At 58.3% G+C, this 112827-nt stretch carries 115 protein-coding genes, 3 tRNA genes, 1 other RNA gene, 1 pseudogene, 1 CRISPR repeat array and 1 riboswitch (2 of these 122 cut by a window edge); of the genes and pseudogenes, 32 read left to right on the forward strand and 88 right to left on the reverse strand.

All coding sequences use genetic code 11. The features are described from left to right. Window positions 1-203: a transfer-messenger RNA gene (ssrA, locus tag BMX75_RS08590) on the forward strand (it extends 175 nt beyond the left edge of the window). 74 nt (window positions 204-277) lie between these two features. On the opposite strand, the gene BMX75_RS08595 is transcribed toward ssrA, so the two are convergent. Both BMX75_RS08595 and BMX75_RS08600 read right to left on the reverse strand, forming a co-directional pair. Next, complete coding sequence (locus tag BMX75_RS08595; RefSeq protein WP_092827137.1) at window positions 278-706, reverse strand: lysozyme inhibitor LprI family protein; 429 nt, start codon at window positions 704-706, stop codon at window positions 278-280. 119 nt (window positions 707-825) lie between these two features. Further along, a complete protein-coding gene (locus BMX75_RS08600; RefSeq protein ID WP_092827139.1) occupies window positions 826-1560 on the reverse strand; it encodes a metal-binding protein ZinT in 735 nt (244 codons plus the stop codon). A gap of 187 nt (window positions 1561-1747) precedes the next feature. Here BMX75_RS08600 and BMX75_RS08605 point away from each other — a divergent pair, with 187 nt between their 5' ends. Next, entirely contained in the window at window positions 1748-2713 is a 966-nt protein-coding gene (locus tag BMX75_RS08605) for a calcium/sodium antiporter (protein ID WP_092827141.1), read from the forward strand. Between the two features lie 180 nt (window positions 2714-2893). Further along, entirely contained in the window at window positions 2894-4369 is a 1476-nt protein-coding gene (gene nhaD, locus BMX75_RS08610) for a sodium:proton antiporter NhaD (protein WP_092827143.1), read from the forward strand. A gap of 36 nt (window positions 4370-4405) precedes the next feature. Here nhaD and BMX75_RS08615 read toward each other — a convergent pair whose 3' ends face one another. The 5 genes from BMX75_RS08615 to BMX75_RS08635 all read right to left on the reverse strand — a co-directional run bounded on the left by BMX75_RS08615 (window position 4406) and on the right by BMX75_RS08635 (window position 9161). Further along, window positions 4406-7009, reverse strand: a complete 2604-nt coding sequence (locus BMX75_RS08615; RefSeq protein WP_245748455.1) for an EAL domain-containing protein — start codon at window positions 7007-7009, stop codon at window positions 4406-4408. 8 nt (window positions 7010-7017) lie between these two features. Beyond that, window positions 7018-7689 carry a glutathione S-transferase gene (locus BMX75_RS08620; RefSeq protein ID WP_092827147.1) on the reverse strand — a complete coding sequence of 224 codons (672 nt, stop codon included), beginning with the start codon at window positions 7687-7689 and terminating at the stop codon, window positions 7018-7020. 137 nt (window positions 7690-7826) lie between these two features. Continuing rightward, window positions 7827-8402 (reverse strand): antibiotic biosynthesis monooxygenase, encoded by a 576-nt coding sequence (locus BMX75_RS08625; RefSeq protein WP_092827149.1) that lies wholly within the window; start codon window positions 8400-8402, stop codon window positions 7827-7829. Between the two features lie 141 nt (window positions 8403-8543). Further along, window positions 8544-8927 (reverse strand): hypothetical protein, encoded by a 384-nt coding sequence (locus BMX75_RS08630; RefSeq protein WP_092827151.1) that lies wholly within the window; start codon window positions 8925-8927, stop codon window positions 8544-8546. Window positions 8928-8933: 6 nt separating this feature from the next. After that, window positions 8934-9161: a DUF2835 family protein gene (locus BMX75_RS08635; RefSeq protein ID WP_092827153.1), complete on the reverse strand. Its 228-nt coding sequence runs from the start codon at window positions 9159-9161 to the stop codon at window positions 8934-8936. A gap of 108 nt (window positions 9162-9269) precedes the next feature. Between BMX75_RS08635 and BMX75_RS08640 the strand changes: the two genes are divergently transcribed. Then, window positions 9270-9908, forward strand: a complete 639-nt coding sequence (locus BMX75_RS08640; RefSeq protein ID WP_092827155.1) for a putative metalloprotease CJM1_0395 family protein — start codon at window positions 9270-9272, stop codon at window positions 9906-9908. A gap of 15 nt (window positions 9909-9923) precedes the next feature. On the opposite strand, the gene BMX75_RS08645 is transcribed toward BMX75_RS08640, so the two are convergent. The 9 genes from BMX75_RS08645 to BMX75_RS18320 all read right to left on the reverse strand — a co-directional run bounded on the left by BMX75_RS08645 (window position 9924) and on the right by BMX75_RS18320 (window position 20374). Beyond that, window positions 9924-11705: a putative bifunctional diguanylate cyclase/phosphodiesterase gene (locus BMX75_RS08645; RefSeq protein ID WP_092827157.1), complete on the reverse strand. Its 1782-nt coding sequence runs from the start codon at window positions 11703-11705 to the stop codon at window positions 9924-9926. A gap of 452 nt (window positions 11706-12157) precedes the next feature. After that, entirely contained in the window at window positions 12158-12637 is a 480-nt protein-coding gene (locus BMX75_RS08650) for a C40 family peptidase (RefSeq protein WP_092827159.1), read from the reverse strand. An 88-nt stretch (window positions 12638-12725) separates the two neighbouring features. Next, complete coding sequence (gene phnE / locus BMX75_RS08655) at window positions 12726-13541, reverse strand: phosphonate ABC transporter, permease protein PhnE (RefSeq protein WP_092827161.1); 816 nt, start codon at window positions 13539-13541, stop codon at window positions 12726-12728. A gap of 45 nt (window positions 13542-13586) precedes the next feature. Beyond that, window positions 13587-14420: a phosphonate ABC transporter, permease protein PhnE gene (gene phnE, locus BMX75_RS08660; protein WP_092827163.1), complete on the reverse strand. Its 834-nt coding sequence runs from the start codon at window positions 14418-14420 to the stop codon at window positions 13587-13589. Beyond that, window positions 14417-15259: a phosphonate ABC transporter ATP-binding protein gene (gene phnC, locus BMX75_RS08665; protein ID WP_092827432.1), complete on the reverse strand. Its 843-nt coding sequence runs from the start codon at window positions 15257-15259 to the stop codon at window positions 14417-14419. Before phnC ends, phnE (BMX75_RS08660) begins: the two co-directional genes overlap by 4 nt. 77 nt (window positions 15260-15336) lie before the next feature. Next, complete coding sequence (gene phnD / locus BMX75_RS08670; RefSeq protein ID WP_092827165.1) at window positions 15337-16302, reverse strand: phosphate/phosphite/phosphonate ABC transporter substrate-binding protein; 966 nt, start codon at window positions 16300-16302, stop codon at window positions 15337-15339. Between the two features lie 110 nt (window positions 16303-16412). Continuing rightward, complete coding sequence (locus tag BMX75_RS08675; protein ID WP_092827167.1) at window positions 16413-18173, reverse strand: bifunctional diguanylate cyclase/phosphodiesterase; 1761 nt, start codon at window positions 18171-18173, stop codon at window positions 16413-16415. Window positions 18174-18278: 105 nt separating this feature from the next. Next, window positions 18279-20210: a metallophosphoesterase family protein gene (locus BMX75_RS08680; protein WP_092827169.1), complete on the reverse strand. Its 1932-nt coding sequence runs from the start codon at window positions 20208-20210 to the stop codon at window positions 18279-18281. A gap of 38 nt (window positions 20211-20248) precedes the next feature. Next, a complete protein-coding gene (locus BMX75_RS18320; RefSeq protein ID WP_281244537.1) occupies window positions 20249-20374 on the reverse strand; it encodes a hypothetical protein in 126 nt (41 codons plus the stop codon). Window positions 20375-20463: 89 nt separating this feature from the next. Here BMX75_RS18320 and BMX75_RS08685 point away from each other — a divergent pair, with 89 nt between their 5' ends. Beyond that, entirely contained in the window at window positions 20464-21450 is a 987-nt protein-coding gene (locus BMX75_RS08685; RefSeq protein WP_245748458.1) for a DUF1853 family protein, read from the forward strand. Here BMX75_RS08685 and proB read toward each other — a convergent pair. From proB to rplU, 4 genes are all read right to left on the reverse strand, one after another. After that, complete coding sequence (gene proB, locus BMX75_RS08690; RefSeq protein WP_066316224.1) at window positions 21447-22586, reverse strand: glutamate 5-kinase; 1140 nt, start codon at window positions 22584-22586, stop codon at window positions 21447-21449. The two genes, BMX75_RS08685 and proB, sit on opposite strands and share 4 nt — an antisense overlap. 40 nt (window positions 22587-22626) lie before the next feature. Then, on the reverse strand, window positions 22627-23814 hold the full coding sequence (gene cgtA / locus BMX75_RS08695; protein WP_066316227.1) for an Obg family GTPase CgtA: 1188 nt from the start codon (window positions 23812-23814) through the stop codon (window positions 22627-22629). 137 nt (window positions 23815-23951) lie between these two features. Further along, the gene (rpmA, locus tag BMX75_RS08700; RefSeq protein ID WP_066316237.1) at window positions 23952-24209 is read right to left on the reverse strand and encodes a 50S ribosomal protein L27; all 258 of its coding nucleotides are present in this window, start codon (window positions 24207-24209) and stop codon (window positions 23952-23954) included. A gap of 31 nt (window positions 24210-24240) precedes the next feature. Next, window positions 24241-24552 carry a 50S ribosomal protein L21 gene (gene rplU, locus BMX75_RS08705; protein ID WP_027337601.1) on the reverse strand — a complete coding sequence of 104 codons (312 nt, stop codon included), beginning with the start codon at window positions 24550-24552 and terminating at the stop codon, window positions 24241-24243. Window positions 24553-24848: 296 nt separating this feature from the next. On the opposite strand from rplU, the gene ispB reads away from it, so the two are divergent. The 4 genes from ispB (at window position 24849) to BMX75_RS08725 (ending at window position 26734) form a co-directional block, all read left to right on the forward strand. Continuing rightward, window positions 24849-25853 carry an octaprenyl diphosphate synthase gene (ispB, locus tag BMX75_RS08710; RefSeq protein ID WP_066316239.1) on the forward strand — a complete coding sequence of 335 codons (1005 nt, stop codon included), beginning with the start codon at window positions 24849-24851 and terminating at the stop codon, window positions 25851-25853. An 86-nt stretch (window positions 25854-25939) separates the two neighbouring features. Next, window positions 25940-26016: transfer RNA gene (locus BMX75_RS08715), tRNA-Pro, on the forward strand. 201 nt (window positions 26017-26217) lie between these two features. Then, the gene (locus BMX75_RS08720; protein ID WP_092827173.1) at window positions 26218-26493 is read left to right on the forward strand and encodes a BrnT family toxin; all 276 of its coding nucleotides are present in this window, start codon (window positions 26218-26220) and stop codon (window positions 26491-26493) included. Beyond that, a complete protein-coding gene (locus tag BMX75_RS08725) occupies window positions 26471-26734 on the forward strand; it encodes a BrnA antitoxin family protein (protein WP_092827175.1) in 264 nt (87 codons plus the stop codon). The genes BMX75_RS08720 and BMX75_RS08725 overlap by 23 nt, the downstream gene beginning before the upstream one ends. Window positions 26735-27024: 290 nt before the next feature. On the opposite strand, the gene BMX75_RS08730 is transcribed toward BMX75_RS08725, so the two are convergent. From BMX75_RS08730 to BMX75_RS18235, 8 genes and pseudogenes are all read right to left on the reverse strand, one after another. Beyond that, complete coding sequence (locus BMX75_RS08730; RefSeq protein WP_139197157.1) at window positions 27025-27972, reverse strand: sensor domain-containing diguanylate cyclase; 948 nt, start codon at window positions 27970-27972, stop codon at window positions 27025-27027. 119 nt (window positions 27973-28091) lie between these two features. Continuing rightward, complete coding sequence (locus BMX75_RS08735; RefSeq protein WP_092827179.1) at window positions 28092-28874, reverse strand: sulfite exporter TauE/SafE family protein; 783 nt, start codon at window positions 28872-28874, stop codon at window positions 28092-28094. A 38-nt stretch (window positions 28875-28912) separates the two neighbouring features. Then, window positions 28913-31237 (reverse strand): ATP-dependent DNA helicase, encoded by a 2325-nt coding sequence (locus BMX75_RS08740; RefSeq protein ID WP_092827181.1) that lies wholly within the window; start codon window positions 31235-31237, stop codon window positions 28913-28915. Continuing rightward, the gene (locus BMX75_RS08745) at window positions 31234-32925 is read right to left on the reverse strand and encodes a VRR-NUC domain-containing protein (protein WP_092827183.1); all 1692 of its coding nucleotides are present in this window, start codon (window positions 32923-32925) and stop codon (window positions 31234-31236) included. The genes BMX75_RS08740 and BMX75_RS08745 overlap by 4 nt, the downstream gene beginning before the upstream one ends. Before the next feature lie 53 nt (window positions 32926-32978). Next, on the reverse strand, window positions 32979-33314 hold the full coding sequence (locus BMX75_RS08750; RefSeq protein WP_092827185.1) for a hypothetical protein: 336 nt from the start codon (window positions 33312-33314) through the stop codon (window positions 32979-32981). 72 nt (window positions 33315-33386) lie between these two features. Then, window positions 33387-34424, reverse strand: coding sequence for a histone deacetylase family protein (locus BMX75_RS08755; protein WP_175474721.1), 1038 nt, complete (start codon window positions 34422-34424; stop codon window positions 33387-33389). Window positions 34425-34493: 69 nt separating this feature from the next. Next, a pseudogene (locus BMX75_RS18055) lies at window positions 34494-34739 on the reverse strand (GIY-YIG nuclease family protein); the annotation flags it as partial. Further along, window positions 34736-38725, reverse strand: coding sequence for a sensor domain-containing protein (locus BMX75_RS18235; protein ID WP_092827189.1), 3990 nt, complete (start codon window positions 38723-38725; stop codon window positions 34736-34738). The gene BMX75_RS18235 and the pseudogene BMX75_RS18055, both read right to left, overlap by 4 nt. Before the next feature lie 415 nt (window positions 38726-39140). Here BMX75_RS18235 and BMX75_RS08765 point away from each other — a divergent pair, with 415 nt between their 5' ends. After that, the gene (locus tag BMX75_RS08765) at window positions 39141-39452 is read left to right on the forward strand and encodes a hypothetical protein (protein ID WP_092827191.1); all 312 of its coding nucleotides are present in this window, start codon (window positions 39141-39143) and stop codon (window positions 39450-39452) included. A gap of 52 nt (window positions 39453-39504) precedes the next feature. Here the strand turns inward: BMX75_RS08765 and argE are convergent, their stop codons facing one another. Further along, a complete protein-coding gene (gene argE, locus BMX75_RS08770) occupies window positions 39505-40674 on the reverse strand; it encodes an acetylornithine deacetylase (RefSeq protein WP_092827193.1) in 1170 nt (389 codons plus the stop codon). A gap of 201 nt (window positions 40675-40875) precedes the next feature. On the opposite strand from argE, the gene ugpB reads away from it, so the two are divergent. From ugpB to BMX75_RS08790, 4 genes are all read left to right on the forward strand, one after another. Beyond that, window positions 40876-42201: a sn-glycerol-3-phosphate ABC transporter substrate-binding protein UgpB gene (gene ugpB, locus BMX75_RS08775; protein WP_092827195.1), complete on the forward strand. Its 1326-nt coding sequence runs from the start codon at window positions 40876-40878 to the stop codon at window positions 42199-42201. Between the two features lie 71 nt (window positions 42202-42272). Next, a complete protein-coding gene (gene ugpA, locus BMX75_RS08780; RefSeq protein WP_092827197.1) occupies window positions 42273-43157 on the forward strand; it encodes a sn-glycerol-3-phosphate ABC transporter permease UgpA in 885 nt (294 codons plus the stop codon). Window positions 43158-43195: 38 nt separating this feature from the next. Next, complete coding sequence (ugpE, locus tag BMX75_RS08785) at window positions 43196-44038, forward strand: sn-glycerol-3-phosphate ABC transporter permease UgpE (protein WP_092827199.1); 843 nt, start codon at window positions 43196-43198, stop codon at window positions 44036-44038. A 1-nt stretch (window position 44039) separates the two neighbouring features. After that, complete coding sequence (locus tag BMX75_RS08790) at window positions 44040-45104, forward strand: sn-glycerol-3-phosphate import ATP-binding protein UgpC (RefSeq protein ID WP_092827201.1); 1065 nt, start codon at window positions 44040-44042, stop codon at window positions 45102-45104. On the opposite strand, the gene BMX75_RS08795 is transcribed toward BMX75_RS08790, so the two are convergent. After that, window positions 45090-45755, reverse strand: a complete 666-nt coding sequence (locus BMX75_RS08795; RefSeq protein WP_092827203.1) for an SDR family oxidoreductase — start codon at window positions 45753-45755, stop codon at window positions 45090-45092. The two genes, BMX75_RS08790 and BMX75_RS08795, sit on opposite strands and share 15 nt — an antisense overlap. A 183-nt stretch (window positions 45756-45938) precedes the next feature. Between BMX75_RS08795 and BMX75_RS08800 the strand changes: the two genes are divergently transcribed. The 5 genes from BMX75_RS08800 to BMX75_RS17950 all read left to right on the forward strand — a co-directional run bounded on the left by BMX75_RS08800 (window position 45939) and on the right by BMX75_RS17950 (window position 49258). Next, complete coding sequence (locus tag BMX75_RS08800) at window positions 45939-47102, forward strand: glycosyltransferase family 4 protein (protein ID WP_092827205.1); 1164 nt, start codon at window positions 45939-45941, stop codon at window positions 47100-47102. Beyond that, the gene (locus BMX75_RS08805) at window positions 47065-47604 is read left to right on the forward strand and encodes a phosphatase PAP2 family protein (protein ID WP_092827207.1); all 540 of its coding nucleotides are present in this window, start codon (window positions 47065-47067) and stop codon (window positions 47602-47604) included. The genes BMX75_RS08800 and BMX75_RS08805 overlap by 38 nt, the downstream gene beginning before the upstream one ends. Before the next feature lie 719 nt (window positions 47605-48323). Then, window positions 48324-48455 carry an entericidin A/B family lipoprotein gene (locus BMX75_RS08810; protein ID WP_092827209.1) on the forward strand — a complete coding sequence of 44 codons (132 nt, stop codon included), beginning with the start codon at window positions 48324-48326 and terminating at the stop codon, window positions 48453-48455. A gap of 7 nt (window positions 48456-48462) precedes the next feature. Next, window positions 48463-49011: a YqiA/YcfP family alpha/beta fold hydrolase gene (locus tag BMX75_RS08815; RefSeq protein WP_092827211.1), complete on the forward strand. Its 549-nt coding sequence runs from the start codon at window positions 48463-48465 to the stop codon at window positions 49009-49011. A 70-nt stretch (window positions 49012-49081) separates the two neighbouring features. After that, window positions 49082-49258 (forward strand): DUF6435 family protein, encoded by a 177-nt coding sequence (locus tag BMX75_RS17950; RefSeq protein WP_139197158.1) that lies wholly within the window; start codon window positions 49082-49084, stop codon window positions 49256-49258. Between the two features lie 22 nt (window positions 49259-49280). Here the strand turns inward: BMX75_RS17950 and ntrC are convergent, their stop codons facing one another. From ntrC to glnA, 4 genes are all read right to left on the reverse strand, one after another. Then, window positions 49281-50708 (reverse strand): nitrogen regulation protein NR(I), encoded by a 1428-nt coding sequence (ntrC, locus tag BMX75_RS08820; protein ID WP_066316268.1) that lies wholly within the window; start codon window positions 50706-50708, stop codon window positions 49281-49283. Beyond that, window positions 50705-51763, reverse strand: a complete 1059-nt coding sequence (gene glnL, locus BMX75_RS08825; protein WP_092827434.1) for a nitrogen regulation protein NR(II) — start codon at window positions 51761-51763, stop codon at window positions 50705-50707. The genes ntrC and glnL overlap by 4 nt, the downstream gene beginning before the upstream one ends. 206 nt (window positions 51764-51969) lie before the next feature. Then, complete coding sequence (locus tag BMX75_RS08830; RefSeq protein ID WP_092827213.1) at window positions 51970-52494, reverse strand: DUF4124 domain-containing protein; 525 nt, start codon at window positions 52492-52494, stop codon at window positions 51970-51972. A 97-nt stretch (window positions 52495-52591) separates the two neighbouring features. Continuing rightward, window positions 52592-53998 carry a glutamate--ammonia ligase gene (gene glnA / locus BMX75_RS08835; RefSeq protein ID WP_092827215.1) on the reverse strand — a complete coding sequence of 469 codons (1407 nt, stop codon included), beginning with the start codon at window positions 53996-53998 and terminating at the stop codon, window positions 52592-52594. Window positions 53999-54538: 540 nt separating this feature from the next. Here glnA and BMX75_RS08840 point away from each other — a divergent pair. Beyond that, window positions 54539-55111, forward strand: a complete 573-nt coding sequence (locus BMX75_RS08840) for a glycosyltransferase family protein (protein WP_092827217.1) — start codon at window positions 54539-54541, stop codon at window positions 55109-55111. Here the strand turns inward: BMX75_RS08840 and BMX75_RS08845 are convergent. Beyond that, the gene (locus BMX75_RS08845; protein ID WP_092827219.1) at window positions 55108-56142 is read right to left on the reverse strand and encodes an acyltransferase family protein; all 1035 of its coding nucleotides are present in this window, start codon (window positions 56140-56142) and stop codon (window positions 55108-55110) included. The two genes, BMX75_RS08840 and BMX75_RS08845, sit on opposite strands and share 4 nt — an antisense overlap. Before the next feature lie 116 nt (window positions 56143-56258). On the opposite strand from BMX75_RS08845, the gene BMX75_RS08850 reads away from it, so the two are divergent. Next, window positions 56259-57194, forward strand: a complete 936-nt coding sequence (locus BMX75_RS08850; RefSeq protein ID WP_092827221.1) for an alpha/beta hydrolase — start codon at window positions 56259-56261, stop codon at window positions 57192-57194. 55 nt (window positions 57195-57249) lie between these two features. After that, window positions 57250-57552 (forward strand): hypothetical protein, encoded by a 303-nt coding sequence (locus tag BMX75_RS08855; protein WP_092827223.1) that lies wholly within the window; start codon window positions 57250-57252, stop codon window positions 57550-57552. A 69-nt stretch (window positions 57553-57621) separates the two neighbouring features. Further along, window positions 57622-61130: a CRISPR direct-repeat array (repeat unit 28 nt; unit sequence TTTCTGAGCTGCCTGGGCGGCAGCGCAC). A 129-nt stretch (window positions 61131-61259) separates the two neighbouring features. On the opposite strand, the gene cas6f is transcribed toward BMX75_RS08855, so the two are convergent. From cas6f to cas1f, 6 genes are all read right to left on the reverse strand, one after another. Further along, the gene (cas6f, locus tag BMX75_RS08860; RefSeq protein WP_092827225.1) at window positions 61260-61829 is read right to left on the reverse strand and encodes a type I-F CRISPR-associated endoribonuclease Cas6/Csy4; all 570 of its coding nucleotides are present in this window, start codon (window positions 61827-61829) and stop codon (window positions 61260-61262) included. Window positions 61830-61832: 3 nt separating this feature from the next. Then, window positions 61833-62861 carry a type I-F CRISPR-associated protein Csy3 gene (gene csy3 / locus BMX75_RS08865; RefSeq protein WP_092827227.1) on the reverse strand — a complete coding sequence of 343 codons (1029 nt, stop codon included), beginning with the start codon at window positions 62859-62861 and terminating at the stop codon, window positions 61833-61835. 15 nt (window positions 62862-62876) lie between these two features. Continuing rightward, complete coding sequence (gene csy2 / locus BMX75_RS08870) at window positions 62877-63845, reverse strand: type I-F CRISPR-associated protein Csy2 (RefSeq protein ID WP_092827229.1); 969 nt, start codon at window positions 63843-63845, stop codon at window positions 62877-62879. Further along, entirely contained in the window at window positions 63838-65214 is a 1377-nt protein-coding gene (gene csy1, locus BMX75_RS08875; protein ID WP_092827231.1) for a type I-F CRISPR-associated protein Csy1, read from the reverse strand. The genes csy2 and csy1 overlap by 8 nt, the downstream gene beginning before the upstream one ends. 224 nt (window positions 65215-65438) lie before the next feature. Then, window positions 65439-68786, reverse strand: coding sequence for a type I-F CRISPR-associated helicase Cas3f (cas3f, locus tag BMX75_RS08885; RefSeq protein ID WP_092827235.1), 3348 nt, complete (start codon window positions 68784-68786; stop codon window positions 65439-65441). Next, the gene (cas1f, locus tag BMX75_RS08890; protein ID WP_092827237.1) at window positions 68783-69757 is read right to left on the reverse strand and encodes a type I-F CRISPR-associated endonuclease Cas1f; all 975 of its coding nucleotides are present in this window, start codon (window positions 69755-69757) and stop codon (window positions 68783-68785) included. Before cas1f ends, cas3f begins: the two co-directional genes overlap by 4 nt. Before the next feature lie 227 nt (window positions 69758-69984). Here cas1f and BMX75_RS18065 point away from each other — a divergent pair, with 227 nt between their 5' ends. Genes BMX75_RS18065 through BMX75_RS08905 form a run of 4 tightly spaced genes read left to right on the forward strand, consistent with a single transcriptional unit; the run spans window position 69985 to window position 72840 of the window. Further along, entirely contained in the window at window positions 69985-70134 is a 150-nt protein-coding gene (locus BMX75_RS18065; protein ID WP_175474716.1) for a hypothetical protein, read from the forward strand. Next, the gene (locus tag BMX75_RS08895) at window positions 70131-70865 is read left to right on the forward strand and encodes a metal ABC transporter ATP-binding protein (RefSeq protein WP_092827239.1); all 735 of its coding nucleotides are present in this window, start codon (window positions 70131-70133) and stop codon (window positions 70863-70865) included. Before BMX75_RS18065 ends, BMX75_RS08895 begins: the two co-directional genes overlap by 4 nt. After that, complete coding sequence (locus BMX75_RS08900; protein ID WP_092827241.1) at window positions 70849-71739, forward strand: metal ABC transporter permease; 891 nt, start codon at window positions 70849-70851, stop codon at window positions 71737-71739. The genes BMX75_RS08895 and BMX75_RS08900 overlap by 17 nt, the downstream gene beginning before the upstream one ends. A 42-nt stretch (window positions 71740-71781) precedes the next feature. Continuing rightward, window positions 71782-72840, forward strand: a complete 1059-nt coding sequence (locus BMX75_RS08905) for a metal ABC transporter solute-binding protein, Zn/Mn family (protein WP_092827243.1) — start codon at window positions 71782-71784, stop codon at window positions 72838-72840. 24 nt (window positions 72841-72864) lie between these two features. Here BMX75_RS08905 and BMX75_RS08910 read toward each other — a convergent pair whose 3' ends face one another. Then, window positions 72865-73740 (reverse strand): LysR family transcriptional regulator, encoded by an 876-nt coding sequence (locus BMX75_RS08910; RefSeq protein WP_092827245.1) that lies wholly within the window; start codon window positions 73738-73740, stop codon window positions 72865-72867. A 167-nt stretch (window positions 73741-73907) separates the two neighbouring features. Between BMX75_RS08910 and ampC the strand changes: the two genes are divergently transcribed. Together ampC and BMX75_RS08920 are read left to right on the forward strand one after the other, a co-directional pair. Then, window positions 73908-75071 carry a class C beta-lactamase gene (gene ampC / locus BMX75_RS08915; RefSeq protein ID WP_422822067.1) on the forward strand — a complete coding sequence of 388 codons (1164 nt, stop codon included), beginning with the start codon at window positions 73908-73910 and terminating at the stop codon, window positions 75069-75071. 87 nt (window positions 75072-75158) lie between these two features. Next, complete coding sequence (locus tag BMX75_RS08920) at window positions 75159-75839, forward strand: cupin domain-containing protein (RefSeq protein WP_092827249.1); 681 nt, start codon at window positions 75159-75161, stop codon at window positions 75837-75839. Here BMX75_RS08920 and BMX75_RS08925 read toward each other — a convergent pair. Both BMX75_RS08925 and gloA read right to left on the reverse strand, forming a co-directional pair. Then, complete coding sequence (locus tag BMX75_RS08925) at window positions 75831-76193, reverse strand: DUF6164 family protein (RefSeq protein WP_092827251.1); 363 nt, start codon at window positions 76191-76193, stop codon at window positions 75831-75833. The two genes, BMX75_RS08920 and BMX75_RS08925, sit on opposite strands and share 9 nt — an antisense overlap. A 1-nt stretch (window position 76194) precedes the next feature. Further along, complete coding sequence (gene gloA, locus BMX75_RS08930; RefSeq protein ID WP_092827253.1) at window positions 76195-76728, reverse strand: lactoylglutathione lyase; 534 nt, start codon at window positions 76726-76728, stop codon at window positions 76195-76197. A 237-nt stretch (window positions 76729-76965) separates the two neighbouring features. Here gloA and BMX75_RS08935 point away from each other — a divergent pair, with 237 nt between their 5' ends. From BMX75_RS08935 to thiE, 4 genes are all read left to right on the forward strand, one after another. Further along, on the forward strand, window positions 76966-77340 hold the full coding sequence (locus BMX75_RS08935; RefSeq protein WP_092827255.1) for a DUF2237 family protein: 375 nt from the start codon (window positions 76966-76968) through the stop codon (window positions 77338-77340). 107 nt (window positions 77341-77447) lie between these two features. Then, window positions 77448-77792, forward strand: coding sequence for a hypothetical protein (locus BMX75_RS08940; RefSeq protein WP_092827257.1), 345 nt, complete (start codon window positions 77448-77450; stop codon window positions 77790-77792). A 47-nt stretch (window positions 77793-77839) separates the two neighbouring features. After that, window positions 77840-77936: riboswitch (TPP riboswitch) on the forward strand. Between the two features lie 24 nt (window positions 77937-77960). Then, the gene (gene thiM, locus BMX75_RS08945) at window positions 77961-78770 is read left to right on the forward strand and encodes a hydroxyethylthiazole kinase (RefSeq protein ID WP_092827259.1); all 810 of its coding nucleotides are present in this window, start codon (window positions 77961-77963) and stop codon (window positions 78768-78770) included. Beyond that, entirely contained in the window at window positions 78760-79371 is a 612-nt protein-coding gene (gene thiE / locus BMX75_RS08950) for a thiamine phosphate synthase (protein WP_092827261.1), read from the forward strand. The genes thiM and thiE overlap by 11 nt, the downstream gene beginning before the upstream one ends. Window positions 79372-79375: 4 nt before the next feature. On the opposite strand, the gene BMX75_RS08955 is transcribed toward thiE, so the two are convergent. The 44 genes from BMX75_RS08955 to BMX75_RS09170 form a co-directional block, all read right to left on the reverse strand. Continuing rightward, window positions 79376-80251: a DMT family transporter gene (locus BMX75_RS08955; protein ID WP_234346788.1), complete on the reverse strand. Its 876-nt coding sequence runs from the start codon at window positions 80249-80251 to the stop codon at window positions 79376-79378. Window positions 80252-80367: 116 nt separating this feature from the next. Then, window positions 80368-81630, reverse strand: coding sequence for a D-alanyl-D-alanine carboxypeptidase (locus BMX75_RS08960; protein WP_245748462.1), 1263 nt, complete (start codon window positions 81628-81630; stop codon window positions 80368-80370). A gap of 234 nt (window positions 81631-81864) precedes the next feature. Continuing rightward, window positions 81865-82251: a 50S ribosomal protein L17 gene (rplQ, locus tag BMX75_RS08965; protein WP_066318522.1), complete on the reverse strand. Its 387-nt coding sequence runs from the start codon at window positions 82249-82251 to the stop codon at window positions 81865-81867. Between the two features lie 39 nt (window positions 82252-82290). Further along, entirely contained in the window at window positions 82291-83286 is a 996-nt protein-coding gene (locus BMX75_RS08970) for a DNA-directed RNA polymerase subunit alpha (protein ID WP_066318524.1), read from the reverse strand. 98 nt (window positions 83287-83384) lie between these two features. Further along, on the reverse strand, window positions 83385-84005 hold the full coding sequence (gene rpsD, locus BMX75_RS08975; RefSeq protein WP_066318527.1) for a 30S ribosomal protein S4: 621 nt from the start codon (window positions 84003-84005) through the stop codon (window positions 83385-83387). A gap of 12 nt (window positions 84006-84017) precedes the next feature. Beyond that, window positions 84018-84404, reverse strand: a complete 387-nt coding sequence (rpsK, locus tag BMX75_RS08980) for a 30S ribosomal protein S11 (protein WP_027337525.1) — start codon at window positions 84402-84404, stop codon at window positions 84018-84020. A gap of 39 nt (window positions 84405-84443) precedes the next feature. Continuing rightward, the gene (gene rpsM, locus BMX75_RS08985) at window positions 84444-84800 is read right to left on the reverse strand and encodes a 30S ribosomal protein S13 (RefSeq protein ID WP_066318529.1); all 357 of its coding nucleotides are present in this window, start codon (window positions 84798-84800) and stop codon (window positions 84444-84446) included. 124 nt (window positions 84801-84924) lie between these two features. Further along, window positions 84925-85038: a 50S ribosomal protein L36 gene (gene rpmJ / locus BMX75_RS08990; protein ID WP_009099023.1), complete on the reverse strand. Its 114-nt coding sequence runs from the start codon at window positions 85036-85038 to the stop codon at window positions 84925-84927. 29 nt (window positions 85039-85067) lie between these two features. After that, window positions 85068-86399 carry a preprotein translocase subunit SecY gene (gene secY, locus BMX75_RS08995; RefSeq protein WP_066318532.1) on the reverse strand — a complete coding sequence of 444 codons (1332 nt, stop codon included), beginning with the start codon at window positions 86397-86399 and terminating at the stop codon, window positions 85068-85070. Further along, complete coding sequence (rplO, locus tag BMX75_RS09000) at window positions 86400-86834, reverse strand: 50S ribosomal protein L15 (protein WP_066318535.1); 435 nt, start codon at window positions 86832-86834, stop codon at window positions 86400-86402. A 3-nt stretch (window positions 86835-86837) separates the two neighbouring features. Then, window positions 86838-87020: a 50S ribosomal protein L30 gene (gene rpmD / locus BMX75_RS09005; RefSeq protein ID WP_066318538.1), complete on the reverse strand. Its 183-nt coding sequence runs from the start codon at window positions 87018-87020 to the stop codon at window positions 86838-86840. 6 nt (window positions 87021-87026) lie between these two features. Further along, window positions 87027-87527 carry a 30S ribosomal protein S5 gene (gene rpsE / locus BMX75_RS09010; RefSeq protein ID WP_066318541.1) on the reverse strand — a complete coding sequence of 167 codons (501 nt, stop codon included), beginning with the start codon at window positions 87525-87527 and terminating at the stop codon, window positions 87027-87029. 12 nt (window positions 87528-87539) lie between these two features. Continuing rightward, window positions 87540-87890, reverse strand: coding sequence for a 50S ribosomal protein L18 (gene rplR / locus BMX75_RS09015; protein WP_066318549.1), 351 nt, complete (start codon window positions 87888-87890; stop codon window positions 87540-87542). 9 nt (window positions 87891-87899) lie between these two features. Further along, window positions 87900-88430: a 50S ribosomal protein L6 gene (rplF, locus tag BMX75_RS09020; protein ID WP_066318551.1), complete on the reverse strand. Its 531-nt coding sequence runs from the start codon at window positions 88428-88430 to the stop codon at window positions 87900-87902. A gap of 9 nt (window positions 88431-88439) precedes the next feature. After that, window positions 88440-88832, reverse strand: a complete 393-nt coding sequence (gene rpsH, locus BMX75_RS09025) for a 30S ribosomal protein S8 (protein WP_066318553.1) — start codon at window positions 88830-88832, stop codon at window positions 88440-88442. 32 nt (window positions 88833-88864) lie between these two features. Then, window positions 88865-89170 (reverse strand): 30S ribosomal protein S14, encoded by a 306-nt coding sequence (rpsN, locus tag BMX75_RS09030; RefSeq protein ID WP_066318556.1) that lies wholly within the window; start codon window positions 89168-89170, stop codon window positions 88865-88867. A gap of 10 nt (window positions 89171-89180) precedes the next feature. Continuing rightward, window positions 89181-89720: a 50S ribosomal protein L5 gene (gene rplE / locus BMX75_RS09035; RefSeq protein ID WP_066318557.1), complete on the reverse strand. Its 540-nt coding sequence runs from the start codon at window positions 89718-89720 to the stop codon at window positions 89181-89183. Between the two features lie 18 nt (window positions 89721-89738). Further along, window positions 89739-90053 (reverse strand): 50S ribosomal protein L24, encoded by a 315-nt coding sequence (rplX, locus tag BMX75_RS09040; protein ID WP_007111996.1) that lies wholly within the window; start codon window positions 90051-90053, stop codon window positions 89739-89741. Window positions 90054-90067: 14 nt separating this feature from the next. Continuing rightward, on the reverse strand, window positions 90068-90439 hold the full coding sequence (gene rplN, locus BMX75_RS09045) for a 50S ribosomal protein L14 (RefSeq protein WP_066318559.1): 372 nt from the start codon (window positions 90437-90439) through the stop codon (window positions 90068-90070). A 50-nt stretch (window positions 90440-90489) separates the two neighbouring features. Next, window positions 90490-90750, reverse strand: coding sequence for a 30S ribosomal protein S17 (rpsQ, locus tag BMX75_RS09050; protein ID WP_092827265.1), 261 nt, complete (start codon window positions 90748-90750; stop codon window positions 90490-90492). Window position 90751: 1 nt separating this feature from the next. Continuing rightward, on the reverse strand, window positions 90752-90943 hold the full coding sequence (gene rpmC / locus BMX75_RS09055) for a 50S ribosomal protein L29 (RefSeq protein WP_066318563.1): 192 nt from the start codon (window positions 90941-90943) through the stop codon (window positions 90752-90754). Then, window positions 90943-91356 (reverse strand): 50S ribosomal protein L16, encoded by a 414-nt coding sequence (rplP, locus tag BMX75_RS09060; protein WP_066318565.1) that lies wholly within the window; start codon window positions 91354-91356, stop codon window positions 90943-90945. Before rplP ends, rpmC begins: the two co-directional genes overlap by 1 nt. A 15-nt stretch (window positions 91357-91371) precedes the next feature. After that, window positions 91372-92076, reverse strand: a complete 705-nt coding sequence (gene rpsC / locus BMX75_RS09065; RefSeq protein ID WP_066318566.1) for a 30S ribosomal protein S3 — start codon at window positions 92074-92076, stop codon at window positions 91372-91374. Window positions 92077-92086: 10 nt separating this feature from the next. Then, complete coding sequence (gene rplV, locus BMX75_RS09070; protein ID WP_027337512.1) at window positions 92087-92419, reverse strand: 50S ribosomal protein L22; 333 nt, start codon at window positions 92417-92419, stop codon at window positions 92087-92089. A gap of 18 nt (window positions 92420-92437) precedes the next feature. Continuing rightward, window positions 92438-92713: a 30S ribosomal protein S19 gene (gene rpsS / locus BMX75_RS09075; RefSeq protein ID WP_027337511.1), complete on the reverse strand. Its 276-nt coding sequence runs from the start codon at window positions 92711-92713 to the stop codon at window positions 92438-92440. Window positions 92714-92746: 33 nt separating this feature from the next. Continuing rightward, complete coding sequence (gene rplB / locus BMX75_RS09080) at window positions 92747-93577, reverse strand: 50S ribosomal protein L2 (protein WP_066318572.1); 831 nt, start codon at window positions 93575-93577, stop codon at window positions 92747-92749. Window positions 93578-93594: 17 nt separating this feature from the next. Beyond that, on the reverse strand, window positions 93595-93891 hold the full coding sequence (gene rplW, locus BMX75_RS09085) for a 50S ribosomal protein L23 (RefSeq protein WP_066318574.1): 297 nt from the start codon (window positions 93889-93891) through the stop codon (window positions 93595-93597). Beyond that, the gene (gene rplD, locus BMX75_RS09090; protein WP_066318576.1) at window positions 93888-94493 is read right to left on the reverse strand and encodes a 50S ribosomal protein L4; all 606 of its coding nucleotides are present in this window, start codon (window positions 94491-94493) and stop codon (window positions 93888-93890) included. Before rplD ends, rplW begins: the two co-directional genes overlap by 4 nt. Window positions 94494-94508: 15 nt before the next feature. Next, window positions 94509-95147, reverse strand: coding sequence for a 50S ribosomal protein L3 (gene rplC, locus BMX75_RS09095; RefSeq protein WP_066318578.1), 639 nt, complete (start codon window positions 95145-95147; stop codon window positions 94509-94511). A 152-nt stretch (window positions 95148-95299) separates the two neighbouring features. Then, window positions 95300-95611, reverse strand: a complete 312-nt coding sequence (rpsJ, locus tag BMX75_RS09100; protein WP_009098983.1) for a 30S ribosomal protein S10 — start codon at window positions 95609-95611, stop codon at window positions 95300-95302. A 159-nt stretch (window positions 95612-95770) separates the two neighbouring features. Next, the gene (gene tuf / locus BMX75_RS09105; protein WP_066318581.1) at window positions 95771-96964 is read right to left on the reverse strand and encodes an elongation factor Tu; all 1194 of its coding nucleotides are present in this window, start codon (window positions 96962-96964) and stop codon (window positions 95771-95773) included. Window positions 96965-96993: 29 nt separating this feature from the next. Further along, on the reverse strand, window positions 96994-99117 hold the full coding sequence (fusA, locus tag BMX75_RS09110; RefSeq protein WP_066318583.1) for an elongation factor G: 2124 nt from the start codon (window positions 99115-99117) through the stop codon (window positions 96994-96996). A gap of 210 nt (window positions 99118-99327) precedes the next feature. After that, the gene (gene rpsG, locus BMX75_RS09115; RefSeq protein ID WP_027337504.1) at window positions 99328-99798 is read right to left on the reverse strand and encodes a 30S ribosomal protein S7; all 471 of its coding nucleotides are present in this window, start codon (window positions 99796-99798) and stop codon (window positions 99328-99330) included. 147 nt (window positions 99799-99945) lie between these two features. Then, window positions 99946-100320, reverse strand: a complete 375-nt coding sequence (gene rpsL, locus BMX75_RS09120) for a 30S ribosomal protein S12 (protein ID WP_066318585.1) — start codon at window positions 100318-100320, stop codon at window positions 99946-99948. Window positions 100321-100483: 163 nt separating this feature from the next. After that, a complete protein-coding gene (gene rpoC / locus BMX75_RS09125) occupies window positions 100484-104698 on the reverse strand; it encodes a DNA-directed RNA polymerase subunit beta' (protein WP_066318587.1) in 4215 nt (1404 codons plus the stop codon). 10 nt (window positions 104699-104708) lie between these two features. Beyond that, the gene (gene rpoB, locus BMX75_RS09130; protein ID WP_092827267.1) at window positions 104709-108785 is read right to left on the reverse strand and encodes a DNA-directed RNA polymerase subunit beta; all 4077 of its coding nucleotides are present in this window, start codon (window positions 108783-108785) and stop codon (window positions 104709-104711) included. 252 nt (window positions 108786-109037) lie between these two features. Further along, window positions 109038-109409, reverse strand: coding sequence for a 50S ribosomal protein L7/L12 (gene rplL / locus BMX75_RS09135; protein WP_092827269.1), 372 nt, complete (start codon window positions 109407-109409; stop codon window positions 109038-109040). A 94-nt stretch (window positions 109410-109503) separates the two neighbouring features. Then, window positions 109504-110004, reverse strand: coding sequence for a 50S ribosomal protein L10 (rplJ, locus tag BMX75_RS09140; RefSeq protein WP_066318608.1), 501 nt, complete (start codon window positions 110002-110004; stop codon window positions 109504-109506). Window positions 110005-110307: 303 nt separating this feature from the next. Further along, complete coding sequence (gene rplA / locus BMX75_RS09145; RefSeq protein WP_066318611.1) at window positions 110308-111000, reverse strand: 50S ribosomal protein L1; 693 nt, start codon at window positions 110998-111000, stop codon at window positions 110308-110310. A 2-nt stretch (window positions 111001-111002) separates the two neighbouring features. Then, window positions 111003-111434, reverse strand: coding sequence for a 50S ribosomal protein L11 (gene rplK, locus BMX75_RS09150; RefSeq protein WP_066318614.1), 432 nt, complete (start codon window positions 111432-111434; stop codon window positions 111003-111005). 139 nt (window positions 111435-111573) lie between these two features. Then, complete coding sequence (gene nusG / locus BMX75_RS09155; RefSeq protein WP_066318615.1) at window positions 111574-112107, reverse strand: transcription termination/antitermination protein NusG; 534 nt, start codon at window positions 112105-112107, stop codon at window positions 111574-111576. Window positions 112108-112115: 8 nt separating this feature from the next. Continuing rightward, window positions 112116-112499, reverse strand: a complete 384-nt coding sequence (secE, locus tag BMX75_RS09160; protein WP_085917608.1) for a preprotein translocase subunit SecE — start codon at window positions 112497-112499, stop codon at window positions 112116-112118. A gap of 72 nt (window positions 112500-112571) precedes the next feature. Next, window positions 112572-112647, reverse strand: a tRNA-Trp gene (locus tag BMX75_RS09165). Window positions 112648-112806: 159 nt separating this feature from the next. Further along, window positions 112807-112827: transfer RNA gene (locus tag BMX75_RS09170), tRNA-Thr, on the reverse strand (it continues 54 nt past the right edge of the window).

Below are 112827 nucleotides of genomic sequence, written 5' to 3' on the forward strand. Positions count from 1 at the left end.
CCATCGTTGAGGGGATACGAGCTAAAGCTGATAGGACCGCGGTTGGCGGTGTCTTCTCGTCAACCGTTAAACCTTAGAAGACTCGCGAGGCTGAATCCTGATCGTCGGAGTCAGCCGAGTTAAAGCAAAAGACGAAATCTAAGCATGTAGAGCCAATGGGCGAGTGCTGGCGGACGCGGGTTCAATTCCCGCCGCCTCCACCAGACACCCCTTCAAATCAAGCACCTACGGGTGCTTTTTTGTTTCCTTGGCCCCTATATCAAATCGATCTGTGCCATTAACGCGGGCAGCTCAGATCGCCCTCTTCGCAGTGTGCATGCTCGCGCAGTTTCTCCGTGCGCTGCTTGGTCAGCGTGGCAAGGCAGCCGTTACGTACCATGGGCTGTGCGCTGCCGCCTTCTACGCCACTGCTCTCGAGCGCGCACTCGGCATCGCGAAAGCTTATCCAGGCCCGTTGGGCAACGCGCAGTTTTTCAAGCGTCGCCGGATTTGCCTCCAGCTTGCGGACCAGTCCCTGATACGCCTCGTTAAGCTCATCATCGGCCGATTGATACGCCTGCGCCGAACATTCCGTTAGCGCTAACTGGGTAGTCGGGTTAGCGCATCCCGTGTCTGCGGTTACCCAACTGCTTGAGACCAAAAGCCCGATCCCCAGCAAGCGTGCAAATGAAGGTATTGCGATTGATAAAGGCCAATAGGGCGTCATGGGTCGACTCTTCACAGCTTTCGTTTCGCCCCATACAAGCAAAGCGCTGGCATTTCTGCCAGCGCTTTTTCACATTGCCGAACCTGCCAGAAGGCAGAGGAGCGACTTGACCACCGACATCAGTGCGCCAGCATTTCATCGACGATCTCATCACCATCCAGCGCTGAGGGGTAGTACGTCGGCCAGTTAGTGACCTCTTCCAGCAGCGCTTCACGGTCATCGCCCCAGTAGAGATGAAAGTGGGACGCATCGGTGGGATAGATACTGTGATCACTGAACTGGATATATTGAGGGAGGTCGTCAGATGGCTCTTCCAGCTCGAAGATAAAGCGTACACCGCGGTTGCCAGCCGCGTAGGTCAATATCTCATAGCCATCGTACTGATACGCCCCCGTACGCTGCGCGCCACCTTCATGGAAGGTCACGTTTTGCCCTTCAATCACGATACGATCCACGTCCGTTTGATACCCCTTATCGTAATACGCCTTGTACTCTTCAGCCGTTTTGTCGCCTTCCGATGCCTTATGCGCAAACACCTCGTCCAGCGTCCCATCTTCCAGGTAGGGGTAGACGGACTGCCAGTCACCTTCCCAGTCTGAAAGAGCACGATCCTTTACTTGCCCGTCATCAAAGTAGCCAGCATAGATATCGCTGTCATGGCTGTGGTCGTGGTCGTGGTCGTGGTCGTGGTCGTGGTCGTGGTCGTGGTCGTGGTCGTGAGCATGGTCATGATCGTGCGAATGGTCATGATCGTGCGAATGGTCATGATCCTTGGCATGCACATTTTGCACACCCGCAATCAGTACGGTGCTTAGCGCCACGAAAATCGCTTTTTGACGATACGTCTTCAACATGTCGATATATTCCCTTGGCTGGAAACAGAATCAGGATAACGGCTACACATTATGTTATAACATAATATTTGTCAACCAACTGAATCTCATTGCCACCGATACAAAATCATTGGGCAGAGGCCAGTATTCTCCGCTATGTTATGCCAACAACCGACACTGACGGGCCAACATTGCAAGGAAAATGCACATGCTGTTTGCCTTAAGCTTATTGATAGGGATAGGCTTTTTAACCCTGGGAGGCGAGGCGCTGATACGGGGCGCCGTAGCAGGCGCACGGCGGGCGGGCGTCTCTCCGTTATTGACCGGGTTAGTGGTTGTGGGGTTTGGCACCTCTGCTCCCGAGCTGGTGGTGTCGATAGACGCGGCCATCAACCAACAGCCGGATATTGCCGTGGGCAACATCGTCGGCAGCAATATCGGCAATATCCTATTAATCCTGGGGCTGTGTGCCATCATCTGCCCCATGACCGTGCAGCCCAAGGCGCTCAGCCGGGACGGTGTCGTCATGGTGGCAGCCAGCTTGCTGTTTATCGGCCTGGCGTTTGGGGGCGCCTTGGGGCGCATTGACGCGGGTATCTTCCTGGCCGGGCTGATCAGCTATCTCGTTTGGGCTTATCTCAGCGAACGCCAGCAGACGATCCCCGCCGCCCAGATGCATGCCTCAGAAGCGGATGAGCTGAACGCCCTGCCTAGAACGTCTATAGGGATCATCATCGCGCTGGCGCTGGGTCTTGGCCTACTGATCGGCGGGTCTCAGCTATTACTTTATGGCGCGATCGGCCTGGCCCAGGCGATGGGCATTTCAGAAGCGGTCATTGGCCTGACCATTGTCGCCGTCGGCACCTCTCTGCCGGAAATGGCCGTGTCGGTAATCGCCGCTTTACGGCGTCATGCGGATGTTGCCGTGGGCAACATTCTGGGTAGCAACATCTTCAATATTCTCGGCATTTTAGGTATTTCGGCGTTTTTACAGCCGCTGCCCATTGCTGCGCGTGTGAACTTGTTCGACCAGTGGGTGATGCTGGGTGCGGCGGGCCTACTGGTGCTGTTTCTGTATACCGGCATGCGGCTATCGCGCCTGGAGGGAGCTTTATTGTTAGCAGGCTACAGCATTTATCTCATGTTGAGCTTCACCTTGATCAGCGGGATATGAATCGCAATATCCACCAATTTACTATTACCTAAACGATTAATTTGCTAAAAAATAATCGTTGGCGGATAAGAAGCGCTTATTTCATTCGCTTTTATTACATATTGCGTTGCAATACAGGCTGGTAGACTGACGCGGTTTATAAATCTCTCCTACAATCCTAACGAAAGGAAACGCATCGTCATGCCTTTTTTTCGCCCCCCATGCCAGCCACGATTCGATCGTCGCTGGCTTTTTTTGTTGGCCGCCTTGCTGCTGGTGTTCAGCCCTGCCGTTTTAGCCGTGACCGGTGAGCTCGACCTTACCCAGTCCATCGTCGGCTTTTTCGCGCTGGGCATTTTCGTGATGGCCTACGCACTGGTAATGGCCGAAGAAAAAATCCACATGCGCAAGTCCAAGCCCGTACTGGTCGCTGCCGGTATTATCTGGAGCCTCATCGGCTGGGTGTATGTCCAGAACGGCATGTCGGAGGCATCTGAGCATGCTTTCCGCGTGACGCTCCTGGAGTTCACCGAGCTGATGCTGTTCCTGCTGGTGGCCATGACCTATATCAATGCCCTGGAAGAGCGCCGGGTGTTTGATGCGCTGCGTTCGTGGATGCTGCGCAAGGGCTTCAATTACCGTTCGCTCTTCTGGTTAACGGGTGGATTGGCGTTCATTCTGTCGCCGATTGCCGACAACCTGACCACGGCGCTGCTCATGTGTGCGGTGGTGACCAAAGTGGCAGAGGGTGACAAGCGCTTCATCAACGTTGCATGTATCAACATCGTGGTCGCGGCCAATGCGGGCGGGGCTTTCAGCCCCTTCGGTGATATCACGACGCTGATGGTCTGGCAGGCTGGCATCGTGCCATTCCAGGACTTCTTTATTCTGTTTTTCCCGGCGCTGGTCAACTTCCTGATCCCCGCTGTCATCATGAGCTTTTTCGTTCCCAACAAGAAACCGGAAAGCGTGCAGGAAGACGTGTGGATGAAGCGCGGCGCACGGCGCATTGTGGTGCTTTTCCTGCTGACGATCACCACCGCCGTGCTTTGCCATACGCTGCTGCACCTGCCGCCCGTGCTGGGCATGATGACGGGCCTTGGCTATCTGCAGTTTTTCGGCTATTACCTGCGCCGCAGCCTGCCGCGCTCACTGGAGCGCAAGCGCGAACGCTACAGCCGTCGTGGCGACAACAAGAAGCTCGAGCAGCTGGGCAGCGTCGTGCCATTCGATGTCTTCAATCGCGTGGCGCGCGCCGAGTGGGATACCCTGCTGTTCTTTTACGGGGTGGTAATGTGTGTGGGCGGACTTGGCTTTATGGGCTACCTCGGCCTGCTCTCGGAAGCCCTATATCTCGGCTGGAACCCCACGGCGGCCAACATTGTGCTCGGCGTCGTCTCTGCCGTGGTCGATAATATTCCGGTCATGTTTGCGGTGCTGACAATGGAGCCCGAGATGTCGCACGGGCACTGGTTGCTCATCACCCTCACTGCCGGGGTCGGCGGCAGCCTGCTGTCGATTGGCTCCGCGGCGGGCGTGGCCGTCATGGGCCAGGCACGCGGCTCCTATACGTTCATGGGCCACCTGAGGTGGTCGCCGGTCATTATGCTAGGGTACGCTGCCAGTATCCTGGTTCATATGTGGCTGAATGCGGAAAGCTTCGCCCTGTTTGGCTAGTCGCACCCGGCGTTTTTGATTGATGCCCTGCCGCGCCTAGCGGCGGGGCATTTTGTCTGTGAACAGGTCATCAATGGGCTTGGGGTGGCCCAGCAGATAGCCCTGATACCGATAGCAGCCATGACCTTTTAACCAGTCCAGCTGGGCCTGGGTTTCCACACCTTCGGCTACTACCAACAAGCCCAAACTCACCGCTAACAGAATAATGGTATCGACGATCGCAGCGTCCGCCTTATCCGTCAGCAACTCCCGTATAAACGACTGATCGATCTTGAGTTCATCGAGAGGCAGCCGTTTTAGGTAGCTCATAGACGAATATCCCGTGCCAAAATCATCCAAGGCAAAGCGAACGCCCTGTTCTCGCAATCTGAGCATGGTGTTGCGCACACGGGTCGGCTCGCGCATCAGCAGGCTTTCGGTGACTTCCAGCACCAATCGATTGGCAGGTGCCTGTGTCTGCTCGAGGCGTTTTTCCACCAGGTTGATAAAGTCGGGCTGCTGGAACTGAACCGAACTGACATTGACCGACAGGGTCAGCGGTGCATAGGCGGTTTGCCGCGACCATCGGGCTAGTTGCTGGCAGGCCTGGGTCAACACCCAGTCGCCAATGGGAATAATCAGGCCGCTTTCTTCAGCTAGCGGTATAAACTCGGCGGGCGAAACCCAGCCACGCGCCGGATGATACCAGCGCAGCAACGCTTCAACGCCGGTCGTGACGCCCTTGTGGTTCACCTGAATCTGGTAATGCAATTCCAGCTCATGACGCGCCAGGGCATGGTGGAGATCGGCTTCAAGGTTCGCCCTTTCCAGCACGCTGGCTTGCATGTCGGGGTTGAAAAAGCGCAGCGTATTGCCACCCGACGCCTTGGCCTGCTGAAGCGCCATGTCCGCCTGCTGCAGGACTGCATCAAGCGACCCCGATTCGCCATTGAAAAGCGCCAACCCCAGGCTCGCGCTGATGGGCAGCGAGCGACTATTGCGCAATCGATGGATCGTGGTCATCAGTTGTCGTGCAATGCGCTCAGCCTTGGCGGCAGCCTCCTCCTGTTGCGGATCCAACTGATTGACCAGCACCACGAACTCGTCGCTGCTGAAGCGCGCCAACATGGCGTCCTTATCCAACGCCTGGCGGAGTTGTTCGGCCACACTGATCAACAGCTGGTCGCCGCTGGCGTGCCCCTGCAGATCGTTCACCAATCGGAAATGATCGAGGTCGACAACCATCAGCGCACCGAACGGCTTGTTCTGTCCGTCTTCCTCTATGGTGGTCGCCAGGGATTCCATCAGCAGACGCCGGTTAGGCAGGCCCGTCAAGGCATCGTAATACGCCAGATAATGCGTACGCGACTGCATTTCCAGATACTCGGTCAATTCGGTCGAGATCCCACACAGCGAAGGCGGGCTACCCGGCGTTAATGTCAGCGGCATCTTGATCGACAGGAAAGTTCTTACCCGGTCGTCGTGCTTGAGGACATGGCTCTCTTCCAGAGTGATTTTTTCACCCGACGCCAACACGCGGCGGTCGACCTGGACAATCTCGGCAGCCGTCGCGGGGTCAAAAAAAACCTCGTCGCGCTGCCCTATCACCGCCTCTGCTGGACGACCAAAAAGCTCACAAATACGGTGATTGACATACTGATATGTCAGGTCAGGCGATTTGATGTAGATATAGGCATCCACGCTATCCAGAATAGTGCCCAGCATGGCCTCATTGGTTGCCAGCCGTACCCGCTGCCGTGCCACACGCCGTTTCAAGACAAGGTTCACCAGCAGCGCCACGACCAGGGACACAATCAATGCCGCCACGCCCCAGCGCAGCCATTTTGGGGTCTCGGGTGGAGTTGGCGCTCCCGCCTGCCAGGCTTGAAGCGTGGCAAAATAGGGGGAACCGGTGTCCGCTTTCCAGCGCGTCAGATAGTCATCAAGGCGCTCAAGTACCGTTTGGGGAAGCGAAGGTGACGCTGCAAAATAAAGCTGGACGGGCTGAAACATCAACGGAGTATCAACTAGCCCCACCTCACTCGCGCGCCATTCGCCAAACTGACGATTCGCTGCGGCGGCGTCAGCCTCACCGTTGGCAACCTTTGTAAAGCCCTCTTCAAAATCGGGAACGTTGATCCAGTCAACCGGTATATCAAAGCGCTGGGTAAGCGCTAATAAATGGTCTTGCTGAATTGACCCATCGACCACAGTTACCCGCTGTTCGGCTAAGTCCACCACTGCCTCTATCGATAACCCTTCCCGCTGGTAAATTTGCGACCAGCTGTGCAGCGCGGGTTCGCTATGAAACCTGAATCGCTCGGCCCTTGCCTCGCTCCATGCCACATCGGGCAACAGGTCGATATCGCCGCGTTCGAGAAGCGCCAGGCAGCGCTGCCACTCACATGCAACCGGCTCGACCTGCCAGGCTTCGCGCTCGGCAATGGCCAGTAGCAGATCGCCCAAAATACCATCCAGGTGCTGCTGGTCATTGAGAAACAGTTTAGGCGGGTTGTGATAAACCCCGACACGCAGGGACTCATCTGCCATTAGCGCCGGGGCTATCAGCAGACTACCAAGCGCAAAGACGGCTCGGCCGACGCGATACCCTCGTAACAGACTTGCGTTGGGGCCTGACCGGGCCGCCGTCAAGGTTACCATGATGCCGTTTACGCCCCGGGCATGGTGAGCGGGCCTGCGCGCTCAACAACACGCTGCCAGGCGGTGTCAGCTTCAACGCGCTCGACGAAACGGGCAATTGCCGGGTAGGTCGACAAGGAATGTGTTGCTGCTACCGCCTGGAGGGGGAAACTCATCTGCACATCCGCCCCACTCGGCCATGGGCCGGCAAAATGCTCGCGTGTTGCCAGATAGTCATCAATAAAGCGCAGGTGCTGATTGATTTGCGGATGCAGGAAAGTGCGGTTAACGGTCTGGGTAATGCCATTGGCGATTGGCTTCACCAACCAGGGCGCACGCTTGGGAAGTTGGCCAAACACCAGGTGCATGACCAGCAACGGCATCAAGGAGCCTTCGGCATAGTGCAGCCAGTAACGATAATCGACCCAGTCATTGGCATTATCGCTATTCGGCTGACAGCGGCCGTTGCCATAGCGTTGCAGTAGATAGTCGATGATCGCGCCGGACTCGGCGACCGTCAGCTCACCGTCAGTGATCACCGGCGACTTACCCAGCGGATGCACTTCCCTGAGCGTTGCGGGGGCCTGCTGAGTGGAAGCGTCACGCTGATAAACGATGATCTCGTAGTCCAGCCCAAGCGTTTCGAGGAGCCATAAGATGCGGTGCGAGCGGGACTTTTCCAGATGGTGGACGTGGATCATAGTCTCTCCATGGGCAATTGGGCATGCCAGCCATGTACTGGCGCCAGTCTTCCTTTCACTGTGCCCATTCAGCATAGCAGCGTTGGCTGCGTAGTAGAAAACCTCTCTATGGCCCTTCAGCCAACGCTAACGTCAACTTAGGTGCTGCGTTCAGAAAAGCACCGCTGGAGAGCTTCCAAGGGCGACACTTTACCTTCAAGCCAGGGCGCCAATAAGCGCATCGATAGCGGAATAAAGACAAACACCATGACCGGTGTCAGCATCAGCGTGCTGACCATGACCCGCGGGAGCATCGGCCAACTGGCGAACGTGCTACCAAATAGCCAATGAAAAAGCAGCGACACAGGAAAAAAGGCGAGCCACACCGCCACGGCCTGTTTCCAGCGGGGCGGCGCTGGCGAATTCGCCTGGAACCAGGCATCGAGACCGACAGCCCGATGCTCATGCGGGGCATCAAACAGGCCCTGGCCACGGGCCAGCCAGGCGCGCCGGGAAGCCGAATGTTCCCAAACAGCCAGTGTCTCGGCACTGCTGAAACGGAAGATAATCTGATACTCATCGTCGTCGGCGGGCGGTGCCAACACGCCGGATCCCAGGTAACCGGGGAAGTCCGCGGCCAGATGGCGGCCTTCATTGAGCCAGCGGGTGAAATGCGGATAACGTTCTTTGGCGACGCGACGCGCCACCATCAAGGTGACCGGTGAGGCAGACATGGTATATCTCCTGATAGCTCAGCAGCCGTCGCCGGGTAGGCAGGCTGCCAACGTACCCGGCGGGTAAGCCAGGACGTTCATTGAAGCAATCATTATAGCCTAGACCGAGGTCTTTTGGAGGTTCGGACCTGCAGAGGGAACTTAGCGGTTCGCCAGAGGATGGCGGCGCTCCCCCCGCTGATAGGCCCGCACATGCTGATAGATCTCGACGGCACTGCGCAACGCCTGTACCTCGTCGGGGTCAAGGGTCACCTGCGGGCCTCTTTCACGGCCGTCGGCGTTCACCAGGGCCTCTACTTCCTCTCGATAGCGCGTCAACACATGCTCGAGGTGCATGCGCACAAGGCGCGCCTCCAGACGGAAAGCGTCCTGCTGTTCTTTGCGCCGCATGATCTCCAGTGGATCCGCGGACGCCTCCATGATGCTTTCCAGGGTATTGTTGATCAGCTTTTCGGCCGTATTGAGGTTGGGAATCACCTCGTAGACGACCTCATATAATGACACGTCAGATTTAGTATCGGGCATATAAACTCAACAGATACCGAGCGGATGAATACTGATAAATCGGCCCATTTCAGAAAACTTTAGTCGGTAGTAACCGTAAACGCCGTCGTGGGTCATGACGCGACGCAGCGCCTCTGCCGGAAACACCACCCGGCGACCGTCAAGGCTGTAAGTATAGACCTGAGCAATGCGCCCCTCGTAGTGCGCCAGGCACGCCTCATAGGAGAGATTAATCACCACATCAATCGTCTGCATCGCCTGCTTTCCTCGTCTCGGAGGTCCATTCAGCCAACGTTAACTTGCGCGACCGGCTTACCTCACCGATACTTTACGACACTTCTTTGTTTTCATGGAGCGCTTGCCATGACAATCGCCGTGCTGGGTGCTGCCTCGCTGTCCGCCTGGGCATCCCCCACCTTCAATGCAGGTTCGGCCAAGGTCACAACGGCTGAGCCGAAAGCGATTAACGCGTCATCTGCAGAGTCGGCAGCCTCCTCGGACGAAGCCTCCTCCGACAATGCGACCCGCGGCGAATCGGCGGGTCCAAAGCGCGCCGACGGCACGCCGATGGCCCCAGAAGAAATTGAACAGCTGGAGCAGCTCAAGCAGACCGACCGCGCAGTCAGGCAACACGAGATGGCCCACCAGACGGTCGGCGGTGCTTATGCAGGCGGGGCCAGCTACGATTACGAGATAGGCCCTGACGGTCGGCGCTATGCCGTTGCGGGCGAGGTGTCGATCGATTATGGCCCGGTGCCTAACGACCCCAAAGCCACCATCGAGAAGATGCAAACCGTGATTGCCGCCGCGCTAGCCCCCGCCGATCCTTCACCAAAGGATTATCAGGTCGCCGCCCAGGCCAGGCAATATCTGCTTGAAGCCAAACTGGAGGCTGGCATGCAGTCCAGCGAAATGGCTCAAGCACGCGCCGGTGCCGAGGGCAATGACCGAGCTGACGCTCCCACGACCAACCCCGGCACGGATACACGAAGCGCCGCCTGACCCGTTAGTGCCTGGCTAGTGGGTCCTGCCCAGCGCGGTCCAGTCGGCCCGCTTGGGCCATGCCACCAACCACTTAGGCAGCTCTTCAGCGGGCATGGGCCGCGCAATACCATAGCCTTGGGCTAATTCGCATCCACGCGCGATAAGCGCTTTGGCATGGGACAGCGTTTCCACTCCTTCCGCCAGCATCGGCCGCTGAAAACGGTTCGCCATGTAGATCACGCTCTCGACGATGGCCATGTCATCCGGGTCTCTGAGCATGTCGCGGACAAAGCTCTGGTCGATCTTGATCAGGTTCACCGGCAGCTGACGCAAATGCGTCAGCGATGAAAACCCGGTGCCAAAGTCATCGATGGCAAAGTTGACGCCCAACGCCTGGCACTTGCCCATGGTGGTAAGTGCAGCCTGTATGTCATGCATGGCGGCGCTTTCCAGCACCTCCAGCTTGAGCAGCCCTGGAGGAACCTGTGGATAGCGCGCCAAAAGCTCACCCAAGCGCTGGCTAAAATTGCTCAGCAGTAAGTGCGAAGGGCTGATATTGACGTTGATGGGCAGCATGATGCCCGCTGATTGCCATGCCACCAGCTGGCACATCGCCTGCTCCAGCACCCACTCCCCGAGATCGACCTCGAGCGGTGTCGCCTCAATGATCGGCAGGAACTGGCCCGGCGCCATCAGCCCCCGTTCAGGATGCTGCCAGCGAATCAGCGCTTCGACGCCGACCACCTGGCCGGTGCGCATATCGACCTGGGGCTGGTAATAAAGTCGCAGCTCGTCGTTCGCCAGCGCATCCACAAAGCGTTGACGCTTCTCGTGGCGCACCTGCAGTTGCCGGTCGTGATTGGGATCAAAGACGTGAAACGTATCGCGACCGCGCTGCTTTGCCCGATACATGGCCTGATTGGCATGACGCAGCAAACCATCGCCCTGAACCGCGTCATTGGGATAAAACGTCACCCCGAGGCTGGCCGTGAACTGAACCGTGTGCCCATCTACAAATAAGGGCCGTCGTATGGACGCCAGCAACTTCTCGAAGAAGGCTTCGTCCACACCATGGTGGAGCAGCAGCACAAACTCATCGCCGCCCACTCGAGCCAGCACGTCGTCGCCAAACAGCAGATGACTAATGCGCTGACCGAAGGTCGAGAGCAGTGTATCTCCCACGCTTGAACCCAACCGATCATTGATCGACTTGAAAAAGTCGATATCCAGCGAGCAGACCGCCAGAGGCATCTGCTTGCTTTCAGCGTGCTGAATGGACTCCTGGATGAGCTGCGTTAGCAGTTGGAGATTAGGCAGGCCGGTCAAGGCATCAAAATACACTTCCCTGTTCAGATGCCTTGCATGGGCAGGAATCGCCGATAAATCTGCCAGGACAATCACATGATGGTCAACGTTGCCCTTATCGTCGCGCACCCTGTTAATCGACATCATGCCGGGATAAAACTGACCATCGTGGCTACGGTAACTCACCTGACTTTTACTGCGGTCGCGCAGTTGGAGCTCTTCACGCATCAGCCGGGTAGTGCGGCTATCGTCCAACGGCAGGATACTGAACGCCTCGGGTGTCTTGCCCTTCACGACGGCAAGCGGGCAGCCGGTGAGCTCGCTAAAGGCCGGATTGACATCGATAACGCGGTTATCGGCGTCGGTAATGATAATCGCCTCGTTGGCATGCAAGAACGCCGCCTGAGCGGGTAACAGTGCGGGCATAGTCGTGGGGTCGTTAGGCGTTAACGACGAAGCATGCAATTGAGGCAAAGACTGCACCTTTGGCGTCGAAAAAGACTGGCTCATACGTCCTTGCTCTCCTCGTTAATTATGAAATGACAACGGTCATCGCCGCGCTACCACCCGCAAGAAGACACGACTTCAATTTTGAAATCAATGCTCTCAATCCAACGCTTTTCTATCTCAAATATGCATTAATTCAACTCATTACATCATTAAAGTCGCCACTGTTCGCGGATCGCTAAAAGCTCAACAACAAAAAGATGAACAACAATAGGCACCCTCACGAACCAGCATTAAATTAGCCATAGTTTATACAAAATAGGACATGGTCGAAACGACTACACACCTATTGTGCTGACGCGGAGGAGGGGTGATGGAAAATATTTCCATAATCTAATTATCGGCCTCCTCCGCTTAATCTTTAGGGCAGGACAGGCGTCATGGTGATGCAATGCTCAAACAAGACGACCGCAAGTCGCAAAAGATGCCTCAGCCCAGTTCAATGAGCAGGAATATCAAGGGGCGGGGCTGGCAGCGCCCAAGAAACGTCGCTGCCAGTAGTCGATATCCAGGGGCACACTCACTACTTTACGGCCGCTGCCGGGGGCGTGAATCATCTGCCCCTGACCGCGGTAAATGCCCACATGGGTGGCCTTCTGGCGTGAGCCAAAAAACAGCAGATCACCGGGGCGCGGGGCATCCACGGTGGCCAGTTGGCGAAACTGCTGGTCGGCGGTGCGTGGCACGTTAATGCCCGCCGCTCGATAGACCATCTCCACCAGCCCGGAGCAGTCCAGGCCGTCGGGCGAGTTACCGCCAAAGCGGTAGGGAGTGCCCAGCGCTTGCTGGGCATGGGAAAGAATCAGCGCCCGTTCCATGGACAAGCCCCGGGCGTCGTCGAGGCGTTCATTCAGGGCAGTGTCGCGGCTGGCACAGCCTGACACCATCATGAGGACTAACAAGCCGACGATAGGCAAACCGCGCACGCAGGGCATGTAGGCATCTCTACTTTGGCCGTTTCATTCTATAGCATGGCGCAAATACCGCAATTCTGACAACAAAAACCATAACTCTGCCAAACGGTTATATAATTGCGTGGCGTACCCGGGCGGATATCCCCTCCGACACCAGTACGGTGGCAAAAATCATGACGAAAATCACGCTGACCTGGTCCCAGGCAAGGCTGTTGATCGAGGCGTTCAACTGCAGGCCGATACCGCCCGCCCCCACCAGACCCAGCACGGTCGATTCGCGGATGTTGATATCCCACCGGTAAACGCTGATACCGGCAAACGCCGGCATGACCTGAGGCAGTACGCCATAGTTCATGACCTGCATGCGGCTTGCACCGGTCGCGCTGATCGCCTCGACCGGCGTAGGGTGAATCTCTTCGATGGCTTCGTAGAGCAGCTTGCCCACAAAGCCGATGGAACGCAGGGCGATGGCGATAATGCCTGCCAGCACGCCGGGGCCCAGAATGGTCACCAGCAGCATTGCCCAGATCAGCGAGTTGATTGAGCGCGACGATACGATCACCACCAGCGCGGCGCTGCGAATCAGGGGATGCGGCGTGGTATTGCGAGCCGCCAGAAACGCCACCGGAAAGGCCATGATAATGCCCAGCGCCGTGCCCAGGGTGGCAATGTTCAGGGTGTCCCACATGGGCTTCCAGAGCACATTGGCGTAGCCCCATTCTGGCGGGGTCATTCGGCTGATCAGGTCGGCTCCCTGGCGACCGGCGTCTTCGACAAACACCCACATGGTGTTATCCGAAATCAGCTTCCAGCAGAGCAGAAACAGGCTGCCCCCTGCCAGCCAGGCCAGGTACTGCAGCCATTGCGCGCGGGTCGTACGCCGCCGCCAGATCGGCTGACCCAGAGGTGAGGTGGAAACGGGCATTCAACTCCTCCACAAAGTATCGATTCAGAAAGGACTGATTCAGGGTTATTGGGTCCAGCGGCGAACATGGCTCGAACTGTATTCGCACAGCAGGACGATGGCGATGATGACCAGCAGGATCGCCGCGGAGGTATCATATTCGTAGCGGCTCAGCGAGGTGTTCAAGGTGGCCCCGATACCGCCTGCGCCGACAATCCCGATTACCGAAGATTCGCGGAAGTTGATATCCAGGCGGTACATGGAAAGCCCGATCAAACGCGGCATGACCTGGGGTTGAATCGCGTGATTCATGGTTTGCCACCAGCTGGCCCCCGTGGCGCGCACTGCCTCGACCTGCCGCCAATCCAGGTCTTCGATGTCTTCGGCCAGCAGCTTGGCCATGAACCCGATCGTCGCGAACGCCAGGGTAATCATGCCGGCAAAAGGCCCGAAGCCAAACATCACCACGAACAGGATGGCGATGATGACCTCCTGAAAAGTGCGTGATACCGCAATGATCGCCCGGCAGGCAGTGTAAATCGGCAATGGTGCAATATTGCGCGCGCCCCCCAGCCCGACGGGTATCGCCAGCAGCACCCCAATCACCGTGGAGGTCAGCGTCATGGTCAAGCTTTCCAGCAGGCCCGCGACGATATCGTCGTAACGGCTGACAAAATCGGGCTGCATAAACGCGCCCAGAAAATTCACGGCACGGCCCGCCCCCTCGGCCACGCGCTCCCAGTCAACCTCCACCGAGGCCAGTGCCAACACAAGATACACCAACACCCCGAAGACAATGCCCCAGCGCAGCCGCGGGCTTTCGATCAGCGGTAGCCGTTGCCACTCGCCGCGGTGCGCCGCTTGCTGGCGCGCTGCCAACATCTCGGCCTGCTCGCTCATTGTCCACCTCCAACGGCCATTGCGGGGGCCGCGCCGTACGAGGCTGTATCGCGCGGGTCATCGCTAACCTCGTCATCCATTGGTTCGGGCGTGGTATCCCAGTCCTCCTCGCCGTAGATCGTGGTGAGAATCTCGCTGGTGAGCTCACTAGGGTCGCCGTCGAAGACGATTTCACCCGCCCGCAGTCCGACGATGCGGTCGGCAAACTGCTTCGCCAGCGCCACATCATGGATATTGATAATCGCCGCCAGATCGCGCTCGGCACATAGCTCACGAATCAAGCGCATGATTTGACGGGAGGTTTTCGGGTCAAGGCTGGCAGTAGGCTCATCAACCAACAGCAGCTTGGGGCTTTGCAACAGGGCCCGGGAAATCCCCACACGCTGGCGCTGACCGCCCGATAACGCATCGGCACGCTTATCGATGGCGTGGGTCAAGCCAACCCGCTCCAACAGCCGAAACGCTTCCACCACCGCTTCCTGAGGGTAGCGGCGCAGAAAGCTGCGCCAGAAACCCACGTAACCCAGCTGACCGGAGAGCACGTTTTCCATCACGGAGAGCCGGTCAACCAGCGCATATTCCTGGAAAATCATGCCCATGGAACGCCGCGCATGGCGCAGCTTGTGGCCTGAAAGCTTGGTGAGCTCGGTGTCTTCAAGAAGAATGCTGCCCTGAGTGGGTTCTACCAGCCGGTTCACACAGCGAATCAGGGTGCTTTTACCCGCACCGGATGGCCCAATCAGCGCCATCACCTGGCCGTTGGGAAGCGTCAAGTCTATATCGGTCAGCGCCCGATCCCCGGTTGGGTAGCGCTTGGCGACACCACTGAGTGTCAACATTTTCATACCTCGCATGTAAAGCGAAACGGCCAGAAAGGCGAGCCTTCCTGGCCGATTAACAACCTACTATCCCGCGATCAGTCGCAGTCGTAGGTCACCCCATTGGCATCGGCGATGGTGCGAATCACCTCCCAGTTATCCTGATAGGTGATGGGGATAAACTGGGCTTCGCCGGAGTTGGCAAATTCTTCTTCCAGGGCGGTGCCCTCCCAGTCGTAGCTGAAGAAGGCGTCCTGAATAGCCTCCGCCAGCTCGGGTGCCAGATTATGGGCCGTGCCGTAGGCAGTGGTCGGGAACGTCTGCGAGGTATAGATGATGTCGTAATCACCTTCTTCCACGACCCCGCGCGACAGCATCCGGTTCGCCACCGAGTTGGCGATGGCCGCCGCCTCGTAGTCCTCGTTGACTACCCCTAAGATGGAGTTGTCGTGTGAACCCGAGAACGCTGTCTCAAAATCGTCCCCCGCTTCCATGCCGTACTCAGAACGCAGCAACGCTGAAGGCGCACGGAAACCCGAGTTGGAGGTCTCGGAGGTGAAGGCCAACTGGCGGCCCTGCAAGTCTTCAACGGACTCAATGCCGCTGCCCGGGTAGGTGATAATTTCCATTTCATAGCCGAAGCTACCGTCCTCGGCGGCCATCATGGCAAAGGGACGGAAACCGCCGCAGTTGACCGCCACTGGCACGCCACCGGTGTTGAAACCGGCGACGTGCAAACGGCCCGCGCGCATGGCTTCCTGCTGGGCAGCGTTGGACTGCACCGGGAAGAACCGCACCTCTTTGCCCGTGGCGTCGCTCAAGTGATCAAGAAAGTCAGACCAGACATCGGCATAGACCGCGGGGTCTTCCACCGGCGTGTAGGCAAACACCAGCGTATCCGGGTCAACCCACTGGGACTCATCGCTGGGTACATCCGCGATCAGATCGCCGTCCGCATCCTGGTAGCGGCTGGAAAGATCCGCCTGAACCGCCACGGCGGAGAAGGCAAAGGCACTGGCAACGGCGGTGCTAATAAGGGTGCGAGGAAGAGATAACATCTGCATAGATCACCTGATGCGTTGTTAGAAGACACAACGATATTGACGCTCTCAGATGACAGGGGCGGGACATTTAGATGACCCATTGGTGACGTTTTGACGAACGTGATGTGTCACTAAGCTTTCAAGCTGGCAGCAGCATTGTAGCTGCGCCGCTCCACAAACAGGCTGTTGCCTGGGATTTTCTTGGCCTGCTTTTTTAACTCTGAAAGCTCGGCAGCGACATCCAGGGCCTTACAGTCGGCGGTGGGAGGAATCGGCTTGACAGCAATCGAGACGCTGACGAACGGGAAAAAACTGGTTGCCCCCTGCCGGTTTTCAATGTGGATTCCACCACGCTTGCGGTCGTCCTCTTCATAAAACCCTGGGGCCATCAATTCCATATGATGCAGAATCTGCTGGCACGCTTTTTCCCAGTGCGCCAACGGCAGCAGCAGCATGAAATCATCTCCGCCGATATGGCCGATAAAGCCACCGACGCTATCCACCTGGGCCTCCAGCAGCCGGGATAACGAAATGATCATATGATCGCCCCGGGCATAGCCGTAGGCGTCGTTAAAGGCCTTGAAATTGTCCAGGTCGACATAGGCAGCGGCCACCCCCTCACCGGCATTCAAGTAGCGCCCCAGGGTTTCATTGATCAGGATATTGCCCGGCAAGCCGGTAAGCGGGTTGGCGTGGCGCGCCTGGCGAACCTGGATAGCGGTAATTTCACGCAACAGGTCGACAATATTGCCCATGCCCAGGTAGTGGCTATTTTCGTCGACAATCACAAAGTCTTCCTGCTCGATATCGCGGCTATCCGTAAGTTGCTGACTCAATATTTCCAGCGGGGTACTGGCATTGGTGATCAATGACTTGGTATCGGCGACATCCAGCACGCAACGCTTGGCATAAAGCGCATGGCTGTAGGGGTTAGTAAACAAGGTTAAAAACGCATTACGGCGAACCACGGCCACGGGCTTGCCGTCATCGACCACCGCCACACAGCGAAGGCTCGTTTGCTGTCGAAAGCGCTCGGCCAGCGTGAGAACAGCGCAGTCGGGGGTAACTGCGTCTATCGCCTGACAGATCGAACGGGCCGTTCGTCCAGCGTTGCTTGCCAGCGGTTTGGCGGCAGGCAGCCGCATATGCAGTTGCAGCGGCGGCTCCGTGCTGGGCCTGGCAAAATAAAACCCTTGAAGCAGGGCCAGGCCACGATCAAGCTCCCACAGACACAGGTGCTCGGCGGCGGTTTCAACGCCCTCCGCAATCAATTGGCAGTCCAGGCTTCGCGCGACATCCAGAATGGAACGCAGAAACTCGCGCTTGGCAGGCTCCTGGTCAATCCCCGAAATAAAGTGGCGATCCAGTTTGACAAAGTCCGGGCGCAGTTCCGACCAGTGTCGCAGGCTTGAGTGGCCTGCGCCGAGATCGTCCAAGGCCACCTGAAAGCCCATCTGGCGATAGTGATCCACGGCCTGGCGCATCAACTGATAGTCATGAATGGGCACATGCTCTGTCAGCTCGATCACGACACGTTCTGGAGGAAGGCCGCTTTCGCGAATGAAGCCTAGCGTCAAGCCTTCGCGAAAATCACGTTCCAGGATGGTGAGCGGCATGACGTTCAGAAATAGCAGGCCAGGTAGCTGAAGCTCTGCAAAGCGACAGATTGCCAGGCGACGGCAAAGCAGGTCCAACTCAACCAGCAACCCTGCCTGAGTGGCGACTTCAAACAAACGCAGCGGCGAATAAAGGGGAGAATTGCGAGGCCCACGCACCAATGCCTCATACCCATAGATGGCTTGCTGGCTGGCATCCACAATGGGCTGGAAAAGAACCTGCAGGTCTTCTGTATGAATGATGCGGTTAAGCCACTGCGCTTCTTGTGCGGTCATTGCCTGTTCGTCACATTAAATAACAATCGGTTATCCCTAGCGTTTTTATCCATCCGCTAAGCGTGGGCCAATACCGTGACGAAATGATGACAGGCGCTATAATCCCTAACCCGCCGCCGGTATATCGGGCGGCGGGAAGCAGGCCTCCCCGCCACTGGCGTCCAGCTGGCGAATGTCGACCGGGCAGCCGTGTTCGTCGAGGGTCACCAGCCCGATACCGCTGGCGTTCCAAAGCCGTTCGCCAGCACTTGCACGGTCGGGGTCCCGGGGGTGAACACTCAGTTTACGGCGTTTGGTAAACCAGTTGAGCGGCGACCAGGGAGCATACAGCCAGCGATTGAGCCGGTCGAAGGTGTCCAGCAGCGAATCGGGAAAGGTATTTTTAACCCCGCTGGACGTGATCTGCCATAGCCTAGGCGCCTGCTTGCGGTGACGCACCACGATGTCGTAGGCAAAGGAGTAGTGCACATCCCCGGATAGAATCACGTAGTTGCCGGGGGTTTTGGAATGCTGCCAAATCTGTAGCAGCACGTTTGCAGCCCCGCGATGCGCCATCCAGTTTTCGGCGTCGACCATCAGCGGTTTGCCAGCCAGGGTAAACAGCTTCTGGATGCCTTCGATCAGCTTGACGCCGAACATCGGCGCGGGAGAAATGATCACCGCACTGGGCGCTCCGATCAACGCCTGCTGCATTTCGATCAGCGCCTCCCAATCCATCAATCCGGAAGGGCGCTGCGGGTGCCGCTCGTTATGCCAGCGGCGCGTACGGGTGTCCAGCACGATCAATGGCGGTTCGCCGGCGACCTGAAACGCCCAACCCTGGAACGCCAGCAGGCGGTCGATCAGCCCATCCTGGGCCACGTTGGCGAGATAGCCGTTACCATCCACCGACTCGAGCATCGCCGCGGCCTCGTCAACCAGCGGGTTGAGGTTTTCCGGCGCGTTGCCCCATCCCTGACAAAGCAGGTAAGCGATCAGCGCGTTGCCGATAATCTGCTTCGAGAACGGGTGGCCATAGGCACTGCGCTCCCACTCGGCGGTCAGGTTCCAGTCGTCCGTCACATCATGATCGTCGAAGATCATCAGACTGGGCAAATGCGCCATGGCGCGCGCGCACTGGGGCAATCCCGCCACAAACGCCTCAATCACGGCCTGCTCCTGCTGATAGAGCGCGGCGTCCTTGTCACCCAGTGGTGGCTGAGTGGGCGCAATGACCTGCCATGCCACGGGCGACCACACCAGGCAATACATGGCCAGCATTTCGCCCAGCGTCATCAGGTGATTCTGCGCATTGGCCGAGGTAAAGACGGGCTTTTTCACGCCGCCAAAAAAGCGTTCGCGTAGCGCCACGTTGCTGGTGGTATCCGGTAGCAACTGGCTGCGCTGGTAGTAGCTGTCCGGGGACGCATAGAGCGCCTGGCTGTCGCTGATGGTCGCCCCTTCCAGATACTCGTCGACCAGCCCCAGGCGTTCCGTCAGGGCATGAATCGCCCGCAGCATCGGCCCTGCCACGTCATCCACATACACCTGGTCGCCGGTCATCAGCAACCACGCGGGCCATTCACCTGGCGCCGCCTGACGCTCGCCCAACCACTGGTCGGCACGCACCAGGCCGTCGGCGCTGTCATGGTGGGGCTTGCGGCAGGAGCCGTGCATCAGGCGATGATGCCGCGAGGCGATCACACAACCCGGATAGTCCCGGTCGTCGTAGCATAACCACGGCGCCCATTCGGGAAGCGACAGGTAACCGCCATCGCGCTGCTGTACCTTCAAGTCATAGGCAATACGCTCATCCCGGGGCAAAGGGCTCGCCAAGGGCACGTCGATCAAATGGATAAACGCATGCTGCCCGACCGGCAGGCATTGCTGGTAAGCCGCGAGCGGATACGTCTGCGCTTGCGGCTCTCCGGGTTGCAGCACCAGGGACATGGTGAGCGGCCGCGACGTCAGGCACCACATCACCCAGCGTGATGGGGTGATACGGCGCAGAATGGGGCCAACCAGTACATCCGGGAGGGCTGCCGCGGGGTGGCTCATTGATCGCTCCTTGCCTGTTCGGTGTTCGTAACGCGTTTTCAGCGGCTATCCGGGCGGGGCACCACAACAACGGGCAGCGTGAGCTTGGTGACATAGTAGTCGGCGTCAACAGAGACGGCCTCTTCCATATCAGCGATAAGCGTGTTACCAAAAGCCGTCGTCATTACGCTTTATAACCCCCCGCATGCCCTGGGAATTCCACCATGATCAGCCATCGCCTGACCGCCAGACTACGCGGGCCGGAGAACAACGCTTGAAACCGCCCGATTACCTGGAAGGTGTGGCATCGACACATCAAGACGCCTTATTGCGTGACCTCGCCTGGCTGGTCGTGACACCGGATATCGTGGCGTTCCCGCCATCCAGCCCATTTTCAGGCCGCCCCAGTCAGGCCGAGCTGGGGTTAACTGGCGCCCTGGAAACCTGGTTGAATGGCTTGGCGATACCGGAGCTGGCCCGCAATAGTCGTCAAGCTAGCCGAATGGGGCACTATCACGAACAGCTATGGCACTGGCTGCTGGACCGCGCGCCCAATACGCGCCTGCTGGCCCATAACGTGCGTATTACCCGCAAGCGCATTACCCTGGGCGAGCTGGACATGCTCTACCGCAGGCGGGATTACCCGGCACCGGTGCACCTGGAAGTGGCGATCAAGTTTTATCTGGGCTTGCCCGAAGGGCCTGGCGACGCCACCAGCCAGAGCCGCTGGATAGGCCCGGGCGGTCTCGACAGCCTGGCACTGAAATACCGCCATTTGCAGCGCCATCAGTTGCCACTGTCTTCCACAATACCCGCGCTGGAAACACTCGGCCACTGGCTGGCCCCTCGGGATACAGGGCATATGGAGGCGGATCTTGGCGGGCAGCTAACCCAGCGGATGGCCATGCCGGGCGTGCTGTTTTATCCATGGCACGCGCCCATGCCATCGCCGGAGGGTGCCACCGCTTCACACCGCAGAGGACGCTGGTGCCACGTTAGCGACTGGCCAGCGCTTGCCGCTACCCTACCCGCTGATCTTCTGGTGGCCTGGCTCGAAAAACCGCACTGGTTGGCGCCGCCAACGTTTGACGCCTTCAAACCAGCGTCACAATCACTGATGCCGCTATTGGCGATGGCCCGGCATCAGCCGCAGCAGGTCATGATATACCTGCCGTCGACCCAGCGCTGCGAGCGGCTGTTTATCGTGCCCGACAACTGGCCGCGCCAGGTGCCTTTGCCACCGCGTTTGCAAGCGCATTAAACCACCACCAGATTATCCCGGTGAATCAACTCGTGAGCCTCCACGTAGCCAAGGATGGCTTCAATTTGATGGCTTGGCTTGCCCGCTAGCTGGCGGGCTTCATCGGCACCGTAGTTGACCAATCCTTTCGCCACGGTCGTGCCCTGTTCATCGACACAGGCCACCATATCGCCGCGCTTGAAGCTGCCCTGGACGGTGCGCACGCCAACGGCCAGCAGGCTGGAGCCTTTATCGCGCAGTACCTTGACCGCACCAGGGTCCAGCACCAGGGTGCCACGCACCTGAAGTTGCCCTGCCAGCCAGCGTTTACGCGCCGCGATGGGGGCTTGCTCCGGTCGCAGCAGCGTGCCCAGCACCTCGCCCGCCATGACCCGGGTGATGACATCGGGCTGCCGACCACTGGCGATCACCGTGACCGCACCGGAACGGGCCGCCAATTGAGCGGCGCGCACCTTGGTGGTCATGCCGCCCCGCCCCAGCGACCCGCCGCTACCGGCAACGGCCGCCAGGCGCGGGTCATCGGCCCGGGCCTCGCCAATCAGCTGTGCGTCCGGGACGTGGCGAGGATCCGCATCGAACAGGCCTTCCTGGTCAGTCAGCAGCAGCAGGGCGTCGGCTTCGAGCAGGTTGGCGACCAGGGCGCCCAGGGTGTCGTTATCGCCAAAGCGAATCTCATCGGTGACCACGGTGTCGTTTTCGTTGACCACCGGGACGACGCGCATTTCCACCAGGGTGCGCAATGCGGATAGCGCGTTAAGGTAGCGCTTGCGGTTGGAAAGGTCGTCGTGGGTCAGCAGGATCTGCGCGGTCAGCACACCGTGGCGGGCGAAGTGCTGCTCGTAACACTGGGTCAGGCCGTTTTGCCCCACCGCCGCCGCGGCCTGGAGTTCGTGCACCGCGCTGGGGCGGGCCTGCCAGCCCAGACGCACCATGCCAGCAGCAACTGCACCCGACGACACCAGGACGACCTCGATGCCCCGCTGGTGCAGGGCCGCCACTTGATCGACCCAGCGGCCAATCGCCACTTCATCCAGGCCACGACCGTCATTGGTCAGCAGCGCGCTGCCCAGCTTGACCACGACGCGGCGAGCCCTGCTCAACGCCGCTCTACCCAGCACCGACTCATTGCTTGCCACGTCGCTCTCCTCCCTTTTGGCACCCTTGCGCCTTTAGCCCTCAAGGCGCGTATTCGACGTCCACATCGTAATCATCATCGTCGAAGTCGTCGTCATCTTCATCGTCGCGTTTGCGCTTGCGGCCGAGTCGCGCTTCGGTGCGGGCCACGGACTCTTCCTCCATGCGCCGACGCATTTCCTGCTCCCGGGCATGGGCTTCTTCGTCTTCGTGTTCCAGGCGCTGCTGTTCGGTGAGCCAACGATAGGCTGCCTGCACCAGCTTGTCGGTGCCGTCGCTGCTGATCGCCGAAATGCGGAACACCGGCCCTTGCCAGTTCAGCGCATCGATAATCGCCTGGGCGCGCGCCTCGCGCTCTTCTTCATGCAGCAGGTCGAACTTGTTCAGCACCAGCCAGCGGGGACGCTCGGAAAGCGCCGGTGAGAACTGGCCCAGTTCGTGAACGATCGCCTTGGCCGCTTCGACCGGGTCTGACTCGTCGAACGGCGCCACGTCGACCACATGGAACAGCAGCCGCGTACGGGTCAGGTGCTTCAAAAAGCGCAGCCCAAGCCCCGCACCATCGGACGCGCCTTCGATCAGGCCCGGCACGTCGGCCATGACGAAGTGCTCGTGCATGCCCAGCTTTACCACGCCCAGGTTGGGCACCAAGGTGGTAAACGGATAGTTGGCCACCTTGGGCTTGGCCGCCGATACCGAACGAATCAGCGTCGACTTGCCCGCGTTGGGCATGCCCAGCAACCCCACATCCGCCATGACTTTCATTTCAAAGCGCAGGTTGCGGCGATCCCCCTCGGTGCCCGGCGTGGTCCGCCGGGGGGCACGGTTGGTGGACGACTTGAAGTGGATATTACCCAACCCGCGACGGCCGCCTTCGGCCACCAGCACGACCTGACCGATCTCGGTCACATCGGCAATCACTTCGAGGGTATCCTCGTCGATCACCGTTGTCCCCACCGGCACTTTGACGTGCAGGTCTTCACCGGCCTTGCCGCTCATCTGGCGGCCCATGCCGCCCTGACCGTTTTCGGCTTTGTAGAAACGCTGGTACTTGAAGTCGATCAGCGTATTCAGCGCATCGTCACCAATCAGGTAAACGCTGCCGCCGTGGCCGCCGTCGCCCCCGTCAGGACCGCCTTTGGGCACGTATTTTTCGCGGCGAAAGCTGAGACAGCCATTGCCGCCTTTTCCCGCCTCAACAATGATGGAGGCTTCATCGACGAACTGCATTGGTTTCTCCCGGCCGCTTTCGCCGCCCGATAGTCACCCGACCTTTGCTTCATGCGTTCAGCAAAAGGGGTTAACAGACAAAAAAGCCCCGCCATGGCGGGGCTTTTTCTCGCAAATGCGAGCGCAGCGTTAGCCGTTTACTCGGAAACGATGCTAACGAACTTGCGGTTGTGCGGACCCTTGGTCTCGAACTTCACATAGCCTTCGTTAAGAGCGAAGAGCGTGTGGTCACGCCCCAGGCCAACGCCGGTGCCCGCGTGGAAACGCGTGCCGCGCTGACGAACGATGATGCTGCCGGCGCTCGCTGCCTGGCCACCAAAGAGTTTCACACCTAAGCGTTTGGACTCGGAATCGCGACCGTTACGCGTGGAGCCGGCTGCCTTTTTATGTGCCATTGCAAAATCCTCCTGAAAGGGAATTGGCCGCTTACGCGGAAATTCCGGTAATTTTGACTTCAGTAAACCACTGGCGGTGGCCCTGGCGCTTCATGCTGTGCTTGCGGCGACGGAACTTGATGATCGTCACCTTATCACCGCGGCCGTGGGAAACCACCTCGGCAGACACTTTTGCACCGCCAACCAGCGGTGCACCGACATTGACGTCGTCACCGTCGGCTACCAGCAGCACTTGGTCAAACTCGATCGTCTCGCCAGTGGCGACTTCGATCTTTTCAAGCTTGAGGGTCTGGCCTTCCTGAACGCGGTACTGCTTGCCACCGCTTTTAATAACTGCGTACATGTCTCTCTCCGGACGTCAATATTGCCGCTTTGATCACCGAAAACGGCGCTCATCAAAAATCGCTCTTGTCGACCTGCGGCGAGTGGCGCCCCTTTTGGCAGCCATCTGACAGGGAGCATGATGAGTGGGTCGCGGATTATAACGATGATTGCGTTTTGCTACAAGGCCTATTGCGCCATTACAGATGATAGGGTATCACACACCCGCAGGCGCCTTGACGCCTAACGGACAGCCCCATAGCATGGCTTCAATTTAACGCGGCATATGCCGCCTCCATCTGCCGCGACGAACACTCCATGACCGCTAACGTCTCATCAGTCCAGCCTGCCAGCTCCACGCCCTCACCGCTGCACGCCGTGGTGGCGGATGACTTCGATGCCGTTAACCGGACCATCGTCGCCCAGCTCAATTCCAAGGTGCCGCTGGTCGAAACCATCGGCCAGTACATCACCGAGAGTGGCGGCAAGCGCCTGCGGCCACTGCTGGCGTTGCTGGCGGCACGTTCGCTGGGTTACACCGGCGACAAGCATATCCCCCTGGCTACGCTGATCGAGTTCATGCATACCTCCACGCTGCTGCACGACGACGTGGTCGATGAATCGCACATGCGCCGGGGCAAGAAAACCGCCAACGACGCCTGGGGCAATGCGCCATCAGTCCTGGTTGGCGACTTCCTCTATGCACGCTCGTTTCAGATGATGGTCGACGTCGGCTCGATGCGCATCATGGCGATTCTGTCCGGTGCCACCTGCGTCATCGCCGAAGGCGAAGTTCAGCAGTTGACCAATATCGGCAATCCCAGTGTTTCAGAAGACGACTACTTCGAGACGATTCTCGGCAAGACGGCCATGCTCTTCGAAGCCGCTTCCCACAGCGGCGCGGTGCTTGCTGAAGCCACCCCCGAACAGGAACAGGCGCTGCAACTCTACGGGCGTTATCTGGGATTGGCGTTTCAGTTGATCGATGACCTGCTGGATTACCAGGGCGACGCCGAGGCCATGGGCAAGAATGTCGGCGACGACCTGGCCGAAGGCAAACCGACCCTGCCGCTGATCCATGCCATGGAACAAGGCACCCCCGAACAGGCCAAGCTGATTCGCCAGGTCATTCGCGATGGTGGGCTTGAGCAACTTAACGCGGTGCTCGACATTGTTCACGCCACCGGCGCGCTGACTTACACCCGGGCGCGGGCCGAGGAAATGGCCGATAAAGCACTTTCCCAGCTTGACGCTCTGCCTCCCAGCCCCTACCGGGACACGATGGCAGAGCTCGCTCGCCTGGCGGTTGACCGACAAACATAATTGCGTTTTCAGCCCTGGCAAGACTTGAAAAAAACCGCCTGACTACGTATTATGCCCCTCCGTTGTCGCACCATGCGGCAAAAAATCGGAATATAGCTCAGCTTGGTAGAGCGCTGCCTTCGGGAGGCAGAGGTCGTAGGTTCGAATCCTGCTATTCCGACCAGAATTCCATGAAAACGGCCACTTCGCTATTACAGCAGGTGGCCGTTTTTTTGTTGGCCTTTCATGTGTCAGCAATATGTCAGCCCCCGTAACGCACCACGGTGGGAGGGGGGCTTTATACCCACACAGATTGACCGCTGGCAGGCAATGGTCAGACAGATAGAACTTTCCTTCTTGTCTTTTTGTCCATACAATTAAAGTCATGATAATCGACTTTGACCCGGACAAGAGCGCTCGCAATGAGAAGGAGCGCGATCTACCTTTCACGGCGGTTGAACGCTTTGATTGGGAAGGCGCGCTTTTCCATGAAGATGACCGCTACGACTATCCAGAACAGCGCTTCATCGGGTTAGGCAAGATCGGGCAGCGGGTGCACGTGGTGTGCTTTACGCCCACTGAAAACGGCATTCGGGTCATTAGCCTGAGGAAAGCCAACACACGGGAGGTAAAGCGCTATGAAAACGTGGCTCACGAATAAAGACGGCGAAGTAAGAGAACTTACAGACCGGGACGTTAAGCAGATGCGCCCCATGTCTGAGGTTTTACCCACCAACCTACAGCGCACCATTGGTCAGCGTGGTCGCCAGCAGGCACCCACCAAGGTAAAGACTTCCATTCGCTTATCACCGGAAGTGATTGAGCACTTCAAGGCACAAGGCGAAGGCTGGCAGCGTCGTATAGATCAGGCGCTGAAAACGTACATACAAGAGCACAGTTAAAGCCGATAACGTGGCTTTAACTCAACCTCTGTTGCCTAACATCTCTTCTAACTTATCGATGGGCCGTGTAACAGCGGCACCACGGTAATCCATATCAGCGCGGATAACCGGCTGGCAGGTCAGGCGCTCCACCAGGATGTTCTCTCGCTGCTCGAAGCGCAGAAACGCGCCCAGAAGTCCGTTTTTCGCTTGTCTTAATTTTTATCTTCCCCCCCCCCGGCCACTCTCCACATGGCCGGGGTTTGGTTGCTGCATTCTTCTGGCGAGGGCAACCAACGACGGGCGTATGATCAGGGGCTCTTAGTACCTTCAATACGGTCGCGACCGCTACGCTTAGCCTTATAGAGCGCATCGTCAGCGTCCTTGAGCAGCGACGAGAAGCTTTCCGAATCTACAGTTGATTGGCTGGCGAGGCCGATGCTTAAGGTCACCAGGCCAGAGCCGGACGTAGGATGAGGAATCGCACTGCGACGCATACCGTTGCTGATTCTTTGGGCCACCTGCTGAGCGAGTGACAAGGGTACATCCAGCATCAAGACAAGGAATTCATCACCACCCAATCGTATCGGGTAGGCCTCACTGACCCTGAGACTGTTTCGAATCACCTGGGCTACCTGCTGCAAACATCGGTCACCCTGCAAATGTCCCAGGGTATCGTTATAGGGTTTAAACTGATCAATATCGATCATCATAGCGGTCACTTGATAATGGCGACCTTTACTCACCAACAACTTACTCAAGCGCTCCAGAGCCCGGCGATTACCCATATCCGTCAGCAGATCGGTTTCCGCCTTGACCAGCGCATTCTGGTATTCCTGGTTTAACGCGGTCGTCATCTTCTTTGCTTGAGTGATATCCACACCAATGCCTAGCAAGCCGCCGCCTGAAACCAGGGTTTCCGTCATCAACAGCCAGCGGCCATCCCATGCGTCAACTTCAAACTGGCGATAGGTTTGCGTGCGACGTTTGGTCAGCGCCTTGCGAATCCAAAGCTCAATATCAGGCGTCTCAATAATCATCCCGTGACCTTTGGCATAGTTGTCACGCATGATATCCGGCCAGGTGGGATACGTACCCCGCTCATGGCAGATGAGGTCGTAATATTGAGCATTGGCATAAAGTAACCGGTCCTGGTTGTCGAACAGGAAGATCGCAGCACCACTGTTATCAAACAGGCGGGCTGTCACCGGCAAAATATGCGCTAGCGGGTCTGAACTATCATTCGACGAAAACGTCACGATAACGGCCCCTGCTACTATTCGATCAGATTGCCAGCTATAACAGATAGACGTCAGCAAGCCTATTCAATTAACCATACGTCGGCATTATAAAACGTTTGATGCTGGCCCCGCCCTGTCTACCCCGGTGGATGGATCAACCCCACCACGCTGACCAGAATCAGCACCGCGCCCAACACACGAAAGAACAGCCCGGTGTCTGCTTTGAGCATATAGCGGTGGGCCTTCTCGCCGAGCAAATGGCCAATGAACGCGCAGGGCAGCAGCCACAGTTGGTGTATCAACTGAAGGTCGACGTCTGCGATGACGAACGACACCATCTTGATCACCACCAGGATGAACCACAGCACAAAGAGGGTATCCCGCAGTTGTTCCTTGGCGACATGCGTGGCGAACACCGCCACGATCAGCGGCGCACCGATCAGCGAGGTACCGCTGACATAGCCACCCAGTGCCAGCAGCACATAGTCCACATACTTGTTCTTGCTCTTGAACGGCTTGTTGAGTACATAGCCAATGGCATAGATGATCACGATGCCGAAGATGATGCTGGTCATCACGTTAGCCGGCAGTGTCAGCAGCCCCACCACGCCGATCAGCTTGGGGATAATCATGATCTTCAAGGCTCTTGCCAGATAGCCCCAATCGATATTACTCGCCGGTGCGGCGCCTGCTCCCCCTTCTTGCTGCACTTGACGATGCCCGCGCCAGGCAATCCAACTGGAGAAAATCAGCAGGTGAATGGCAATAATCGGCAGGAAGACCAGGGGCTCGTTCACCACCAACAGCAGAAACGGCAGCGCCAGCACGGCACCGCCGAAACCCAGGCTCGTCCTGACAAAACCGCTCCAGGCAAAAATTAGCCCGATCAATGCATACTGGTACCAGAGTAGATCCGTCATTGGTTCGCCTGCCTAACCATCGTCGTTATTGAAAGCCGTTATTGAGAAAAGGTCTCCACCGCCCACCAGGAAGGTAGTAGCGCACGTACATTAGCTTGCGCGAAACGATCATCCATTAATACCACAACGCCTTCGTCTTCTGGACTGCGAATCACCCGGCCAGCGGCCTGCACCACTTTGATCATGCCGGGAATGCGGTAGGTGTAGTCGTCACCCTGGCCAAAGCGTGCGCCCAGGCGCGCTTTCAGCGCTTCGTTGAAGTCGTTAAACGGCGGCAGGCCCAGGGTCGCAATAAAGGCGCCGATTAGCCGGTTGCCGGGCAGGTCGATACCCTCCGCGAAGGCACCGCCCAGCACCGCAAAGCCGATACCTTTTCCGCCGGGGGTAAAGCGCGCCAGAAACGCCTCGCGCTCGGCCTCCGGCATCCCCCGGGTTTGGCTGAACACGGGCACATCCGGGTGCGCCTCGCGAAACCGCGCCAGCGCTGCCGCCAGGTAGGCAAAGCTGCTGAAGAACGCCAGGTAATGGCCTGGCCTGCGCTGATACTGCTGCGCCATGGTAGCGACGATGGGCTCGATGGAGGCGTCCCGGTCACGAAAACGGGTGGAAATATCGCGTCGGATGCGTACCTCAAGCTGGCGGGCGGCAAACGGTGATGCCACTTCGCGCCAGACGGTCTTTTCCGGCAAGCCGAGCAGGTCCCGATAGTAGTGACCAGGGGTGAGCGTTGCCGAGAACAGCACCACCGAGTGCGCGGCGTTAAAGCGCGGGGCCAGAAAATCGGCGGGAATCAGGTTGCGAAGACCCAGCACCGCCCGCCCCCGCCCGTAGCGGGTAAGATCGCACAGCGAATGCTCGCCAAAGCGCTCGGCGAGGCGGCAGAACGCCAGCGCTTCGAACAGCAGTTCCTGGAGCTCCAGGCTGGCGTCTTCAGGGTGCTCACCCAGGTGATCGGTTACCGAAGCTCCTACCTGCTGAGCGGCAGCCACCAGTTTATCGGGCAGCGTCGTGAGCAGCCGATAATCCGGCTTGCCCGCTTCGCCTACCGCCTCCCGCCCCGCGTCTTTAAGCGACGTGTCTTTGCTAATCGTGTCTTTAAACAATGCCTGCCACTGGCGGGCTAAACGGTTCAAAGGCCGAGCAAGCGCTGGCGGCGCGGCACGGCGTACCCGGTTAAGGCGCTGCTGGTCGAGTTCGGCGCTGTACATGCCGCGGGCGCGCTCCACCAGGTTATGCGCTTCGTCGACCAGTACGCCCGTTCGCCAGTCGTTGGCCTGGGCCAGGCCGTGCAGCAGCGCGTGGCTGTCGAACCAGTGATTAACGTCGCCGACCACCACATCTGTCCAGCGCGCCAGCTCCTGGCCTAAGTAGTAGGGGCATACATCATGGCCCAGCGCCACTTCCCGCAGCGCGTCGCGATCCAGCCAGGCTTGCGCTACCGCCGCTTGTCGCGCCGCAGGCAGGCGGTCGTAAAAGCCTGCCGCCAAGGGGCACGACTCGCCGTGGCAGGCGCGGTCGGGGTATTCGCAGGCCTTGTCCCGGGCCACCAGTTCCAGTACCCGCAGCGGCTGGGCTTCCTCGCCCTGGCTAGCGCCCAGGGTGGCAAGTGCATCCAGCGCCAAACGGCGGCCGGGGGTCTTCATGGTGAGAAAGGCGATACGATCGAGCTGCTGACGCGGCATGGCCGAGAGCATGGGGAACAGCGTGGCCACGGTCTTGCCAATTCCCGTGGGTGCCTGAACGAGCAGGCAGCGCCCGGTGCTGGTGGCTTTATAGACGTCTTCAGCGAGCTCGCGTTGGCCGGGGCGAAACGCGCCGTGAGGAAAGCCTAGCGTTTGCAGGCAGCTGTCGCGGTACTGACGATGGTCGGCTTCCTGCTCCGCCCAGGCGAAAAAGCGTTGGCACTGGGCCGTAAAAAACGCCTGCAACTCGGTAGCGGACGCCTCCTGGTTAAGCAATGTCTCCTTGCCACTGGCGATCTCCAGGTACACCAGTGACAAGGTGATGTGCGCCAGGCCGCGCTCTTTGCAGAGCAGCGCGCCGTAGACTTTCACCTGCGCCCAGTGCAGCGCGCGCTGGTTATCGGCCATGCGCTCCAGGCTGCCGCGGTGGGTTTTGACTTCTTCCAGGCGGTTGGCCGCAGGGTCAAAACCATCGGCGCGGCCTGTCACCGTCAGCCCCTCAAAGGTGCCTGACAGCGGCAGTTCGGCGATATAGTCCGCCCCGCGGCGGCTGGTCACCAGCGTATGCCCTCGTATGCCTTCCTGGGCACTGGGCGCCGGGGTAAAGCGGTGGTCGAGATCGCCTTCGCGGGCGGTGAAATCGCACAGCGCCCGCACCGCCACCCGATAGCTCGCGCTCATGACGTTGGCCCGGCGCTATCCGCCCAGCGTACGTAACACACCGCGACAGGCATCTCATGACAATGAAAGAACGTGAGCCAGCGGCGCTGATTATCCTGCAGCCGGTCGCCGGGGCCTTTGACTTCGATCATCCGGTAGCGCGGCCTGCCCGCGGGTGCATCGGGCATCAACTGAATCAAATCCGGCAGCCCGGCGCGGTTGGCTTTCAAGTCACCCAGCAAGCGCTCGAAACAGGCCCGGAGATGCTCTGCGGGGATACACTCAAGCGCCAGCTCGACAAGCGGCTCATCGACAATTGGCCAGTGCACAAAGGGCGATGCCAGGCCAAATTTCTCCCGCCAGGTCGCCTGAATCACCCCACGATAGCTGCCGTCGTCCAGCCGCGCCAGGCAGGCATCGAAGGCGTCACGCCGCCGCGCCACGAAATCGTCGCGGTATAAATCGGCGGGGCCGTTATGAAAAGGATGAAAGAAGGCGCCGGGCAAGGGTGCAAATATAGCGGGCCAGCAGAGCAGGCCAAACAGCCCGGTGATCAGGCTGTTTTCCACATAGTAGACCGGCGCCTGCGGCTTGCCCAGGGCTTCAGCCACTGCCCGCTCGACACTTTGTGGCCCCGGCAGTGTGAGATCCCAACGCTCATGGGTCGGCTCAATGTCCCTCGGTACAACAGGCAGTTTAAGCCGCCGTCGCAAACGGGGCAGAATCCGCGCCAGCGCCTGACGTTCGGTTTCGTTGGGGCTGCTCTCAAGGGCTTGGGTGGCCAGCTCAAAGGCCGCTGGGTATTCGCCTTGGCGCTCCAGCACTCGTAACTGCCGAATGCGCGCATCGCTACTAGCTGACTCGCTATACAGCGTCAGCGCTAACGCCGCCTCCCCGCCGCGCTCTGCCTCGCGGCCGAGCTGCAGCAATAGCCGCGCACGCCGCGTGTCCAGCCAGCGGTTATCCGATGGTGGCGGCACGTCAGGGTGAAGCTCGGCGGGAAGTTCGCCCTCATCGAGACGTTGGCGCAAATAATGGAGCGCCAGGTAGGTATCGACTTCCTGACGCGTTTGGAACGCACGGGATTGCGGCGTAAAGGGCACCGTTTCAAACCGCTGCAGGCCAAGCTCGGTTAGAACGAACTCCGCCCAGTCCTGGCGCAGGTTGCCAAAGAACATCAGGCGCAGCCGATCGCAGGTATCCATCACGGTGAGGCGCACCACCCGGTCAGGCGCGTTGGGCCACCAGGTCTTAAGAGCAGCCGCTTTAGTGAACCTGCTTGCCAGCGTGTCATAAAGTACCGTTTTGGCACTCGATGCGTTAAGCCCGGCCGTGCGTATTTCATCGGCAAAAATGTGGCGAATTTCAGCCAGGCGCAGCTGATTGAACAGCTCGTCAATACCCAGCGCAGGCTGATCATCGACCCACCCCAGCGCAATCAAGGACGCCATCGCCGTGGCGCTGTCGCCGATCTCGGCATAGCGGAGCTTGCTAACCCGGAACAGTTCGCCTTTGCGCATCACCATGCGCACCAGCAGCGCCTGGGAGGCGCGCGGCAGGGTGTCGAACTGGTCCAGGAAATCGCGTTCGTCTGGCGAAAGCAGGTCAGCGTGGCGATCCCCCACCCAGTCCAGAACGAAGCGAAAGTTCGTCAGGTAGTAGAAAGGGTCGTCGAGGGAGGCGGTCGGCGTCGCGAAAGCACTGTTCATTTATCCATTATAGCAGTGCGAGGGTTTCGCCGTCATGGCGTAGGGAGATCTGTTTAACCCACCCGATGCTGCTTGAGCACGGTGAGGCTTTGTTCTTCTTCGTTTTGTGGCTGGGTGGGCGCTTGGCGGGTGCCGACCAGCACGTACCACTCTGCCTCACTCAGATAGCCTTCGCACCAACGCCCCAGATCAGCGGCACATGCCTCGCGGGTAAGCTCTCCAGCACGATAGTCATTGGCAAGGAGTAACAAGCTCTGGCGTGCCGCACGGGCACGCGCATCGCCGCCGTGTACCTTGGAAAGCGGGCAGCGTCTATCGTAGGCAGCGTTGGTCAAGGCATTTAACCAACGCTCCAGCTCATGTGCTTGAATACCGCCGTAAACGGCCACACGCGTACTCCCTGCCCTGTATGAAGGGCGATAGACTGCCCGAACTGACGCCGGGTGTCATCTTTTGATGTCTTAACTTATACCCTGTTTAAAGCCTTGTAGCACATTGACGACATTGATACCAATGTCGTCCACGGCATAGCCGCCTTCCATGAGCAACACCGTCGGCAGACCAGCCTGGGCAAGTCGTTGACCCAGCAGGCTAAAGTCGTCGCTTTTGAAGGTAAAAGCGCTGATGGGGTCGCCTTCGAAGATATCCACGCCCAGCGACACGATCAGCATGTCGCATTGTGCCTCCGTGATCCTGGCAAGGGCGTTATCCAGCGTGGCCATCCAGGTATCGACGGCCGTGCCCGGCGGCAGCGGGTAGTTGACATTGAACCCCTCGCCGCTGCCCCGCCCGGTTTCATCTGCATAACCTGAATAGTAAGGAAAGGTCACCTCGGGGTCGCCGTGCAGCGAGATAAACAGCACGTCATCGCGTTCATAGAAGATCTGCTGGGTGCCGTTGCCGTGGTGAAAATCCACGTCCAGAATCGCCACGCGGCGCTTGCCCGATGCCAGTGCTCGCTGCGCGGCGATCGCCGCATTATTGAAAAAGCAGTAGCCGCCATACTGGTCAAAAGCGGCGTGGTGACCCGGCGGTCGACACAGGCCAAAACTGGGCTCGCCGCTCGCAAGCGTCTGCTCGACAGCCCCTAGCGCCACATCTTTACTGGCCATCGCGGCTTCAAAGGTGCCCTCGCTAATTGAGGTTTCCGCCGCCAGGGCGTAATAGCCCAGCTTGGCGCTTACCACCCGGGGTATACGGTCACCACGCAGGGTGCGCGCCGGCCAGATATTGGGAATGGCCTCCCCTTCGTGTCCAGCGGCTACCCATTCGTGCCAGCAGTCGGCCAGGAAATTGACGTAGTCAGCATCGTGCACTGCCAGCACCGGCTCCAGGCCGTAGGCGCGCGGCTCGCAAAGCTCGCCCACCGCCGCCTGCTGGAGTTGCTTCAACACCAGATCAACGCGCTCGGGGCATTCGAAGGGGGCCACCAGCGCGCCGTCATGGAGTTCCGTTCTCGCCTGTCGCAGGCGGGTCTTGTCTAAATAAAAAATGTGCATGGTCTCTCCTGCCATCGGCAAAGGATCAGGGCTTGGCCAGGCTGATGCCCAGGCACGTTTCTGCCGCGCCGACTGACGCTTGAGCTGGTATTCGGCACGACTGGCGCTCGCCCGGTCGGGAAACGGCTGCGCACCCAGCAGCGCCACCGGCGGATTCGCACGGGTGAAACGCGCGCCTTTACCCGAGGCATGGGCGCGGTAACGCCTGGTCAAATTATTGGTGATACCCACGTAAGTGCCGCGCTGACATTCAAGCAAATAAAGATACCAGCTGCCGCCCCCCGGCGCAGGCACACGATCGGCTGACTGGGTCACCGCTGGCTCCTGACGACTGGCTGCTGGTCGAGCGCATCGATGAACGTGATCAAGCTCGCCAACGGCATGGGCCGCGCCAAGCCAAAGCCTTGGAAGACATCACAATGATAGTCCAGCAGTTGGTGATGCTGCTCAGACGTTTCGACACCTTCCGCAACGACGTTCAGCCCCAGGTGATGGGCCATGGAAATAATGCCTTTGACGATTGCGCTGTCGGCCTCACTTTGATGCAGTTCGTGTATAAAGCTGCGGTCGATTTTCACCGTACTCACCGGCAGGTGCTTCAAGTAATTGAGGCTCGAGAAGCCCGTGCCGAAATCATCAATGGATACCCGAACATCCATATTGCGCAAGGCGCGCAAGGTATCAATGGCGACCTCGGTATTTTCCATCAGAATTCCTTCGGTAATCTCCAGCGCCAGCTGCTTAGGCGGCAGGCCGGTGTCCGCAAGTGTCTGGTGAAGGCTGGCCAGAAAATTCGAGCGCTGAAATTGCAGTGGCGATACATTCACGGCTACCGACACCTCTCCCAGCCCTTGCTGGGCGAGGACTTGCATGTCATCGCAGGCGCGGTTCAACACCCATTCGCTGATCGGCATGATCTGCCCGGTGGCTTCCGCCAATGGAATAAAACGCGCCGGTGAGATAAACCCCTTTGTCGGGTGCGGCCAACGCAGCAAGGCCTCGACACCTTCGAGCTGGCCGTTGCGGTCAAGCAGTGGCTGATAATACAACTCAAACACCTGGTTCTCGATGGCCTCCTGCAGTTCGTTGCGCAATACCAGCCGCTCGCTGGCGGTATCGTTGAATGCCGCCGAAAACCATTGGTAGGCATTACGCCCACGCTGCTTGGCTTTATACATCGCCATGTCGGCCTGCTGGATCAGCATTTGCGGCTCCAATAAAGCCTCCTCACTGATGGCAATGCCCACGCTCGCGGTCAGATACAGCTCGTGCTCTTCGATATAATAAGGGCGCGACAGCGCCGCCAGCAGCCGTTCGGCCACCTCCACCACATCGACTTCATCGTTAACCTTTGGGTGCATAATGACGAACTCATCGCCACCCAGGCGCGCGACCAGGTGCTGTTCGCCCACCGCGCCGAGCAGTCGCTGGGCCACTTCCTCCAGCACCCTGTCGCCAACGGCGTGCCCCAGGTTGTCATTGATCGGCTTGAAGTCATCCAGGTCGACAAACAGCACCGCCACCCGCTGTTGCTGCGTTTGTGCTTTCGTAAAGGTGTCACTCAGGGTTTCTTCAAACAGCGACCGGTTGGGTAGTTGGGTCAGGTCATCGTGGGTCGCGTGATAGGCCAGCCGCGCTTCGAAGGCCTTGTGTTTGGAGATGTCGTGCTGCACACCCACGAAATGAGTCAACTGTCCATCGGGGTTGCGCACCGGGGCGATGTATAGATCATTCCAGAACAGGCTGCCGTCTTTGCGGTAATTACGCAGGGTCACATGAACATCACGCTGCTCACTCAGCCGCTGACGGATTTTTTCAACAACCTCCGGGTCAGTTTCCTCGCCTTGCAGGAAACGGCAGTTGTGGCCCAGTATTTCCGCCTGGTCATAGCCCGTCATCTGGGCAAAGGCATGATTGGCATAGACAATCGGCAGTCCCGGCTGTATTGCATCGGCGATGACCACCCCGTTAACACTGGCTTCCACGCTGCGCTCAAGGGTGCGCAGCCGAGATTCCTGCTGCCGCTTATCGGTGACTTCCTGGGCTATCCCATAAAGCCCCTGAATCTCGCCATCGATCACAATGGGAAGATTGATCAGGTCCATGATATGCGGCTCGCCAGCGCGATCGCGAATGACCAACTCATAACGAATGATGCTGCCCTGCATCACCGATTGATAGCGCAGATTGACCGACTCGATGTCTTCTTCGTAGATGAAACAATTGAAGTGGCTACCGATAATCTCATCAAGGGTATAGCCACTGATCGTCGCGCAAGTGGCATTGGCGGTCGCAAACCGACCTTGCTCATCAAGGGAGAAAACCGCATCCGGATGGTGGGTGAACAGCGAACGATAGCGCTGCTCGCTTTCCTCGAGCGAGCGGCGAACCTGAAAACGCTCAACCGCCAGCGCCATTAGCCCAGCGGCCTTTTCGATCAATAAGTGATCTTGCTCGTCAGGCACCCGAGGTTGGTGGGAATAGGTGGCGAAAGTTCCCAGCAGCTGGCCATTACTGCCCATCACCGGACTCGACCAGCACGCGACCAACCCCGCTCGCCGGGCAACCTCGTGAAACCCCTGCCAGCGCTCATCGTCGGCGATGCACTCACTGATCACCTGGCAACGCTGGTAAGCGGCGCTGCCGCATGCGCCCATCGAAGGGGCAATCCGCACCCGCTCGACCGCCTCGCGGAAGTCGTCAGGCAATCGCTTGCCCGCCACCAACGTCAGGTGGGTCTTCGCTTTATTCGCCAGCATGACCGAACACAGCGAACCGGGCAGCTGGCGCTCAAGCAACCGGCAAAGGCTTTCCAGAATATCGTCCAGAGGCGCTTCCTGGGCGATCATTTGCTGTATATGCTGCTGGTCCTCAAGGGTTTGACGCGCTTCCGCCAACTCTTTCGCCCGGGCAATACTGGCGACTACCAATCCAACGCAAAACGCCAGCAAACCACTCAGCATCAGCCCCACCATGGCAACCACCACGGGCGCGAAACCGGCCAGGTACCAGTTGTGATGGCTGCCTGAAAGCGCTTCCAGGCGCAGGCTGATCCCACCGGGCAAGCCCGCTTTGCGCTTCGCCAATACCCGCCCTGGGTGTAGCGCCCTATCTACCTGAGCGAGAGGTGGCTGCAGCATCAGCAGAGGCGTGCCGCTGCGACTCATGTTGACCTGAAAGGGGCCCAGCTCGAGACGCAAGTCATAGTTGAACAACACGGCCAGGTCGAGGCTCGCCACAAGCCGCTGATCCCGCTCGGCGAGCGGCATCGCCACAAACGCCAGGCTCGGCGTGTAGGGGTCAGAGATCACCACCCAGGGGCGATCAAAGGGCACCGATAACCACTCGGGTACCGATGGTTTGTCGAGCTGCTGCCGAAGCCACTCTTCGCTATCGGATGTTCGGGAATGAAACCAGATGGGATTCAAGCGCTCATCGACCAGGGCGATCGCCTGCAGGCTGGGGGTATCACGCAGATAGCTTTCCCCGTCCAGCGTCAGCAGCTCTTGATCGAAGTTGCCTGGCGCGGCGTTGATGCGCTCGGCCATACGCTGCAACAGTTGCAGCCGCGATTTGACCGCCTTTTCGGCGTTTAACTGCACATTATCCAGCAGATACCCGGCCTGCTGTTGCGTATCGTTGAACTGTTGCAGGCTGAGCATTCCCCAGGCCGCCGCACTGGCGGCTACCCCGGTCAGGCACGCCACTGCGGTGGTGCGGGTCAGGTTGAGCGGCCCGGGCGAACGGCGCAGGTAAACCCCCACCATGGCGGTTCCCAGCAGGAGTGTGAATACCACGACCGCCACCGGAGACGACGAGAACATCGGATCATCCAGCTCGATGCCTACCCATAGCCGGACCAGCATCAGCCCGCCAAACAGCCACTGGCCAAGCCCGCTGAATAACCAGAATAAACGACGCCTGGCCGTTGACTGGCCGCACCACAGCGCCAGCCCCACCGCCAGCAACATCAGCGCGCCAATACTGGTCATTCGCTCCTGACCGGTTAACCAGGAAGGGTCAGGGGAAGCAAGGACGTTATGGACAAGGGTATATAGCGCCAGCCCCGTTAGCGCCAGGGCGCACAGCCATCGCATACGCTGCCACCCTTGCAGGATGGCGAACACGCCGACACTGGCAAGGGAGGTGGCGATCGCTGCATCGGGGACCAGCGCGACGGCAAACAATGAATGGGATTCGGACAGGCCAAAGAGGCTGCCGACCACGCCCATGAGACCCAGTGTGGCGACGGTCATTAACAGCAGCGTATCTAACGCAAGGTCGCGGGCATTGATCGGCACGAGGGCAGTTTCTCCTGGTTAGTCTCTAATACCACTCCACACTGGCTAACGTGAGAAGGCTATTTTCTCGGTCAACGATTGAATCCTTTCCTCAACTGCCTTTTCTGCCGCGTACCTGGCACGGGTCAACTCACTTTCCGTCAGTTACTACACTGTATCGGCAGCTCAGCGGCTTGCGTGAGGGGCTTATCTTCAACGGTGAGCCAACCGGCACAACGGCATTGCCCCACGATGAAAGGCCCGCGAGATTAAGTGTACTTCATCAACGTCCCTTGTGTTTATCATGCTAAAGGCGGTATGCGTTTTGTTTAGGGAATAGGCGACAAATTAGGTATAGTGGTAGCGCACTAACATCAGACTGACGGAGTACGAATCACGATCGATCATTCTTTCCAAATTGCAGGAGGTTCTCCCTATGAAGGTTTACAAACCCGAGTGGCAGTGCACGTTTAGCGTAAACGAAGGCGCGGAAGAATCAGCTGGCTGGAAAGAGAGAATCGCGTGGCGTCTCAGAGGGGTTGCGGATCGGTTGGAGGGCGGCGGACGTACGGTAAAGATTGACTATCGCGTAACGCCGACCGTTAGCCAGTACGAGGTCGATACCTGCTTGGGTAAAGGCTTTGAGGTGACCCAGCGCTTGCTTTCTCAATTGGCACAACAGCAAGCCTGTGAAGATGTGATGCGCCATGCCAAGGCTGAGCTCTATGTAGAAGATCCTCAGCATTGATACGGTAGTAACCGTCCCACCCGACACCGGGTGGGACACCCGCCAGTTTTACTCATGACGTTGCATCGCTTTGCAACGCCTCTGTCATGTTGTCCAAAAATGCTGTACACGCCTCCAACTGGCTGCGCTCAACGTATTCATCGGGTTGATGCGCCTGGGCAATGCTGCCTGGCCCCAGAATGATCGTCTGCAAGCCCTGCCCCTGAAACTGCCCGGCCTCGGTCGCATAAGCCACCGCGTGGTCGCAGCACCCTGCTGGCAAATGCTCTTTCGCCAGGCGTATGACGCGGTCGTTATCACGATCCGCAAGTCCCGGCACTGTCACATTCAACGCTTCGGTGGTGATCTCAACCTGCTTGTCTTTGGCCTGCAGTTCAGCACTGAGCTGCGCGCAGAACGCTTCAAAGCGCGCGTATATGTCGTCGAAGGTCTCCGTGGGCAGGTGACGAATCTCCCACTCAAACTGGCACTCCCGCGCCATGATATTGATCGCCGTGCCGCCCTTTATTTTGCCGACGTGCAGGCTGGTATGGGGCACGTTGAAGGCCTCATCGACGCGGCCCTCGTCGACCAAGGTCGTCATGGTGTCCTCGATAAAGGTCACCAGCCTTGCCGCGACGTGAATCGCCGAGGTGCCCTGGTTGACCTGACTGCTGTGAGCCTCGCGCCCGGTGACGGTGGTGCGTAGGTTCGTCGCCCCCTTTTGCGCCACGACCGGCTGCATGCTGGTCGGCTCGCCGACAATCACATGGGCAGTGGTCGAGTATTGCTCGCAGAAACGCCGAATCAGAGCCGGCGCGCCCACACAGCCGATTTCTTCATCGTAGGAAAATCCCAGGTAAACAGGTTGCTTGAGTGGCGCACGCACCCAATCGGGCACTTTGGCCAGGACGCAGGCAAGAAAGCCTTTCATGTCGCAGGTGCCGCGCCCGTATAACCGACCATCGCCGCCATCGCGCAGGGTGAAGGGATCGCTCGACCAGGGCTGCCCCGCCACCGGCACCACATCGGTATGCCCGGAAAGCATGACACCGCCCGGCGCATCAGGGCCAATACGGGCAATCAGGTTGGCTTTATTGCCACACGGGCTCATCACCCGCTCGGCGTCAACACCATGGGAAGCCAGGTAATCTTCCACGTAGCGGACCAGTGCCAGGTTGGATTCGCTCGAGGTGGTATCAAACGCCACCAGCCTTGTTAACAGTCGTTCCGCGTCGTTCATTATTGCCCTTCCTGTCATTGGCTATCTTCCCGCAAGCCTATCACCCCGCCCCGTGGGCGCCTACATCGGCAAGTTGTCATAGGGAGTTCATCTGGTATTCACCTAAACGTCATCTGCACTTTCTACAGTCGATGCGTCCCGAAAACCTTAACAAACGCATGGTACCGCCTGATTCATTTCAGGCCCACAAAGGAGCTCCTTATGTCTCGCTTTACACTGCACGCGCTTGCTGTGGGGGTGGCGACGGCCAGCCTAAGCCTTTCTGCTCAGGCGGCCACAGAGATTAGCTGGTGGCACGCCATGGGCGGTCAGCTTGGCGAAATCCTGGAAGGCATTACCGAAGACTTCAACCAGTCCCAGGATGATTACCGCGTTAACCCCAGTTACCGCGGCACCTACACGGAGACCATGACCGGTGCAATCGCCGCCTTCCGTGCCAATGAGCAGCCGCACATCCTGCAGGTCTTTGAAGTCGGTACCGGCACCATGATGAACGCCGAAGGCGCCATCTATCCCGTGCATGAACTGATGGAAGCGCACGGCCGCGCTTTCGATAACGATGCCTTCCTGCCCGCCGTGGTGGGTTATTACACCGACACCAACGGCAACATGCTGTCGTTCCCGTTCAACTCGTCCACGCCGATCATGTACTACAACCGCGACATGTTCGAGGCAGCGGGCCTGGATCCCGAGCAGCCCCCCGAGACATGGCAAGAGGTGGTGGATGTCTCTCGCCAACTGGTGGATGCCGACGTGGCAAGCTGCGGTTTTACCACCTCCTGGCCCAGCTGGGTAATGCTGGAAAACTTCTCTGCCATGCATAACTCGCCGTTAGGCACGCTGGAAAATGGCTTTGGCGGGATGGAGACCGAGCTCAACTTCAACAACGAACTGGTCGCCCGCCACTGGGATAACCTCCACGACTGGCAGGAAGAAGACATCTTCCGCTGGGCTGGCCCCGGCACCGGCCCGGACTCCGAGCCAATGTTCTACTCCCAGGACTGCGCGATTTTCTTTGGCTCTTCAGCCTCTCGCGCCGATGTCGCCGCCAATTCAGCATTTGACGTCGGCTTTGGCATGCAGCCCTATTACGCCGATATAGAGGATGCCCCGCAGAACTCGATTATCGGTGGCGCGACGCTTTGGGCACTGCAAGGCCATAGCGAAGAAGAGTACGCAGCCGTTGCGGCCTTCTTCGAGTACCTTTCCCAACCCGAGGTACAGGCCGAGTGGCACCAGCAAACCGGTTACCTGCCCATCACCCAGGCCGCCTGGGACCTGAGCGAAGAGCAGGGCTATTACGAAGAGAACCCGGGGGCAGATATTTCGCTTGAGCAGATGACCCTCAACGAGCCAACCGAAAACTCCAAAGGCCTGCGTTTTGGCAATTTCGTGCAGATCCGCGACATCATCTCCGAAGAGATGGAAGCCGTGATGACCGGCGATAAATCCGGCCAGGAAGCGGCGGACGATGCCGTGGAACGCGGCAATGTGCTGCTGCGGGACTTCGAAGCCGCCAATCAGTAACCAGGCACTGACATCGCCGCTTACCCAAGGGTAGGCGGCGCTTTCGTTTCGGCTGTGTTCAAGAGCTGCCCATGCAAACAAAACGCATGACCTTTCCGGGGCGCTGGCTCCCTTTCGCCCTGCTGGCCCCCCAGGTGGTCATCACGCTGATTTTCTTTATCTGGCCGGCGGGCCAGGCGCTGTATCAGTCGCTGCTGCGGGAAGATGCCTTTGGCCTGAAAACCACCTTTGTGGGCCTTGAGAACTTTGCCCGCCTGTTCCGCGACGGCAGCTATCTCAATTCGCTGTCGGTGACGGCGATCTTCGCGGTAGGCACCACGCTGGTATCCATGTCGGTGGCGCTGCTACTGGCCAGTACCGTCAACCGGATGCTTCGTTCGCGCAGCACCTACACCACCCTGCTGGTCTGGCCCTACGCCATCGCGCCCGCCCTCGCGGGCGTTTTATGGTGGTTCATCTTCAATCCCTCCATCGGCATCGTGCCTTACATGCTGGAGATGGTGGGTTACCAATGGAACCACCGCAATTCAGGCAGCGACGCCATGCTTCTGGTGATTCTAGCCGCCGCCTGGAAGCAGGTCTCCTATAACTTCCTGTTCTTCCTGGCGGGGATGCAGTCCATTCCACAATCGCTGATTGAAGCGGCCGCCATTGATGGCGCCAGCCCCATTAAACGCTTCTGGACAATCGTCTTCCCGCTGTTGTCGCCCACGACCTTTTTTCTGATGGTCGTCAACGTGGTGTACGCCATGTTCGACACCTTTGGCATTATCCACGCCACCACCGAAGGCGGGCCTGCACAGGCCACCAATATCCTGGTTTATAAGGTGTATGCGGATGGCTTCATAGGGCTGAATCTGGGGTCTTCGGCCGCTCAGTCGGTGATGCTAATGGTGATTGTGGTCGCGCTGACCGTGATTCAGTTCCGCTTTATCGAGCGGCGCGTTAATTATTAACAGACGGTCTGCTAATCCGGCCTTGATGGAGTGTTGTGATGGTTGAAAACCGGCCCTGGGCCAATGGCTTTGCCCATACTGTGTTGATCATCGGCGTGGCGCTGGTGGTTTTCCCCGTTTATATCGCCATTGTGGCCTCGACCCAGGCACCTGATGAGCTACTGCGCGGGACCCTGCCGTTGCTACCCGGCAGCCATGGGATCGAAAACTATACCCAAATGTGGCAATCCGGTGTTTCGTCGGCCAACTCTCCATCCGCCGCGCTGATGCTGTGGAACAGCTTTGTCATGGCCATGGCGATCACCATAGGCAAGCTGTTTATCTCGCTGCTATCCGCCTTTGCCATCGTCTACTTCCGCTTCCGCTTTCGCATGTTCTTTTTCTGGCTGATTTTCGTCACCCTGATGCTGCCGGTGGAAGTGCGCATTATCCCCACATATCAGGTAGTGGCCGACCTCAGCATGCTCAACAGCTTTGCCGGCCTGTCGATTCCGCTGATTGCCTCGGCCACCGCGACCTTTCTGTTCCGCCAGTTCTTCATGACCGTCCCCGAAGAAATGCTCGAAGCCGCCCGGGTCGACGGCGCCGGGCCGCTGAAGTTTTTTAAAGACATCCTGATGCCGCTTTCGGTGACCAATATCGCCGCGCTGTTCGTGATCATGTTCATCTACGGCTGGAACCAGTACCTCTGGCCGCTGCTGATCACCACCGACCCCGACTACACCACCATCGTGATGGGCATCCAGCGCATGACCTCGGAAGAGAATCCCCAGTGGCACCTGGTGATGGCCGCGGCGGTCATGGCCGCGCTGCCGCCGGTGTTAGTCATCCTGTTCATGCAACGCCTGTTTGTGAAAGGCCTGACCGAGACGGAGAAGTAAGATGGCCAGCATTACTCTGGAGGGAATAACGAAAACCTATAGCGGCGATGTCCGGGCGGTCAAAGGCGTTGACCTGCAGATCGAAGACGGCGAGTTTGTCGTGCTGGTCGGGCCTTCCGGCTGCGGCAAATCCACCCTGCTACGCATGGTGGCCGGGCTTGAAACCATCACCGACGGCACGCTCAAAATCGGTGACCGGGTGGTCAATAAGCTCGAACCCGCCGAACGCGACATCGCCATGGTGTTCCAGAACTACGCCCTCTACCCGCACATGACGGTGTACAACAACCTGGCGTATGGCCTGAAAAACCGCGGCTTCAAAAAAGACGAGATTGATCAGCGCGTTCACGTTGCCGCCAAAATGCTGGAAATCGAGGAGTTTCTTGAGCGCAAACCACGCAAGCTCTCCGGTGGCCAGCGCCAGCGTGTCGCCATGGGCCGCGCGCTGGTGCGGGACCCGGCCGCCTTTCTGTTCGACGAGCCCCTCTCCAACCTGGATGCCAAGCTGCGCGTGCAGATGCGTGTCGAGATCAAGCAGCTACAGCGGCGTTTGAAAACCACCAGCCTGTATGTCACCCACGACCAGCTTGAAGCCATGACCCTGGGTGACCGCCTGGTGGTGCTCAACGCCGGACAGATCGAGCAGGTGGGCACGCCCATGGAGATCTATGCCCGCCCCGCGACCATGTTTGTGGCCGGATTTATCGGCTCCCCCGCCATGAACATGCTGAAGGTGGATTACCTGAAAACACAGGGCGCGAGTGGCCTGCTGGATAACCTGCCCGACGGCACCGATACCGTCGGCATTCGCCCGGATGATATGCACTTAGCGCCGCCCGAAGCGCCTCACTTGACCGTCGACTCAACGCTTGCGCTGTTTGAAGCCGCCGGGGCCGAGAGCCACCTGTATGTAAACCTCGCGGGTAGTGACCAACCCACGGTCATCCGTGTCTCCGGCCAGCCGCCGGTGGCCGAGGGCGAAACGCTGCGGTTCTACGTGCCCCGCGACGCGCTGCATCCGTTCAACAGCGCCACGGGGCAGCGCACGCCATCACCAGGGGAGTGACTCGCCGTTGCTGTGCCAAAACCCGCCGCTGGTGTCGAGGGTCAATGCCTCGATCCGCGCGGCAATGCCAAGCGCGGCATCCTGCGGGCTGATAAATCCACCAAAATTGACCATGCGCGTTTGCACATAGCCGGGATGCAGTTGAGCCACGGCAATGCCGCGTGGTTTTAAATCCATCGCCAGGGATTTACCAAAGGCATTGAGCGCCGCCTTGGACGCACGGTACCCATAGCGGCCGCCCGAGTCGTTATCCGCGATGGATCCCATGCGGCTGGTGATGTTGGCGATCTTGCTGCCTTTGGCGAGATTGGGCAGCAGTGCCTCCGCCACCCGTAGCGGCGCATAGGCATTGATTTCCATCTGCTCGCGAATACTGTCGAAATCAAGGCTGCCCAGTGATTCATCGCGCAGCAGTCCGGCATTGTTGATAAGCAAGTCCAACGTCTGGCCTTTCAGGGTCTTGGCAAGGCGGGCAACATCATCAGGCTGAGTGACATCCGTCGACTCGATCACCTGATCGGCCACACGCGCCAGCGCGTCGGATGACTGACGGCAAACACCGATAACGCGATAGCCTTCATCAGCATAATGCGCTGCCAGCGCCAGCCCGACACCCCGGTTGGCCCCCGTGATTAACACCGTTGATTTCATCTGTAACTCCCATTGATGGAACACGACTCACGGCGACATGGTACATCCTTGCACAACCCTTAGGCTGGCCGTCTTTAAACGCTGACAGGTGCCTTGCTGTCATCGCTTGTTCACCTGTCTGTCTTAGTCATGTCATGCCTGCCGCCCACACTCTGCATAAATGGACAAGAGGGCGGATCGCACATGCGGCTTTGCATCGTCAGTGAAACATGGGCACCGGAAATCAATGGTGTCGCGCACACCTTGAGTCGGCTTAGCCGCGAGCTTGACCGCCATCAGGTACGTATTGATGTGATTCGGCCAAAGCCCCCGCTTGCCGCCAAGGCCCCTCAGGCACTGGCCGAACTGCAGGTACCGCGCTTTGCCATCCCGGGCTACCGCGACGTACAGGTGGGCTTTTGCCGCCCCGCGACCTTGCGCAAGTTCTGGAAAGCCCAGCGCCCCGATGTGATTTACCTGGCCACCCAAGGCCCGCTGGGCTGGTCGGCACGCCTGGCGGCACGCCAAATGGGCATTCCGCTGGTGGCGGGCTGGCACACCAATTTCGACCACTACTGTGGCGATTACGGCGTTCCCTGGCTCGCTTCGGCCACCCGCCGCTATTTGCGCTATTTCCATAACGGTTGCGGCTTGACCCTGGTGCCGACCCAACTGCAGGCCAGCCAACTTCGCCAGCAAGGCATCAACGACGTCGCGGTGATGTCGCGCGGCATCGATGGTGAGCGTTTTTCGCCCGCCCATCGCGACCCTGAATTACGCCGTGCCTGGGGGGTGAGTGACCATCAGCCAGTGGCGCTTTATGTCGGGCGGCTCGCCGCCGAGAAAAACCTCGCGTTGCTACAGGAAACCTATCACGCCATGCGCAGCGTCCGCCCCGACATGGCCCATGTGATCGTGGGCGATGGCCCTGCCAAGGCTCAGCTTGAAAGCGCGCTCCCGGATGTGCATTTTACCGGTTTTATTGACCCCGACGCGCTTGCCCGGCATTACGCAAGCGCCGACCTGTTCATCTTCCCCTCGCTTTCCGAAACCTGGGGCAACGTGGTCAGTGAGGCCATGGCCAGCGGGCTCGCCGTGGTGGCCTATCGGCACGCGGCCAGCGCCGAGCTGATCCAGAGCGGCTACAACGGCATTACCGTGCCCATCAACGACGCTGCGGCCTTTTGTCAGGCGGCGGTGACGCTATGCCAACACCCGGCAGACTATGCCAAGTACAGTCGGCTCGCCCGGCTGAAAGCCCTCGAGCAGAGCTGGGCGGGAATTGCCCGGCAGTTTCTTGATTATCTTCTAAAGGCCCAGGAGGCTTATCATGCGACCCCGTCCCCTCGTCGTATTCGATCGTCTTGATTTGCTGGAATGGCAGTTTTGCCAACGCGTGTCGCGCCTATCGCTCTACCGGCCCTGGCGACTGACCCTCCAGGCCGCCAGCCGGTTGGGTGATTGGCCGGTCTGGGTGCTGCTGATCCTGGCGCAACCCTGGCTTCAGACTGACGGCGCCTGGCGAATGCTGCAGTACACCCTGATCGCCATCATCGCCATCGCCATTTACCGGTTGGTGAAAACCCGCCTGTGCCGTGAGCGGCCGTATATTACTTATCGCAACGGTATTCAATGCAACGCACCGGCCCGGGATCGCTATAGCTTCCCCAGCGGGCATACCATGCACGCCGTGATGTTCAGCGTCTTGGTCGCCGCTCACACCCCTTGGTTATTGCCTGTGGCCATCCCCTTGGCGATGCTGATTGCGATCTCCCGGGTTGGCCTGGGCCTGCACTACACAAGCGATGTTATCGCCGGGGGTGCCATGGGCTATGGCTTTGCGCTGCTCAGCCTTTACCTGATGGGCTAGCCAGTCCAGCGATGGGTGATCGTCCAGACGCAAAAAAACCACCTCGCCGGAACAAGGTGGTCATTTCGCATCGTCGCCATTCCATGACGCTGATGTTTAGCGCATCCTTACGCTAAAGCGGGGAGTGCCCATTCCTTTGAATGTTCCATTCATTATCAATTGGCTTCCTGCCTTCCTTTTACTACTGCGACACTCCCCTGACCCGCTTTACCTTTCAACTACTGATGTTTCGACTGCTGTAACTTCCTACCCATTACCTTCTAGCTGACGACTACCTTCCTATTACCTTCCAACACGAGAGCAACCTTGCTACGTAACGACTTTGCAATACAGCTTTCCAATACAACTTCCAATTTCCTGTGACATAACTTTCCACTTCCTGTTTAACAACACTGACCAACTGCCTTGACGTTGATAACAGTGAGGTTTATCCATGCGAATAAAAAAGCATCCATGACATTTCGCATGTAATGCTAATGGAGCAGACATCAGGCCAATCAGGCTTAAAAAGAGACAAAATTAATTTAAATCATGGACTTAGATTATACCGACATGGGCCACTCATCGCGCCGATGGCACAAAAAACATGTAGCGTAATGGCACATGCGACAAAACAGCATGGTGATATGACAAAAGAGGTACATACTGGCGGTGTGGCTAAACGGCAAACCTTTGCTAATCTAGCTGATATCACGATCTGCCTGAGTAAGGAGGCTTCCATGAAACGCGTCACAGCCATTGCCATTCTATGCACCACTGTTCTGCTCCTCGTTAGCGGCTGCAATACCATGCGTGGTGCAGGCGAAGACATCGAGCGAGGTGGAGAAGCCATCCAGCGATCAGCGAGCTAATCACATTATGCTAACGGTCTACCTGTCACACGGTCTGGAAAGCGGCCCCGGGGCGCTGAAAATGCAGGCGCTGAAAGGCATTGCCGAAAAGCTCGACGACTGTGAGGCCGTGGTGATGGATTACCGTGACCAGCCCGACCCGCAACAGCGCCTTCAGCACCTGCTGGCGACGCTGGAGACCCGGGGTGATGACCCTGAAGGCTGCGTTTTTGCCGGTTCAAGCCTGGGCGGCTGGCTGAGCGCAGCGGTCAGTTCGCAGCAGCCCGTGTTGGGCTGCTTTTTATTGGCCCCAGCCATCGGGCTGCCGCATTATCCGGAAACCGCCCCCACGCTCCAAGCCAGCTGCACTCACGTCATTCACGGCTGGCAGGATGATGTGATCCCACCTCGCCCCGTCATTGACTGGGCCGAACATCAGCAGCTGTCACTGCGCATGCTGGATGACGATCATCGCCTCCACGAAAGCCTAGATACCCTGCTCAGCGACTTCGACGCCTTCCTGATGCGATGCAGCGCCGTATTGCACGCCCGCTCGATCGCCTGTTCACGCCGTTAAAGGTCTCACGACATTAGACAAACACTCTCCAAAGGTGTACAAACAATGTACACACAGAAGGAGAGCGTCCATGTTTGGCCTTTTCAAGCGCGACCCTAAAAAGAAGCTACAGCAAGACTACGAACGCAAGCTGCAAGCCGCCATGGAAGCTTCCCGCAACGGTGACATGCGAGCGAACGCCACCTTGACGGAAGAAGCCGATGCGCTGCTCGCTGAAATAGAGCGCCTTAAAAAAGCAGACAAGTAGCAACGCCTGGTGGTCGTTTCAGCTACTCGTCCGCCAGCGCAGGTAACAGCGTCTTCAGCTTACGGGTCAGCGTATTGCGCCCCCAGCCCAACAGCTCTGCTGCCTCGCCCTTACGTCCGCCGGTATGCTTGAGTGCGGTTTCTATCAAGATGCGCTCAAAGTCCGGCACCGCCTCTTCCAGCAAATGGGTATGGCCCTCTGCCAAGGCGTGATCCGCCCAGTCGCGAAAAGCGCTGCGCCAATCGCCGTGGGCGCTGGACTCAGAGGCGCTGGGTGAGCGCAGCTCTGCTGGCAAATCCTCCACCAGCACTTCTCGTCCCGAGGCCATCACCGTCAGCCAGCGGCAGATGTTTTCCAACTGGCGAACATTACCCGGCCAAGGCAGGCGGGTTAGATGCGCTTCCGCTTCGGGGGTCAACACCTTCACATCCGTGGACAGCTCTTTGGCCGCTTCGGCCAGAAAATGACTCGTCAGCCTGGGGATATCCTCACGCCGCTCGGCCAGTTTCGGCAAGTGGATGCGAATGACGTTCAAGCGGTGAAACAAGTCTTCCCGGAAGCGCCCGTCGTCGACCAGGGATTCCAGGTTCTGGTGGGTGGCCGCGATAATCCGCACGTCGACCTTGGTCGGGGTGTGCCCCCCAACGCGGTAGAACTCGCCGTCGGCCAGTACGCGCAGCAGGCGCGTCTGGGTTTCAGCTGGCATATCGCCAATCTCATCCAGAAACAGCGTACCGCCATTGGCCTGTTCAAAGCGCCCCTGGCGCTGTGAGGTGGCACCGGTAAAGGCCCCTTTCTCATGGCCGAACAGCTCGGACTCGATCAAGTCCCGGGGAATCGCCGCCATGTTCAGCGCGATGAACGGCTTGCCCTGGCGCGGGCTGTGCTGATGCAGCGCCTCGGCAACACGTTCTTTACCGGTCCCCGACTCACCGTTGATCAGCACGGTAATGTGCGAGTGGGATAGCCGTCCGATCGCCCGGAACACCTCCTGCATGGCAGGGGCTTCACCGATAATTTCGGCGTTGAGCCCCTCCGGTACCGTGACCGGGCGCTGGCGTTCGCGAGCATGTGCAATGGCACGACGCACCAGCGCCAGCGCCTCATCAACGTCAAACGGCTTGGGCAGATACTCGAAGGCACCGCCCTGGTAGGACGCCACCGCACTGTCCAGGTCCGAGTGCGCGGTCATCACGATGACCGGCAAGTCGGGGTGGGCCTCGCGTACCCGGGCCATCAGGTCCAGGCCATCGATTCCCGGCATGCGAATATCGGTAACCAGGACATCCGGCGGACTCTCAAGCAAGCGGGAAAGGGCCGTGTCGGCACGCTCGATACATTCAACCTCGAGGTCGGGTTGCGCCAGCGCACGTTCAAGTACCCAGCGAATCGCACGGTCATCGTCAACAATGACGACCCGCGCAACATCATTACGGGCAGGCTCTGTCATGACGCTTCTCCGGTGACATTAATAACCAAGGGAATCAATAAACGAAATTCGGTGCGCCCCGGGCGTGAGTCGCATTCGATCAGCCCTTGATGTTGGTGCAAAATTGATTGGGCGATCGACAGTCCCAGTCCGCTGCCTTCGGCACGGCCCGAGACCATCGGGTAAAACAGGGTTTCCTGCAGGGTGCCGGGAATGCCCGGACCGTTGTCGATAATGCCCACCTCGCTGACCAGACGATGACGCTCGGCACCCAGCGTAAACTGGCGGCGTGCGCGCGTGCGCAGTACCAGGGTCGGCGTCGGCGTCTCGGCATCGCCCATGGCCTGGACCGCATTGCGGGCCACGTTCAGTACCGCCTGGATCATCTGTGCTTCATCGCCGAACAGGTCCGGCAGGCTGGGATCGTAATCGCGCTGAATATCCACCCAGGGGTGCTCGGCGATCAGCAATGAACGCACGCGTTCGAGCACCTTGTGAATATTGACCGGCTCGTGCTTGACGATGTAGTTGGGCCCCAGCATGGAATCCACCATGTCCCGTAGCCGGTCCACTTCCTCGACGATGATATGGGTAAATTCACGCAACGCCGGGTTATCCAGGTCGCGCTCCAGCAACTGCGCCGCGCCGCGAATACCGCCCAGCGGGTTTTTGACTTCGTGAGCAAGGCCACGGGCCAGTACCTTGATGGTTTCCTGGCGGGTGGTGAGCGCTTCCTCGCGGGAAATCTGCATCAGCCGGTCGCGGGGCTCCACTTCCAGCAGCAGTTCCATGTCGGAGAGCGGTGTCACCGTATAGTCGACGGTGAGCGGATCGCTATTCAGCGGCGAAATCCGCGCCTCGCGTTGGGTAAAGGGATGAAAGGCGTCGCGGGCCTTGGCCAGCACTTCGTCGATGCTTTCATCACCGCCCAGCATTCCGTCAAGGCTCATCCCCTGTACTCGGCTCAGACTCACGGCAAACAACGCCTCGGCGGCAGGGTTCATCCAGCGCACATTAAGGCGGCCGTCCAGCAGCAGCACCGCCGTGGTGAGGTGTTCAAGTAAACGCTGGTGCATGGTGGTGTCTTGCAAAGTCGCCTCGTCCATTATCTTGGGTCAACCTTCCGCTGGAAAGATGTAGAGAGAACTGCAAAAAGCGCGCCAAATGCGCCAGCGCGCTGATTTGCACGTCACTTGCGCCGTGTGGCGGTGCATGGCGAGCCGTTTTAGCGCAGGCCATCGACGCCTCCAGCCATCGCATGCACCATAATGGCGCATTAGCGCTATTCTGCCACCACAATCGTCACCGCGGTTGTGCGGTGCTGCCGCCGACCCTGGCTATCCAACAACTCAGCCTGAAGCCGATGCCGACCGGCGGGCAAGTTCGCCAGCCAGAACACATCGCTGTGCAGCGCCGACTGGCTGATCTCGCCATTCACCCGCAGCTGCACCCGATGGTCATCGCGTAACCGGGGCACAATGCTGAGCATGACCGGCGTGGCGGCCCCCACCTCGGCACCAGCGCTTGGCGAGCGAATCTGGAAGCGGTCGTAAGGCATGAAGGGCTGGCCAGGCGAGGTGGCCGGTGACTTATTAGGCAGCTGCGCGTATTCGCTTGGCAGCCCCGGCAGCGGCGCCAGCTCAAGCGCTTCGCCGCCCTCGCTCGGGGTGTCGGAAAAGGTGACATTGCCGTGTTCATCGACCACTCGATAGACGGTTGACGATGCAGCCGTGATATTCACCCATGCGACCAGCACCAGGCCCATGCCCCAGCCCCTTGCCTGCGCCACTAACGCCTTACGCGACATATGCCCCCCTTTAACAAAAAAACCCCGCCGTGGCGGGGTTTAGGCTTATCTGCACCACATCGGTGAGATTAGCAGCTGTTCTTAGCAGCTGTCGTTCTTAACAGCTATAGTACATATCAAACTCGACCGGGTGCGTGGTCATGCGAATACGCTCCACGTCTTCCATCTTGAGCTCGATGTAGGCATCGATCATTTCGTCGGTGAACACGCCGCCTTCGGTGAGGAAGGCACGGTCGGTGTCCAGCGCTTCCAGCGCCTGATCAAGGCTGCTCGCCACGGTCGGCACGGCCTTGCCTTCTTCCGGCGGCAGGTCGTACAGGTTCTTGTCCATGGCATCGCCAGGATGGATCTTGTTCTTGATGCCGTCGATACCGGCCATCAGCATGGCCGCAAAGGCCAGGTACGGGTTGGCTGTCGGGTCAGGGAAGCGGGTTTCAACGCGCTTGCCTTTCGGGCTGGCGGTATACGGGATACGGATGGACGCCGAACGGTTACGGGCACTGTAGGCCAGCATGACCGGGGCTTCGAAGCCAGGTACCAGACGCTTGTACGAGTTGGTCGAGGCGTTGGTGAAGGCGTTCAGGGCACGGGCGTGCTTGATGATGCCGCCAATGTAGTAAAGCGCCATTTCAGAAAGACCCGCGTACTCATCACCCGCGAACTGGTTGGTACCGTCTTTCCAGAACGACTGGTGAACGTGCATGCCCGAGCCGTTATCGCCTACCAGCGGCTTCGGCATGAAGGTGGCCGTCTTGCCATAGGCATGCGCTACGTTGTGGATGACGTACTTCATTTCCTGGACTTCGTCGGCTTTCTTCACCAGCGTGTTGAACTTCACGCCGATTTCGTTCTGACCGGCGTTGGACACCTCGTGGTGGTGAACTTCCACCGACTGGCCAATCGCTTCCAGGGTGTTACACATGGCACCGCGGATATCGTGGAAGCTGTCGACCGGAGGAACCGGGAAGTAACCGCCTTTGATACGCGGGCGGTGACCCAGGTTGCCGCCTTCTACCTGACTGTCCGTGGCCCATGCACCCTCTTCAGAGGTGATCTTGTACATGGCGCCCTGGATGTCGGATTTCCAGTGGACTTCGTCAAAGATGAAGAATTCGGGCTCAGGACCAAAGAAAGCAGTGTCACCAAGACCGGTTGACTGCAGGTACGCCTCAGCGCGCTTGGCAATGGAGCGTGGGTCACGGTCATAGCCCTGCATGGTGGCCGGCTCGATGATGTCGCAGCGGAGCACCAGGGTGGCATCTTCGGTGAAGGGGTCAAGATAGGCAGTACCGTCTTCCGGACGCAGAATCATGTCGGATTCGTTGATGCCCTTCCAGCCGTTGATGGACGAACCATCGAACATCTGACCGTTTTCGAAAAACTCTTCGTCGACATCGCGGGCGGGCACGGTCACGTGCTGCTCTTTACCGCGGGTGTCGGTGAAACGCAGGTCTACCCACTTAACATCATGCTCTTCAATTAGCGCGAGAGTCTTGGCTGACATAGTGTCCTCCGGTATGAGCGTGGCTTAAAGCTAATGACAGTAAGCTACCAGTAAATGTTGTTCGACATGTCGCGTGCATCATGGCACGCCTGCCTTGCTTATTCACTCAACGTTTGTCCGTTGCAATCAACAGAACGTCTAGCGATAGAAACCGGCTAATGTTGTAGCACGCCGCAAGGCGAGTTGCCTATGACCTACATAGCCGCTGCTGTGGATAATGCAGATTGCGTGCCACTTCTGCACCAATATGGCATAAATAAATAGCAACTTTTTGTTTTTAAATAATTTTTAAAATCAGCTTTGTGCCACTTCATGTTGCATTTCAAACGAGGCGGCCAACACACGTCCCTACAAGACCTTTTGGCGCACCAAAAAAGCACAAAAATGAAGCTTTATGCACATAAATGGTGCGCACTGGAGTAAAACCCGGCCCGTCGCATAATTTGCTTGCGCGCCAAACAATAGATACTATATTAAACTTTTCAACACAATTAGTTACAATAAGCAAAAAAACTACGTACATAGGCCGGAGGACACCCCATGAAGTCGGTCTGCTTTATCGTTGACACCTGCGTAACGGGTGCCCAATTGCCTCGCCACCTTCACACCATTTACCAAGCCACCGCCGCCAACCACACCCTTTGCACACTCAAGGTGACCAGTCGGAATAACGACCCCCGGCTCACGCAGATGGCGCAACGCTTCGACGCACAGTACACCACCCTGCCAGGCACCGCCCTTGGGGCACGCCTTAACCATGCCGCCTCTGCCAGCCAGGCCGAATGGCTGGTATTTGCCCTGCACGCCACGGCCTTGCCGGTCACCCTTTGGATGGCGATGCTCCCCATGCTGGATAGTTACGCCGTGGATGCCGTCGTGCTCGGCTCCACTGAGCCCACCCTGCCCGCACGCTTGTTGCAACGTTTTTTGGCCTCGGCCCTGCAATCGCCGCCCTACATAGCGGTTCGACGAACCTGGTTGGAGCGCCTGGGGGGATTCGACCCCGACCTCGACCGCAGCGCTCTACACGATTTCCTCCAGCGACTGCACGCCTGCCCGACCCGCATCCACACCCTGACCAGCAACGACACCGCCTCGCCAGGGGTCGCCTAGCGCGCTGCCACCTTCAATTGCTTGCCAAACATCATCGACCCGATTCGGGACGTATTGACCACTTTGCTTAGCACGATGCAGCCGATCATGCTCACCAGCGCAAGAATCGCAGCGTACACCACGATGGGCAGCGATAACGGCGCGATGACCAGGTCGGTGGCAATAAAAAACATCGGATGCGCCAGATAGATGCCAAACGAATACACATTGATCTGGCGGACCCAGTTCGGCGCGGTATAGCCCTTCAGTTGACGCGTCGCGCAGAGGGTAAACAGCACAAAGAACGGAATGACCCAGACCTCTTTCGAGGTAAAGTCCGGCAAGCGGGCAAGTGTTGCCACGCAAACACCAAGCACGAACAGACCCAGGCAGAGCGGGTGGGCCAGGTACTTCATCCAGAGCGGCCGCTGATCTTTGTCGCCATTAGGCGCCAGCGGGTAGTAACGCACGAGTACCAACGCCAGGAAAAATAGGTACAGCCAGCCCAACGGCGCCACCCAGAGCAGATACCCCGGCGGCTTGACGCCCTGCCAGTAAGCCGTTCCCCAGTAAGCCATGCTGATCAAGCAGGATAGCCAGAACCACGGCATCGGATTGACCCGCCAGAGGCGCAAGCGGGTAAACAGCCAATAGCCGACATAAAACTGCATCGCAATGATCAGGAAATAACCGTGCCAGCCCGCATAGACAAAATACTCAACGGCATTGGCCCAGAAGTTGACCGGATCACCTTCTGCCCACCGGGTCACCCACTCCGCCGTTGAATAGATAAATCCATACACGAAATACGGCAGCATGACGTATTTGACCCGCTGGCGTATAAACCCATCAGGTACCGCTTTATCGTAGCGAACGGCGAATACAAAGACTGAAATAAACAGGAAAATCGGCGTCCCCAATACCATGGGGATACGCATGAAATCGGTGACGAGGTTGTCGACGTAGTTGTTAACCTGGTCCATCAAGTGGAATAAAAAAACGGCGATACAGCCGTACGCTCTCAGCCAGAAGATTTCTTCCACTTTTTGCATGAACCCTCCCGCCACGTTGTGTTGCGCTAAGCTAATGCATAAGCGCTTTGAACATCCCACTCCGTGAGCTGTCCGACCCCGGCAGAACACGATAATTCCCGACAGATGAGGTGCTCATGAGGAAACGCCCCTTTTGGCGGTTCGCGTTCATCAGCCTGTTCGGTTTATTCGCGGGCCTGTTGGCGGCCACTTCAACCGCTCTCGCCAGCAGCGTGGAGCGGCATCACTTCGATTCACCGACGCTTGGTGCCCCCTACCCCTACACGGTTTACCTGCCTGATGGTTATGCCGAAAACAGCGATACGGTCTACCCCGTGGTTTACCTATTGCACGGCTCGTTTGGTAACGAACGTGACTGGCTGGCCAAGGGTAATTTGCAGCAGACTGCTGACCGGCTGATTCGCGCCGGGCACATTCCGCCCAGCGTCTTCATCATGCCCGGCAGCCGCAGTTGGTGGGTCGACGGTCACAACCAAGCAGCCCGCAGCGCCTTTTTCGACGACCTCATGCCTCATGTGGAAGAACACTACCGCGTGGGCGACGAGCGCTCGATGCGCGGCGTGGGCGGGCTCTCGGCCGGCGGGTTTGGCGCGGTTAACTTCGCCCTGGAACGCCCCGACCTTTTCGCCGCCGTCGCCGCGCTCAGCCCCGCGAGCTATGTGCCTGTTCCACCCAGCAACTCCTCGGCCAACCGCCACCCTGCCTTTCTTGATGAACAGGGCGAATTCGACCGCCAGCTCTGGCAGCAGTTGAACTATACCGCGCACCTTGAGGACTACCGCATTAAAGTGACGCCCCGCCCCGCGGCAGAACGTAGCGACGTGCCTCACGTTCCCATGTATATCAGTGCAGGGCGCAATGATGTCTACGACGCCGAGTTTCACGCGCGCCAGCTGCGCCAGGCCATGGAAAAGATACAACCCACCTCAGTGCACATGGACCTTTACCCCGGCGGCCACACCTGGAAAGTCTGGCGGGCCAGCCTGCCCGCGGCGCTTAACTTCATGTTTCAGCACGTTGATGACCCCAAACGCAACGAAGCCAACGAATAGACTACGCTAGAAAAATGACATTCCCGTGCAACGCATTATAAAGAAGGAGTTTGCAATGCATCGACACATTGAGTGGGACGAGCCAGGCAGCGCCAGCGTTACCCGGCTCTACGCCAGGGACCCCAACGCCAACCCCACGCCGCAGACCGGCGATATCATCTCTGCTCGATACCAGGGCTGTTCGGTACGCGTTGACGTTCGCAGCTACCGTGAAGACGATGCCGTCAGCATTGGTGACGTCGTCGCCATCATCAACGCCCAAGGCCAACGCCTCGACAGCCGCGGCAAGCTCCAAAAAGGCGACACCGTCCGCCTACCCGATGACAAGCGCGCTATGGAGCCGAGTCCGGAGGAGTAGATTTATTAACCTGGCAGACTGCCTGGGCGGCAGCGAGCGATACCGACAAAGGTAACGCCTACACGCCATTTTCTGAGCTGCCTGCACGGCAGCGAGCGCTGCCCGCAAAGCCCTGCGCAACGTGCTATGTTTCTGAGCTGCCTGCACGGCAGCGAGCTCTCAGGCAGCACCACTGGACAAGGTGCGTTCTTTCTAAGCTGCCTGAGCGGCAGTTAACCGTCGCTGCACTTCAGCGGCACCAGGAGCGGCTTTCTAAGCTGCCTGGGCGGCAGCGCACTCCCGTGCCAGACGCTCACGCTCGGCCTTCTCTTTCTGAGCTGCCTGGGCGGCAGCGCACGAACCCTGCCAGCTCGGACAAGTGCCAGGGTTTTTCTGAGCTGCCTGGGCGGCAGCGCACGACTTCTCGGGCGACGAGGAGATCATGTTTCATTTCTGAGCTGCCTGGGCGGCAGCGCACTTTCAAACCGGGCGATCTCTGTGAAGCCAGCATTTCTGAGCTGCCTGGGCGGCAGCGCACTTAAGCCACAGACTGTCTATAGATGGGTAAAATTTCTGAGCTGCCTGGGCGGCAGCGCACCGTATAGCCCTGACTACTCACAACGGGCATTCTTTCTGAGCTGCCTGGGCGGCAGCGCACCTCTGCGTAAAGCGTTACCTTGCATTGGCAAGTTTCTGAGCTGCCTGGGCGGCAGCGCACGTACGCCATGGCATGCGACGCCACGCCCCATATTTCTGAGCTGCCTGGGCGGCAGCGCACTGCCGTTGTATCCCCTGATAGCGTGATGCAGTTTTCTGAGCTGCCTGGGCGGCAGCGCACGCAAAAGCGGCGCAGTTGGTGGAGTGGGATCGTTTCTGAGCTGCCTGGGCGGCAGCGCACCGGTCGCCGATGGGGTTATGCGTCCCCATGTTTTTCTGAGCTGCCTGGGCGGCAGCGCACAAGGGCTTCAAGGGCTAACGATATCGGCGTTTTTTCTGAGCTGCCTGGGCGGCAGCGCACATGTTGGTTTCTTTGATCAATCCATGCTTTTTTTTCTGAGCTGCCTGGGCGGCAGCGCACCGGTGCTGCGCGCCTATGTACACGTTGCTGTGTTTCTGAGCTGCCTGGGCGGCAGCGCACGGTACGTCCACATCGTGGGCATGCCGTAATCATTTCTGAGCTGCCTGGGCGGCAGCGCACAGGGTGCAGAAGTGCGTCAGTCAAAGCGCCGTTTTCTGAGCTGCCTGGGCGGCAGCGCACGTCGCCACACTCAATGTCACCCTTTTTAGCGTTTTCTGAGCTGCCTGGGCGGCAGCGCACTCGGGCAATTCGTTTTTGCTGGGCGGCGTTGATTTCTGAGCTGCCTGGGCGGCAGCGCACACAGGAGTCGAGGCAACCCCTGGCAAGCTCGTTTTCTGAGCTGCCTGGGCGGCAGCGCACACCAATTCCAAGCATTACGGGCGGTGCCGCTGTTTCTGAGCTGCCTGGGCGGCAGCGCACCCAACGGTATGGCCAAAAGAGGCCCGTATATTTTTCTGAGCTGCCTGGGCGGCAGCGCACGCCTGCTGTTCCATCATTGCCTGGCGCTGGGCTTTCTGAGCTGCCTGGGCGGCAGCGCACGTCAATGTGTCTAATGTATGGCGTGCCAGCTATTTCTGAGCTGCCTGGGCGGCAGCGCACGAAGACGGAACCGTTACCGATTATCGCGTGCTTTTCTGAGCTGCCTGGGCGGCAGCGCACACAGCTATCCGTTATCCGCAATTCACGCCAGATTTCTGAGCTGCCTGGGCGGCAGCGCACGTAACCTGTATGCCCAAACAGGACCACCTCTATTTCTGAGCTGCCTGGGCGGCAGCGCACTCGGTCTGCTTTTCGTAGTCCTCGGCACCGGTTTTCTGAGCTGCCTGGGCGGCAGCGCACAGGGTCATCGTCGGTGTGTCGAACTTGCACCCTTTCTGAGCTGCCTGGGCGGCAGCGCACATCATCCTGCCGGATGTGGCACATGGATGACATTTCTGAGCTGCCTGGGCGGCAGCGCACCTGGACGCGCTGATTGAGAAGGCGCGGCGTCATTTCTGAGCTGCCTGGGCGGCAGCGCACTGAAATGGTGCGCGATTTTCAAGCGTCTGTGTTTTCTGAGCTGCCTGGGCGGCAGCGCACGTCGGCTCAGCGCTTGCCGCCATTGGCGTAACTTTCTGAGCTGCCTGGGCGGCAGCGCACAATCGTTACCAGCGGCGGCGTTGTTACCTCTCTTTCTGAGCTGCCTGGGCGGCAGCGCACAGGAGCACAGGATCGCGCTGCAGAACGTTCGAGTTTCTGAGCTGCCTGGGCGGCAGCGCACGCTGTGTAGTGGCGACCCTGACGCTGCTCATTTTTCTGAGCTGCCTGGGCGGCAGCGCACCGATCCTTGGCGGATTCGCGGCTGGTGTCGCTTTTCTGAGCTGCCTGGGCGGCAGCGCACAGCAGCGCCTTCTCCTCGAGGCCGGTGGCCAGTTTCTGAGCTGCCTGGGCGGCAGCGCACGACTGGCCGGCGTCGCCGGCGGTGATGTCGAATTTCTGAGCTGCCTGGGCGGCAGCGCACGCCGACGACGACTTCAGCGTTCCGGGCGGCATTTTCTGAGCTGCCTGGGCGGCAGCGCACGTTCATCGACTTCATTGAGGCGATCTATTACGTTTCTGAGCTGCCTGGGCGGCAGCGCACGACGGATCGCGTCACTGTCCTGCACATACACGTTTCTGAGCTGCCTGGGCGGCAGCGCACGGAGATTGCCCGACGCGAACACCGGGGTGAGTTTTCTGAGCTGCCTGGGCGGCAGCGCACCCAGCTCCATGACGCGCTCAGCAAGCCTGTCATTTCTGAGCTGCCTGGGCGGCAGCGCACCGCAGCGGCTTGGTGTAGTGACTCAGGAACAGTTTCTGAGCTGCCTGGGCGGCAGCGCACGCCACTGCAACCGATATCACCATTCACCGTCATTTCTGAGCTGCCTGGGCGGCAGCGCACTCGAGAAGGAGATGTTCACGCAGTTGGAGTCATTTCTGAGCTGCCTGGGCGGCAGCGCACACCATTCCGAGTGACAGTGCGGTGGGTCAGGTTTTCTGAGCTGCCTGGGCGGCAGCGCACTGTCGCGTGTCAGCCCACTTGTCGATGCGCAATTTCTGAGCTGCCTGGGCGGCAGCGCACTGCCCGCTTGAATGATCATGCGTCGTCTCCCTTTTCTGAGCTGCCTGGGCGGCAGCGCACTAGCGTGCCTGTACCGGTGCGGTCAGGCTTCTTTTCTGAGCTGCCTGGGCGGCAGCGCACAACAACCCGCTGACCATGACCATCAGCGGTGATTTCTGAGCTGCCTGGGCGGCAGCGCACATCCTCGTAACTGAGAATGATAGTAGCACGCCTTTCTGAGCTGCCTGGGCGGCAGCGCACAGTCAGTCATCGGGTCACTGTTGTTGGTGGCCTTTCTGAGCTGCCTGGGCGGCAGCGCACCGAGTTCATCGAAGAAGTTCAAGATGGCGTCTTTTCTGAGCTGCCTGGGCGGCAGCGCACCTGGAGCAATCGCGCAATGGCGGTCGTAAATGTTTCTGAGCTGCCTGGGCGGCAGCGCACTAGAGCATATCAAAATTAATGTACTGATTGTTAAAGAGCTTTAGCCGAAAAAAGCGGTATCACCCTTTTCGGAGCGATACCGCTAAGTGGTTGATTATTGGTGTCCTATTTGATCACTGAAAAAAAGGGTCAAAACCAGGGCACCGTGGCGTTAGGGCTTAGTCCGTAATGGCTGAACTCGCCCTCCGTGGCAGACGCGGCTGGTTTGCCATGTTCAATAAACAGGCTGAAACGCTGCTGGGTAGAACGACTATTGATCTGCACGAAGGGAAGCTCAATACGCCGTTCTGCCAGCTTGGCATAAAGCTTCCGCGCTTCGTCTTCCGAGATATCATGCCGTTTGGCGTAACGTTTGGCCCGGCTTTCGCTGCCCGTATTAAACTGCTTACGCGCCACATTGATGTGCTGAGCACTAGCAGGCGCCGTAAGCACTTCGCTAACCTGGGTGTGATCGCGCATGCCGGTTAGCCAATCTGCACTCATTAGCTGCTGCAAACGCGCTTGCGTGCCATGCAAGCGAAGGTGATCACCCAGTGTGCGAGCGCGTACACCGTGCTTATGGCCAGGGAAACTGACACCTACATCTTCGGCCTGTAAATCAAACAGCGCCCGGTGCAGCTTGTTATAAAGCGCGCCCATTAACATTGCCGGGGCAAAGTCAGGGTCGGGCCGTAAACGAATGTCGATATAGTGATCCATGGTTTACCCCGCTTCGCCGAATACACCGCCGCGAATCAGGGTCGCCATAACAAAGTGCTGATCTTCCTTCGTAGGCACTTGATCCTTGATCATCCAGTTATCCAGGAGTGAATAGAAATCCGCTTTCTGCTTGGGCTGGCGGTACGCTTTGCCCTGCGTGGTCACTGAGCCATACGGCTCAACAGCAATAGGGCCTAAGTCTTCATCGTTCTCATTGGGGTACCAGGTGTCGATGGTACGAATGGCGTTGCCCAGTTTCTGCGAGTGAATACCGGCAATCTTGCTAACGTGATAAAGCGTTTTGCTCTTATCGCCCCGCCCCCGCTCGAGAATCAATTCTTGCGAGGGGAACACCTCCTGGCCGCTGCCAACGCGCGCATAGGCGACCACTTCAAGCAGCAGGTGCTGTTGTTCACCCGCCAGCGCTGAGCCAATCACACTGGCGAGTTCTTTAAGCTCGGTAGTGTCCTCGAAAGCCCGCAACGAGAGCGACAGGGCATCAAATGTCCACTCTTTGGTGGTTTTGCCTTGGGACAACTGGCGAACACTGACCTCGACTTGCTCTGCACCCATGCGGTTACGCCACAGAAAGCGACCATTGGCGAGGTTATTGGCATAGCGATGCGCCAGCTCGCCGAAACCCTGTGCTTGTTTATATTCGGCAACTGCCTGCTCCAACTTGGCTTGGTACTCGGCGTTATTACAGGCAGAGGGCGTTCCGGCGCCCGCTAATACGCGCAGCGTAAAACGAGTAACTAAGGTGTCCGCATCGTGGGGCAGCGTGGCGACGTCCACTGTTTGCAGGTTGGGGTTTTCAATTGCGGCATCTAGCTTGGCGGGGTCTTGGTCTTTGGCCTTCAAGCGGTTTGAGATAGTGCCGCGCACCGATTTTTCACGCACTTCTACCGGCTGCCACTGCTGTTCATCTTCCCGCTTCTCCCAATTGCTAGCGTAAAGCAGTGCGTCAGAAGGGTCGAGCTTACGCTCAAAGGCGAGGACGGAAGCGGTTTTAAGGGTATCGTTTTTAGCCATGATAAAGCTCCTGGTTTACTGTGCAGTGGCGCGAAGGTGGTAATCATTATTGAGTCGGTAAAGTCCCGCTTCTTCGTCGTTATCAACGTACCAAAGCAGGTCTTCCGGTTGTTTCATGCGGTGGGGGCTGACCCATTCACCGATGGAGTAGAGGCTTTCGACAAAGCGAAACTTAGTTTTGGTATCCCGGGCGTTGGCCACTTCTCCAGGATTAAAAAGATCGGAAATAGCGCCATAGCCCACCGGAATCGGTACTAACCAGCCACGATAGGGGCGCTGTGCCTGCCAAACGGGCTTCTCGTTGGATTCACCTTCATTTTCCAGAGTGGAATAGTGATTGAGCCGAGAAAGGTCTAGCCATGCATCCAGCAAACTGGCTTCCGGGTTTTGCTGTTGCAGCGTTTGCAGGTGCTCGGTGAGATAGTCATCGCGCAGAGTTAACGCAAAGCCCGGCAACCAGCGCCGTTTTAGGCGCGCGAACTGCTTTTGCCGCTCTTCTTCATCGTCATCAAACGTGACCCATTGCGGGCGTTGCTTGTGGCTTGGCACGGCGCGGTTAGGGATAACGCTGCCACTGGCAATACGCATGCCCGATACAATTTCACCAATTTGATAGGCAATATCCTCATGCTCACTTTCTGTAGCAGCACTATCAATTGAGAAGATCAGGGTGATATCAAGATGGACGCGCCCTTCTTCTACAATCGCGGCCGTGCCGCCGGTTTTATCCACCGGATTACGGGTTAGGTGAAAACCACGAATGTAGCCGCCTTCGGTGGCCTGGGCTTCAAAGTCGTGGCAAATAACGCCGACGTTACTAAGCGACACATTGATACCTGCCGAAAAGAGCTTGCGTTCCAGGGCGTGCATCAAGCCCACAAAAGCACTCATGGCAGGAAAGCCCCAGGTCATTGGGCTGGAAATGGCGTTGGCGTTTTGCACTCGCAGGCGCGGCAAGACTAGGAGGTTTTTCACTTCACTCATCGTCATCACCTCCTGGCAGGTTGTGTAAATCTTCCATTAGGCTTTCCATCCATTGACGGTCACGACCCTGCAGGCGTTGATGGGTAGCATCTTTCGCCAGTGTTTTCTGCCAGTGACGAAATTCCACATCGCCTAATGGGAGTTTTTCACCCAACGCTGCGTTGAGCCAATTAGCAAAACGGTGGCGAATGTCATCAGCCCACTCCTCTCTGTTGCGCGCCTCACGAAAAGCAGCGTCTTCCTCGGCACGGCCAGGATCTAGCCAGAAGGCTTCTTCGGCGACCAGTTCACATTTTTCATCGTCGCTCCAACCCGCAGGTAGGCTATGCATCTGCATGGCAAACAGCGCTAGCTCGTCCATCAGCATGGCCGTGTAGTCATCGCGCAGATCTCGGGTATGCATATCCGTGGAGGGGTTGGTCTCCAGAAAGTGCTTGAGGTCTTTAACCAGGGAGCGCACTTCTGAGCGGCTGCCAAATACCCCAGGATGAGAAAACACAGAGGCGACTTTTAGTGGCGGGCGAATATCACGTACATTCCAACTAGGCGGAAGCGATGCCAACAAGTAGTTGTTACCGCCCCGCTCGCTATTAAGCTGCGAGATATTTTGCGGCTTGGTGCCGCCCATTTTCTGTACAGCTAAATTGGGGTAGCTATGCAAGGATTGCTCGGCGTATTTACCTTCCCGCTTGGCTTTGCGTGAGCCTTTGGCCTCTTCGCTAAAGCGGTCATGGTTAATGGTTTGAAATACACGATGGGCCAACGAGGTGGCATAGAGCGGGGCTAGCAAACGGAAGTTATCGGCGTCATTTTCTAGCTCTGCGGCATCATCACCCACCAGCCAGTAGAGCTGTTTGCCGCGGGTATGTGAGGCGTGCTCGCCACGCGGTTCGGTAATCGCCGCAAAGGCATTGATCCACGCCTGGGCTTGTTCGGGGTTATCACTTAACGCTTTGGCAAACTCGCTATCGTTTTCTAGAGCACGCTCAAGCAGCGATTTTCCTTCGAACTGTAGCTTCAAGAACTTATAAACATCTAAGGCTGCGGCGTTCCCAACGACATCACCCGCAAAATCAGCGGGTAACACATGACTACCCACTAAGTTGTGAGCATGTAGCGATTCGGGTGGGGCGTAAAGATTGGAGCCTTTGGCATCGGGATGGATAGGTTTTAGCGAGTGGGTGACGACTTGTAGTTGACCAACGCGCCTTGCCGCATCGTTGACCCAGGTATCGAATTGGAACTGCTCAACCAGTGCTTGGTATTTCGGGTCATCGGGAGCTAGCTTTTCCGCTTTGGTGTCGAAGCGCTCTTTCAGGAAGGCTTCGATCCCAGAGCGAATTTCTGCTGCTCTGCTATTATTTGCCATACGTTTTCCTTTTGGTTATTTCACCCTGCTGGCATAGAAATGATGATAAATCACAGCGATCACACCTTCAGTATTCTTTGGTCTGAAGAAGACCAACAATTTGTAGGCTTATGCTCACAATTTCCAAGTCTCTCTTGGCTTGCTAATGACAGCGCTGAAGCCCTTGCTGGCATACAAGCCCTGGTTTGCGAAACGCTCGCGGATATTAACCAGCAGGCTTAATTTCATTTTCCCCGCCAAAATCCCAACACTGGGTGATACCCCCATCGCTGATTTCTAGCCGAGGCCGTGACCGTCCCAAAGGTTCGGGCGGCGCGATCAAGGGAGATATCCAGGTCTTCGGCCAAGTCAGCCAGAGCGGTTAAGTAGTCGCTTGCGCCCCAGGGTTGAATCCGCTCGCCCTGCTCTTTTGCCAGGTCTACTCGCACCAGCAGGCTCTCCTCCACCGGTACATAGAGCTTTTCGCCTCGCCTTGCGCCATCGTCTACGCGGTGTAGCGTCCATGTTTCTCCGCCCTCATCAGGTATCAGTGCGAGGGTTATTTCAGGTTCGAGTTGCTGGCGAAAGGGATCTCGCTGAATCAATACACCGGTTAAGTGCACCTGCGGTACCGCATACCAACTGTAAGCTCCAAGTGGTGGCGGCTTGGGCTGCTTGCCAAGCCTGATCTCTTTTTTAGTTAACGGTTCGGCGGGCTGCTCGATCATCAGTTGGTGCAACCGCTCATGCTCCAGATCGACGAGACTTTCTTTAGCGTGCAGCGCTTCCCGCGCCAGCACGCGGGGGCGTGCATCAATCACCTTGTACTCATCTTCCGTTAATAGCTCACTAAGGAAGTGACTACTTAGCCGCCAATTGATATCTGTTTCAAAACCAGGTTTGTGGAATGCAGGCTTTCCCGACTGCTCAAAATGTTTGAGGTTGGTATCGAGCAGTAAAATATTAGGCGATTCACACGCCTGCTCACGGTGGCGGCGCACCCGGCCCGCTAGCTGAATGATCGAGCGCATCGAGGAGGGCTCAACAATAGCCCAGTCGTAATCGTGGTCGCGGCCGACTTCGGTGACCGGCGAGCCCAACACAATAAACAGGTGGTCACGTTCTTCGCTGCTATCGAGCAGGCGGCGGATATCGGGCTGCTGAAACACTCGTTCAGGCTCGGCCCGTTGCAGCGTTCTGTCTAACCGGCGCTCAATCTCCGAGCGCATCACCAACGGGTGACGGGAGTGATAAACACAGAGGTGAATGCGCACACCGTCAGGGGCGCCCTGCTGGAATAGTGCTCTGGCCACATCCACCAAGGGGTCGATATTGGCCATGCGAATCAAGCCAAAGCTGACGCGTTTGCTGGTGTGAGGGTCAACGGAGTGGTGCTGCTGGTGAAGCGCCAGCGCGTGCTCGCGTAACAGCGCTGCAACCGCGGGCCTGATCTCTTCTGGGCGTTTGCCCAGCGGTGGCAATGCTAAAATCTCGCCACGGCGGCGCACCGGGCTAGACGATAGGCGCTCTAACCGACGCTTGGCAAAAGCGTAATGCGCGGCCTTGAAGGTCTCGCTGCTGGAGCAGCTTTCATGCTGGCGGTCGTGCTCATCGAACCAGGCGCAGCAGATATCCACCGCCAAGCCCGGCTCGCCGCGGTGACGCTGAAAGGCCTCACGACCGCTGCGATAGGCTTCATACAAACCTTCGACCAATGCGGGCGGCAAGGTCGCCGATGACAGCAGCACCCGCGATCCCAACAGCCCCGCCCAATTTACTAATCGAGTCAGCGCGGGCAGGTCGTTGATGTCGAAATCGTCGATTTCGTCAAGCACCAAGTCGCTGCTCATCAGGCGCAGCATGGGCACGATCTGCCGCCCGCCGCGCGTGCTTTCCGTGGCGGGCACCAGGTGGTCAACGGTACATACCAAAATGGGCGCGGCAATCAGAGCACGGGTGCCCGGTTCATTATTAAGGCGGCGCAGCACCGGGTGGCTATCAAAGTTGCCGTCAAACACCACGTGGGCGTCTTCTTCGATCAGCGCCTGTTGAGACACCGAGCCGCTGGCTTCGGCTTCTTGTTCGTAGTGTTCAAACAGGGTTTTATTGGCGCTGCCACCTACCCGCACGGCGAGTTCATCTTCACCCAAATGCAGACGGTCACGAAGGGCTTGGCCGGTTTGCAGCGTTAACGTGCGCAGCCCAAGCGCAATGCTGAAGCGAGCGCCCTGCTGAGGATCGGCCAGCGCGTACATGATGCGTCCATTGGCCAACGTTTTACCGCAGCCGGTGGAGGCCATATTGATGCCAAAAAAGCCCTGGCGTTGGCTGCGCTCCCTCAACGACTGGGCCAGATCAAAGGCTTTATCCTGCCAGCGAAAACGTGAATGACTGCTGCGTTTACGAAAGCCTTTATGGCGCGCTAAACGGGGCAGGTGGCTATCGACACTGGGCAGCGCACGGGCGACCGCGGCGGCGTGTTTCTCAACACCCAGAATATGCTCATCCAACGGCTGGTTGGGCTTGCCGGTTTTGCGCATGGTATTGGCGGTCAACGGATAATTTGGTTCGCCCCGCACGCGATGTTGAAGGTCTTCCAGACTTGAGTAGTGGTGGTCGGCCAGCATTAGGCTAAGCCGGGCTAAATGCATGACGTAGCGGCTTTCCAGCAAGTGACCACCATTATTCTGCAGCCGCGCCTGTAGCCGGGTGGCAAGTTTGTTGGCACGTTCGCGCCAGCGGGGTGTGCTGACCGGCAAGCCCTTACTGAACTGCCAGTACGGCGCTATACGTTTAGGGTCTTGGGTCTCGGGAATCTCGTTCCATTCGGCATGGATAGAAGCAAACAGTCCGCCCAGCTGCTCCGCCTGTAGTGGCGCCTTTCCTCTGCCCCAGCGTCTTTCCGTCTCGCCGTCTTGTTCCGGCGGTTTTAACGGTAGCCGGTGGTGGCTAAGCACCAGCCAACCCAGCGCGGCAGCTAGCGGTGGCAAACGACTAAATACCGCCGATGTAGAGGCATCCAGTCCATCACGCTCCAACCCCTCCAGCCAGTCCTGCTCTTGATAGTCGCCGTCGGCCAGGCGCGCCAGCCAGGTAGCGTCGTCGTCACTGCCTACAAATGCTTGGAACAGGCGTAGCGATATCCACTCATGGCGGTATAAGTTGCGGCCTTCCAGTTTGCCTTTAAGCCGCTGCTGGAAGGCGTCGCAGGCTTTGCCCAGGTCGTGCAGTAACGCGGCCAGCGCGGTGAGAAGAAGAATATCTTCACCGTTGTGCCAGTCGTTTTCATCCTGGCGGCGCAGGATATCTCGGGCGGTGGTATTGGTCGGTACTGCACCATTGAGATTGAACTGAGCGGCATCCCCCACCACCCACATCAATTCACTATGGTCGTGGCCACGAATCCAGTGGCAGGCAACGGCGGTATTCTTGCGGGCGGTTTTGCGCAGCAACTTACGCAACGTCTCCAGCCCTGCCTGGGTGATCGGCGTTTGCCATGTGCGGTCGCCCCGGCGCTCGGCAAACTGATCAAGAACGCGCCGGGTTTGTTTGAGGGCGTTCTTGTTGCACTGGGAAATTAGCAGCACGTTCATACGTCGCCGCTCCCCAGCTCCTGGGCAACTTCCTTGAGCGTATCGATCATAAAATCGAGGGATTCGGTGCGCGTTAAGCGCTCAATACAGGCTTGGCGAAACTCCTGCTCTTCATCGCCGCGCATGGCGGAAATAAACGCCTGGGGCAGAATCACCGCGTCTTTCACTAAGTCCGCCACATCAAAGACCAAGCCGCCCCGGCGGGTTTTACCGTGGAGTACCGCCAGCCCATGGGGAATGCCCAGCACCCAGGTAGCGGTCGCCGCCAGGCCGTAGGCTAAATAATTACCGTGATCAAGAAAGCGGTTGGCAGGGTCGGTGCCTGCCCCCCGCTTGGCGCGGGTGAAGTCACCGTAATCAACGGCATTCACCGCCAGCTTGAACAGCGTTTTGGTTAAACGCGCTTCCAACGTCAGTAGATCGACGGTGCTGGGGGCTTGCTTGATCGCTTCGCGGTGATGGGCAAGCGCGCTATGCAGGTGATCGGTGGAAATACTGAAGCCTGCGTCTTTCATCACCCGGCTTGTCCACAGGGCTTCGATGCGGGCAAGGCGGGCTTGCTGGAACGCGCGGGCGGCATCCAGGCGTTTTACATCGTCAAACCAGAAGCGCACCCAGTATTGCAGGTACTCCGTGGGTCGGTATTCGCTTTGCGGGGTCAACCAGGCAACGTCCACGTCCACCTCATTGGCAGCAAACAGCGGCGTGCCACCGCCGCCGCAAAAGCCCACTAACACACCGGCTTTGGCAAGCTCGCGCATCGCCGCCTGGGTAATCGAGGTGCCGGTGCCAAGCAGTATCGAGGTGGTGTTGGCGATGGGGATATTCCAGTAGCGGGATTTACTGCCCTCATCGGTGACGTACTCCACTCGACCACCGTTTACCAACACCCGGCAGTGCTGCAGGTAATAGAGGTTAGCGCGCTTGGAATGAAGAATGGTTTTTAGGTCACTGGGCGAAAAGTCATCCATGCGGCGCTCCTGATGGTCGTTTCATTTATCTAATCATTCTTTATAACGAAACACCATTGACCTTCGTCATACATCGCCAACACTGAACCCACTCTCGCCTGACTTGCAGGGATCGCGGCATGATTAGCGTTGCCCTGCGCCGCTGAGCGAGTAGAATAATTGGCAAATTTATTGGCATCGCCAATTGTTATGTTATAACCTATTTTGTCATTCACGAGGTCGGTTTAATGAGTGAGCATTCGCATCGCCATAACAAGGAAGGCCCTTGCCATTTTTCGCTGATGTCGCTGTCAGCGTTGCGGCGGCTGCTGTCGGTCTCGGTACCCTTGCTGGTGCTGTGGTTAATGGTGTGGTGGGCTAACGGGTGGGCGTCATGAGTCAGCGTTCACTATCACGCCTGCAGTTGCACAACCTGCATTTGGCCCAGGGGCACCGTACGGTACTCGAGCATGTGGAAGGCGACTTTCAGCCTGGGGCGATCACCGCCTTGATTGGCGCGAACGGGGCGGGCAAAAGCACGCTCATTCAAGCCATCATGGGCGAACTACGCCCGATGAGCGGCAAGGTGGTATGCACCGTGCCCAAGGAACGCCGGGCCTGGCTACCGCAGCAGTTGGCGTTGGACCTGACCTTCCCGATGAGCGTGGAAGAGCTGGTGATGACCGGCAGCTGGCCGAGCCATGGGGCTTTGAAAGGCTATTGCGCGGCGCACTACCGCAAGGGCCGCGAGATCATGGCGCGGCTGGGTATCTCGCACCTGGCGCACCGCCCGTTGGGTGAGCTTTCCGGCGGCCAGCGCCAGCGCGCCCTGATTGGCCGCACGCTGATGCAGGAAGCCGAGCTTTTGCTGCTCGACGAGCCGTTTGCCAACGTTGACAGCGAGACGGTGGATATCCTGATTCGCATCCTGCGCCAGATGGCTGACGACGGGGCCACCCTGATTCTGGTGCTGCACGATATGGATCACCTGCGCCGCCTGGCCGACGAGGTGTTGATGCTCAACGGCGGTCACGGCCGCTGGGTCTCGCCAAGCGCCTTGACGCATCAACACGCCCCGGCGGAAGTGGTGCCGTTTACGCTGGGAGGCCGTCATGCTGGCACTGCTTGATGCCTGGTTTATCGCGCCTTTCGATTACGGCTTCATGCGCCGTGCGGTGGTCGGCGGCCTGGCGCTGTCGTTGGCGGCTCCCACCCTGGGGGTATTCCTGGTGTTGCGCGGCATGAGCCTGATTGGCGACGCCATGGCCCATGCCATTCTGCCTGGGGTTGCGCTGGGCTTTTTGCTGGCGGGGTTTTCTCTGCCGGTAATGAGCATCGGCGGCGTGATGTTCGGCGTGATGGTGGCATTGCTTGCCGGGGCCGTTTCCAAGATGGGCGGCCAGCGCGAGGACGCCGCCATGGCGAGCTTTTTCATTATTTCATTGGCGGCAGGCGTGATGCTGATCTCGATCGGTGGTAGCAGCGTCGACCTGACCCATGTGCTGTTCGGTTCGATTCTGGCGATCAACTCCACCGCGCTGCTGCTGATCGCCGGGATGAGCACCTTGATTGTGCTGACCCTGGCGGTGATTTTCCGCGCCCTGGTGGTGGAATGCCTGGACCCGCTGTTTTTGCGCGGCCAGAGTCGACGCAGCGGCTGGGTGCACAGCGTGTTTTTGGGGCTGCTGGTGCTCAATCTTACCGCCGGGTTTCAAACCCTGGGAACGCTGATGGCAGTGGGCTTGATGATGCTGCCTGCTACCTCGGCGCGCTTCTGGAGCAAGCGCCTGGAGGGGTTGATCGGGATTGCCGTGGCGCTTGCGATGATTGCCAGCACCGGCGGGCTGTTGCTGTCGTTTCATCTCGATATTCCCTCAGGTCCCAGCATTATTCTGCTGGCCGGCAGTGGCTATCTGTTGTCTGCCCTGTTCGGCCGTTATCACAGCTTGGCGGCGAGGTGGCGGCGTAGAACGGCGCCGCTGCCAGCCGAGCCGAGCACTTGACGTTCGGGCGTGGCCCGCTGATTTTTCCACAGGAGTGATGACATGAGATTGCCCCCTTCCCGCTGGCTGGTTGGCGTATCGGCCCTGCTGGCGTTACCCGCCGCCATGGCGTCTGAACGTGTCCAGGTGGTCACCAGCTTTTCGATACTCACCGATATGGTCGAACAGGTCGGCGGCGAGCACGTCCAGGTGACCTCGCTGGTCGGCCCCGACGGTGATGCACATATGTATACCCCGAGCCCGGGGGACGCGCGGGCGCTGGCCGACGCCGACCTGGTGGTGTTCAACGGGCTGCTCTTCGAAGGCTGGATGGAGCGCTTGATCGACGCCAGCGATTACACCGGGGCGCTGGTGACGGCAACCGCAGGCATCGAGCCACTTGGCCGGTCAGGCCACGATGACCACGGGCATGACGACCATGGACACGACGATCACGGGCATGACGACCACGCCCACGATAACCATGGACACGACGATCACGGGCACGCTGATGAACACGTCCATGGCGACGATGACCCGCACGCCTGGCAGGACCTGGCACGCGCTGAAACCTATGTGGTGAATATCCGCGATGGCTTGATCGAAGCCGATGGCGACAATCGCGAGGCTTATCAGGCCAATGCCGAGCGCTATCTGGCCGAGATCCGAGCGGCGGATGAAGAAATCCGCACACTGATCGAAGAAATCCCTGGCTCTACCAGCGTGATTACCGGCCACGATTCGTTTGGCTATTTTGCCGATGCCTACGGCGTGCGTTTTCTATCCCCGGTGGGCCTGTCGACGGAAGCCGACCCCAGCGGCGCCAGCATGGCCGAGCTGATCGACGTCATTGAAGAAGAAAACGTCGAGGCGCTGTTCCACGAGAACATGACCAATCAGTCGGTGATTGATCAACTGGCGGAAGAAACCGGATTGAGCGTGGCAGGCACGCTATATGCGGATGCCCTGAGCAGCGAAGGCGAAGCAAGTACTTACTTAGGCATGATGCGTCACAATGCCAGAACGTTGCACGATGCGTTAGCCGAGCCGGGACACGAAGATCATGGTCATGATGATCACGGTCATTCTCACGACCACGACCACGGCGCGCATGACCACTGATCGGAGCAACTCAGCCCACTCGGCTCAGGCGTTGGTTGCCTTGAGCAGCCACGCTCGGAAACACGCCATGGCGTGGGTTTCGGGGCGTGTCTGCAGGCGAGTCAGCCAGTAACCTCCCAAACTGACAGCGGTGTTGAAAGGCTGTACCAACGCGCCGCTGCTCAGTTGGCGGGGGAACATCAGGGGTGGCGCCAGCGCCACTCCCGCGCCTTGCAAGGCGGCCTCCACCATGGCGATGGATGAGTCGAAAACGATGCTTTTCGACATGGGATAGCTGCTGGGCAACCCCGCCGCCAGTAGCCATTCAGTCCATTCATCAGCGCGGTAGGAGCGTAGCCAGGTCTCGCCCAGCACATCCGCAGGGGTGGTAAGCCGGGCAGCGATCTCTGGCGTGCACATTACCGACAGTGACGCCGGTAGCAAGGGCTGTGCGGCGGTACCGTGCCATGCCCCGCTACCAAAGCGGATCGCAAAGTCGAGGCCCTCGGCGGCCAGCTCGGCGCGATTGTTATGGGTGGAAAGGCGCAGGTCGATAAACGGGTACTGTTGCCGAAAGTCATCCAGACGTGGCAATAGCCAGCCGACGGCAAAGGTCCCCACCACGCCCACATGCAACACTTCCCGATAACCGCGCTCGCCTATCCGGTCCAGGGTATGCGCCATCTGGTCAAAGGCGCCATTCAGCACCGGCAACAAGCGCTCGCCCTCTTGCGTCAACATCAGCCCGCGGGGCAGGCGTTTAAATAGCGGTACCTTCAACTGGCTTTCGAGCAGTTTGACCTGGTGGCTAACGGCCGCCTGAGTAACGCATAGCTCATCCGCTGCCCGGGTAAAGCTCAAATGCCTCGCCGACGCCTCGAAGGCACGCAACGCGTTTAACGGCAGATAGGAACGCGCCATCCAGCCCCCTAATTTTTCTAATGGCTTGGGCAAAATATCGCTGTTTGTGGCCCTCACCTTCCCACCCTATATTAGCGACTGTCAGGCACGTATCGGCTGGCGACAACACCCGGCCACCTGACACTCTCCTTCTTTCACGACCGCAACAGGATCCATGTATGCGCAGGATGTTAGCAGCAAAAACCGGCTTTATCATGACAGGTGCTCTGCTTTTCGCCAGCACTGCCTGGGCGCTTGAAGACGCTGACGAGGCACACATCGAGGCGCTGGTAAACGATACGATCGCTCCGCTCATGGCCGAGCAGCGCATTCCAGGGATGTCCGTTGCGCTTAGCATCAATGGTCAGCCGTATTACTTTAATTATGGCGTTGCCGATCTGGAAGCAAAAACTCCGGTCACCCAGGAGACGCTGTTCGAACTTGGCTCCATCAGCAAGGTTTTCACCGCTACGCTGGCGGCTTACGCGGCCTCCCGCGGCGACCTGTCGCTGTCTGATTCAGCCAGTCAGCACCTATCGGCCCTTGAAGGCAGCGCCTTCGATGAGATCACCCTGCTGGAACTGGGCACCTACACGGCAGGCGAGCTTCCTCTGCAATTCCCGGAAGCCGTGCAAGATGAAGCGGCGATGGTGGACTATTATCGCCAGTGGCAGCCTGAGTCACCGCCCGGCAGCCATCGACTCTACTCCAACCCGAGCATGGGCCTGTTCGGTTATCTCGCAGCGCAAAGCCTTGGCAAGCGGTTCGAGACGCTGATGCAAGAAGACCTGTTGGCACCGCTGGGCCTTGAGAACAGCTACTACCAGGTGCCCGAAGCGCAACAGCCGCATTACGCCTACGGTTACTCTCAAGATGACGAACCGATCAGGGTGAACCCGGGCGTGCTGGACGCCCAAGCCTACGGCTTGAAATCAACCGCGGCAGACGTGCTGACGTTTGTGGAGGCGAATATGGACGCTACCGGGCTTGATGGATCGCTCGGCCAGGCCATGGCGACTACGCGCGCGGATTACTTTGACGTCGGCAACATGACCCAGGGGCTTGGCTGGGAAAGCTACGCCTATCCGATCGCCCTTGATGCGCTTGTCCAGGGCAACTCGCTTGAGATGATCCTCAACGCCAACCCTGTCAGCCGCTTGAGCCCACCGCAGGCCCCCAGGCAGCAGGCGCTCTACAACAAGACGGGCTCTACCAATGGCTTTGGCGGCTATGTGGCCTTTGTGCCCAGCGAGCAGATCGGTATCGTGATGCTAGCCAACCGCAATTACCCCAATCAGGCACGCATCGAGGCGGCTCATCGACTCCTGACCGCGCTGACTGACGGACGCTGAGTGCAGGATTGGCATCAGCGAAAGTTGCATTTTTCGCTGTCGATAAGGAGACTAGCACCACTTCCTTTGCCTGCAAGAGTCAGCCCCATGCGTTTAAACGCCGACTTTACCCGCTTTGCCTGTGTGACACCGGAAGATTACCGCTGGGTGGCCTCGCCCAGCGCTGGCGTCGAACGGATGATGCTCGACCGCATTGGCGACGAAGTCGCCCGCGCCACCAGCCTCGTACGCTACGCCCCCAACACCCAGTTCGACCCGCATACCCACGGGGGCGGTGAAGAAATTTTAGTGCTGGAAGGCGTGTTCGCCGACGAGTATGGCCGTTATGCCGCCGGCAGCTACTTGAGAAACCCCATCGGTACCGGCCATACGCCGAAAATTGGCGATGAAGGGGCCTTGATACTGGTCAAGTTGCACCAGTTCGACCAAAACGATGAGTTGCAGCTTGCCGTCCCGGCCCACCGCCTGCCCTGGCAGCCGGACCGTCGCCCCGGCATCAGCTACAAGATGCTGCATACCTTTAAACAGGAGCGGGTCAGCCTGGAACACTGGGAAGCTGGCCAGGCCATTGAGTATCCGGTGCTGACCGGCGGGCTTGAGCTATTCGTGCTGGAGGGCGCCTTGAGCGATGGCGACCGGGAATACACCGCGGGTAGCTGGTGCCGCTACCCCAGCGGCATGGCCCTGACCCTCACAGCCGGAAAGAACGGTGTGCAGATGTATCTCAAACGCGGCCACCTACCGCCTGTCCAGGAAACTTCAGCCTAGTGCCAGAAAGGGCAACAGCGTCAACGCTACCAGCAATACAATGGCGACGCCCACCAGCGTGAGCTGCACGGGGTGGGCACTAAAACGCTGCCATAAGGTGGGCGCATCGCCCCGTGCGAGCGCCTCCCGATGCTCTTGCCTGGCCCGCGCCTGGCGCTCGGCCTGATACTCCGCCAGCAGCGCATTGGCATCCTCTAGCTGGCTCAAGTCGCGCAGCCAGATGGCATCCACGCCCAGCCGGAAGAAGCCAGCCTGCGTCTCGTAGGTATCCAGACCGTGGGCATCGAGCAACTGGCGGACCTCCATCGCCTCTTCGTCGGTCACATGGCGCAGGCGGAACAGCAAATGCGCCATGCTAATCGCCCTTGTTGGCCATCAGATCCGCCTGAATCACTTCAATCCAGTAGCCATCCGGGTCTTTGACAAAAATCACGTCTTGCATCTTGCCCTGATCGGCACGCTTGACGAAGGTGACGTCGTGCTCGTCAAACCACGCCTGGGCCGCCGCCAGGTCGGGCACGCTAAAGCAGATATGACCAAAGCCCTGGGGCTCGGCGTTGCCATCGTGGTAGGCAAAGCCGTCCTGATTTTCCGTGCCCCAGTTGTGGGTCAGCTCCAGCAGCCCCTTTTGACTGAACGTCCAGGCGGTTCTTGCCTGCGTCTCTTCGGGCACTTGGTCAGCGTCTTCCAGGTTAGCCAGGAAGTAGAGGGAAAATTGCATTTCTTCAAAATCAAGCCGACGCATCACCTGCATACCAAACACCTGTGAATAAAACGCCAGCGCACGCTCGGGATCCTTGACCCGCAGCATGGTGTGGTTCAAACGAAATCCCTGGGTCTGCTTGGGTGCCGGAGCAACCCCTGGATGCTGCTCACCTTGAAACGACATGCACTATCTCCTTTGACGTATCGGTTACTTTGTACAAGGCTGTAAAATCCTTGCTGCCAGTCTTTAGGAACCGTCTGTACCCGCAGCCTTTAATGACAGTCTTTAAAAACGGTCTTTAAAAACAGTCTTTCACCACCATCGTGACTCGCTCTCATGGTTCACCAGGATGATCGGTGTCTATGGTTTCATCATGAGGGCAGTCTGACAAAATACCAGCCCTTGCGCTAAGGAGGCCTTATGGCCCGCGATCTCAATGTGCTGGGTGAACCGCTCACCCCGTGCTGCCATGACCCCAAAACCGGCTTTTACCGCGATGGATTCTGTCGCGTGGGGGCGGATGATGTGGGCGTTCACTCTGTGTGCGCCATGCTGACGGAGGAATTTCTGGCCTTTTCGCTGGCACAGGGCAACGACCTGGTAACGCCACGGCCTGAATTTGGCTTTCCTGGCCTGCAGCCCGGCGACCGTTGGTGCCTGTGCGCGTCACGCTGGCTGGAAGCCGCCGAGGTAGGCCTGGCGCCGCCCGTGGTCTTGTCCGGAACTAATCAGAAGACCCTCGACATCATCGGCCTGGACACCTTGCGCCGGCACGCTCTGGATGCCGTGCATTGAGGAGGCTGTGCCTTGGATATTCTGTGCAAACATTCTACACTCCCATTATAAACTTTATACACCCATCCGCTGATCCCCACTTGACGGGTATCCCACAGGAGTAGGTCATGGCCTCGATTGATACGACCCTTGGCGATCACATTACCTTGAAGCAGCTTTCCCAGGCGCTCCGCAACGGCTTCTCGCCAATTGTGGAGGTTGAATCAATGGACGGCATCTATAAAGTGCGCTTTCACCATGCCAATGGGGTTTCCGATTTATCCAATGCCCAGGGGCACGTCAGCACCTTTCTGGGTACTGGTGAGATCCGCGATACCCTGGGTGAATTGGGCTTGACCCATGGCGTGCTTACCTTTGCCGATCAATGCGGCGACGAAATGATCGGTGTGGCGGGGAAAGCCATGACGCCTGATGAAATGCTCACCTACGGAACGCGCATCTCGTTTCGTTAAACGAGCCTTTCCAGGGCTTTACAGACCCGTCCAAGCCACGGATAGTAGGCGCACGACAGGGGCGCTCGTCACCGAACGGGCTGAGAAGCACCCTTATAACCTGAACCGGCTAATACCGGCGTAGGGAGTCGTGGTGCCCCGTCACCACCTCCCTGCCGGGAGGATTTCATGACCATCCCCAACTTTGGCGACAGCTTGACGGCGCTGCGCGACACCACCCCGCTTATTCACTGCATCACCAACTATGTCGCGATGAACAGCACCGCCAACGTGCTGCTGGCTACCGGGGCGTCACCTGCCATGCTGCATGCCACCCAGGAGGTTGCTGAATTCACCGGGCTGGCCGATGCGCTGTCGATCAACATCGGGACGCTTTCATCGCCCTGGGCGGAGGCCATGCTGCTTGCCGCGCGCACCGCTCGCGCGCACGACACGCCCTGGGTGCTGGACCCCGTCGCCGTGGGCGCGACCCGTTATCGCCAGGAAGTCTGCGCCGACCTTTTGGCCCTTCAGCCCAGCGTCATCCGTGGCAACGCCTCTGAAATCCTGGCCCTCGATGGGCTGGCCCACCAGGGCCGTGGGGTTGATGCCACTGCGTCCACCGACGATGCCATAACGGCCGCCATGGCGCTGGCCGAGCGGCAACAGTGTATCGTCGCCATGACCGGTGAACGGGATAGAGTCACCGACGGAAAAGCCTGCTACACGATCAGCGGCGGGCATCCTTTGATGCCCCGTGTCACGACCTTGGGGTGCGGGCTCAGCGCTCTGGTGGCCGCCTTTATCGCCGCCAACCCGGACGAGCCGCTGAGCGCCAGCAGTGCCGCCGTGGCGTGTTCTGCGGCAGCCGGAGAGCGTGCCGGGGAGACCGCCCAGGGGCCGGGCAGTTTTTACGTTGCCTTGCTGGACGCGCTTTATCAGCTCACGCCTGATGCGCTTAATCACTTCGCCCGGCGGGAGGTCCGCGATGCCCTTTGATCTGTCGCTTTATCTGGTCACCGACGCAACCCTGTGCCAGCGCCATGGTCTTGAGCGCACTGTCAGCGAGGCTGTCCGCGGTGGCGTCACCATGGTGCAGCTGCGCGACAAGCAAGCAAGCGATGCACAGATGATCGACCAGGCACGGCGCCTGAAAGCCTTGCTGGCCGGCAGCGGGGTAGCGTTGATCATCAACGACCGCCTTGAGGTGGCGCTTGCCAGTCAAGCCGACGGACTGCATGTCGGTCAGAGCGATACCACGGTGCGCCAGGCCCGAGTGGCGATGGGGCCAAAGGCCATATTGGGGCTCTCGATCAACACCGTGGAACAACTTCATGACGCACCTATCGATCAGCTTGACTACGTGGGCATCGGGCCGATCTTTGCCACCCCCAGCAAACAGGATCACGCCCAACCGATTGGTTTTGGCGGCCTTGCCTCCTTGATCAAGGATTGCCCGATTCCCAGCGTGGCCATTGGCGGGCTGAATGCCAGCCATGTGAATGCGATACGGCGGGCAGGCGCTGACGGGCTAGCGGTCATCTCGGCGATATGCGGACAGCCCGATCCCGAGGCAGCGGCTCGCGCCTTCCAGCGTTGACAGCCTAGGCCGTTGGGCGGCGCTTCAAGGTAGTGCGCCGGTCGTGATAGGCGATCGCCAGGCCGCTTGCCATGATCAAGGCGCTGCCCACCCATACCCAGAGGTCGGGTAGCTCGCCCCAGAACCACCAGCCGAGCAGCACTGCCCAGAGCATGGCGGTGTAATCGAACGGGGCGGCTATCGCCGCTGGCGCAAAGCGAAACGCCAGGGTAATGAACGCCGTCGCGCCCACGCCCAGTACGCCAGACGCCAAAAACCCCAGCCAGTGCCAGGGCAGCGGCGTCTGCCAGACCCAGGGCAAGGTCAGCCCCGTCACTATCAGGGGCACAGAGGTCATGTAGAACAGCATCGCCCAGAGGTGTTCACGGCCCCCGTAGCGGCGTGCGGTAATCATCATCAAGGCATAGAACAGCGCCGCCCCCACCAGCACCAGGGCGCCCAGTTGAAAGGCATCGCTATCAGGACGAACAATAATCAGCACCCCGACAAACCCTACCAGTGAGGCAATAAGCACCGGCGGTTCGATGCGCTCTCCCAACAACGGCACCGATAGCAGGGTGACAAACAGCGGCGCCACGAAGGCGATCGCCGTGGCCTCGGCCAGCGGCAAGAGCGTCAACCCCCATACGAAACAGACCATGGTGGCGGTATAGATCAAGCCGCGAAGCAGATGCACACCCGGGCGCCGAGTCCGCAACTTGCGCAAGCCGCCGGCAAAATGAGCAAGCAGGGCAATCAGCGGCAGCGAAACCAGCGCCCGAAAGAAGATGATCTGCAGTGGCGAATGCACCTCGCCCAACCACTTGGAGACGGCGTCCCCCAGGGCCAGGAACAGGACACCGGTACACATGCAGAGTATGCCTTTCAGCGACGTTGTCACCACGACCTCCCTTTCTTGCCTGGCTGAAATGTCTTAACTGGATAAAATTAATTTAAATTAAAACTAAAAAACCCCGCCAAAAGAACCTTTGGCGGGGTTTTTGGCACTTTTCCGCGCTACAGGCTGGCGTTGACGACCATGCAGTCCATTCCCCGCGAGCGAAGCTGTTCGCAGGCCTGGCGCGCCTGTTGCTCTTCCAGCGCCATCAGCCGGGCACGAAATATCGGGCTTTGCCCTACCGAGGTGTCTATCGCCACTTGGCCATCGAGGTCACGGGGCAGGTAGGTGGCGGCTTGACGTGCATAGCGCTGGGCTTGATCTTCCTGGCTGAAGGCGCCTACCTGGATCCCCCAGCCGCCTGCCGCACGTGCTGCCATGACCCGTTCGCGTTCGATAAAGGCCTGCAGGGGATCCTCCTCCTCCTGCTGCTGACGATCCGAGGCGGTGGGTGGTGCTTGAGAGGTCGGCTCTGACGGGGCAACTTCCGGTGTGTACTCAGCCATCACCGAGGATGCCAGCGTCGATGGTGGCGCGCTGGGCGCAGGAGTGGCGCTGGGTGTCTGGGCAAATGCCATGTATTCATCTGCAAAGTTAACATTGGCCACCCAGTTGGGTTGGTCACGAAGGCCAGCGCGAATAAAACTACGGTTGAGTAGGTTAGTCATGTGCTTATCACGAGATTGCGCCGTAAAGCCTCCCATGACGACAGCCATTAGCCGTCGATCACCCCGTTTAGCGGTGGTCAGAACATTAAACCCCGAAGCGCGAATAAACCCTGTTTTCAAGCCATCGGCACCCGGGTAGTCCCGTACCAACCGGTTATGGCTGGTGTGCCGGGTACCCCGATAGGTGAATTCCTGTAAGCCAAAATAATGGTAGTAATCAGGGAAATCCTGCATCACACGGACCGCAAGGGTGACCATATCCCGGGCGGTGGTAACCTGTCGGTCATCGGGGAGGCCCGAGGCATTGCGAAACGTTGTATTGCGCATCCCCAATTCCCGGGCCTTCGCTGTCATCAATTGTGCGAAGCGGTCTTCACTCCCGCCCAGCGCCTCGGCCATCACCACGGCGACATCATTTGCCGAGCGTACGGCTAACGCACGGATCGCTTCATCGACCAGGATCGAACTGCCAGACGACAGCCAAAGCTTGGATGCAGGCATCGACGCCGCTTGAGAAGACACGGGTAATGGTTCGTCGAGACGTAAACGTCCTTCCTCAAGCGCTTCAAAAGCCAGGTAGAGCGTCATGACCTTGGTCAGCGAAGCAGGATAGCGACGCGCATCTGCATTTTCCGCGTACAGCACCTCGCCTCCATCAAGATCAACCACCATGCCTGCATAGCGCGGATTCGACGCTTGAAGGGGCAGTGACATGACAATGAATAATATTCCTGTGATCAGCGATGCTGCCCTGATGGATGCGCCTCGCCAACATTGTCTCGCTCTCATACGTCCCCCTGACATTTTGTTTTATACCACTGCCATGATAACTGCCTTAACTTCAGGCTAATGCCCTGAGTATATACGTTGAACTGGTTAATCGGCACTATAAAAAAACCGACCCACAAGGGGTCGGTTTTGGTGTTGACCAGCTGCCACAGAAGCGAATTACTCTTCTGCAACGGCCTCTTCAACCACCGGGCGATCGACAAGCTCAACGTATGCCATGGGCGCATTGTCGCCGGTGCGGTAACCGCACTTGAGAATACGGACGTAACCGCCCGGACGCTCGGCGTAACGCGGACCCAACTCGTTGAACAGTTTGCCGACGGCTTCTTTCGAGCGCGTGCGGGCAAACGCCAGACGGCGGTTGGCAACGCTGTCCTGCTTAGACAAGGTAATCAGCGGCTCGATAACGCGACGCAACTCCTTGGCTTTGGGCAGGGTTGTCTTGATAACTTCATGTTCGACCAGCGAGACAGACATGTTCTTGAACATGGCCTGCCGATGCGAGCTGGTGCGATTCAGATGACGACCACTCTTACGATGACGCATGGTTGTAATTCCTTACCAAACTGGGACTCGAGTCGACACTCACGCGGAGGCCTTGTCGTCCTTCAGGCTAGCGGGTGGCCAATTTTCCAGCCGCATGCCGAGGGACAAGCCGCGCGCCGCCAATACATCCTTGATTTCATTCAAGGACTTTTTACCGAGGTTCGGGGTCTTCAACAGCTCAACTTCAGTGCGCTGAATCAGATCACCGATGTAATAAATATTCTCGGCTTTCAGGCAGTTCGCGCTGCGAACGGTCAACTCAAGATCGTCTACGGGGCGCAATAGAATTGGATCAACATGATCCTCTTCCTCTTCGACTTCCTGCTCTTTATCAGCTTCCAGGTCGACGAAGGCGGCCAGCTGCTCTTGCAGGATGGTCGCACTGCGGCGGATAGCCTCTTCCGGATCCAGAGTACCGTCGGTTTCCAGATCGATAATCAGCTTATCGAGGTCAGTACGCTGTTCGACACGAGCAGCTTCGACCGCGTAGGAAACTCGGCGGACAGGGCTGAAGGTGGCATCCAGCTGCAGGCGGCCAATGGCACGGGACTCTTCATCAGAGCCACGGGCGTCAGCCGGTTCGTAGCCACGACCCATTGCTACCTTAAGCTGAATCTTCAGCTCGGTACCTTCATTGACATGGGCAATGATATGGTCCGGGTTGACGATTTCGACGCTATGATCAAGCGCAATGTCGCCAGCGGTGACGACGGCTGGGCCCTGCTTGTTCAGCGAGAGCACCGCCTCATCGCGGCTGTGCATCTTGATCGCAACATCTTTCAAGTTCAGGAGGATTTCAATGACATCTTCCTGCACCCCTTCGAGAGCACTATATTCGTGCTCGACACCCGCAATTTCAGCCTCTACCACGGCACAGCCGGGCATGGACGAAAGCAGAATGCGACGCAGTGCATTCCCCAGGGTGTGACCAAAGCCGCGCTCGAACGGTTCGAGAACGATCTTGGCATGATGTGCGCTGATTTCTTCGACCTTGATGTCACGAGGACGGAGAAACTCTGTCACTGAACGCTGCATATGAACACCTTTCAGGCTGCCAAACGGATACTTGATACTCGGTACGGCTTGGTGCCGGTACTAAACCGGCACCAAGCCGACAAGAAACAGAAAACTGCTTACTTGGAGTAAAGCTCGACGATCAGGTTTTCGTTGATGTCGGCAGACAGGTCACCGCGTTCAGGCAGAGCCTTGAAAGTGCCTTCCATCTTCTTGGCGTCGGTTTCGATCCACGCCACATCACCACGGTTGGCCGCAATGGACAACGCGTTTTGAATGCGAGCCTGGTTCTTCGCCTTTTCGCGAATGGAAACAACGTCACCTGGCTTCACTTGGTAGGAAGCGACGTTGACGCTGCGACCGTTCACGCTAATCGCCTTGTGGCTGACCAGCTGACGCGCTTCAGAGCGAGTCGAGCCGAAGCCCATACGGTAGACGACGTTATCCAGTCGGGATTCGAGCAACTGCAACAATACTTCACCGGTCGCGCCTTTCTGGCGAGCGGCTTCTTTGTAGTAGTTACGGAACTGCTTTTCGAGTACGCCGTACATACGACGCACTTTTTGCTTCTCGCGAAGCTGCAAGCCGTAGTCTGAAAGACGTTGACGGCGCTGGCCGTGTACACCCGGAATCTGCTCGGATTTACACTTTTTCTCGAAGGGAGTCACGCCACTCTTCAAAAAGAGGTCGGTGCCTTCACGACGAGACAGTTTGCACTTCGGTCCAATATAACGAGCCATGAATCTGTCTCCTTAAACGCGGCGTTTCTTCGGCGGACGGCAGCCATTATGGGGGATGGGCGTCGCGTCGATAATGCTTTGCACGCGGAAGCCGGCGGCGTTCAGTGCGCGCACGGCGGATTCACGACCGGGACCTGGGCCTTTGACCAGCACGTCGACGTTTTTCACACCATACTCGGCTGCAGCAGTTGCTGCACGTTCACTTGCCACTTGAGCAGCGAACGGGGTGCTCTTGCGAGAACCACGAAAACCCGAACCACCGGCAGTCGCCCATGACAGAGCGTTGCCCTGGCGGTCTGTGATCGTCACGATCGTGTTGTTAAAAGAGGCGTGGATATGCGCAACGGCATCCACTACCTGCTTTTTAACCTTTTTACGGTTACTACGCGGGTTAGCCATGTTGATGTCTATTCCTGTCTTTACGCCAGAACGTGCGTGTTATTTGCGGATCGGCTTACGCGGGCCCTTACGGGTACGCGCGTTAGTCTTGGTCCGCTGACCACGCAGCGGAAGACTACGACGATGACGCAGACCACGGAAACAACCTAAGTCCATGAGACGCTTAATGTTAAGCGTGACATCACGGCGAAGGTCGCCCTCTACGGTGTACTTACCAACTTCAGAACGCAGGGTGTCGACTTCATCAGAAGACAGGTCCTGGATCTTGGCAGTCGGCGCGATACCGGCAGCAACACAGATGTGCTCTGCACGTGTACGGCCAATCCCGAAGATATAGGTCAGCGAGATCGCCGCATGCTTGTTGTCCGGGATATTGACGCCTGCAATACGGGCCATCAGCTTACTCCGAAATTTGAGCGGCTTGCTCGTTAATCATCTTTAAAAGGCGCAACAGCATACCCCCTTTTTACACCCGAAGGCAAGGGGTATGCCAGCACCCGCTTAATACAGACCAGGAAAATTAACCCTGGCGCTGCTTGTGCCGCGGTTCGATGCAGATGACGCGCACGGCGCCATTGCGACGAATGATCTTGCAGTTACGGCACATTTTCTTTACGGAAGCTCGAACTTTCATCGTTCTCTCCAATACGGACGGCATACGCCTTAGCGCATGATGCCGCCACTACCGTAGCCTTTCAGGTTGGACTTCTTCATCACTGAGTCATATTGATGCGACATGAGATGCGACTGCACCTGGGCCATGAAGTCCATGATGACCACCACCACAATCAAAAGCGAGGTACCGCCAAAGAAGAACGGCACGTTCCACGCTACGATCAGGAACTGGGGCATCAGGGAAACCGCAGTGATGTACAAGGCACCAAACAACGTTAATCGCGTCATGACCTTGTCAATATAGCGAGCGGTCTGCTCGCCAGGACGAATACCCGGCAGAAAAGCACCTGACTTTTTAAGATTGTCAGCTACATCCTTGGGGTTGAAGACCAGCGCTGTGTAAAAGAAGCAGAAGAATACCACTGCCGCCCCAAAAAGCAAGATGTAAAGCGGTTGGCCGGGGCCTAATGCCTGCGAGGCGCGCTGCAACCACTCCATGCCATCGCCTGCGCCTACCCATTGGCCGATCGAGGCCGGGAAGAGCAGGATACTGGAGGCGAAGATGGCCGGGATAACACCTGCCATATTCACTTTCAGTGGCAGGTAGCTACTTTGCCCTGCATACATCTTGTTGCCGACCTGGCGCCGCGGGTAGTTCACTTTAAGGCGGCGTTGACCGCGCTCGATGAACACCACGAACGCAACGGTCGCGATACCCAGTGCCGATAGCGCTAACAGTGGCAGTACGTTCCAGGCCCCTTCGTTGCGGGCCAGTTCAAACGCCTGACCTGCCGCGCTGGGCAGCCCGGCCACAATACCGGCAAAGATCAGCAACGAGATACCGTTGCCAATGCCTTTCTCGGTAATCTGCTCACCTAGCCACATCATGAATACCGCGCCCGATACGAATGTAATCACGGCGGTAAAATAGAAGCTGAAATCAGCAGTGTACGCGATACCCTGGCTCGCCAGACCGACAGACATACCGACAGCCTGAATAAACGCCAGCAGCACCGTGCCGTAGCGGGTGTACTGGCTAATCTTGCGGCGGCCGGCCTCGCCTTCCTTCTTGAGCTGTTCAAGATGGGGAGAGACCGCAGTCATCAGCTGCATGATAATCGACGCCGAAATATAGGGCATGATACCCAGGGCGAGGACGCTCATGCGCTCCAGCGCACCACCCGAGAACATGTTGAACATGCCCAGGATGGTGCCCTGTTGCTCCCTGAACAAGGCAGCAAGCTGGTCAGGATTGATACCGGGAACGGGAATGTGGGCACCGATACGGTACACCACGATGGCGAGGAGCACGAAGCGCAAACGCGCCCACAGTTCACTCAGACCGCTGCCCATCGCCGGCATGTTTCCTGACTTGGCCATTTAGTCCTCTACCTTGCCGCCAGCGGCTTCGATCGCTTCACGGGCACCCTTGGTGACCTTGATGCCGCGAACGGTAACCGCTTTTTTCAGTTCGCCAGAAAGGATGATCTTCGCGTGTAGCGTTGCATCCTTCAGCACGTTTGCCTGCTTCAGCGTCTCGAGGGTCACCTCTTCGCCAGCCACCTGGGCCAGCTCAGCCAGGCGAACCTCTTCCGAGACCATCGACTTGGCCGAGGTAAAACCAAACTTCGGCAGACGACGCTGCAACGGCATCTGACCGCCTTCGAAACCTGGCTTGACGCTGCCACCGCTGCGTGCCTTCTGGCCTTTGTGGCCTCGGCCACCGGTCTTGCCCAGACCGGAACCGATACCACGACCAACGCGCTTTGCAGCGTGTTTAGAGCCCGCTGCCGGGCTCAAGGTATTGAGTTTCATGGATTACTCTCCCTCAACGCGCACAAGGTAGTTCACCTTGTGGATCATGCCGCGTACGGCAGGGGTGTCTTCCAGCTCAACCGAATGACCGATGCGACGCAGTCCCAGGCCGTTGATAGTGGCCTTGTGACGGGGCTGAACGCCGATGGTGCTACGGATCTGGGTAACCTTGATCGTTGCTGCCATGGTGCCTTACCCCGTGATCGCTTCGACAGACAGGCCGCGTTTGGCGGCCACGTCATCCGGTGCTTGCATGGAAGCGAGACCTTTGACAGTCGCTCGCACCACGTTAACCGGGTTGGTGGAACCGTAGCACTTGGCCAGTACGTCATGGACACCAGCGAGCTCCAGTACAGAGCGCATGGCGCCACCGGCGATAATGCCGGTACCTTCAGAAGCCGGCTGCATGAATACCTTGGAAGCACCGTGACGGGCTTTAACCGGGTATTGCAGCGTATGGCCTGAAAGGTTGACCTTGACCATGTTGCGACGAGCTTGGTCCATGGCTTTCTGAATCGCGATCGGCACTTCACGCGCCTTGCCACGACCGAAACCAACACGACCTTTACCATCACCAACGACGGTCAGTGCGGTGAAGCCGAAAATACGACCACCCTTGACCACCTTGGCGACGCGGTTGACCTGCACAAGCTTTTCCTGCAGATCACCGCTTTGCTGTTCGTTCTTCGCCATCGTAAAAACCCTTTAGAATTCCAGGCCGCCTTCACGCGCGGCGTCGGCCAGAGCCTTGACGCGACCGTGATACTTAAAGCCAGCACGGTCGAAGGCCACCTGGGTGATGCCTGCTTCTTTAGCGCGTTCGGCAATCAGTTCGCCGACTTTCGTAGCGGCTTCTGAGTTGCCGGTCGCACCCTCGCGCAGTGCCTTGTCCAGCGTAGATGCGCTGGCCAGCACTTTGCCACCATCCGGCGAGATAATCTGCGCATAGATGTGACGCGGGGTACGGTTGACGCACAGGCGATACACGCCCAGCTCGCGGATCTTGGCGCGAGCGCGGCGGGCACGACGGAGACGAGATTCTTTCTTCGCGTTCATAACCCTGCCTTACTTCTTCTTGGCTTCTTTGCGACGCACCTGCTCGTCGGCGTACCGAACACCCTTGCCTTTATACGGCTCAGGGGGACGGAAGGCGCGGATTTCCGCGGCGCACTGACCGAGCTGCTGCTTGTCCGCGCTTTTCAGCACGACCACGGTGTTTTTCGGCGTTTCCGCTGATACACCTTCAGGCAGTTCGTAGTCGACCGGGTGCGAGAAGCCCAGTGAAAGATTGAGCGTCTGGCCCTTTACTTGGGCACGATAACCGACGCCAACAATTTCGAGGGTCCGTGTAAACCCCTCGGATACGCCCGTCACCAGGTTCTGGACCAGGGCGCGGGTAGTACCGGCCATTGCCCAGCTCTTGGCAGATTCACTCGGGGCGAAGGTCAGCTGGCCATCTTCTTGAGCCACTACCACGTCGTGGTGAATGGTCATTGACAGCGTGCCTTGGCCGCCCTTGGCGGTCAGCTGGTCGGCATCGATTTTAATCTCAACGCCGGCAGGCACTTTAACCGGATATTTCGCTATGCGGGACATTCCAGCCTCCTAGAATACGGTGCAGATGACTTCGCCACCAACACCCGCCTGGCGAGCGGCACGATCGGTCATCACCCCATTGGAGGTGGTCACGATCGCAATACCCAGACCATCGGCGACCTTAGGCAGGTTGTCCTTGCCCATGTAACGGCGCAAAGACGGCTTGGAAACCCGCTGGATATGGTCGATAACCGGCTTGCCCTCAAAGTACTTGAGGGTCACGGTTAATTCGGGCTTGGTGCTTTCAGCCACCGTGAAATCGGTGATATAGCCCTCTTCTTTCAGCACGCGGGCCACTTCCACTTTCAACTTGGAAGACGGCATGGAAACCGTCTCCTTGGTGGCCATCTGCGCATTGCGGATACGGGTAAACATATCCGCCAGAGTGTCTTGCATGCTCATTTAATGTGCGCTCCTGATGATTCTACGTGGCGTTACCAGCTGGACTTTTTCAGACCAGGAACGTCGCCACGCATGGCGGCTTCACGCAGCTTGTTACGGCCGAGGCCGAACTTGTTGTAAAAACCGTGCGGACGGCCTGTGACGCGGCAGCGGTTACGCTGGCGTACCGGGCTCGAATCGCGCGGCAGTTGCTGCAGCTTCAGCGTCGCCTCGAAGCGATCTTCCTCAGAAGCGTTCACATCTACGATGATTGCCTTGAGCTCAGCGCGCTTGGCCGCGTACTTCTCGACCAATTTGGTGCGCTTGAGCTCACGCTCTACCATGCTTTTTTTAGCCATGATCCAACCCTTATTTCTTGAACGGGAAGTTCAGCGCGGATAATAGCGCGCGACCTTCCTCGTCGGTGTTGGCGGTAGTGGTGATAGTGACGTCCAACCCACGGATTCGATCGATCTTATCATACTCGATCTCCGGGAAGATGATCTGCTCACGCACACCCATGGAGTAGTTGCCGCGACCGTCGAAGGACTTCGGGTTGAGACCACGGAAGTCACGCACGCGAGGAATCGCGATGTAGACCAGACGGTCCAAGAAGTCCCACATACGCTCGGCGCGCAGTGTTACCTTGATCCCGATGGGCCAACCTTCGCGCACCTTGAAGCCCGCGATGGACTTGCGTGCCTTGGTCACCAGCGGCTTTTGACCGGACAACATCTCCAGGTCGCCGATGGCATTGTCGATCAGCTTTTTATCGCTGACCGCATCGCCGATGCCCATATTAAGCGTCACTTTCGTGATGCGGGGCACCTGCATTACGTTGGCGTAGCTGAACTGCTCTTTGAGCTGTGCTACGACCTCGTTTTGATAACGTTCTTTCAAGTTCGCCATTTTGCTACCCGACTCGCGTTAGGCGTCGATCTGCGTCTGCGTCGACTTGTAGATACGTACCTTGGTACCGTCTTCCTTCACTTGGAAGCCGACGCGATCCGCCTTACCGGTCTCCGAATTGAAGATGGCTACGTTGGACGCGTGAATCGGAGCCTCACGCTCGACGATACCGCCCTGATTTCCCGCCATGGGATTTGGCTTGGTGTGACGCTTGATCATGTTCACACCGGACACCAAGAAGCGGTTTTCTAGTACCCGCTTAACAGTGCCACGCTTGCCCTTATCCTTCCCGGCGATGACGATGACTTCATCGTCACGTTTGATTTTTTGCATATCCGCCTCGCTCCTTACAGCACTTCAGGCGCTAAGGAAATGATCTTCATGAACTTCTCGTTACGAAGCTCACGAGTGACCGGCCCGAAAATACGAGTACCGACTGGCTGTTCGTTGGTGTTATTCAACAAAACCGCCGCATTTCCATCGAAACGGATCAGCGAACCGTCGTTACGACGGACGCCACTACGGGTCCGGACCACGACCGCTTTCATGACCTGGCCTTTCTTGACCTTGCCACGCGGAATGGCTTCCTTCACCGTTACCTTGATGATGTCACCAATGCGAGCGTAGCGACGGTGTGAACCGCCCAACACCTTGATGCACTGCACCCGGCGCGCTCCGCTGTTGTCGGCGACATCCAGCATTGTCTGAGTCTGAATCATCGGTTTTCTCCAAACCTAATCTGACTGCACTGGTTGAACAGGTGCATGGGTTACCCCTTGGCCTGCTCAACCACCTCGATTAGCGCCCAGGCTTTCTTCTTGGAAAGCGGACGGCACTCCTCAATGGAAACCGTATCGCCTGCCTTAGCCTGGTTCGCCTCGTCATGGGCGTGCAGCTTGGTGGAGCGCTTAACGTATTTTCCGTAGATCGGGTGACGCTCACGACGCTCGATCATTACGACGATGGACTTGTCCATCTTGTCGCTCACCACCTTGCCGGTGAGCGTACGTGCTTTTTTCTCTTGGGCCATCTCAGTCACCTGCCTTCTCGTTGAGCACAGTCTTCACACGGGCAATATCCCGACGGACCTGCTTGAGCAGATGAGTCTGGCTCAGTTGGCCGGTGGCCTTCTGCATGCGCAGGTTGAACTGCTCGCGGAGGAGTTCGAGGAGCTGCTCATGGAGCTCTCCTGCGGACTTTTCACGAATTTCCTGGGCTTTCATCACATCACCGTCCGTTTCGCAAAGGTGGTGGATATGGGCATTTTCTGTGCGGCAAGCTCGAATGCTTCACGAGCGAGCTCTTCAGGCACACCTTCGATTTCATACAGGACCCGACCCGGTTGGATCTGGGCTACCCAGTATTCGACGGAGCCTTTACCTTTACCCATACGAACTTCGAGCGGCTTCTTGGAAATCGGCTTATCAGGGAAGACGCGGATCCAGATTTTACCGCCACGCTTAACGTGACGTGTGATCGCACGACGGCCGGCTTCGATCTGGCGCGCAGTAACGCGGCCACGACCGGTAGCTTTCAGGCCGTACTCCCCGAAGCTGATCTTGCTTCCGCGATGCGCCAAGCCACGGTTGCGGCCTTTCTGCATCTTGCGGAATTTCATACGCTTGGGCTGTAACATCGACTCGCTCTCCCCTTACCTGGAACCTTTCTTCTTGGGCGCGTTGCCGGAAGGCTGCTGTTGCTTCGCCTTGGCACGAACTTCCTCGATACCGCCGAGGATTTCACCCTTGAAGATCCACACTTTGACGCCGATAACGCCATAGGTGGTGTGAGCTTCGTAAGTGGCGTAGTCGATGTCCGCACGCAGTGTATGCAACGGAACACGACCTTCGCGGTACCATTCGGTACGTGCGATTTCAGCACCACCCAGACGACCTGACAGCTGAATCTTGATGCCGCCAGCGCCAAGACGCATGGCGTTTTGCACCGCGCGCTTCATGGCACGACGGAACATCACGCGACGCTCAAGCTGGCCCGCTACGTTAGCAGCGACGAGCTTGGCATCCAGCTCCGGCTTGCGAACTTCTTCGATGTTCACGTGAACAGGAACACCCATCAACTCGGTAAGATCGCGACGCAGACGGTCGACATCTTCACCTTTTTTACCAATCACGATACCCGGACGGGCAGTGTGGATGGTGATGCGGGCGTTGTTCGCCGGACGCTCGATGTGAATACGGCTAACGGAGGCGTTTTTGAGACGCTGCTCCAGGAAGCTTCGCACTTCGAGATCGTTATTGAGCTTATCGGCATATGCGCCGCGCTCGGCATACCAGACAGAAGCATGGTCTTTGACGATGCCCAGTCGAATGCCTGTTGGATTGACTTTCTGACCCATCGGTCGACTCCTACTTCTCGGCTACCTTGACGGTGATGTGGCAGGTGCGCTTCAAGATACGATCCGCCCGCCCCTTGGCGCGCGGCTTGATACGCTTGAGCGTCATGCCCTCATCGACGCAGATGGTCGAGACACGCAGCTCGTCAATATCCATGCCGTTATTTTCTTCCGCGTTTGCAATGGCGGACTGAAGCACTTTCTTGACCAGTTGGGCAGCCTTCTTCGGTGAGAAGGTCAGCAGGTCGAGTGCCTCGGCGACAGGTTTACCGCGCACCTGATCAGCCACCAAACGGGCCTTCTGGGCGGATAATCCGGCGCCACGCAGCTTAGCTGTGACTTCCATCTCTCAATCCTCTTTGGCTTACCGTTTGGCTTTCTTGTCCGCCACGTGCCCGCGATAAGTGCGAGTGGCAGCGAATTCGCCTAGCTTGTGACCAACCATTTCCTCGGAGACGTGCACCGGGACGTGTTGGCGACCATTATGGACTGCGATGGTCAGACCCACCATGTTTGGCAGGATCATCGAACGACGCGACCAGGTCTTGATCGGTTTGCGATCGTTCTTTTCCACTGCAGCCTCTACCTTCTTCAAAAGATGAAGGTCAATGAAAGGACCTTTCTTTAGTGAACGTGGCACAGCCGTTACCTCTTAATGTCTTGGCAATTTAGATCAGCTACGAGCCTTGCGGCGACGTACGATCAGCTTGTCGGTGCGCTTGTTCTTACGCGTCTTATAACCCTTGGTCGGCACACCCCATGGAGTGACCGGGTTACGACCACCACTGGTGCGGCCTTCACCACCACCGTGCGGGTGATCCACCGGGTTCATTGCGACACCGCGAACAGTCGGACGCACACCTCTCCAGCGCTTCGCACCGGCCTTGCCAAGTTGACGCAGGCTGTGCTCGGAGTTGCTCACTTCGCCCAGGGTCGCACGGCACTCAGCCAGGACCTTGCGCATTTCGCCGGAACGAAGACGCAGGGTGGCGTAGTTGCCTTCACGCGCAACCAGCTGAGCGCCAGTACCGGCACTGCGAGCAATCTGCGCGCCTTTACCCGGCTTCAGCTCGATACCGTGAACGGTCGAACCCAGCGGGATGTTGCGCAGCGGCAAGGCATTACCTTTCTTGATGGGCGCGTTAACACCAGATTCCAGCACGTCACCCGCGCTGACACCTTTCGGTGCGATGATGTAACGACGCTCGCCATCGGCGTATTTCAGCAGCGCAATGTGCGCACTGCGGTTCGGGTCGTGCTCCAGGCGCTCAACGGTGGCAGGAATGCCATCCTTGGTGCGCTTGAAGTCGATCAACCGATAGTGATGACGGTGACCACCGCCCACGTGGCGGGTGGTGATGCGACCGTAGTTATTACGGCCACCGGACTTGGACTGCTTTTCCAAAAGCGGTGCATAAGCACGGCCCTTGTACAGTTCCTCGCCAACGATCTTGACGACGTGGCGACGACCGGCGGATGTGGGTTTGGTCTTGACGATTGCCATTATCCGTACTCCTGCCCTTATTCGGCGCCAGAGAAGTCTTCGAGCGTTTCACCCGCAGCGAGGGTTACATACGCTTTACGGTAACCCTTACGCAAGCCAACGCCGTTTGCAGTACGCTTGGTTTTGCCTTTCACGTTCAGTACCTGAACGCTACCGACCTTCTTGCCGAACAGAACTTCTACGGCCTTCTTGATCTCGGGCTTGGTAGCATCGGTCGCCACCTTAAAAACGTACTGGTTGCGCTCGGCAGCCATCGCGGCCTTCTCGGTCACGTGCGGTCCAAGCAGAACCTTGAATACGCGTTCCTGGTTCATGCCAGCTTCTCCTCGAATTTACGCAGGGCGGAGACGGTGACCAGGACCTTATCAAAGGCAACCAGGCTCACCGGGTCAGCGGCCGCAACATCCACCACATCAACGTGAGGAAGGTTGCGTGCGGCTAGATAGAGCTTTTCGTCAACGTCTTCGGTGACGATCAACACTTTTTCAAGGTTGAGCTCTTTCAGCTTGGCAGCGACCTGCTTGGTTTTCGGCGCTTCAACGTTGAACTCTTCAACCACGACCAGGCGCTCTTGACGTACCAGCTCTGACAAGATGGAGCGCATGGCGGCGCGATACATCTTGCGGTTCACCTTCTGGGTGTAGTCTTGCGGACGCGCCGCGAAGGTGACACCGCCGCTACGCCAGATTGGCGAACGGATGGTACCGGCACGAGCACGGCCAGTCCCTTTCTGACGCCACGGCTTTTTACCACCACCGCGTACATCGGAACGGTTCTTTTGAGCGCGGGTGCCCTGACGACCACCAGCCAAATAGGCAGTGACAACCTGGTGAACCAGCGCTTCGTTGAATTCTTTGCCAAAGGTGGCGTCGGCTACTTCAACGGTACCCGCGCCTGCAGCAAGATTCAGATTCATTGGTAATTATCCCCTTCAGCCTGCTTTAACGGCGCTGCGAACGATAACGTCACTGCCGGTTGCACCCGGCACGGCGCCCTTGATCAGCAGCAGGTTACGCTCGGCGTCGACACGGACGATCTCTAGGCTCTGCACGGTGCAACGGGCGTTACCCATCTGACCGGCCATCTTTTTGCCTTTGAAAACGCGACCCGGGGTCTGACACATACCGATAGAACCCGGCGCACGATGCGACAGCGAGTTACCATGGCTGTTGTCTTGGGTACGGAAGTTCCAGCGCTTAACGGCACCCTGGAAACCTTTACCCTTGGAGGTACCGGTCACATCGATCATCTGACCAGCTTCGAAGAGGGATACGGTGAGTTCGCCGCCGACTTCAGGAGCTTCTTCGCCGTCTTCCAGACGAAACTCCATCAGTGAACGACCAGCCTCAACACCCGCTTTAGCAAATTGACCCGCCTGGGCTTTGCTGAGGTGTTTGGCCTTGCGAGAGCCGGTTGTTACCTGAACCGCCGCGTAACCGTCAGATTCGACAGATTTGACGCGTGTAACACGGTTAGGATCAACCTCAATAACGGTTACGGGCACGGATGCACCGTCTTCGGTAAAGACACGAGTCATCCCGGCCTTTTTACCGACTAAACCGATAGTCATTCTCAGTTCTCCTATAGTGTACGGGGCTATCACCCGCTATGGCTGCCCTTTCCAGAGCATTCCACTAGCACATTGTGTAGCGCCTCACGGCGCGGCGGCTGCTGCTCAATGTCAATACGTAATGAGCGCTGGGCCGCAAGTGTCTAGTGTGGTTAGTCGAGCTTGATTTGCACGTCTACGCCAGCGGCGAGATCGAGTTTCATCAGCGCATCAACGGTTTTCTCGGTCGGCTCGACGATATCGAGCACACGCTTGTGCGTACGAATCTCATACTGGTCGCGCGCGTCCTTGTTGACGTGCGGCGAGATCAGAATGGTGTAGCGCTCGCGGTTGGTTGGCAGCGGAATCGGACCACGAACCTGAGCACCAGTGCGCTTAGCGGTTTCAACAATCTCCGCTGTGGACTGATCGATCAGGCGATGGTCGAATGCTTTCAACCGAATGCGAATCTTTTGGTTCTGCATTTGCCCTAAACTCCAATGGATGTCGACGGCGCGAGCCGTCTACCCACGCATTCAAAGGATGCGCATTATAGGCACGCCAAAAGCCCATGTCAAACATTTGCTAGAGGTGCGCAGAAAAGGGGGCTCGATCGAGCCCCCTTTCACATTCAGCGGATCTACTTACTGAATGATTTTGGCCACAACGCCCGCGCCGACGGTACGGCCGCCTTCACGAATCGCGAAGCGCAGACCGTCATCCATGGCGATCGGAGCGATCAGGGTGACAACCATTTTCACGTTGTCGCCCGGCATGACCATCTCAACGCCTTCCGGCAGTTCACAGGTACCGGTGACATCGGTGGTACGGAAGTAGAACTGCGGACGATAGCCCTTGAAGAAAGGCGTGTGACGACCGCCTTCTTCTTTGGACAGTACGTAGACTTCTGCTTCGAAAACGGTGTGCGGCGTGATGGTACCGGTTTTCGCCAGAACCTGACCACGCTCAACGTCATCACGCTTGGTACCACGCAGCAGGGCGCCAACGTTCTCACCTGCACGACCTTCGTCGAGCAGCTTGCGGAACATCTCTACGCCGGTAACGACCGTCTTGGTCGTGTCGCGCATACCCACGATTTCGACTTCTTCGCCTGCCTTGATGACACCACGCTCTACACGACCGGTAACAACGGTACCGCGGCCAGAGATAGAGAAGACGTCTTCGATCGGCATCAGGAACGGCTGATCGATGGCACGCTCAGGCTCCGGAATGTAGTCATCCAGCGCCTTGATCAGGTTGGCAACGGCGGTGGTACCCATGCCGTTGTCGTCCTTGCCTTCAAGGGCCATCAGTGCAGAGCCAGTGATGATCGGTGTGTCGTCACCCGGGAAGTCGTACTGGTCGAGAAGTTCACGAACTTCCATTTCAACCAGCTCGAGCAGCTCTTCGTCATCGACCATGTCCGCCTTGTTCAGGAACACGACGATGAACGGAACGCCAACCTGACGAGACAGCAGGATGTGCTCACGCGTCTGCGGCATCGGGCCGTCGGCGGCAGAACATACCAGGATTGCGCCGTCCATCTGCGCAGCACCGGTGATCATGTTCTTGACGTAGTCGGCGTGCCCCGGGCAGTCAACGTGCGCGTAGTGACGCGTCTCGGACTGGTATTCCACGTGAGACGTCGCGATGGTGATACCGCGCTCACGCTCTTCCGGCGCGTTATCGATAGCGTCGAACTCACTCCAGTCACCACCGAATACTTCAGCGGAAACGCGGGTCAAGGCCGCAGTCAGAGTCGTTTTACCGTGGTCGACGTGACCAATGGTGCCGACGTTGATATGCGGTTTGGAACGTTCAAATTTTTCCTTAGCCACTGCTATAACCTCTTTACGTTAGCTAACGGTTAACCGTTTTGGTTGATGACGGCTTCAACGACGCTGGAGGGCGCCTCCTCGTACTTCGCGAACTCCATAGAGTAGCTCGCACGGCCCTGGGTTTGCGAGCGGAGATCGGTTGCGTAACCGAACATCTCACCCAGCGGCACCGTTGCACGAATGATTTTACCAGAAGAAGAATCATCCATGCCCTGGACCAGGCCGCGACGACGGTTCAGGTCGCCCATGACGTCACCCATAAACTCTTCGGGGGTCACGACTTCGACCTTCATCACCGGCTCCAGCAGCACGGCCTTGGCTTTCCTGGCACCTTCTTTCACTGCCATAGAAGAAGCAATCTTGAACGCAGTCTCGTTGGAGTCCACGTCGTGATAGGAGCCATCAAACAGCGTCACTTTAACGTCAATCATCGGGTAACCCGCAATGACGCCATTTTTCAGCTGTTCATATGCCCCTTTCTCTACTGCCGGGATGTATTCCTTGGGAACCACACCACCGACGATTTCCGAGTTGAACTTGAAGAAGATTTCATCATCCCCTTCACCCTTCTCCTCGTAGGTCAACGGCTCGATACGCATGATAACGTGACCGTATTGACCACGACCGCCAGACTGGCGTACGAACTTGCCTTCCTGCTCGACGCTGCCGCGAATCGTTTCACGGTAGGCCACCTGCGGCTTACCGATATTGGCTTCAACCTTGAACTCGCGACGCATGCGGTCGACAAGAATATCGAGGTGAAGCTCGCCCATTCCCGAAATGATCGTCTGACCAGTCTCTTCGTCGGTTTTTACCTGGAAGGACGGGTCTTCCTGGGCCAGTTTGCCCAGCGCAACACCCATCTTCTCCTGGTCAGCCTTGGATTTCGGCTCAACCGCTACCGAGATAACCGGGTCGGGGAATTCCATACGCTCAAGCACGATCTTGTGATTGATATCACACAGGGTATCCCCGGTCGTGACGTCTTTCAGACCGATACAGGCCGCGATATCGCCGGCGCGTACTTCCTTGATCTCTTCACGCGAATTCGAGTGCATCTGAACGATACGTCCAACGCGCTCTTTCTTGCTCTTGACCGAGTTGTAGACGCCGTCACCGGAATTCAGCACACCCGAATAGACGCGGATAAACGTCAGGGTGCCGACAAAGGGGTCGGTGGCAATCTTGAACGCCAGCGCAGCAAACGGCTGATTGTCGTCGGCTTCACGGGTATCGATGGTACCGTCTTTATCGTCAAGCTCACCTTCGATGGCCTTGACTTCGGTCGGCGACGGCATGTACTCGATGACGCAGTCCAGTACCGCTTGAACACCCTTGTTCTTGAAGGCGGACCCACAGGTGATGAGGACGATTTCGTTAGCCAGGGTACGCGCACGCAGACCGGCCTTGATCTCTTCAGTGGTCAGCTCACCACCTTCGAGATACTTTTCCATCAACTCATCAGAACCTTCTGCCGCGGCTTCGATCATCTGCTCGCGGTAGGTTTCTGCCGTTTCGACCAGCTCTTCGGGAATATCAACCAGGTCATAATTCATGCCCAGGTTCTCTTCGTCCCAAAGGATACCCTTCATCTGGATCAGGTCGATGACGCCCTTGAAGTTCTCTTCCGTGCCCCAGTTGATCTGGATCGGCACGGCATTGGCACCCAGGCGCTCTTTCAACTGGTCGACGACCATGAAGAAGTCGGCGCCGGTCCGGTCCATCTTGTTGACGAAGACCATGCGCGGCACTTCGTACTTGTTGGCCTGGCGCCATACGGTTTCGGTCTGCGGCTGAACGCCGGAGGAACCGCACAGCACGACAACCGCGCCGTCAAGTACGCGCAGAGAACGCTCGACTTCGATCGTGAAGTCAACGTGCCCCGGGGTATCGATGATGTTGATGCGGTGCTCAGGGAACTGCTTGTTCATGCCCTGCCAGAAACAGGTGGTTGCAGCTGAGGTGATGGTAATACCACGCTCCTGCTCCTGCTCCATCCAGTCCATGGTCGCCGCACCGTCGTGCACCTCACCCACTTTGTGGGAAAGGCCGGTGTAGAACAGTACACGCTCAGTCGTCGTGGTTTTACCCGCGTCGACGTGAGCGACGATACCGATATTACGGTAACGATTTAGTGGAGTCTTGCGTGCCACGGTGGAACTCCCGTTTGTTGGCGATGCTCGTGAATCTGGTGTCGCGTTTTTTGCTTATGCCACCGCCGCCATCGATCACGATAGCGGCGGTGTGTTGCGAACTGGCGCCCAATTGTCTCGACACAGCGCAATACAGCAAAAAAACAACCCCAGAAAACGCCGAATTTAAAAACGCTGATATTAAAAGCGCCGATCTTAAAAACGCTGATCTTAAAAACGGTAGTGCGAGAAGGCCTTGTTGGCTTCTGCCATACGATGCACGTCTTCGCGCTTCTTGACGGCAGAACCTTTGCCTTCAGCGGCATCCAGCATTTCGCCTGCAAGACGCTGAACCATCGTTTTCTCACCGCGACGACGCGCCGCGTCAACCAGCCAGCGCATAGCAAGCGCCTGACGACGTGACGGACGAACTTCAACCGGCACCTGATACGTCGCACCACCGACACGGCGCGACTTCACCTCGACCATGGGCTGGATAGCTTCCAGCGCCTTGTCGAAGATTTCCAGCGGCTCTTCTTTACTACGCTCGGCAACCTTGTCCAACGCACCATAAACAATGCGCTCAGCTATGGACTTCTTGCCGCTGAACATCAGGTGGTTCATGAACTTCGCCAGGCGCTCACTTCCGAACTTGGGATCCGGCAGGATTTCGCGCTTAGCTACAACTCTTCTTCTAGGCATGATAAGCCCTCAATTTAAGGATCCTTCAGGTAAACTCGGAACTCGCACAAACAAATCGCTCAGTGCCGCCCGACCTTACTCTTATCAGACCATCATATGCGTGATAAACATCTCGTACGGACGCCGCTTACGCGACCCAGCACCGACTTAAGACTTCGGACGCTTGGTACCGTACTTGGAACGACCCTGCTTACGATTCTGTACGCCAGAGGTGTCAAGGGCACCGCGCACGGTGTGATAACGCACACCGGGCAAGTCCTTCACACGACCGCCGCGAATCAGCACAACAGAGTGCTCCTGGAGGTTGTGACCTTCACCACCGATATAGGAAGCCACTTCGAAACCGTTGGTAAGGCGCACACGGCAGACCTTACGCAGGGCCGAGTTGGGCTTCTTCGGGGTGGTGGTGTAAACGCGCGTACATACGCCGCGCTTTTGCGGACAAGCCTGAAGCGCGGGCACGTCACTCTTGGTGACGGGGCGCTTACGCGGCTTGCGCACTAGCTGATTAATCGTTGCCATGGTGTTTAGCTGACTCCAATGGTTGCCTGGCCTTCCAGCGGCTGCGGGCGTACCCACCCCACTGTTAAAGGCTGCGCATTCTAAAGGCTGACCCTAGCCGACGTCAAGTCCTGCCGGTCGTTAAACCGGCAGGACCGTGATGTCAAAGGGTCAGGTCGCAATGTTAGAGCTCGTCGTCGGAATCCAATGCGGTCAACTGAGCTCCCAGCTCCTGCTCTACCTCGGTTGCCGAGGGATTGTACAGGCGCTCTACGTCTTCGCGTTTGCGACGACGTTCCGCGTGGTGAGTCAGACCGGTACCTGCCGGAATCAGACGACCCACTACGACGTTTTCTTTCAGGCCGCGCAGATAATCGCGCTTGCCGGTTACCGCTGCTTCGGTCAATACGCGGGTCGTTTCCTGGAACGACGCCGCCGAAATGAACGATTCGGTGGCCAGGCTGGCCTTGGTGATACCCAGCAGCAAGCGCTGATACTTGGCGGGGAACTTGCCTTCCTTCTCGAGAGCGGCATTCTGCTCCAGTACCCGCACAAGCTCAGCCTGATCGCCGGTGATGAAGTCAGAATCACCCGAGTCGGTGATCTCTACCTTGCGCAGCATCTGACGCACAATGACTTCGATGTGCTTGTCATCGATGCCCACGCCCTGCAGACGGTAAACATCCTGAACTTCGGCAGCGATGTACTTGGCAAGCTCGGCAACACCCAGCAGACGCAGGATATCGTGAGGGTTGCTCGGCCCGTCGGAAATCACTTCGCCCTTCTCAACCGTTTCACCTTCGAAGACGGCAATCTGGCGCCATTTGGGGATCAACGCTTCAAACGGATCACCTGATTCCGGTGTGATCGTCAGGCGACGCTTGCCCTTGGTTTCCTTACCAAAGCTCACCACACCGCTGATCTCGGCCAGAATGGACGATTCTTTCGGCTTACGCGCCTCGAACAGATCCGCCACGCGTGGCAGACCACCGGTGATGTCCTTGTTGCCCGACGCCTCGACCGGAATACGGGCCACGACTTCACCCACACCGATCGGCGCTCCGTCATCGACGGAAATGATCGATTTACCCGGCAGCAGGTACTGAACCGGGGTGTTCGCCCCGGAGACCGAGACGTACTCGCCCGCGGTATCCTTGAGCATGACCATCGGGCGCTTGTCGCGACCGGCCATGGGGCGTGCCGCGGCCTCGATCACCTCGATGGACGACAGACCGGTCATCTCGTCGACGGTACGGTGCATGGTGACACCCTCGTCGAGATCGATGAACTGGGCCTTACCTTCCACTTCGGCAACGATCGGGTGAGTGTGCGGATCCCACTTGGCCACCGTGGCACCGGCATCGACGACATCGCCGTCACGTACGGATAGCTCGGCACCGTAGGGCAGTTTGTAGTACTCACGCTCGCGACCGTGGTCGTCAGCAACGGCCAGGGCGCTGGAGCGGGATACCACGACCAGCTTGCCGTCGGCACGCTCGACGTGCTTGATGTTGTGCAGGCGTACCTTGCCGCCGTGCTTGACCTGGACGCTGTCCACAGCTGACGTCCGCGACGCCGCACCACCGATGTGGAAGGTCCGCATGGTCAGCTGGGTACCCGGCTCACCGATGGACTGAGCGGCGATGACGCCGACAGATTCCCCGATGTTGACCTGATGGCCGCGAGCAAGGTCACGCCCGTAACAGGCAGAGCACACGCCATGGGGCGTATCGCAGGTAATCGTCGAACGAACGACGATTTCGTCGACGCCCATGGTATCCAGCGACGCACACCATTTTTCATCGAGGAGCGTGCCGCGCGGGATAAGGACTTCTTCCGTGCCCGGGTCGACCACATCCTGGGCCACCACACGACCCAGCACACGCTGGGACAGCGGCACGATGATATCGCCGCCTTCGATGATCGGGTGCAGCGTCAGGCCGTTTTCGGTACCACAGTCGGACTCGGTGATCACCAGGTCCTGGGCCACGTCGACCAGACGACGGGTCAGGTAACCGGAGTTGGCCGTCTTCAGGGCCGTATCCGCGAGGCCTTTCCGCGCGCCGTGGGTCGAGATGAAGTACTGCAGTACGTTCAGGCCTTCACGGAAGTTGGCGACGATCGGCGTTTCGATGATCGAGCCGTCCGGCTTGGCCATCAGGCCCCGCATACCCGCCAGCTGGCGGATCTGGGCAGCACTACCACGAGCACCGGAGTCGGCCATGATGAAGACGCTGTTGAACGAATCCTGTTCGACTTCGTTGCCGTCGCGGTCAGTTACCGTCTCTTTCGAGATACCGGTCATCATCGCCTTGGCGACTTTGTCATTGGCCTTGGACCAGATGTCGATAACCTTGTTGTACTTCTCGCCCGCCGTTACCAGGCCAGAAGAGAACTGGTCTTCGATTTCCTTAACTTCCGCCTCGGCGGCGTCGACGATTTCGGTCTTCGCTTCGGGAATGACAAAGTCGTTAACGCCGATGGAGGCGCCTGACATCGTCGCAAGACGGAAGCCGGTATACATCAACTGGTCAGCGAAGATGACGGTCGGCTTGAGGCCCGCACGACGATAGACTTCGTTGATCAGGCTGGAGATCGCCTTCTTTTTCATCGGCTGGTCGATCAGCTCGAACGGCACGCCTTCCGGCAGGATGCGGAATAGCAATGCCCGACCCACCGTGGTGTCGTAAACACGGCGATGGTGAGAGCGCTCGCCCGTCTCTTCGTCGACGTCCACCTCGTCCAGGCGGACTTTAACCCGCGCATGCAGCGATACCGCCTTGGTACCAAAGGCGCGCTCGACCTCGTCGAGGCCGGAAAAGATCATGCCTTCGCCTTTATCGTTGATCCTTTCCCGGGTCATGTAGTAAAGACCCAGAACAACGTCCTGCGAGGGCACGATGATCGGTTCGCCATTGGCAGGCGACAGCACGTTGTTGGTCGCCATCATCAGCGCCCGGGCTTCGAGCTGGGCTTCCAGCGTCAGCGGTACGTGGACCGCCATCTGGTCACCGTCAAAGTCGGCGTTGTAGGCGGCACACACCAGCGGGTGCAGCTGGATCGCCTTGCCTTCGATCAACAGCGGTTCAAACGCCTGGATACCCAAGCGGTGCAGCGTCGGCGCGCGGTTGAGCATGACCGGGTGCTCGCGGATAACATCGGCGAGGATATCCCACACTTCCGGCAGCTCGCGCTCGACCATCTTCTTGGCGGCTTTGATCGTTGACGCGTAGTCCAGCGACTGCAGCTTGGAGTAGATAAACGGCTTGAACAGCTCCAATGCCATTTTCTTGGGCAGACCGCACTGGTGCAGACGCAGGGTCGGCCCCACGGTAATCACCGAACGGCCCGAGTAGTCGACGCGCTTACCCAGCAGGTTCTGGCGGAAGCGGCCCTGCTTACCCTTGATCATGTCGGCAAGCGATTTCAGCGGACGCTTGTTGGTGCCGGTAATCGCACGGCCGCGGCGGCCGTTATCCAGCAGCGCATCGACCGCTTCCTGAAGCATACGCTTCTCGTTGCGCACGATGATATCCGGCGCGTTGAGGTCGAGCAGACGCTTCAGGCGGTTGTTGCGGTTGATCACACGACGGTAAAGGTCGTTGAGATCCGAGGTCGCGAAGCGGCCACCGTCCAGCGGTACCAGCGGACGCAAGTCCGGCGGCAGCACGGGCAGCACTTCCATGACCATCCACGCCGGCGCGTTACCGGAGTGGTAGAAAGCTTCCAGCAGTTTCAGGCGCTTGGAGAGCTTCTTGATCTTGGTTTCAGAGTTGGTCTGCGGAATCTCTTCGCGCAGATGGTTGATCTCTTCTTCCAGATCGATGTCTTTGAGCAGCTCCTGAACGGCTTCGGCGCCCATACGGGCATCGAAGTCGTCGCCGAATTCTTCCAGCGCTTCGAAATACTGCTCATCGTTCAACAGCTGACCACGCTCCAGCGTGGTCATGCCCGGGTCGATCACCACAAAGCTTTCGAAGTACAGCACGCGCTCGATATCACGCAGGGTCATATCGAGGAACATGCCGATACGCGACGGCAGTGATTTCAGGAACCAGATGTGGGCAACCGGCGAGGCAAGCTCGATATGCCCCATGCGCTCACGGCGCACGGCGGCCTTGGTCACTTCTACGCCACACTTTTCACAGATGATGCCGCGGTGCTTCATGCGCTTGTACTTGCCGCACAAACACTCGTAGTCTTTGACTGGGCCGAAGATCTTGGCGCAGAAGAGACCATCCCGCTCCGGTTTAAAGGTGCGGTAGTTGATGGTCTCGGGCTTCTTCACCTCGCCAAACGACCAGGAGCGAATCATGTCCGGCGACGCCAGGGTAATCTTGATCGCGTCAAACTCTTCGGACTGAGATTGCGATTTGAGTACTTTCACCAAATCTTTCATGGGACGGCTCCTAGCTCTCTAACTCGATATCGATGCCCAGCGAGCGGATTTCCTTCACGAGTACGTTGAAGGATTCCGGCATGCCTGCCTGCATGGTGTGGTCGCCATCCACGATGTTCTTGTACATCTTGGTGCGCCCTTCGACGTCGTCCGATTTGACGGTGAGCATCTCTTGCAGCGTGTAGGCCGCGCCATAAGCTTCCAGCGCCCACACTTCCATCTCACCAAAGCGCTGACCACCGAACTGCGCTTTACCGCCCAGCGGCTGCTGGGTGACGAGCGAGTAAGAACCGGTAGAACGCGCGTGCATCTTATCGTCGACCAAGTGGTTCAGCTTGAGCATGTACATGTAGCCAACGGTAACAGGGCGGTCAAACGCATCCCCGCTACGGCCGTCGTACAAGGTCATCTGCCCCGACTCGGGAATGTCCGCCAGCTTGAGCAGATGCTTGATCTCGTGCTCTTGAGCACCGTCAAACACCGGCGTTGCCATCGGCACACCCGCCTTGAGATTCTTCGCCAGCGCAATGACTTCGTCATCGCTCAGCGAGTCGATGTCTTCGACACGGGTCCCTGGCGTGTTGTAGACCTGTCCCAGGAAGTCACGAATCTCTGCCACTTGCTGTTCACGGGCGTCTCGCAGCATGGCTTCGATCTTGACACCGAGACCGCGCGCCGCCATGCCGAGGTGGGTTTCGAGGATCTGACCCACGTTCATCCGCGACGGTACGCCCAAGGGGTTCAGCACCACGTCGACCGGCTCGCCCTGATCGTCGAACGGCATGTCTTCGATGGGCATGATCGCCGAGATAACACCCTTGTTACCGTGACGACCAGCCATCTTGTCGCCCGGCTGGATGCGACGCTTCACGGCCATGTAGACCTTGACGATCTTCAGCACGCCAGGCGCAAGATCATCGCCCTGGGTCAGCTTGCGCTTCTTGTCTTCAAAGCGCTCGTCCATTTCTTTACGACGATTTTCCAGCTGCTCATCGGCCTGGGCCAGCAGCTCGTTGAAGCTTTCATCCTGCATGCGCAGCTTGAACCACTGCTGACGCGGCAGCTCGTCCAGGTACGCGGCATCAAGGGTATCGCCTTTCTTCAGGTTCGGGCCGCCATTGACCACCTGCCCTTCCAGGGTCCGCTTGAGACGCTCGAAGGTCGCGTCTTCAGCGATACGGTAGGTTTCCTGCAGGTCCTTGCGCACCTCATCCAGCTGCATCTGCTCGATGGCCAGAGCACGCGAGTCCTTTTCGACGCCGTCTCGGGTAAACACCTGAACGTCGATCACCGTGCCTCTCATGCCGGTCGGGGCACGTAGCGAGGTGTCTTTAACGTCAGATGCTTTCTCGCCGAAGATGGCACGTAGCAGCTTTTCTTCCGGCGTCAGCTGGGTTTCACCTTTCGGCGTTACCTTACCGACCAGGATGTCACCCGGGCCGACTTCGGCACCGATGTAGACGACACCGGCCTCGTCCAGCTTGCCAAGCGCCGATTCACCGACGTTGGGGATATCCGAGGTAATCTCTTCCGGGCCCAGCTTGGTGTCACGGGACACGCTGGTCAGTTCCTGGATGTGAATGGTGGTGAAACGGTCTTCTTGGGCCGCCCGCTCGGAAAGCAGGATGGAGTCCTCAAAGTTGTAGCCGTTCCAGGGCATGAAGGCGATGCGCATGTTCTGACCCAGCGCCAGATCGCCCATGTCCACCGACGGGCCATCGGCGAGGATATCGCCACGCGCCACGTCGTCACCAGGCCGCACGATGGGGCGCTGGTTCATACAGGTATTCTGGTTGGAGCGGGTGTACTTGGTCAGGTTGTAGATATCGACCCCGGCTTCGCCGCCGATGATCTCGTCTTCATTGACCCGCACCACCACGCGACGCGCATCGACAGAGTCGATCACGCCGCCGCGACGGGCAACGGCACAGACACCCGAGTCACGGGCAACGAAGCGTTCCATGCCCGTACCCACCAGCGGCTTCTCGGCACGCAGCGTGGGCACCGCCTGGCGCTGCATGTTGGAACCCATCAAGGCACGGTTGGCGTCATCGTGCTCAAGGAAGGGGATCAATGCCGCTGCCACCGACACCACCTGGCGCGGCGACACATCCATCAGCGTGACCTGCTCAGGGCGCATGAAGGTGGTTTCGCCCTTGTGGCGCGCCTGCACCAAATCGTCGCTCAGCTTGCCGGACTCATCCACGGCCGCCGATGCCTGGGCGATAACGTAGTCACCCTCTTCGATCGCCGAGAGGTGAACGATATCGTCGGTCAACTGGCGGTCCACGACCTTACGGTAGGGCGTTTCCAGGAAGCCGTAGCTGTTGGTGTGGCTGTAGGTGGCCAACGAGTTGATCAGGCCGATGTTCGGGCCTTCCGGCGTTTCGATCGGGCACAGACGGCCGTAGTGCGTGGCGTGTACGTCACGTACTTCGAAGCCGGCACGCTCGCGAGTCAGACCACCCGGGCCGAGTGCAGACACACGACGCTTGTGGGTTACCTCGGAGAGCGGGTTGTTCTGGTCCATGAACTGGGAAAGCTGCGAGGAGCCAAAGAACTCTTTCACCGCCGCCGCCACCGGCTTGGCGTTGATCAGATCCTGCGGCATCAGGCCTTCGCTTTCCGCCATGGAAAGACGCTCTTTCACGGCGCGCTCGACACGTACCAGGCCGACACGGAACTGGTTTTCGGCCATTTCGCCAACGCAGCGAATGCGACGGTTACCCAGGTGGTCGATGTCGTCGACGTCGCCGAAGCCGTTACGGATGTTGATCAGCTCGCGCAGCACGTCGAGGATATCTTTGCGGTCCAGTATGCCGGAGCCGGTATCGCCTTCACGACGCAGGCGACGATTGAACTTCATGCGGCCCACGCCCGACAGGTCGTAGCGGTCCTCAGTGAAGAACAGGTTGTGGAACAGCGTCTCGGCGGCTTCCTTGGTAGGCGGCTCGCCGGGGCGCATCATGCGGTAGATTTCCACCAGCGCTTCCAGCTGCGACCCTGTGGTGTCCAGCTTCAGCGTGTCGGAAATGAACGAGCCGCAGTCCAGGTCGTTGGTATACAGCGTTTCAATCCGCTTGATACCGCCCTTGGCCATGGCCTCGAGTACGTCCGGGGTAATTTCGGTATTACACGGGCAGATCAGCTCGCCAGTCTTGCTGTCGATCTGGTCCTTGGCCAGGGTTTTACCGAACAGGTACTCCATCGGCACGTCCAGGCGCTCGAGGCCTGCTTTCTCGAGCTGGCGGATGTGCTTCTGGGTAATCCGGCGACCTTCTTCAACGATGGTCTCTCCGCTGCCGTCCTTGATATCGAAGGTAGCGGTTTCACCACGCAGCCGCGACGGCACCAGCTCCACGGAAAAGCCTGACTTCTCAACGTGGAAAATGCTGGTTTCAAAGAATTCGTCGAGGATCTCTTCCGCGCTCATTCCCAACGCACGCATCAGCACCGTGGCCGGCAGTTTACGGCGACGGTCAATGCGCACAAAGACGTTGTCTTTGGGATCGAATTCAAAGTCCAGCCAGGAACCGCGGTAAGGAATCACCCGCGCGGAATAGAGCAGTTTGCCGGATGAGTGGCTCTTGCCCTTGTCATGATCGAAGAAAACACCGGGGCTGCGGTGGAGCTGGGACACGATGACCCGCTCGGTACCGTTGATCACAAAGGTACCGTTCTCCGTCATCAGGGGGATTTCCCCCATGTAGACTTCTTGCTCTTTGATATCTTTGATTGCTTTATTCGAGGAATCGCGATCATAAATGATCAAGCGAACCTTGACGCGCAGCGGCGCGGAATAGGTAACCCCGCGCAGCTGGCACTCCTTAACATCGAACGCCGGCGTGCCGAACCGGTAGCTGACATACTCAAGCGCCGCATTACCGGAGAAGCTCTCGATCGGAAACACGGACTTGAATGCCGCGTGCAGACCGATCTCGTGCCGCTCGTCGGGCGAACGATCTTGCTGGAGGAAGTCGTAATAGGAATCAAGCTGGATGGCCAGCAAGTAAGGCACATCCATCACTTGTGGCAGTTTGCCGAAATCCTTGCGGATGCGTTTTTTCTCAGTATATGAGTAAGCCATCTGTATTCCCCAGCTTGTTCACCATGGGTGACCGATGCGTGGTCATCTGCCCTGCGGCCGTGTCAGACGCGAACAGCAAGCTCCTGATCGGGTAGCTCGCCGTCGAAAATCTTGATCGATAACAGTCTTGCGATAACCGTACTACAACGATTCTGCTTCACCGTTCAGTTACAACAGAAAAAGGCCGGCAGCGGGAGTTCCCGCCGCCAGCCGTGGAAGCTTACGCAGCGCGTGAAGCCATCGGCACAAGAATTACTTGAGCTCGACGCTTGCGCCCGCTTCTTCCAGCTTCGTCTTGGCTGCTTCAGCGTCTTCCTTGGCCATGCCTTCTTTGATGGTCGCCGGTGCGCCGTCAACGGCACCCTTAGCTTCCTTAAGGCCAAGACCGGTGATCTCACGTACTGCTTTGATGACGTTAACTTTCTTGTCACCGGCAGAGGTCAGCACCAGGTCGAACTCGGTCTGCTCTTCTTCAACAGCCGCTTCGCCGCCGCCAGGGCCAGCCACAACGGCTGCCGCGGCAGAAACGCCGAATTTTTCTTCCATTGCTTCGATTAGCTCGACAACTTCCATGACGGACATGTCGGCTACAGCATTGATGATATCGTCTTTGGTCAGTGCCATTGTTTCATTCCTAACTTTGCGGGAGTCTCGGTTTGCCGACGACTCGGGATTCATTGCTCGGTTCAAGCAACCTCAGGTTGCACAGCAGAAGCGTTTACGCCGCTTCTTCTTTCTGGTCGCGCAGGGCGGCCAGGGTGCGAACCAGCTTGCCAGCGGAGGCTTCTTTCATTACCGACATCAGCTTCGCAATTGCTTCGTCATAAGTCGGCAGGGTTGCCAGACGATCGATGTCAGCAGCCGGGATCAGCTCACCTTCGTAGGCCAGCGCCTTGACTTCGAAGTCCTTGTCATCTTTGGCAAACTCTTTGAACAAACGAGCGGCAGCGCCCGGATGATCAGTCGAGAAGGCCAACAGAGTTGGACCCACGAAGCTCTCGGTCAGGCATTCCCACTGGGTGCCTTCGAGGGCGCGACGCGCCAGGGTGTTGCGGACAACACGCAGCTGGACGCCATTCTCACGTGCCTGCTTGCGCAGATCGGTCATCTTGCTGACCGTCACACCGCGAGAATCGGCAACTACGACGGAGAGTGCGTCCTTGGCCGCTTCACTGACCTCGGCAACAATCGCTTTCTTGCCTTCAAGTGCTAGTGGCACAGTGATCACTCCTTCGTGCCGAAACCTGTTATAAGTCTCGGTGGTTACCATCTCTTCCAGGTGATCAGTCGATCATCGCTGGAAGCCTTAGGGATGGTGCTCACCAGAAAGCGGTTTGCTAAAAAGCGTACCAACTGGCGGCCACACCATCTGCGCAGGCGCTTTGAGCAATTAAGCCGCGCTTTCCAGTACCAACTGCATACGTTCGAAGCGCGGCACCTGCGGTCTTTGACGGTGCCTCGGCCTGACCGAGGGACCGCAAAGTTATTGCTCGGTTGTTGCTAAAACCTGACGAACACCCGCTTATACGTAAGCGGAATGATCGATTGTCAAACCCGGGCCCATGGTAGTAGACAGGGTGACTTTCTTAAAGTAGATGCCTTTTGAAGTGCTCGGCTTGAGACGCTTCAGGTCGGCGACCAGCGCTTCGACGTTGCCGTTGATAGACGCCGCATCGAAATCCACCTTACCGACTGTGGTGTGGATGATGCCGTTCTTGTCGGTACGGAAGCGAACCTGACCCGCCTTGGCGTTCTTGACCGCTGTCGCCACATCGGGTGTGACGGTACCCACTTTCGGGTTAGGCATCAGGCCACGCGGGCCCAGAATCTGACCCAGCTGACCGACAACGCGCATGGCGTCAGGAGAAGCAATCACGACGTCAAAATCCATCACGCCTTTCTTCACCTGCTCGGCCAGATCGTCCATACCCACAATGTCGGCGCCTGCTTCTTTAGCGGCATCGGCATTGGCACCCTGGGTGAAGACCGCAACACGCACGTCTTTACCGGTACCGTTGGGCATGACGGTGGCGCCACGCACTACCTGGTCTGATTTGCGCGGGTCAACGCCAAGGTTGATCGCCACGTCGACAGACTCTTTGAACTTGACCGTCGACAGCTCGGAGAGGAGGGCAACCGCTTCTTCAAGGGAATAGACCTTGTTGGTGTCGACCTTTTCACGAATCTGCTTGGCACGCTTGGTAAGTTTCGCCATGATTAGAGACCCTCCACGTTGAGGCCCATGCTACGGGCACTACCCGCGATGGTGCGAACCGCTGCGTCCATGTCAGCCGCTGTCAAATCCGGCTCTTTGGTCGTGGCGATTTCTTCAAGCTGTTCGCGCGTTACCGTGCCGACCTTCTTCTTGTTCGGCTCGCCAGAACCCGACTTGATGCCGGCTGCTTTCTTGAGCAGCACAGCCGCCGGTGGCGTCTTGGTAATGAACGTGAAGCTGCGGTCAGAGTAGACCGTAATCACGACAGGCGTCGGCAGGCCAGGCTCGATGTCCTGAGTCTCTGCGTTGAACGCCTTACAGAATTCCATGATGTTCACGCCGTGCTGACCCAGCGCAGGGCCGACGGGCGGACTAGGATTGGCTTTACCTGCAGCAACCTGCAGCTTGATGTAAGCCTGTACTTTCTTGGCCATCGTTTTACTCCAGTTGGGTGATAGCGCCTTTCGGCTCCCCGGTAACAGCCAGCTGGCGGCACCGCCACCTGACACGAATCAAATCACAACATGACGCATCGCAAACACCTGGCGACTGCTGGCCGCCAGGCTATCGCGGTTATTCTTTCTCTACCTGCGCAAACTCAAGCTCGACAGGCGTGGCACGCCCGAAGATCAGGACGCTGACCTGCAGACGGCTTTTCTCGTAATTGACCTCTTCCACAACGCCATTGAAGTCGGCGAAGGGCCCATCCACAACGCGGACAGACTGACCCGGCTCAAACATGTGCTTGGGCCGCGGCCTGTCGGTGCCGTCTTTGACTCGCCGCAGGATGGCATCGGCTTCCCGGGTGGTAATGGGCGCCGGCTTTTCCTTGGTGCCACCGATGAACCCCATCACGCGGGGGGTTTCGTTGACCAGGTGCCAGGTATCGTCGGCCATTTCCATCTCGACAAGCACATAGCCGGGATAGAACTTGCGCTCGCTCTTGCGACGCTTGCCGTCGCGCATTTCAACGACTTCTTCGGTCGGCACCAGAATCTCGCCAAAACGATCTTCCACGCCGTACATCTTGACGCGCTCAATCAGGGAGCGCATCACGTGCTTCTCAAAGCCGGAATAGGCGTGAACGACGTACCAACGTTTGGACATGCAAGCTCCTAACCAATAACGCCGGACATCGCCCAGCCAAGAAGAGTGTCAATCAACCAAAGCATCAGCCCGACCACCAGCACGGCGACGAGCACAATGGCCGTGGTCTGAATGGTTTCAGGCCGAGTTGGCCATACAACGCGCTGAATCTCTTTCTTGGCGCTTATTGCCAACTCTACCAGCTCACGCCCCTTGGTCGTGGTAAGCGCCAGCAGACCCGCTGCAACACATAGCACCACGACGCCCAGCACGCGGTAGATCAGGCCAATATCGGCAAAATAGGTATTACCTACAACGGCAACGACGAGCAACGCAATGACTGCAGCCCACTTGAGCCCGTCATGGCGCGACTGTTGCACCTCAGCGCCATGTTTTACAGAACTCGGCTTCATAAAAACGAGACTCCTCAGGGTGCAGCAAGCGGCAAAGGAATTCTTTAAAAGACATACCAATCTGGGGAAGATTGGCAGGCCAGGAGGGAATCGAACCCCCAACCTGCGGTTTTGGAGACCGCTGCTCTGCCAATTGAGCTACTGGCCTGTATCAAAATTTACGCAGGAAACTTTCAGCCTACGCAACAGCGGGCGTCATAATAGCGGACAAAAGGCCGCCTGACAACCCTTGCTCACACCAACCGCCTTCCATCAAGCAACTGGCGGCAGCGACAAAAAAAGCGAGCATCGCTCGCTTTTTTGAATATGGAGCTCATGGACGGATTTG

Source organism: Vreelandella subterranea (genome assembly GCF_900111305.1).
In the GTDB taxonomy this organism is placed as follows: domain Bacteria; phylum Pseudomonadota; class Gammaproteobacteria; order Pseudomonadales; family Halomonadaceae; genus Vreelandella; species Vreelandella subterranea.

What these genes read in the sequence shown, in the direction of transcription:
- phnE (WP_092827163.1), bottom strand. Translation starts at nt 14,420, where the DNA reads ATGAGCGAGCAGGCCGAGATGTTGGCAGCGCGCCAGCAAGCGGCGCAC.
- BMX75_RS08815 (WP_092827211.1), top strand. Translation starts at nt 48,463, where the DNA reads ATGCTAACGGTCTACCTGTCACACGGTCTGGAAAGCGGCCCCGGGGCG.
- BMX75_RS08625 (WP_092827149.1), bottom strand. Translation starts at nt 8,402, where the DNA reads ATGTCTGCCTCACCGGTCACCTTGATGGTGGCGCGTCGCGTCGCCAAA.
- BMX75_RS08640 (WP_092827155.1), top strand. Translation starts at nt 9,270, where the DNA reads ATGACAATCGCCGTGCTGGGTGCTGCCTCGCTGTCCGCCTGGGCATCC.
- BMX75_RS08620 (WP_092827147.1), bottom strand. Translation starts at nt 7,689, where the DNA reads ATGATCCACGTCCACCATCTGGAAAAGTCCCGCTCGCACCGCATCTTA.
- rplW (WP_066318574.1), bottom strand. Translation starts at nt 93,891, where the DNA reads ATGAACCAGGAACGCGTATTCAAGGTTCTGCTTGGACCGCACGTGACC.
- BMX75_RS08765 (WP_092827191.1), top strand. Translation starts at nt 39,141, where the DNA reads ATGAAGGTTTACAAACCCGAGTGGCAGTGCACGTTTAGCGTAAACGAA.
- rpsD (WP_066318527.1), bottom strand. Translation starts at nt 84,005, where the DNA reads ATGGCTCGTTATATTGGACCGAAGTGCAAACTGTCTCGTCGTGAAGGC.
- rpsQ (WP_092827265.1), bottom strand. Translation starts at nt 90,750, where the DNA reads ATGGCCCAAGAGAAAAAAGCACGTACGCTCACCGGCAAGGTGGTGAGC.
- ugpB (WP_092827195.1), top strand. Translation starts at nt 40,876, where the DNA reads ATGTCTCGCTTTACACTGCACGCGCTTGCTGTGGGGGTGGCGACGGCC.
- BMX75_RS08605 (WP_092827141.1), top strand. Translation starts at nt 1,748, where the DNA reads ATGCTGTTTGCCTTAAGCTTATTGATAGGGATAGGCTTTTTAACCCTG.
- BMX75_RS08755 (WP_175474721.1), bottom strand. Translation starts at nt 34,424, where the DNA reads ATGCACATTTTTTATTTAGACAAGACCCGCCTGCGACAGGCGAGAACG.
- BMX75_RS08845 (WP_092827219.1), bottom strand. Translation starts at nt 56,142, where the DNA reads ATGCAAAAAGTGGAAGAAATCTTCTGGCTGAGAGCGTACGGCTGTATC.
- rplP (WP_066318565.1), bottom strand. Translation starts at nt 91,356, where the DNA reads ATGTTACAGCCCAAGCGTATGAAATTCCGCAAGATGCAGAAAGGCCGC.
- rplR (WP_066318549.1), bottom strand. Translation starts at nt 87,890, where the DNA reads ATGAACGCGAAGAAAGAATCTCGTCTCCGTCGTGCCCGCCGCGCTCGC.
- secY (WP_066318532.1), bottom strand. Translation starts at nt 86,399, where the DNA reads ATGGCCAAGTCAGGAAACATGCCGGCGATGGGCAGCGGTCTGAGTGAA.
- rpsH (WP_066318553.1), bottom strand. Translation starts at nt 88,832, where the DNA reads ATGAGCATGCAAGACACTCTGGCGGATATGTTTACCCGTATCCGCAAT.
- BMX75_RS08940 (WP_092827257.1), top strand. Translation starts at nt 77,448, where the DNA reads ATGGCCTCGATTGATACGACCCTTGGCGATCACATTACCTTGAAGCAG.
- BMX75_RS08900 (WP_092827241.1), top strand. Translation starts at nt 70,849, where the DNA reads ATGCTGGCACTGCTTGATGCCTGGTTTATCGCGCCTTTCGATTACGGC.
- phnE (WP_092827161.1), bottom strand. Translation starts at nt 13,541, where the DNA reads ATGCCCGTTTCCACCTCACCTCTGGGTCAGCCGATCTGGCGGCGGCGT.
- BMX75_RS08720 (WP_092827173.1), top strand. Translation starts at nt 26,218, where the DNA reads ATGATAATCGACTTTGACCCGGACAAGAGCGCTCGCAATGAGAAGGAG.
- BMX75_RS08635 (WP_092827153.1), bottom strand. Translation starts at nt 9,161, where the DNA reads ATGCAGACGATTGATGTGGTGATTAATCTCTCCTATGAGGCGTGCCTG.
- BMX75_RS08830 (WP_092827213.1), bottom strand. Translation starts at nt 52,494, where the DNA reads ATGTCGCGTAAGGCGTTAGTGGCGCAGGCAAGGGGCTGGGGCATGGGC.
- BMX75_RS08935 (WP_092827255.1), top strand. Translation starts at nt 76,966, where the DNA reads ATGGCCCGCGATCTCAATGTGCTGGGTGAACCGCTCACCCCGTGCTGC.
- ispB (WP_066316239.1), top strand. Translation starts at nt 24,849, where the DNA reads ATGACCGCTAACGTCTCATCAGTCCAGCCTGCCAGCTCCACGCCCTCA.
- rpsJ (WP_009098983.1), bottom strand. Translation starts at nt 95,611, where the DNA reads ATGCAGAACCAAAAGATTCGCATTCGGTTGAAAGCATTCGACCATCGC.
- nusG (WP_066318615.1), bottom strand. Translation starts at nt 112,107, where the DNA reads ATGTCCAAACGTTGGTACGTCGTTCACGCCTATTCCGGCTTTGAGAAG.
- rplX (WP_007111996.1), bottom strand. Translation starts at nt 90,053, where the DNA reads ATGCAAAAAATCAAACGTGACGATGAAGTCATCGTCATCGCCGGGAAG.
- glnA (WP_092827215.1), bottom strand. Translation starts at nt 53,998, where the DNA reads ATGTCAGCCAAGACTCTCGCGCTAATTGAAGAGCATGATGTTAAGTGG.
- BMX75_RS08910 (WP_092827245.1), bottom strand. Translation starts at nt 73,740, where the DNA reads ATGGCGCGTTCCTATCTGCCGTTAAACGCGTTGCGTGCCTTCGAGGCG.
- cas3f (WP_092827235.1), bottom strand. Translation starts at nt 68,786, where the DNA reads ATGAACGTGCTGCTAATTTCCCAGTGCAACAAGAACGCCCTCAAACAA.
- BMX75_RS08735 (WP_092827179.1), bottom strand. Translation starts at nt 28,874, where the DNA reads ATGACGGATCTACTCTGGTACCAGTATGCATTGATCGGGCTAATTTTT.
- rpsC (WP_066318566.1), bottom strand. Translation starts at nt 92,076, where the DNA reads ATGGGTCAGAAAGTCAATCCAACAGGCATTCGACTGGGCATCGTCAAA.
- BMX75_RS08795 (WP_092827203.1), bottom strand. Translation starts at nt 45,755, where the DNA reads ATGAAATCAACGGTGTTAATCACGGGGGCCAACCGGGGTGTCGGGCTG.
- BMX75_RS08920 (WP_092827249.1), top strand. Translation starts at nt 75,159, where the DNA reads ATGCGTTTAAACGCCGACTTTACCCGCTTTGCCTGTGTGACACCGGAA.
- BMX75_RS18065 (WP_175474716.1), top strand. Translation starts at nt 69,985, where the DNA reads ATGAGTGAGCATTCGCATCGCCATAACAAGGAAGGCCCTTGCCATTTT.
- rpsE (WP_066318541.1), bottom strand. Translation starts at nt 87,527, where the DNA reads ATGGCGAAGAACGAACAGCAAAGCGGTGATCTGCAGGAAAAGCTTGTG.
- cas6f (WP_092827225.1), bottom strand. Translation starts at nt 61,829, where the DNA reads ATGGATCACTATATCGACATTCGTTTACGGCCCGACCCTGACTTTGCC.
- rpmA (WP_066316237.1), bottom strand. Translation starts at nt 24,209, where the DNA reads ATGGCACATAAAAAGGCAGCCGGCTCCACGCGTAACGGTCGCGATTCC.
- BMX75_RS08960 (WP_245748462.1), bottom strand. Translation starts at nt 81,630, where the DNA reads ATGTCACTGCCCCTTCAAGCGTCGAATCCGCGCTATGCAGGCATGGTG.
- BMX75_RS08615 (WP_245748455.1), bottom strand. Translation starts at nt 7,009, where the DNA reads ATGGTAACCTTGACGGCGGCCCGGTCAGGCCCCAACGCAAGTCTGTTA.
- rplK (WP_066318614.1), bottom strand. Translation starts at nt 111,434, where the DNA reads ATGGCCAAGAAAGTACAGGCTTACATCAAGCTGCAGGTTGCTGCAGGT.
- rpoB (WP_092827267.1), bottom strand. Translation starts at nt 108,785, where the DNA reads ATGGCTTACTCATATACTGAGAAAAAACGCATCCGCAAGGATTTCGGC.
- ugpA (WP_092827197.1), top strand. Translation starts at nt 42,273, where the DNA reads ATGCAAACAAAACGCATGACCTTTCCGGGGCGCTGGCTCCCTTTCGCC.
- rpsG (WP_027337504.1), bottom strand. Translation starts at nt 99,798, where the DNA reads ATGCCTAGAAGAAGAGTTGTAGCTAAGCGCGAAATCCTGCCGGATCCC.
- csy3 (WP_092827227.1), bottom strand. Translation starts at nt 62,861, where the DNA reads ATGGCTAAAAACGATACCCTTAAAACCGCTTCCGTCCTCGCCTTTGAG.
- BMX75_RS08725 (WP_092827175.1), top strand. Translation starts at nt 26,471, where the DNA reads ATGAAAACGTGGCTCACGAATAAAGACGGCGAAGTAAGAGAACTTACA.
- rplD (WP_066318576.1), bottom strand. Translation starts at nt 94,493, where the DNA reads ATGAATCTGAATCTTGCTGCAGGCGCGGGTACCGTTGAAGTAGCCGAC.
- BMX75_RS08650 (WP_092827159.1), bottom strand. Translation starts at nt 12,637, where the DNA reads ATGCCCTGCGTGCGCGGTTTGCCTATCGTCGGCTTGTTAGTCCTCATG.
- BMX75_RS08800 (WP_092827205.1), top strand. Translation starts at nt 45,939, where the DNA reads ATGCGGCTTTGCATCGTCAGTGAAACATGGGCACCGGAAATCAATGGT.
- rpsN (WP_066318556.1), bottom strand. Translation starts at nt 89,170, where the DNA reads ATGGCTAAAAAAAGCATGGTAGAGCGTGAGCTCAAGCGCACCAAATTG.
- secE (WP_085917608.1), bottom strand. Translation starts at nt 112,499, where the DNA reads ATGAAGCCGAGTTCTGTAAAACATGGCGCTGAGGTGCAACAGTCGCGC.
- rplA (WP_066318611.1), bottom strand. Translation starts at nt 111,000, where the DNA reads ATGGCGAAACTTACCAAGCGTGCCAAGCAGATTCGTGAAAAGGTCGAC.
- rplE (WP_066318557.1), bottom strand. Translation starts at nt 89,720, where the DNA reads ATGGCGAACTTGAAAGAACGTTATCAAAACGAGGTCGTAGCACAGCTC.
- ugpE (WP_092827199.1), top strand. Translation starts at nt 43,196, where the DNA reads ATGGTTGAAAACCGGCCCTGGGCCAATGGCTTTGCCCATACTGTGTTG.
- rplV (WP_027337512.1), bottom strand. Translation starts at nt 92,419, where the DNA reads ATGGAAGTCACAGCTAAGCTGCGTGGCGCCGGATTATCCGCCCAGAAG.
- rplF (WP_066318551.1), bottom strand. Translation starts at nt 88,430, where the DNA reads ATGTCCCGCATAGCGAAATATCCGGTTAAAGTGCCTGCCGGCGTTGAG.
- BMX75_RS08850 (WP_092827221.1), top strand. Translation starts at nt 56,259, where the DNA reads ATGAGGAAACGCCCCTTTTGGCGGTTCGCGTTCATCAGCCTGTTCGGT.
- BMX75_RS08970 (WP_066318524.1), bottom strand. Translation starts at nt 83,286, where the DNA reads ATGCAGCGTTCAGTGACAGAGTTTCTCCGTCCTCGTGACATCAAGGTC.
- BMX75_RS08645 (WP_092827157.1), bottom strand. Translation starts at nt 11,705, where the DNA reads ATGAGCCAGTCTTTTTCGACGCCAAAGGTGCAGTCTTTGCCTCAATTG.
- BMX75_RS08895 (WP_092827239.1), top strand. Translation starts at nt 70,131, where the DNA reads ATGAGTCAGCGTTCACTATCACGCCTGCAGTTGCACAACCTGCATTTG.
- BMX75_RS08740 (WP_092827181.1), bottom strand. Translation starts at nt 31,237, where the DNA reads ATGAGCGCGAGCTATCGGGTGGCGGTGCGGGCGCTGTGCGATTTCACC.
- rpsK (WP_027337525.1), bottom strand. Translation starts at nt 84,404, where the DNA reads ATGGCTAACCCGCGTAGTAACCGTAAAAAGGTTAAAAAGCAGGTAGTG.
- phnD (WP_092827165.1), bottom strand. Translation starts at nt 16,302, where the DNA reads ATGCAGATGTTATCTCTTCCTCGCACCCTTATTAGCACCGCCGTTGCC.
- cas1f (WP_092827237.1), bottom strand. Translation starts at nt 69,757, where the DNA reads ATGGATGACTTTTCGCCCAGTGACCTAAAAACCATTCTTCATTCCAAG.
- BMX75_RS08680 (WP_092827169.1), bottom strand. Translation starts at nt 20,210, where the DNA reads ATGAGCCACCCCGCGGCAGCCCTCCCGGATGTACTGGTTGGCCCCATT.
- BMX75_RS08790 (WP_092827201.1), top strand. Translation starts at nt 44,040, where the DNA reads ATGGCCAGCATTACTCTGGAGGGAATAACGAAAACCTATAGCGGCGAT.
- BMX75_RS08805 (WP_092827207.1), top strand. Translation starts at nt 47,065, where the DNA reads ATGCGACCCCGTCCCCTCGTCGTATTCGATCGTCTTGATTTGCTGGAA.
- rplN (WP_066318559.1), bottom strand. Translation starts at nt 90,439, where the DNA reads ATGATTCAGACTCAGACAATGCTGGATGTCGCCGACAACAGCGGAGCG.
- rpoC (WP_066318587.1), bottom strand. Translation starts at nt 104,698, where the DNA reads ATGAAAGATTTGGTGAAAGTACTCAAATCGCAATCTCAGTCCGAAGAG.
- BMX75_RS08600 (WP_092827139.1), bottom strand. Translation starts at nt 1,560, where the DNA reads ATGTTGAAGACGTATCGTCAAAAAGCGATTTTCGTGGCGCTAAGCACC.
- rpsL (WP_066318585.1), bottom strand. Translation starts at nt 100,320, where the DNA reads ATGGCAACGATTAATCAGCTAGTGCGCAAGCCGCGTAAGCGCCCCGTC.
- BMX75_RS08745 (WP_092827183.1), bottom strand. Translation starts at nt 32,925, where the DNA reads ATGAACAGTGCTTTCGCGACGCCGACCGCCTCCCTCGACGACCCTTTC.
- BMX75_RS08675 (WP_092827167.1), bottom strand. Translation starts at nt 18,173, where the DNA reads ATGACCGCACAAGAAGCGCAGTGGCTTAACCGCATCATTCATACAGAA.
- nhaD (WP_092827143.1), top strand. Translation starts at nt 2,894, where the DNA reads ATGCCTTTTTTTCGCCCCCCATGCCAGCCACGATTCGATCGTCGCTGG.
- thiE (WP_092827261.1), top strand. Translation starts at nt 78,760, where the DNA reads ATGCCCTTTGATCTGTCGCTTTATCTGGTCACCGACGCAACCCTGTGC.
- BMX75_RS08630 (WP_092827151.1), bottom strand. Translation starts at nt 8,927, where the DNA reads ATGCCCGATACTAAATCTGACGTGTCATTATATGAGGTCGTCTACGAG.
- BMX75_RS08925 (WP_092827251.1), bottom strand. Translation starts at nt 76,193, where the DNA reads ATGGCGCATTTGCTGTTCCGCCTGCGCCATGTGACCGACGAAGAGGCG.
- cgtA (WP_066316227.1), bottom strand. Translation starts at nt 23,814, where the DNA reads ATGCAGTTCGTCGATGAAGCCTCCATCATTGTTGAGGCGGGAAAAGGC.
- thiM (WP_092827259.1), top strand. Translation starts at nt 77,961, where the DNA reads ATGACCATCCCCAACTTTGGCGACAGCTTGACGGCGCTGCGCGACACC.
- rplB (WP_066318572.1), bottom strand. Translation starts at nt 93,577, where the DNA reads ATGGCAATCGTCAAGACCAAACCCACATCCGCCGGTCGTCGCCACGTC.
- ampC (WP_422822067.1), top strand. Translation starts at nt 73,908, where the DNA reads ATGTTAGCAGCAAAAACCGGCTTTATCATGACAGGTGCTCTGCTTTTC.
- argE (WP_092827193.1), bottom strand. Translation starts at nt 40,674, where the DNA reads ATGAACGACGCGGAACGACTGTTAACAAGGCTGGTGGCGTTTGATACC.
- ntrC (WP_066316268.1), bottom strand. Translation starts at nt 50,708, where the DNA reads ATGACAGAGCCTGCCCGTAATGATGTTGCGCGGGTCGTCATTGTTGAC.
- gloA (WP_092827253.1), bottom strand. Translation starts at nt 76,728, where the DNA reads ATGTCGTTTCAAGGTGAGCAGCATCCAGGGGTTGCTCCGGCACCCAAG.
- rplQ (WP_066318522.1), bottom strand. Translation starts at nt 82,251, where the DNA reads ATGCGTCATCGTAAGAGTGGTCGTCATCTGAATCGCACCAGCTCGCAT.
- rplO (WP_066318535.1), bottom strand. Translation starts at nt 86,834, where the DNA reads ATGAAACTCAATACCTTGAGCCCGGCAGCGGGCTCTAAACACGCTGCA.
- csy2 (WP_092827229.1), bottom strand. Translation starts at nt 63,845, where the DNA reads ATGAGTGAAGTGAAAAACCTCCTAGTCTTGCCGCGCCTGCGAGTGCAA.
- rplC (WP_066318578.1), bottom strand. Translation starts at nt 95,147, where the DNA reads ATGACTATCGGTTTAGTCGGTAAAAAGGCCGGGATGACTCGTGTCTTT.
- glnL (WP_092827434.1), bottom strand. Translation starts at nt 51,763, where the DNA reads ATGCACCAGCGTTTACTTGAACACCTCACCACGGCGGTGCTGCTGCTG.
- rpmJ (WP_009099023.1), bottom strand. Translation starts at nt 85,038, where the DNA reads ATGAAAGTTCGAGCTTCCGTAAAGAAAATGTGCCGTAACTGCAAGATC.
- BMX75_RS18320 (WP_281244537.1), bottom strand. Translation starts at nt 20,374, where the DNA reads ATGACGACGGCTTTTGGTAACACGCTTATCGCTGATATGGAAGAGGCC.
- BMX75_RS08595 (WP_092827137.1), bottom strand. Translation starts at nt 706, where the DNA reads ATGACGCCCTATTGGCCTTTATCAATCGCAATACCTTCATTTGCACGC.
- BMX75_RS08855 (WP_092827223.1), top strand. Translation starts at nt 57,250, where the DNA reads ATGCATCGACACATTGAGTGGGACGAGCCAGGCAGCGCCAGCGTTACC.
- rpmC (WP_066318563.1), bottom strand. Translation starts at nt 90,943, where the DNA reads ATGAAAGCCCAGGAAATTCGTGAAAAGTCCGCAGGAGAGCTCCATGAG.
- rplU (WP_027337601.1), bottom strand. Translation starts at nt 24,552, where the DNA reads ATGTACGCAGTTATTAAAAGCGGTGGCAAGCAGTACCGCGTTCAGGAA.
- rpsM (WP_066318529.1), bottom strand. Translation starts at nt 84,800, where the DNA reads ATGGCCCGTATTGCAGGCGTCAATATCCCGGACAACAAGCATGCGGCG.
- rpmD (WP_066318538.1), bottom strand. Translation starts at nt 87,020, where the DNA reads ATGGCAGCAACGATCAAGGTTACCCAGATCCGTAGCACCATCGGCGTT.
- BMX75_RS08905 (WP_092827243.1), top strand. Translation starts at nt 71,782, where the DNA reads ATGAGATTGCCCCCTTCCCGCTGGCTGGTTGGCGTATCGGCCCTGCTG.
- BMX75_RS08840 (WP_092827217.1), top strand. Translation starts at nt 54,539, where the DNA reads ATGAAGTCGGTCTGCTTTATCGTTGACACCTGCGTAACGGGTGCCCAA.
- BMX75_RS17950 (WP_139197158.1), top strand. Translation starts at nt 49,082, where the DNA reads ATGTTTGGCCTTTTCAAGCGCGACCCTAAAAAGAAGCTACAGCAAGAC.
- BMX75_RS08810 (WP_092827209.1), top strand. Translation starts at nt 48,324, where the DNA reads ATGAAACGCGTCACAGCCATTGCCATTCTATGCACCACTGTTCTGCTC.
- csy1 (WP_092827231.1), bottom strand. Translation starts at nt 65,214, where the DNA reads ATGGCAAATAATAGCAGAGCAGCAGAAATTCGCTCTGGGATCGAAGCC.
- rplL (WP_092827269.1), bottom strand. Translation starts at nt 109,409, where the DNA reads ATGGCACTGACCAAAGACGATATCATCAATGCTGTAGCCGACATGTCC.
- phnC (WP_092827432.1), bottom strand. Translation starts at nt 15,259, where the DNA reads ATGTTGACACTCAGTGGTGTCGCCAAGCGCTACCCAACCGGGGATCGG.